The sequence below is a fragment of the Mycobacterium sp. DL genome (assembly GCF_039729195.1).
Classification (GTDB): domain Bacteria; phylum Actinomycetota; class Actinomycetes; order Mycobacteriales; family Mycobacteriaceae; genus Mycobacterium; species Mycobacterium hippocampi_A.
In genome coordinates this window covers 803,295-914,881 of the sequence record NZ_CP155796.1, presented here as the reverse complement: position 1 = coordinate 914,881, position 111,587 = coordinate 803,295, and the positions used below count along the sequence as shown (strand labels likewise).

The window sequence follows — 111,587 nt, the reverse complement described above, 5'->3', positions numbered from 1 at the left end:
GTCAGACAGACATCCCGCTCAAGGCTAGCACGGTAGGCGGCGCGACACGAACCTTGCACAAGCCGCCACCAGCACAGTGCTTTTCAGGGCCGACCAGCGGGTGAGTCACGTACTGATCGGGTCGCACCACTTCGCGCTCTCGGCCTCGGCGAGCCGCATCACCACGCGGGCCGTCTCGAAGAGCCGGGCGTCGCCGGTGCCACCGGAGGTGGGCAGGCCCGCTGCGGTGCGCAGCACCATCAAACCGAGCGCCTGTGACGTCATGCTCGGTATGACAAGAAGTTTCGCGCTGGCCGTCTTTCCGACGACCACCATCAGGCGGGGCCGACGGTGATGGTCGCCGGCACGCATCAGGCGCGCGCCGGTGGCAATCGTCTCCAGGTCGAGCTGACCTTCGGTGGACGACCAGTTGATGCGGATGTCGACGATCTCCCCCAGCGGCCGGTGCAGGGCACCGACCAACTCGGGCAGTTCGGTCGCGACCGAGGCGGTGTGCGGCCACCAGGCGCCGTCGATCTGTGCGCCCAGTGGGCTTGCGAGGGTGACCCTGATGGGTCGCGAAGCGCGGCGGGACCGCGCCAACCCGTTCACCGGGATGGCGAATCAGCAGGGGGGGTCTTTTTCGGCTGGTCGGAGAAAACGGGAGCCTGGACCGGCTCGTGTGAACTCGAGTTGGAGGTCTCCTCCGGCGCCTGACGATGAGAGAACAGATCAGACGAATCCATAAGCAGCGTCCTTGAGTGGTACGGGGCCATACCCCGCACTGTGTCCGAGCGAAGAGAATCGCGTCGCGGGCTGAGTATTGTCACACCGGAATCTGTCGCAATGGACTGTCGGCGCGTACTCGCCTGAGGCCCAGACTACACCCACCTGCCTTTCAGCAGCGGCAAACACCCTCAGCTCGACGCCGCGGACCTGCTCGCGGGGCACGCCGCCGCCTGCGTTCCGACCTGCGACGAAACCGCGCGTCTGGCCCTGATGCGGACCCGCGCACCCCGGTGCGGCACGAAGATCACGTGTTTGAGGCGCCTGCGCTCCCCCGCGGCCGCAGTGGTGTCCAGCTCGACGCGGCGCAGTATCTCGCGCAGCACCACCCGGAACTCGACCATCGCGAACGTCGCCCCCAGACAGCGGCGGTTGCCGCCGCCGAACGGCAGATACGTCGACGGACCCAGCGTGGCGCCGCGCATGCGGTCCGGGTCGAACCGGTCTGCGTGCGGGTAGACCGCGTCGCTGGCGTGCAGCACCACCATGCCCGGGATCACCATCACCCCGGCGGGCAGCAGATGACCGGCGAGCTCGACCGGCTCGGTGAGAACCCGTCCGACGTCGAAGACCACCGGCCGGATCCGCAGTGTCTCCTTGACCACCGCGTCGAGGTAGTCGTCGGGATCGCCCTCCCGCGCGGCGCGCACCGCTCTGGCCAGGATCGCGGGGTGCCGGGTCAGCCGCTCCAGCGCCCACGACAACCCGGTCGCGGTGGTGTCGTGGCCGGCCACCAGCAGCGTCATCAACTGATCGCGCAGCTCGCGGTCGGTCATGCCGGCCTCGCCCGCCTGCACCAGCATCGCCAGCGCGTCGGTGCGCCGGGTGATGTCCGGGTCGGCGCGCCGGTCGGCGATCTCGGCGTAGAGCAGCCGGTCGGCCTCCGCGATCGCCTCACGCACCGTCTGCCACGGGCGCCGGCCCATCAGCTTCGGGTTGGTGATCGCCAGCGCCTCCCACGGACCCACGCTCAGCAGCCGCGGCATCACCTCACGCAGCGCGGCCAGGCGCGCGGGATCAGTGGCGCCGATGACGGTCCGCAGGATCACCTCGAGGGTGATCCGCGACATCCGCGGCGCGACCGGGAATGTCGTGCCGACGGGCCAGCCCGCGATGTCGTCGGCGGCGATCTGCGCGATCACGTCGGTTTGCGCCGCGACGGCGTCGCGGGCGAACGGCGCAAGCATCAGCCGGCGCCGATCCCGGTGCACATCTTCGTCGACCACCAGCACCGAGGTGTCGCCGAGCAACCCCTTGAGCATCGAATTGGCTTCTCCCGCATGGTAAATGCGGGGATCACCGGCGAACACCGTCTTGATGTCCGCGGGGTCGGTGAGATAGACCAGCGTTCCCATCGACGCCACCCGCAGCGTGAACGCCGCGCCGTAGCGCCGTTGGCAGGCCGCCACAAAACGCTGCCCGAACTTCAGCATCAGCGCGGCCTGGACCGTCGCCGGGAGTTTCGGGCCGGGCGGCAACGAGGTCTGAGTCGCCGGAGACACTGTGGCCATCGTCCCAGCGTACGAGCGTCGTCACGGAGATCACACCCCTTTCGCGCGTGGATCTCGCGGCGGCGGGGCACCTGAGTGCACATGTCTCGTTTTCTGTTCACTGTGGGTGGTTTCAGCTTCCGCCGCCGTCGGCTCGTCCTGGGCATGTGGCTGGCGGTTCTGGTTGGTGTCGCTCTCGCATTCGTCGGCGCGCGTGGCGAGCCCAGCGACAACTTCACCATTCCGGGCACCGAATCCCAGCAGGCCGTCGAGCAACTGCAACAGAACCTGCCCGCATTCGCCGGTGCGCAGACCCAGCTCACGTTCGCCGCGCCCGAGGGCAAGACGATCACCGATCCCGCGCTGGCCGCCGGCATCGATCAGGCCGTGGCGAACCTGGGATCGATCTCCGACATCGCCACTGCCGCCGGACCGAGCCAGACCAGGCAGGTCTCCCCCGACGGCCGCGTCGGTCTGGGCACCGTGCAGTGGCGGGCACCGCCCGGCGAGGTGGCCGACCCGGCGCTGACCGCTCTGGAATCGGCGATGGAACCGGCGCAGGCCGCCGGCGTCCAGGTCGAATACGCCGGCAGCGTGTTCCCCGGCTACAAGGTCGCCGTGCCCCACCTGCCCGAGATCATCGGCATCGGCGTGGCATTCCTGATCCTGCTGATCACGTTCGGTGCGATCGTCGCCGCCGGGTTGCCGATCCTGACCGCGAGCATCGGCGTCGGCATCGGCGCGCTCGGCATCTTCGTCGTCGCGGCGTTTGTCGAGATGCCCACCGCCGCTTTGTCCTTGGCATTGATGCTCGGCCTCGCCTGCGGCATCGACTACGCCCTGTTCATCCTCAACCGCTACCGCAACAATCTGCTGTTGCTGATGCCGCGCGACGAGGCCGCCGCGCTGGCGGTCGGAACCGCAGGCGGCTCCGTGGTTTTTGCGGCCCTGACGGTGATCATCGCGCTGTGCGGTCTGGCGATCGTCGGCATCCCGTTCCTCACCTACATGGGCGTCGCCGCGGCGGTCTCGGTGTTCATCGCCATGCTCATTGCCCTGACCCTGCTGCCTGCGCTGTTCGGCTTCTCGGGTGCGAAGGTCTCGAAGTTCATCAAGGCGCCCCTACAGCCGGGCCGGCCGAAAGAGGTGGCCCAGGTCGCGGCCTACACGCCGCACCGCACGATGGGCGCCGCGTGGGCACGGTTCGTCGTGCGGTTCCGCACATCGCTGCTGGTCGGCGGATCCGCGATGCTCGTCGTGATCGGATTGCCGGCGCTCTCCTTGCATCTGGGTCTGCCCAGCGGCGCTTCGCAGCCCGAGTCGAACACATCGCGCCAGGCCTACGATCTGACCGCCGAGCACCTGGGGGCCGGCTTCAACGGCCCACTGCTCGTCGTCGCCGATCTCTCCGCCGCGACGGATCCGCAGGCTCCGCTGACCCTTGCCGCCAACCTCGACCGCGAAGCCGGCGTCGTTGCGGCCCAGCCTGCCGCCGCGCAGGGGCAGACCGCCGTCATCCAGGTCATCCCCGAGACCGGCCCCAACGACACCGCCACCGCCGACCTGGTCAAGCAGATCCGCGCCGATCGTGACGTCATCGAAGCCGATACCGGCGCAACGATTCTGGTCGGCGGGACCACCGCATCCAACATCGACACCTCCGACAAGTTGGCCGCCGCGCTGCCGATCTTCCTGGTCGTGGTCGTCGGGCTCGCGTTCATCCTGCTGACCATCGCGTTCCGCGCGGCGATGGTGCCGATCACGTCGATCATCGGGTTCCTGCTGTCGGTGTTCGCCGCCATGGGCGTGCAGGTCGCCGTCTTCCAATGGGGATGGGGCGCAGACCTTCTCGGCATCACGCCGGGCGAGACGATCAGCTTCCTGCCAATCATCGTGCTGGCCATCATCTTCGGCCTGTCCAGCGACTACGAGGTTTTTGTGGTCTCGCGCATCAAGGAGGAACTGGGCAAGTCCGGCGGCGATGCCGTCGAGGCCGTTCGCACCGGCGTCGGACTCTCGGCGCGGGTGGTGACATCGGCGGCGCTGATCATGTTCGGGGTGTTCATCGCGTTCCTGGCCGGTGGCGACCCGATCATCAAGTCCGTCGGGCTGACCCTGGCCGTCGGTGTCTTCCTCGACGCGTTCGTCGTGCGACTGACGCTGATCCCGGCCGCGATGAGCATTCTCGGCGACCGGATGTGGCGTCACAGCAAGTGGTTCGACAAATACGTCCCGGACCTCGACATCGAGGGCACCTCACTGGAGGCCAGGCACCCGAACCCGGTTGCGGTGACTGCTACCTCGTCGCGCCGTTGATCACCGGCGTGTCGATCATGCCGCGCTCGACACCCCACATCGTGGCGATGGCCCGGTAGTCACCGGACTCCATCAGGTGCTCGAGGGCCAGCCGCAGCGATTCGGCCAGCTCCGAACCCTTCTTGACGGGCCAACCGTACGGAGCGGAGTCGAAGACGTCGCCTGCGGGCACCAGATCGCCGCGGCTGAGCTTGATCGCGAAGCCCGTCACCGGTGAATCGGCCGACATCGCGTCGACCTCGCCTGCGATCAGCGCGTTGGTCACCTCGTCCTGACTGAACGAGACCACGATCTCCACGGGCGCCTGACCCGCGGCCACACACTGATCGCTCTTGCGGGGCAGTTCCTCGGTCTCCTGCAAAGTCCCTTGTGCCACACCGACTCTCACCCCACACGGCGAGTTCGGGTTGGGCGCGGTGCCCGACCGCTTGGCCCACTGGGTGCCCGCCTGGAAGTACGTGACGAAGTCGACCGACGCCTCGCGCGCCTTGGTGTCGGTGACCGACGACATCCCGACGTCGGTGGTTCCCTCCAGCACCGATGGCAGGATCATGTCGAAGGAAGTGTCACGGTAGTCGGGCACCAGGCCGAGGACCTCGGTCACCGCGTTCATCAGTTCGACGTCGAAGCCGACCAGTTGACCGTCGGCGTTCTTGAACTCCATCGGGGCGTAGGGCACGTTCACCCCGATCACCAGGCGGCCCCGGTCGCGGATCTCGGCCGGAACGGTCGCCGCGATCGACTCGACGGCACCGGCAGGCAGGGGCGGCGCGTCACCGCCGGCGTCTCGCCACGGCGCCCACACCCACAGGCCGACCGCGGCCAGCGCCACCACCAGGGCTGCGGCACCCGCCGCGAGCAGCGATTTGTTCGGCCTCTTGGGTTCTGTCCGTGCCGCGTGCCGGGAGCCGCTGCCGTCACGGCGCACCGGGGCGGTCAGCGCGCGCCGCGCCGCCTGGGCCAGTTCACCGGCCGTCTGGTAGCGCTTGGCGGGCTTCTTCGCCATGCCCTTGGCGATCACCTCGTCGAAGGGCGCCAGCCGCGGATCGCTGTCCGACGGGCGCGGCAACGGCGAGACCATGTGACCGGCGATCTGTTGCTCGAGGCTGTCGGCCGGGTAAGGCCTTGAGCCAGTGAGACATTCGTACAGCACACAGGTCAGCGCGTAGATGTCGGAGCGTGCGTCGACCTCGCCGCCCTCAAACCGTTCCGGCGCCATGTACGCCAGGGTGCCCAGCGTGCTGCCCGCAGTCGTGAGCCCCGACTCGCCCGCGCTACGGGCCAGACCGAAGTCGATCAGGTACACGAAGTCGCGACCGGTGATCAGGATGTTGGACGGCTTGATGTCGCGGTGGATCAGACCGTCCTTGTGCGCGGCGTCCAGCGCGTGGCCGACCTGCTCGACGATCGAGACGGCGAAGGCCGCGCCGAGAGGCTTCTCGCTGCCGGAGAGAATCGTGCCCAGATTGCGGCCTTCGATGAGCCTCATGTCCAGATACAGCCGGCCGTTGATCTCGCCGAACCCGTGGATCGGCACCACATGGGGGTCGTTGACGCCCGCGGCCGCCTGCGACTCGCGACGGAACCGCGCCTGGAAGACCTCGTCGGTGGCCATGTGGTGCGGGAGGACCTTGAGCGCGACGACACGGTCGGTCTTGGTGTCGTAGGCCTGGTAGACCTCTCCCATTCCGCCCTGGCCGATCAGCTTCTGGAGCTGATAGTGCCCGAATGGTGTCGCATTCACCGGTGGTCTCCTCGGCTGCGGCCAATCGGTCTGTGGATCGAAGCTACATCACGTTTGCCGGGGCTACCCGGATGCATGTCAATCGGCTGACGACCGGTTGCCCGTTGTCCAGGCTGGGTGCGCCGCGACGACACAGAGTTGCATATTTCTACCACGGCATCAGCACCTGCGCCCGGCTGTTGATCAGGCATTTTTCGGGTTTCTGACATGCTGGACGGGTCCATTTCACGACCCCGGAGGTGCCCACACCATGCCTGAGTCCCCATCCGCCTGGCCTGAGCTGCCCGTCGAGCAGTGGGCCGAGACCCGCGACACGCTGCAGTTGATGACCCAGGTCGTCGGCAAGGTCCGCCTGGCGAACACCCCCGTGATGAGTCACTGGTGGAATGTCGTTCTGCACGTCTCGGCACGAGGGCTGACGACCGGACTTGTTCCTTACGGAGACAAAGGCTTTCAGATCGACTTCGATTTCGTCGACCATCACCTCACGGTGTCGAGCACCACCGGGGAGCGTCGCACCGTCCCGCTGCGCGCCGGGCCGATCGCCGACTACTACCGCGAGGTCACAACGGCTCTCGACGAGCTGGGTCTGCACACCGAGATCTGGCCGATGCCCGTCGAGATCGCCGATGCCATCCCGCTCGACACCGACACCCAGCACGTTGCCTACGATCCCGAGCAGGTGCACCGGTTCTGGCTGGCGCTGGTGCAGATGACGCGGGTGTTCGAGGTCTTCCGGTCACGGTTCCTGGGCAAGGTGAGCCCTGTGCACTTCTTCTGGGGCGCGCTCGACCTGGCCGTCACCCGGTTCTCCGGCCGGACGGCCCCCAAGCATCCCGGCGGCGCACCCAACTGCGGACCGCACGTCATGTGGGAGGCCTACTCCCACGAGGTCAGCAGCGCCGGCTACTGGCCCGGACCCGACGGCGAGGGCGTCTTCTACTCCTACGCCTACCCCGAAGCCGACGGGTTCCGGGACGCGGAGGTACGTCCCGAGCAGGCATATTTCGACAACAATCTCGGTGAGTTCGTGCTGCCCTACACCGCCGTGCGGGAGGCCGCCGACCCCGACGCGCTGCTGCTGGAGTTCCTGCAGAGCACCTACGAGGTCGCCGCTGACCTCGGGAATTGGGACCGCGCCGAACTGGAGCGCTGACCCTCTTTCCGCCGAAACGGTATTCCACGCGGTGTTGCGTCGCGTTTTCCCGCGTGGAATACCGTTTCGGCGGTTTGTTGGGCGTGGGGATTGATGCAAGTGCTGCATCATTCGAGTGCCAAATGGTCTTGGACAGGCATGGATGCGCCTCTTACCGTTGACAGCATGACTGCGACGCTTGCTGCTAACACCTTGACCGGTCAGATGATCATCGCGGGTACGCCCGTCAGCGGCACCGGCGAGCAGGTGCGCGGCTTCGATCCGTCGGCAGGCAAATCGCTCGAACCGGTCTACCAGCACGGCGACGCCAGCCACGTGGAGACCGCCTGCGCGGCCGCCGCCGACGCCTTCGCCGCCTATCGCGCCACCACCTCCGAGCAGCGCGCGACATTCCTCGAAGCCATCGCCACCAACATCGAGGCGATCAGCGAGGCGCTCATCGCGCGCGCCGTGGCCGAATCCGGTCTGCCCCTCCCACGCATCACCGGCGAGGTCGGCCGCACCACCGGCCAGCTGCGACTGTTCGCCGGCGTCCTACGGGAGGGCAGCTGGAACGGCGCTCGCATCGACACCGCACTGCCCGATCGCACCCCGCTGCCGCGCCCCGACATCCGTCAGCGCTTCATCCCGCTGGGCCCGGTCGCGGTGTTCGGCGCATCGAACTTCCCGCTGGCGTTCTCCGTCGCCGGGGGCGACACCGCCTCGGCGCTGGCCGCCGGCTGCCCCGTCGTCGTCAAGGGTCACGACGCACACCCCGGCACCTCCGAACTGGTCGCCAGGGCGATCAGCGACGCCGTGCGCCAGTCGGGCCTTCCCGCGGGCACGTTCTCGCTGCTGTTCGGCTCCGGCCCGGACCTCGGCATCACGCTGGTCACCGACCCCCGCATCAAGGCCGTGGGATTCACCGGTTCACGCTCCGGCGGGCTCGCCCTGGTCGCCGCCGCTGCCGCTCGGCCCGAACCGATCCCGGTCTACGCCGAGATGAGCTCGATCAACCCGGTGTTCCTGCTCGACGGCGCGTTGGCCACCCGCGGCGACGACCTCGGACGCGCCTTCGTCGGATCGCTGACCATGGGGTCCGGACAGTTCTGCACCAACCCCGGCCTCGTCATCGCCGTCGACAGCCCCGGCCTGGACGCCTTCATCGTCGCCGCCCGCGAGGCTCTGTCCGCCGCGCCGGCCACCCCGATGCTCACCCCGAACATCGCGCGCAGCTACGCCTCCGGAGTCGACGCGCTGACCGGATCCGCCGACCTCGTCGGCCGCGGTGAAGGCCCCACCGGCGAAACCTCCTGCCGGGCAGCGCTTTTTGCCACCGACGCTCCGAGCTTCCTGAACTCAGAGGTTCTGCAGGCCGAGGTCTTCGGATCATCGAGCCTGATCGTGCGTTGCACGGACTCCGACGAGATGCACGCGGTCGCGGAGGGGATCGAAGGTCAACTGACCGCAACCGTGCACGCCGACGACTCCGACGTCGACGAGGCCGGCCGGCTGCTCCCGCTGCTCGAGCTCAAGGCCGGACGAATCCTGTTCGACGGCTGGCCGACCGGGGTCGAGGTGTGCCACGCCATGGTGCACGGCGGGCCGTTCCCGGCGACATCGGACTCGCGCAGTACGTCGGTCGGCGCCAGGGCCATCGAACGTTTCCTGCGGCCGGTCGCCTACCAGAGCGTCCCGAAGTCGTTGCTGCCCAGCGCGATCGCCGACGGCAACCCCGAAAACCTGTGGCGGCGCATCGACGGCCAGCTCACGCAGGACTGAACAACCCCCCACCTCACCACCCGACCACCTCCCGAGGAGCCCCGATCATGCGTCCGACCTTTGACGGCGTCCTGTTCTTCCCCGTCACCCCGTTCACCGAGTCCGGCGATGTCGACTTCGATGCGCTGACCCGCCACCTCGCCAAGGGTGTGGACGCCGGCCCCGGGGGCGTGTTCATCGCCTGCGGCACAGGCGAATTCCACGCCATGGAGGATCAAGAGTTCGGCGCGGTCGTCCGCACCGCCGTCGAGGTGGTCGCCGGACGCGTGCCGGTCTACGCCGGAACGGGTGGCTCGGTGGCCCAGGCCAAGCGATTCGCGTTGGCCGCCAAGGAATCCGGCGCCGACGGGCTGCTGCTGCTGCCGCCCTACCTCGTCGAGGTGCCCCAGGCCGGCCTGGTCGACTACACGCGCGCCGTCGCCGAGGCGACCGACCTGCCCGTCATCGTCTACAACCGCAACAACGCGAAGTTCACCGAGGCCTCCGCCGTCGCGGTCGCCAAGATTCCCAACGTCGTCGGATTCAAGGACGGCACCGGGAACTTCGACCAGGTGGCTCGCATCGTCGCCGCCGTCACCAGCGAGGTGGACCCCGACTTCCTGTTCTTCAACGGTCTGCCCACCGCGGAGACCACGCAGCTCGCCTACCGCGCGATCGGGGTGCCGCTGTACTCGTCGGCGACGTTCGCCTTCGCGCCCGACCTGGCGCTGGCGTTCTACAACAGCCTCGAGTCCGGCAACCGGGAGCTGACCGACGCGCTGCTCAACGCGTTCTTCAACCCGCTGGTCCGGCTGCGCGACACGGTGCCCGGTTACGCGGTGTCGCTGGTCAAGGCCGGCGTCACGATGGAAGGTGTGCCCGCCGGCCCGGTGCGGCCACCGCTGATCATGCCGACCGACGACGACCTCGCCGAGCTGAAGGCGATCGTCGCCGCAGGCCGCGCAGTGCTGGCCGACGCCCTGTCCGGAGCGGTCTGAGCCATGTCGGCGATCCGCATCACCGGCGCCCGCATCACCCCGGTGGCGTTCGCCGACCCGCCACTGCTCAACACCGTCGGCGTGCACCAGCCGTATGCGCTGCGCGCGATCATCCAGCTCGACACCGACGCCGGCCTGGTGGGCCTCGGCGAGACCTACGCCGACACCCGCCATCTGGCCCGGCTGCAGGCCGCCGCGGACGCGATCACCGGGCTGGACGTGTTCTCGCTCAACGCTATCCGTGCGGCGATCGCGGTCCGGCTGCACGGTGACGACGCCGCGGTGGGGACCGCGGGCATGATCACCACGGCGAGTGCGGTCGACCAGGTGCTCTCGCCGTTCGAGGTGGCTTGCCTCGACATTCAGGGGCACGCCGTCGGGCGCCCGGTCTCGGACCTGCTGGGGGGTAAGGTCCGAGACGCGGTGCCGTTCAGCGCGTACCTGTTCTACAAGTGGGCGGCCCACCCCGGCGCCGAACCCGACCGGTTCGGCGAGGCTCTCGACCCGGACGGCATCGTCGCCCAGGCCCGTCGCATCATCGACGAATACGGCTTCACCGCCATCAAGCTCAAGGGCGGGGTGTTCCCTCCCGAGGAGGAGATGGCGGCGATCGAGGCGCTGCACGCGGCATTCCCCGGGGTGCCTCTGCGGCTTGACCCCAACGCCGCCTGGACCCCGCAGACGTCGGTGAAGGTGGCCTCCGGCCTGGCCGGCATCCTGGAGTACCTCGAGGATCCGACGCCGGGCCTCGACGGGATGGCGGAGGTGGCTGCGCAGGCGCCGATGCCGCTGGCGACCAACATGTGCGTCGTCGCGTTCGACCAACTGGCCCCCGCGGTGGCCAAACAGTCGGTGCGCGTTGTTCTCTCCGACCACCACTACTGGGGCGGGCTGCAGCGTTCGCGGCAGCTGGCCGGGATCTGCGAGACCTTCGGCCTCGGGCTGTCGATGCACTCCAACTCGCACCTGGGCATCAGCCTGGCCGCGATGGTGCACCTGGCCGGTGCCACGCCGAAACTGACCTACGCGTGTGACACGCACTGGCCGTGGAAGGCCGAGGAGGTCGTCAAACCGGGCGCGTTGTCGTTCGTCGACGGCTCAGTCACGGTCCCGACGACCCCCGGGCTCGGTGTGGAGATCGACGAGGACGCATTGGCTGCGCTGCACGAGCAGTACGTGTGCTGCGGGATCCGCGACCGCGACGACACCGGCTACATGCAGACCGTCGACCCGGGATTCGAGCTGCTCAGCCCCCGCTGGTAGGCGGTTCGGCCCCCCGGGAGCCCTGCCGGGTTCTACCGTAGGGGCATGGCTGACCAGTCGGCGGCGATCGAGGCCGCCCATCCACCCGAGGTCCTGCTGCGGGTGCTGAACCCCATCCTGCGGCGCGCCCTGCGGACACCGCTCGGCGGCCCGCTCGCGGAGTTCATGCTCGTCGACTTCACCGGACGCAAATCGGGGCGGCGGTTCTCGGTGCCGGTCAGCGCACATCACCTCGACGGTGACCTCTACGCGGTGCTGGAAGCGCAGTGGAAGTACAACTTCCGCGACGGTGCCGACGCCGAGGTCTACCACCGCGGCAAGAAGTCGGTGATGCGCGGCGAGCTGATCACCGATGCACCCGTCGTCGTCGACATCGTGCACCGGGTGGCACAGGGCTACGGCGCCAAGAAGGCGCAGCGCAGCATGGGCATGACGTTCCGCGACGATCGGGTGCCCGCCGTCGACGAGTGGGAAGAGGCCGTCCCCCGACTGAAGATCGCCGCGATCAAGCTGACACCCAAGGCCTGATGTTCTCGCTGGCACGCCTGTCCTGCTTCGTCGCCGTCGCCGAGGAACTGCACTTCGGCCGCGCCGCGGAGCGGCTGCACATGACGCAGCCTCCGCTGTCCCGTCAGGTTCAGCAGCTCGAGAGCGAACTCGGGGTGCAGCTCATCGACCGCACCACCCGGACGGTGACGCTGACCCCGGCGGGCGCGGCGTTCCTGCCCGACGCGCGGCGCATCCTGCAGCTCGCCGAGGGGGCCGCGCAGACGGTCAAGCGCATTCCCGCGGGCGACCTCGGCACCGTCGTCGTCGGATTCACCGCCGCCTCCGCGCACGCCGTGCTGCCGCGACTGCTGGAACGCGCGCGGGAACGGCTGCCCGACGTCAAGCTCGATCTGCGCGAGATGGTGACCGCCGCGCAGATCGAAGGCCTGATGACCGGCGAGCTGGATCTGGGAATGGCGCGCCCGCCCCTGAAACGCCCGGGCCTGGTGTCGCGGCCGTTGCTGCACGAGCAGCTGATCGTCGCGCTGCCCGCGGGCCATCACCTGGTCGATCTGGCGCGGCAGCTGACGCTGACCGACCTCGACGGGCAAGACGTGGTGATGTATTCGCCTGTGCAGGCACGCTATTTCAACGATCTGCTGGTCAGCACGTTCACCATCGCCGGTGCAACGCCGAACTATGTGCAGTACGTGACACAGGTGCACACCATGCTGGTGCTGGTGCGCTCAGGCCTCGGGATCGCACTGGTGCCGGCGTCGGCGGCGACGCTGCACCCGGAGGGTGTGGTGTTCCGGACGATCGGGGCGTTCCGGGAGCGGCCCGTCGAGCTGGATGCGGTGTGGCGGGGCGATTCGACCAATCCGGCGTTGTTACGTCTACTCAAAGATGTTCTGCCGCAACAGGAGTGGACCACCGACGACCTGGTCGAGGGCGTCAGCTGAAACCCCCGCCGGAACTGCATTCCGGCAGAGCCCCACCGCAGCTTTCGGCTGCTGGAATGCAGTTCCGGGACCGCGGCGGTATTGTCCCGATATATGCGATTCCGGCAATATGGGAGGGTCCGCCGGTTTACTCTCGGAACGATTCGATGAAGGAGGTTGTCATGGCACGACCCGATCACCCCGACCGCAACCGCAGCAGCGATTGCGGCTGCCAGTGCTTCTCGTGCAGATCCGGCAAGCACTGCAACGAAGGCAACTGCGGCAAGCGCTGACCGCCTGAACACCAGATTTCGCCGAAACGGTATTCCACGCGGGCTCGACGCGAGATTTGGCGCGTGGAATACAGTTTCGGCGGATGGCTAGCGGGCGGGAGCCGGTTGCTGGACCGGTGTGACGAGCTCACCCGTGGCCAGGAAGGCGTCGAGGTTCTGCAGCGTCAGCGCCTCCATGGCGGCCCGCGTCTGCACGGTCCCGCTGGCGACGTGCGGCAGCAACACCACGTTGTCCAGGCCGAACAGCACCTCCGGCACCTGTGGCTCGTCAGCGAACACGTCCAGGCCCGCGCCGGCCAGCCTGCCATCGACCAGCGCGGAGACCAGCGCATCCTGGTCGACCACGCTGCCGCGCGCGATGTTGATCAGATAGCCGTCGGAGCCCAGCGCGTCGAGCACCTCGCCGTCCACCAGACCCCGCGTGCCGTCGCCGCCGGCTGCGGCGACAACCAGCACGTCCACCCCGCGGGCCAACTCCACCGGTGACGACGCATAGGTGTACGGCGAATCCGAGAGCTCGCTGCGGTTGTGGTAGCTGATCGTGCAGCCGAAGGCGCTGAGCCGCAACGCGATCGCCCTGCCGATACGGCCCAGTCCGATGACGCCCACGCGGCTGTTGCTGACCTGGCGGGTCAGCGGGTAGTTCCCCTCGACCGCCCAGCGGCCGGCCCGCACGTAGCGGTCCGAGGCCGAGAAGTGCCGGAGCGTGTCGATCACCAGACCCACGGCCGTATCCGCCACACAGTCGGTCAGGACGTCGGGGGTATTGCTCACCCCGACGCCCCGAGCTGAGGCCGCGTCGACATCGGTGGTGTCGTAGCCGACGCCGAAGTTGACCACCGCGCCGAGGTTCGGCAGGGCTTCCATCAGCGAAGCGTCCACCCCCGTGCGACCCGAGGTCACCACCGCGGTGATCTCCGCGCCGTGGCCGGCGAGGAACGCCTTTCGCTCGCCCGCGGAGTCGGGCAGCACCCGGGCGGCGTAGTCGTCGGCCAGCGTCTGCGCGAGCGACGGCTTCAACGGCCCGACCTGCAACACGGTCGGCTTCTGCGCGGCATCACCTTGAGTCGTCATAGTGATCCCACGGTACGACGAGCTGGGAATACCCGTCCACGTCCGAATTAGCATTGACTTATAGCGAAACAGCATTGGCTGCATGGCGCCATCAAGGTCTGAGCATCAGTGAATCCGCAGCCCCATTAAACACCCAGTTCAGAACGTATTTTTGAGGCACTGCGCAATCTCGCGTGTGCCTCGCGAGCCGTCAAAACGCGCCTTTCGCCGGGGTTGACGCTCTTTCCGGCCTGCTCTTACGGTGTGGTTGCCATCACAGGTGGCATCTACATACGTGGACGTCACCATCCCCGGCCCGGGAGGACCCATGAACCCCGCAGCACCGACCACCCGCCGCATGCGTCGGAGCCTGACGGCTCTCGCCCTCGCGGGAGTCACCGTCGCTGCCGGCGGCTGCACCGTCGCGAACTCCGGCGGCGGCGGATACGACCCCAACACGCTGCGCATCGTGCTCCCCCAGGAGCCACCGACGCTCGAGCCGTGCGAGAGCTCACTGACCTCCACCGGCGTCGTGGTCCGCTCCAACATCACCGAACCGCTCATCGAGCGCGACTCCACCACCGGTGACCTGCAGCCGCTGCTGGCCACCGACTGGGAACAGACCAGCCCCACCGAGTGGACCTTCACCCTCCGTGACGGCGTGACGTTCTCCGACGGAGCCCCGTTCACCTCCGAGGACGCCGCATTCTCCATCGACCGCGCCGTCAACTCCGACCTGCAGTGCAACGTCGACGGATACGTCTTCGGGGACGAGGAACTCTCGCTGCAGACGCCGGACGCCAACACCGTCGTCGTCGGCACCACCGAGCCGGATCCGATTCTGCCGCTGCGACTCTCCTTCGTCGAGATCGTGCCCCGCACCACCAGCACCACCGAGAAGGTCCGGGAGCCGATCGGCACCGGCCCGTACGCGATCGAAGACTGGGAGTACGGCCAGAAGCTCTCCCTGGCAAGCAATCCCACCTACTGGGGCCAGCCGCCCGCGTTCCCGCGCGCCGAATACCAGTGGCGCAGCGAGGGCAGCGTCCGCGCCGCCATGATCACCAACGACGAGGCCGACATCGCCACCGGACTCGGTCCTGAGGACGGCGCCGGCGACCTCGGGGTGCCGTTCCAGAACAACGAGACCACCGCACTGCGCATCCAGGCCACCGAACCGCCGCTGGACGACATCCGGGTGCGCCAGGCCATCAACTACGCCGTCAACCGCACCGGCATCGTCAAGGCGCTGTTCCGGGACCTGGGTGAGCCTGCCGCACAACTGATCCCGACCGGCGTAGTCGGTTACAACGACGAGCTGCAGATCTGGCCGCACGACATCGACAAAGCCAAGGCTCTTGTCGCCGAGGCCAAGGCCGACGGGGTGCCCGTCGACACCGAGATCCGGCTGATCGGTCGCACGGCGCAGTTCCCGAAGATCGCCGAGACCATCGAGGTGATGCAGAGCGAGTTCACCGAGATCGGCCTCAACGTCAAGATCGAGATGATGGACACCGCAGCGCAACTGGAGTATCAGCTGCGTCCGTTCCCTCCCAACACCGGGCCGTACCTGCTGATGATCATGCACGGCAACCAGGCCGGTGACGCCGCGTTCACCCTCGACCAGTACATGCTCTCCGACGGACCGCAGGCCGCCTACGGCACACCGGAGTTCGACGCGAAGATCCGCGCCGCCGAGGCGCTGACCGACGAGGCCCGCCAGGACGCGTTCGCCCAACTGTTCGCCGAAGAGCCCGAGGAGATCATGCAGATGGCCTACCTCGCCCACATGCAGGGCATCCTCGGCAAGTCGCCGAGGGTCGACTACACCCCCAACCCGGCGACCGGCGACGAGATGCAGCTGGCCGCAATGACCCCGGCCGGCAACGACCGCACCGACCAGTCCTGACGCTCCGACTTCTCCCACATTCCCAGAAGGGCTGAATCTATGTTCTCCTTCGTCCGGCGCCGGATGTATTCCAGCGCACTGCCGTTGATCATCGTTCTGCTCGGGGTGTTCCTGCTCGCCAGGCTCACCGGTGACCCGACCAACCTGTACCTGTCCGAATCGGCGACACCGGATCAGCGGGCAGCCTTCGCCGAGCAGAACGGGTTCAACGACCCGCTGATCACCCAGCTGATCGACTACTTCAAGGGCGTCATCCACCTGGACTTCGGAACCTCGCTGCGCACCGGCGAGCCCGCGGCCGAGATGGCGCTGCGGGCCTTCCCCGCCACGCTGCAGCTCGCATTCGCCACCATGCTGTTGGCCATCGTCGGTGCCGTCGTCATCGGCTGCTGGGCCGCCTACCGGCCCAACTCACTGGCCGACCGGTTCTCCAGCCTGCTGTCGATGACCGCGGCGTCCATCCCCGACTTCTGGTTCGCCATCACCGGCGTCTGGGTGTTCGCGGTGGTGCTCGGTGTGCTGCCCACCTCCGGCGTCGACGCAGGCATCCTGTCGTGGGTCCTGCCCGTCGCCACGCTGATGATCCGACCCCTTGGTGTGCTCACCCAAGTGGTCCGCGGCGCAATGGTTTCCGCGCTGTCAGCGCCCTACGTGCGGCTGGCCCGCAGCAAAGGCGCCAGCGACTTCCGCGTCGTCACCCACCATGCGCTGCGCAACGCCGCGGCACCCGCACTCACCGTCGCCGGCGACCTCGCCGTCGGATTGATCAACGGCGCGGTGGTGGTCGAGGCCATCTTCGGCTGGCCCGGCATCGGCAAGCTGATGATCGACGCGATCCTGCAGCGCGACTTCGCCGTCCTGCAGGCCGCCGTGCTGCTCACCGCGGTCAGCATCTTCGTCCTCAACATCGTCATCGACGCCTGCTACGCGCTGCTCGACGCGCGGGTGCGCGAACCGGCCAAGGTCTGACGGGAGACACATCACCATGACTCAACTCGATCAGGTTCCGGTCAAGCCGACCACCGCGGTCGTCGGCGAGCCCGACAAGAACTCCAACAAGCGGGGCCGCTCGCTCTGGTTCCGGCTGCTGATCAACGATCGCGTCGCCGCCGTCGCGGCCGGTGTGCTCGGCCTGGTGTTCCTCACCGCGATCTTCGGGCCGATGCTGATGGGCGACCTGGCCACCCGCATCGACCTCGACAACTCCAACCAGGCACCGTTCACGCTGACCCACGGCTGGGCCAACGTACTGGGCACCGATCCGCTGGGTCGCAGCATGCTGGCCCGGCTCATCGTCGCCTGCCAAACCACGCTGTCGGTCGCGGTCCCGGCGGTGGTCATCTCCGCGGTCGTCGGCTCGGCCATCGGCATGTGGGCAGGCTTCTACCGCGGGTGGCGTGAGACCGTCGCGATGCGCGTCGCCGACGTGATCATGAGCTTCCCGTCGCTGCTGCTCGCCGTCGTGGTGCTCTACGTCTTCTCCCCGAGTGCGGCCAACATCATCCTGGTGCTGGCGATCACCCGCATCCCGGTGTACCTGCGTACCGCCCGCGCCGAATCCGCCGAGTTGCAGAGCCGGGTCTTCGTCGACGCGGCACGCACGTTCGGCGCCAGCGCCAACTCGATCATCGGCCGCCACGTGCTGCCGATCGTGTTGCCCACGCTGCTGACCGTGGCGACGCTGGACTTCTGCTACGTGATGCTGGCGGAGAGCTCGTTGAGCTTCCTGGGCATCGGCATCCAGCCCCCCGACGTCAGCTGGGGCCTGATGGTCGCCCAGGGCCGCACCTACCTGCACACCGCCTGGTGGTTGTCGTTCTTCCCCGGCCTGGCCATCGTCATCACCACCGTGTCGGCCACCATCCTGGCCGCATGGGCCCGCATCGCCACCGACCCCGGCCAGCGGTGGCGCCTCACCGTCCCGCAGAAGCGGCTGGCGAAGTTCACACGAGCCGGAAAGCGCCTCTCATGAAAGGTACTGTGATGACTGCACTCGCCGATCACGACGTTCCAGTCGGTGGCGTCGACACCGCCCCGGTGCTCCAGGTCGACGGCCTGTCGGTGGAGGTCCGCACCATCTCCGGCACGCTGCGCGCGGTCAACGAGGTGAGCTTCGACGCCCGCCGCGGCGAAACCCTGGCGCTGCTCGGTGAATCCGGCTGTGGCAAGTCGATGACCGCGACCGCGCTCGTCGGCCTGTTGGAGCCGGTGGCCGACATCGTCGGTGGCAGCGCCACACTCGGTGACGTCGACCTCATCAAGGCCGACCGGAAGAAGCGACGCGAGATGGCCGGCACCGAGCTGGCGATCGTGTTCCAGGACGCGCTCACCGCGCTCAACCCGCTCTACACCGTGGGAACTCAACTGGCCGAACCGTTCCGGATCCACCAGGGCATGAACGCCAAGGACGCCAAGCGCAAGGCCGTCGACCTGATGACACGCGTCGGCATCCCGCAGCCGGAGACGCGGCTCGACTCCTACCCGCACCAGTTCTCCGGCGGGATGCGCCAGCGACTTCTCATCGCGATGGCGGTGGCGCTCAATCCGAGTGTGCTCATCGCCGACGAACCGACCACCGCGCTCGACGTCACGGTGCAGGCACAGATCATGGCGCTGCTGCGCGATCTGCGTGCCGAGTTCGACATGGCCGTGGTGCTTATCACCCACGACCTGGCGCTGGTCGCCGAAGAGGCCGACCGGGTGGCGGTCATGTACGCCGGCAACATCATCGAGACCGGAACGGTAGCCGAGGTTTTCGGCAACCCCAAGCATCCGTACACCAAGGGACTGCTGAACTCGGTACCCGTCAACGCCCGCCGCGGGGACGAGCTCAAATCGATTGGCGGCACTCCGCCTGATCTGCATTCGGTCCCCGAGGGTTGTGTCTACCAGGAACGATGCCCGATCGCGCAGCAGGTCTGCATCACCAAGCGACCCACGCTCGAATCCGTCGACCCGAGCCGCAAGGCCGCCTGCCACTTTCCGGAAGAGGTCCGTAATGTCTGACAACTTGCTCGAGGTCCGCGACGTCCGCAAATCCTTCCGGGTGCCGCACGCCAAGAACCCGCTGTGCGCTCTGGACGGCATCACGCTGGATCTGGCACGCGGCGAAACCCTGGGCCTGGTCGGCGAGTCCGGGTGCGGAAAGTCCACGCTGGCAAGGACACTGATGATGTTGGAGCGTCCCGACTCCGGGACCGTGAGCTTCGACGGCGTCGACCCGTTCAGTCTGCGCGGCGCGGACCTGCTGAAGTTCCGCAGCCGCGTGCAGATGGTGTTCCAGGATCCCTACGCGTCGCTGAACTCCCGGATGTCGGCGGCCGACATCATCGCCGAGCCGTGGCGCAGCCACAAGGGTCTGATCAAGAACCGCAAGGACCGCGACATGCGGGTACGTGGCCTGCTGGATCTGGTCGGCCTGGGGGCCAAGGCGGCGGACAAGTATCCGCAGGAGTTCTCCGGCGGGCAGCGTCAACGGATCGGCATCGCACGGGCGCTGGCACTCAACCCCGATGTCATCATCTGCGACGAGCCCGTCTCCGCGCTCGATCTGTCGGTGCAGGCCCAGGTGCTCAACCTGCTCAACGATCTGCAGCAGCAGCTCCAGATCAGCTACATCTTCATCTCCCATGACCTGTCGGTGGTCCGCCATGTCGCCGACCGCGTCGCGGTGATGTATCTCGGCCGGATCGTCGAAAATGGGCCCACCGAGGCAGTTTTCGAGCGCTCGAACCACCCGTACACCGCGGCTCTGATGTCGGCCGCCCCGACCCTGGACAGCGAACAGCGCAGGCAGCGGATCCTGCTCGAGGGCGAGGTTCCCTCACCGATCAACCCGCCGTCGGGGTGTCGCTTCCGCACCCGCTGCTGGAAGGCCACCGACGAGTGCGCCTCGACGGCACCGGTCAGCGTCGCCGACCCGCAGGTCCCCGGCCACACAGCCGAGTGCCACCACCCGATGCTGCTGGAGGGGAGTGGGCTTGAGACAGTGCCGGCATGACTATTGCGGGGTACTGCGTCCTGGCCGTCGCCATCGTTCTGGCATCGGCACTGCAGTCCTCGATCGGATTCGGCATCGGGATGCTGGCGGCGCCGATCGTGGCACTGGTCGACCCGGCACTGATCCCCGCCACCCTGATCATGGTCGCCACGCTGGTCACGCTCATGGTCGTGATCCGCGAACGCCAGGCGATCGACCTGTCGGGCACGGGATGGGCGCTGATCGGCCGGGTTCCCGGCACCGTCGCCGGTGCGCTGCTGTTGGCGGCGCTGCCGCACCGCGCATTGGCGATCCTGCTCGCCGGCGTCGTCCTGGGAGGGGTGGTGCTGACCAGCAGTGGCTGGATTCCCGCCGCGCGGCGACGCAACGTCGTGCTGGCCGGGGCGGCCTCGGGACTGCTGGGCACGGCGACGGCGATCGGCGGTCCGCCGATGGCGCTGGTCTGGCAACGCAACAGCGGAGCGGAGTTGCGCGGCACGATGAGCGGCTTCTTCCTGATCGGTTCGCTGCTGTCGCTGGCCGCACTGGCAGCGACCGGCGCCGTCACCAGGCACACGCTCTGGGGGTTCGCGGTCCTGTTCCCCGCCGCCATCGTGGGCTACCTGCTCTCACATCTGCTGAACCGGCATCTGAACCCGACTCGACTGCGCTGGCTCGCCATCACCGTCTCCGCGGCGGGGGCGATCCTGCTCATCGGCCGCGAACTGCTGACGATGTGAGGAGCGGACGGTGACCGAAGACGTCTCGGTGCGCAAGGTCAAGTCGGCGGTCCGCACGGTCGAACTGCTCGAATACCTGGCCGCCCGCCACGACGATCCGGCGCGGTTGCGGGAGATCAGCGATGCGCTCGGGATGCCGCGCAGCAGCGCCCACGCCTTGTTGCGCACCCTGGTATGTCAAGGCTGGGTGCGGTCGGACACCTCCGGCACCCTCTACGGCATCGGTATCCGCGCGCTGCTGGTCGGCACCAGCTATCTCGACAGCGACCCGTATCTGCCGCTGATCACCCCGTTCCTCGAAGACCTGCGCACCGAACTCGACGAGACGTTCCATCTCGGCCGACTCGACGGCACCGACATCGTGTACCTGGCGACCCGCGAGTCCAAACAGTATCTGCGCAGCTCGAATCGGGTCGGCCGCAGGCTGCCCGCGTACGCGACCTCGCTGGGCAAGGCGCTGCTGGCCGAACGCTTCGGGGTCGACCGCGACGAGCACGTCCCGGCGGCGCTGAAAAGCCTGACGCCCAAGACGATCACCGATCGCGAGGCACTCGACCTCGCGCTCGACGACGTCCGGGTGCGCGGTTACGCCACCGACGACGAGGAGAACACCGTCGGGTTGCGGTGCTTCGCGGTGCCGCTGCGCTACTGCAGACCCGTCCAGGATGCGATCAGCGCCTCGGTGCCTGTCGACCGACTGACACCAGAGCGCGAACGCGCCATCGTCGACGCACTACGAGCCATGGGAGACAAAGTGTCTCGCGTGGTCCGCCCCCTGGCCGACGGCGACCGATGGTTCGCGTCGTGACCACCAGAAGAACCGGAGGAAAGCCATGAGCCCCAGAACACCCGTCGTCACCGACGTCACCGTGGTGCCGATCGCCGGCCGCGACAGCATGCTGCTGAACCTGTCCGGCGCCCACGGCCCGTTCTTCACCCGGAACCTGGTGATCATCCACGACTCCGCCGGCAACACCGGGGTCGGCGAAGTCCCCGGTGGCGAGCCGATCCGGCGCACCCTGGAGGACGCCCGCGCGCTGCTCACCGGCCGCGGAATCGGTGACTACCACGCCATGCTCGCCGACATGCGCCGCGAGTTCGCCGGCCGCGACGCCGGCGGCCGCGGAGCCCAGACCTTCGATCTACGGATCGCCGTCCATGCCGTCACCGCAGTGGAATCCGCGCTTCTGGACCTGCTCGGCCAGCACCTCGAGGTGCCGGTGGCGGCACTGCTCGGCGACGGCCGCCAGCGTTCACGGGTACAGGCCCTCGGATACCTGTTCTTCGTCGGCGACCGCACCAAGACCGACCTCGCCTATCAGTCCCCCGCCGACGAGCAAGCCGGGGCCGACGAATGGCTGCGGGTACGCCACGAGGAGGCACTGACACCCGAGGCGGTGGTCCGCCTCGCCGAGGCGGCCCGCGACCGCTACGGCTTCAGCGATTTCAAACTCAAGGGCGGGGTGCTGCCCGCCGCCGACGAGGCGAAGGCCGTCATCGCGCTGGCCGACCGCTTCCCGGATGCCCGGATCACGTTGGACCCCAACGGTGGCTGGCTCCTGGACGACGCCATCACGACCTGCCGCGAGCTGCGCGACGTCCTGGCCTACGCCGAGGATCCGGTCGGACCGGAGGGCGGGTTCTCCGGGCGAGAGGTGATGGCGGAGTTCAAACGCGCCACCGGACTGCCGACCGCGACGAACATGATCGCCACCGACTGGCGCGAGATGGGGCACGCGATCCGCTCCGGCGCGGTGGACATCCCGTTGGCCGACCCGCATTTCTGGACGATGGCCGGTTCCGTGCGCGTCGCCCAACTCTGCGACGCCTGGGGCCTGACGTGGGGATCGCACTCCAACAACCACTTCGACGTCTCGCTGGCGATGTTCACCCACGTCGCCGCGGCGGCGCCCGGCGACATCACCGCCATCGACACCCACTGGATCTGGCAGGACGGCCAGCAGATCACCACCGCGCCCTATCAGATAATTGACGGCTACCTCACCGTGCCGGACGCACCCGGACTCGGCGTGGCGCTTGACGAAGCCGCCGTCGCCGCGGCAAACGACCTGTACCATAGCGAAGGATTAGGCGGTCGCGACGACGCCATGGCCATGCAGTACCTGATTCCGGGTTGGACGTTCGACAGTAAACGGCCTGCCCTGCAACGAGGTTGAGATGCTGATCGTTGTCGCCGACCCCAATGTGGTACCCCACCGCGAGCGGTTCGAGGCGATCGTGCCTGCCGGCGCGGACATCCGCTGGCGCATCGGCGGGGTGCCGAACGCGGACCTGCGCGACGCCGAGGTGTTCGTCGGCAGCCGGTTCGACGCCGAGATGGCACGCACGGCCGAGAAGCTGCGGCTCATCCACGTCGCCGGTGCCGGAACCGACAAGATCGATTTCGGTTCGCTGCCACCGGATGTGCTGGTGGCGAACACTTTCCATCACGGTCGGTCGATCGCCGAGTACGTCGTCGCATCGGCGGTGATGCTCCGCCGCGGATTCCTCGCCCAGGACCGATCGCTCCGCGACAACGTCTGGGCGTCACCGGTCTACGACAGCGCCATCGCACAGCCGCCGCTGTTCGGTGACGCGCACATCGGCTTCGTCGGCTTCGGTCACATCGGCCTGCGCAGCTGGAACCTGTTGCGCACCTTCGGGTGTACCGCCGCGGCGGTGACGGGGTCCGGCCAGGTCTCCGGCGATACCGGCCTGCGGTGGACCGGTGACACCTCCGACCTGAACCGGCTGCTGCGTGAATGTGATGTGGCCGTGGTGTCGGCGCCGCTGAACAGCCACACCGAGGGCATGATCGGCGCGTCGCAGCTCGAGGAGCTCGGGCCCGAGGGTGTGCTGATCAACGTCGGCCGCGGGCCGCTCGTCCAGGAGCAGGCGCTCTACGACGCTTTGGCCAACGGGGTGATCAAGGGCGCCGCCATCGACGTCTGGTACCACTACCCGACGGACGGCGGCCGCGGCGCGCCAAGCGATCTGCCCTTCGCGCAGCTATCGAACGTGCTGATGACCCCGCACACGTCGGGAGTCACCAGTGACACATTCACCGGGCGCGTCGACGAAGTTGCGGCCAACATCTCACGGCTGCAGCGCGGCGAACCGCTGCGCAATCTCGTCACACCCTGACGCCCCGCCGGCGCCATCTCCGAAACTGTATTCCACGCGGCGATCACTCGTAATATCGCGCGCGGAATACAGTTTCGGCGCAAGGGGGCTCGCGCTGGGGCGGTCAGCCGTAGGGGTTCGGCTCGTGGAAGCGGTTGATGATCGGGATGCGCTCGATGATCCGATCACGCAGCCGGGGTTCCTCATACTGCGGCACCGTGTTGGGGACCTGCGCGGGCGGCGGTAGCACCGGAGGCACGTACGCGGGTGCGGGAGCCGGGGCCGGCGGCAGGTAGTTCGGCGGCGGCACGGGCGGCACGTAGGCCGGGGCGGGCGGAATGTAGGCGGGCGGCGGGGCGATCGGTTCCTGATACACCGGAGGCGGTGCCACCGGGGCTGCCGGCGGGTCGATCCTCGGCGCCGCGTCGGGCACCGGGATCGCAGCAGCGACCTTCTCGGCCTCCACCGGCGCTTCGCGGGGCGGAGCAGCCGGTTTCGGAGCGACCGGAGCAGCCTTCGCCGGTGACGGCGGCGCGGCTTCACGCACCGGTTGCTCCGAGCGCGCCATCTGCGGTGCTTCGTTGTCAGGGCTCAGCGTCATGCCCAACGCCACCGACAGCGAGACGACAAACGTCACGACCGCGGCGGCGAGCACCGAGGCCAGCGTCAACGTCGGCGAGAACTGCCGGCGTGCAGGCTCTGCCTGGGCATCGAGGAGCGACACCGCCGACGCGGACGCCAGCGCTGCTCCCCTGGCCAGCGCGAGATCGGCCTCGTCGGCGGAGATGACCGGCGCGCGGGTGGTGCGCTCCAGCGTCGACACCGCAGAGTCGACATCGCCGGAACCGACCACAAAAACGGCGTCGGGGGAAAGACCCTCGACATCCACAGCCGAGGCATCCACCCGGTCGGCGGTCACCCCGTCCGGGGTGACCGCGGCGACCACCGCGGAGCCGGGCTCGACGACACACACCACCACGCGGTCGTATCCGGCGATATCGGCGATCCCACGGGTCAACGCCTCGGCGGCCTCGAGATCCGAGATCGCGATGACGTTCTCCGCCTGGCGGTCGGTCAGGGCCTGCCAGACCGCGCTGGCGGTGGCTTCGGCCGCGCCGGTCCAGGTGAGTCCGATGGCATGCACCTGATTGCCGGCGGCCTTGTCAAAAAGAGCGTTGAGCAGCACGTCAGCGTCGAACGCTGCGTCAGTGTCGACGGGCAGCGACCCTCGGTCGAGAGTTTCGCCTTCGCCTGTCGTGCCTTCGACAAGCACCCAGCGCACCGATGAAGAGGTCATCGACAAACCGAGCACGAGGTTCATGGGAGCCCCCGATCTGTTTGCGATCAACCGACGACACTACCTTTTGACGCCCTCCGGTGAGGAACTCACGGTGTTGTCCCCGCTCGTGAGTGGCACGTGTTAAGGGTGTGACTGTCCCGAGCCTCGCGCGAACTCCGTCGGAGAACATCCGGTGAGCCGGGTGAACGCCGTGGTGAACGCAGCGGCGGACTGATACCCCACCCGGGCGGCTACCTGTGCGGTGGACAGGCGTTCCGCCCTGAGCAGGTCCTTGGCCAACGCGACCCGCCACCCCAGCAGGTACTGCATCGGTGGCATGCCCATGGTGCGGGTGAAGCGCTGTGCAAAAACGGCGCGTGACACCGACGCCGCCCGCGCCAGATGCTCGACGGTCCACCCGCGGGCGATGTCGGCGTGCAGTTGGTGGAGTGCCGGTGCCAGCACGGGATCGGACAACCCCGCGATCAACCCCTTCTCCTCGCTGCCCCACTGCGGCGTCGCATGCACCCGGATCGCCTCGATCAACAGCACCTCGACGAGCCGTTGCAGGATCGCGTCCCGGCAGGCGCCGGTGGCGTCGGCCTCGTCGGCGATGAGCTCGACCAGCCGGGTCAGCCGCGATGAGCCCGGTTCGTCTCGGCGGACGAGGATGACCGGCGGCAGCAACGAGGTCAGCAGCGTCGCGTTGGCAGCGTCGAACCGGAAGTAGCCGCCGAGCATCCGCATCGTGACCGGCGACGACTCGCAGCCGTGGCGGGTCTGCGTGGAGTGGTCCAGCGGGGCGAAGGTCGGTTCCACATCGCCGCCGTCGCCGAGGGTGAACCCCGGCGTCTCGGGCAGCAGCAGGAAGTCGCCCTGCCGCAACGCGATCCGTTCGAGGCCCTCCGGATCGAGCACACACGAGCCCTGCAGCATCAGGCAGAACGCCGGATCGCCGTAGCGGGGTTTGCGCACGCTCCAGTCCCCGCCGCCGGTGACGATCTTCGACAGCACGGCTTCGGGGCGCAGCAGCGACATCAACACCTCCATCGGACCGGAGTCGACGATTCCGGCATCGCGTGCGCCCACAGGGCAACGCTAGTGGAGCAAGGGCCTCCTAGGCCTGCGCAAGAGCGACCGCATCCGCACCGGCGGGATACCGGAGTCGATCAGACAGATCGGTGGCCGCGAGATAGACGACGTCGGCGACATCGGGCGGGGTGGTCACGGCCCCCGGCTGGCCGAACGAATTCATGATCGGCTCCGCAAACGCTTGGTACGCAGGCGGTATCAGACCTGCCATCCGCTCGGAGCCGTTGCTGGCGAACTGTGTGCCCGGGCCGTAACCCGGTTGCACCAACTTGGCCCGCACGTCGAAGAAGTCGAGTTCGAGGGCCAGCGACGCCGTGAAACCTTCGACGGCCATCTTGCTGGCGGTGTATGCCGCCGCCAGCGGCATCGCGGCCAGGGTCACGCTCGACGTGACGTTGACGATGACACCAGATCGGCGTTCACGCATCTGGGGCACCACAGCCTGCGTCATGGCCATCACCCCGAAGGTGTTGGTGTCGAACAACTCTCGAACGACCTGCATCGACGTCGCCTCGAACGCGCCGACTGCGCCGATCCCCGCGTTGTTGACGAGGACATCGATCGGGCCGCTGGACCCAACGGCATGGGAGACACTGCCCGGGTCGGTGACGTCGAGGGCGAGAACCCGCAGCCGGTCCGAGTGGGGCAGCGCGCCGTCGCGCGGAGTTCGCATGGTAGCGAGGACATTCCAGCCCTCGTCGTGGAACCGGAGCACGGTCGCCAGACCGTAGCCCGAGGAGCAACCGGTGATCAGCACTGTCTTCATGCCGAGAAGCCAACTCTGCCCGCGCAAGCGGGACAAGACGCCGGCGTCCGGGTTTGTTGCGCGATCGTCTTGGGACGCGCGGAACTGCTAGCTCGCGCGCAGGTGCGACGTGCGATCCGGGTGCTCGGCATGCCACTGCCGTTCCACCCGCTTGACCCGCTGGTGTTCCAAGGTGATCAGCAGTGCGCCGGCCGTGACCAGCGCCCCGGCGATCAGGCCCAGGACCAATGACACGTCGCGGCTTCCGTAGGCCGTCGCCGCCACGGTGCCGGCGATCAGGACGGTGCCGAGACCGATGAGAATCAGTCCGGGCAGCCACAGCGTGTCGATGAAGGACTCACCGGCATGCGGTTGGGTTGTGCGAGCGTGATCCACCGGATCGCGATGTGCGCCTTTCATCGCATCCCCTTTCCTGGAGAGACGCCTCCCAGGCTACGCCTATTGTGAAATACATCACAGTGACGAAGAGGTGACGTGTTACCGCCACGCCAGGATGCGTTCGGCCAGCTCGGGGCCGCAGTCCTCCTGGACGAAATGGCTGCCGTGCAGCCGGGCGTGCGGTTGACCCGCGGCACCGGGGACGTGCCTGATGAGCGGCTGGTCCGCCTTGCCGAGAATGGGATCCTTGGCCCCGAACAGCGCCAGGAACGGCTTGTCCCAGCGGCCCAGCACCTCCCAGGCGGCGCGGTTGGCCGGCACCGCCGGATCGTCGGGCGAGGTCGGCACCAGTTGCGGGAACGCCCGCGCCCCGGCCTGGTAGCGCTTGTCGGGAAACGGTGCGTCGTACCCCGCCCGGACCGCGGCGGGCACCTTGGTGACTGTCCCGGTGCCGACGATCCACCCGGCGTTCAGCCACGGCGAGTGCTTCGCGAAGGCACGCCAGATCCGAAACGCCGGCACGGCCGGACGGTCGGCGATCGGCAGGAAGCCGTTGGCCACCACCACCCGCGCGAACCGCGCACTCTGCTCGGCCACGATGCGCAACCCGATCAGCGACCCCCAGTCCTGCACGAAGACGGTGACGTCGGTGAGGTCCAGCGCGTCGAACCACGACGTCACCCATTGGACGTGACGCAGGTAGGTGTAGTCGTCGAGGTCGCCCGGTTTGTCGGAGCGCCCGAACCCGATCAGATCCGGTGCGAGCACCCGGTGGCCCGCGTCGACCAGCGGCGGAATCATGGTGCGATACAGGTAGCTCCACGTCGGCTCACCGTGCAGCAGGACGATAGGTGCGCCGTCGCGGGGTCCCTCGTCGACGTAGTGCATCCGCATCGGAGGGCTGTCAGGGGCCATGACGTCGACATAGTGGGGCTCGAACGGAAAGCCCGCCAGGTCGGCGAATCGGGAGTCGGGAGTGCGCAGGACGTCCATGACTCACCGACGCTAATCGGGTTCGACGACGGCGGCGTGGGTTTGGCATTGCCGCGTCGGTAACGTGGAGCAGACTCCTGGCGCCGAACGTGCACGTGCTGTTGGTCGCGGCGCGCTGTACCTGACACCGATGCACTCTCGGTGAGATTCCTTGAAAGGTGCGTGCTGCTCGATGGGTTCAGCCGAGCGTCTCGAACGGTGGGAGTCCCGCAGCGAATGGGTGCTGGCTGGGGTGGCCGTCGTCTTCCTCGTCGCATACTCCGTCCAGGTGCTCGCGAATCCTGGCCGCGGGCTGACGAACCTGCTCAACGGCGTGATGTCGCTGCTGTACCTGGTGTTCGTCGTGGACTACCTCGTCCGGTTGTCGCTGGCGCCGCACCGCGTGCGCTGGTTCTTCCGGCACCTGCTCGACCTGGCCATCGTCGTCCTGCCGTTCCTGCGCCCGTTGCGGTTGCTGCGGCTGGTGGTGCTGGTCAAGGTGTTGCACCGCGCGGGCGGCGACGCCATCCGCGGCCGGGTCGCCGCGTACACCGCTCTCAGCGCCGTGTTGCTGGTGTACGTCGCGTCGCTGGCGATGCTGGAGACCGAACGCAACGCCCCCGACTCCACGATCACCAGCTTCGGCAATGCCGTGTGGTGGTCGATCACGACCGTCACCACCGTCGGCTACGGCGACCTGTCCCCGGTCACAGCGACGGGACGGGTGATCGCCGTGCTGCTGATGATCGGTGGGATCAGCCTCATCGGTGTCATCACCGCGACCGTGGCCTCCTGGATCGTGGAGCGGGTAGCCCAGGAGGACTCCGCCAATCGCGCTGCCACGGCCGCCCAGATCGACGATCTGCGCGAGGAGATCCGGCAGCTGTCGGCTCGGGTGCACACCCGCGAAGACACTCGCGACGACGCGTGGTCGCCCCGCTGAACTGGCGTCAACCGGTGTCGCCGGCTCCTGGAGCACTGCGGATGACCCGCCTGACCCGCGGCGATGTCGGACCCGACCGTGAGCGCCCGGCAAGCAGGGTGGCGACGGGACCGAGGAACGCCAGGACGAATACGTACGGCATCGCGATGGCTTCGATCACCGGGATCGACGCACCCACCAAAGCGATGATGACCAGAGAGAACTCACCCCGAACGATCAGTGCGGTGCCCGCCCGCCACTGCGCCCGCCGCGCCACACCCTCGCGGCGCGCGGCATACATACCGGAGGCGATCTTGGTCGCTGCGGTGACAACCGCCAGCAGCACCGCCGCGGGCAGCATCGGGATCATCGACGCCGGCACGACCTCCAACCCGATCGCCACGAAGAACACCGCGGCGAACAGGTCGCGTAGTGGACCGAGCACCTCCCTGGCGCGCACGGCTGACTCCCCGGTGAGGGTCAGGCCCACCAGAAACGCCCCGACAGCGGCGGAGACGTGCACGTATTCAGCCAGACCCGCGACCACCAGCGCCACCCCGAGGACGCGCAGCAACAACAACTCCGAATCCGGAGGAGCCATCAGCCGCGCGACGAGATGCCCCCAGCGGTAGGACCCGAGGAAGGCGACCGCCAAGGCCGCCATGGCGATCGCCATCCCCGCGACGGCCTGCCACCATTCGCCGCCCGCGGCCAGGACCGCCAGCAGCGGCAGATAGGCGGCCATCGCAAAATCCTCGAGAACGAGCACCGCCAGCACAGCCGGGGTCTCCCGGTTGCCCAACCGGCGCAGATCGGTCAGCAGTCGCGAGACCACGCCCGACGATGAGATGTAAGTGATGCCCGCCATCGCGAGGATGCCGACGAAATCGAGTCCCAGCAGCCATCCGGCAATCGCGCCGGGGGTGGCGTTGAACACCAGATCCACCCACGCCGATGGCAGATGCCTCCGCATGCTGGCGGCGAACTCGCTGACGGAGAACTCCAGGCCCAGCGTGAGCAGGAGCAGGACGACGCCGACCGTCGCGCCGGTCTGGATGAACTCGACCACCAACGGATCCAACGGCAGTCCCCCGTCGTGCAGCGCCAGACCGGCAAGGAGATACAACGGGATAGGCGACAGCGAAATGCGCCGGGCGAGCGCACCCATGACCGTCAAAACAACCAGCAGCAGCCCGATCTCGATCAGGAACGCGACCGAACCGTGCACCGGCTCAGCCCTTGTCGAAGATGCGCTCGACGGACGTGATGCCCTCGGCCGTTCCGATGACCACCAGGATGTCTCCGGCCCGCAGGACGTCGGCGGGTCCCGGTGACGGCAGCACCTCGTCGTCTCGCACCACCGCGACGATCGAGGCCCCGGTGCGGGTACGCACCCGGGCGTCACCGAGCGGGCGGTCGGCGTAGGGGCTGCCGGGTTCCACGGCCACCTGCCCGGCATCGAGGCCGGGCACCTCGTGGGTCAGATCCGCGAAACGTTCGGCGATACGGGGGGCACCGAGGATCTGCGCAAGGGCCTCGGCTTCGTCGACGCTGAGATGGAACAGGGGTTGAGCGACATCAGGGTCCTCGGCCGCGTACAGCACCACCTCGAAGTCACCCGCCCGCTTGGCGACGACGCCGATGCGGTCGCCGTCGGTGTTGTCGAACTCGTAGCGCAGACCCACGCCGGGCAGCAGCACCTCATTGACGTCCATGCCCCAATCTTGACCGATCGAGGTGTGCGGTCGGCAGCCTTGCCACACGCCGGTTGACGGCCCCGAGGTTCCACCGCCACGAGTTATGACGGATTGCTCGTTTTCGTGGGAAAACGCCATGCTCGGCAAACACTGGAAATACAGTGCGGCTAGCAGTGGGCAGTCGGCGGACACGGGTGAGTTCGGGTTCGGTGGCGCCCCGTTCGCGAGGAGGGGACATGGGGGAATCAGCAGCCATCACGGAGGCGGAGCGGTCGACAGGCGGTTACGCCCGCTACGTCGGCAGAGTCGGCGGGTTGGCGTTCGCGCTGGGGGTCGGCGCCGCTGTACTCGCCGGCGCCGGGGCGGCATCGGCCGACACGTCGGATTCCGGCGGGGCTTCGTCGAGCACGTCGGACGCGTCGTCGTCGGACACGTCGTCGTCGGACACCGACGCCGGACCCAGGTCGAAACGGTCGTCTGAGACGACACAAGAGTCCGAAACAGCATCGGAGTCAGACGCCACCGACGACGCTGAGACGGAGACCGACGACGCGGACGACGCGGACGACGCGGACGAAACGGACGAAACCGAGATCGAACCGGACGAGGAGGAGGTCGAATCCTCCTCTCCGGCAGCAGAAGAAGCCGACATGCCGGCCGGGTCCCGGGCGGCCGACGTCGATGAGCCGTCGTCAACTCAGAGCATGAGCGTCGCACCGCCGGCTGCCGTCGAACCCAGTCCATGGGAGCGCTTCTTCGAGAACGAGACGCCGACGCTGGGATACAACCCGGCCGAGAACACCACCATCGAGGGCCGCATCGAAGGCGACCTGCACCCCGAGGACGGCGACTCGACGCAGTTGACGTACACCGCGACCAGGCCCGACCACGGGACCGTGGTGATCAATCCGGACGGCACGTTCGTCTACACCCCCGGCGCCAGCTACGCCGGGCAGGACAGGTTCGACGTCACGGTCAGCGACGCCCGCAGCGGGTTCCACATTCACGGCTTCGCGGGTCTGCTGAACCTGCTGTCCTTCGGGATCCTGGGCAACAGCGGGCACCGCACCACCGAGACCGTGTTCATCGGGTTCGAGCGGGCCGTCGTCGCATCCGGACTGAACTCGCCGGTGGACTTCCGTTTCCTCCCCGACGGCCGAGTCATCGTCGCCGAAAAAGCCGGCGCGATAAGGATCGTCGAGAACGGCGCTGCCGGTGCGCCGCTGATCACCCTGTCGGTCGCTACACTCGGCGAGCGGGGCGTCAGCGGGCTGGCCGTTGATCCGGACTTCGCCGACAACGGCCATCTCTACGTCGCCTACACCACCTCGGCGCTGCGAAACCGGTTGTCGCAGTTGACGGTCGTCGGCAATGCTGCCGGATCCGAAGTGGTGCTGCTGGAGTCGACGGTCTCCGCTGCGCTCAATCATCAGGGTGGCGCACTCGGCTTCGGCCCCGACGGAACGCTCTACTGGGGGCTGGGCGACAACGGGTCCGGGGCCAACTCGCAGGACCTCACGAATCTGCACGGCAAGATCCTGCGCATCAATCCGGATGGCTCCGTACCGTCGGACAACCCGGCCATCTCAGGCGCGCGCGCCGAGATCTTCGCCTACGGCCTGCGCAACCCGTTCCGGCTGGCGTTCACACCGAGCGGCGCACTGCTGGTCGCCGACGTGGGGGCGGCGTCCTTCGAAGAGGTCAACCTGGTGACCGCAGGAGGCAATTACGGTTGGCCGGGCGCGGAGGGCGTCTGCGCCAGTTGCACGTCGATCGATCCGATCTACACCTACCCCCGCGGCGGTGGAGCCGCGATCACGTCGGTACTCGTTTATGACGGAACAACATTCGGTCCCGCCTACCAGAACAAGGTGTTCATCGCCGACCTGGTGCAGGGGTGGATCAAGGTGTTGACGTGCACGCCGGAGTTCACCTCCTGCGGCAATCCGGAGGACTTCGATCTGCAGGCGGGCACGACCCTCGGGCTGTTGCAGGGTCCTGACGGCAACGTCTACCAGCTGACCTACTCGGGCTCGCTGGTGCGGATCGCACCGGCAGGCACTTCATCGGTCTGAGCCACGATTCACGGCTGGCGGGCGCGGTGCCGCGCCAGCGGATTCAGCTCGCGATAGGGATCGCTGCTGCGGATCTCCCGCAGGTCGTCGAGGATCTGTTCGAGTGACTCCCGGGTCCGCTGCTTGATCGTCGCCGCCCAGGTGTCGTCGACCACGTCGGCGGGGGTGGCGGTGCCGATGGGGGCTCCGAAGCGCAGGTACATCCGCTGCGGGCGCGGGATCATCGTCGGACCGATCCCCCGCATCAGCGGCATCGCCATGTCCGAGCGGCCGGAGAGCTTTTCACCAAGACCGGCGCTCAGACGACCCCACCAACTCTCCCTGGTCGTCAGGCTCTGGTACACATCGTCGCCGCCGACCAGCCCGGCGGGCACGATCGGATAGTTGTATTCGGCTGCCAGACGGGCGAATCCGGCGCGTCCCTGCCAGCGCAGCGTGTACTCCTCACCTTTGAACTTGGCGATCTCGCGTCCTCCACCGGGGAACACCAGGATCGGTTCGTCGTGGCGCATCAACTCGCGGGCGGTCTCGGGCGCCCCGACCACAGCACCGGCGGCGGCGAAGAGCTCACCGGCGGGCCCGGGCATGTTCGCGAAGTTCCGGTCGGCCAGCGGGCGAACCCTGCTACCGATCTGGCGTCGTACGAAGTACGGGATCAACAACGCCTCTGACCCGGACTGAGTGTGGTTGCCCACCAACAGGAATCGCCCGTCAGCGGGAAGGTTCTCCAACCCGTCGACGTACGGTCGGGAGAGGTCGACGATCGGTGCCGCTCTGTCCGCGATGACCTCCATCGCACGGCGCAGCGCCCGAACCCGCGCAGGCTGGTTCATGATTGCGTCGACGTCCACCGCAGCGGTCACGTTCTCTCCTCTTGGTCGCTCCTGTGCCACCACCCTACCGAACGAACCAGTTCGTCTGGTTATGATTCTCGGCGTGAGGAGCACCACCGAGCTTCGCGGCCAGATCCTGGCGGCTGCCCGCGCCGAGTTCGCCCAGTACGGGTTGGCCGGCGGCCGCATCGACCGCATCGCCCGGAGCGCTCAGGCCAGCAAGGAACGCCTCTACGCCCACTTCCGGGACAAGGAGACGCTGTTCCGCGAAGTGGTTGCCGCCGACAACGCCGAGTTCTTCGGCGCGCTCGAGCCGCGACCCGACGCCATCGCCGAGATGGCAGGCGAAATCTACGATCTGGCCCGTCTGCGCCCCGAGCACTACCGGATGATCACCTGGGCGCATCTGGAAGGCGTCAAGCTCGACCCGCCGCACGCCGACGGGCAGCCCATTCCCGACCAACACCTCGCCGCCATCGAAGCCGCCCAGTCCGGCGGTTACGTCGACGAGTCGTGGCAGCCCGTCGACCTGCTCGTGCTGCTGATCGGGATCGGCCTGGCGTGGATGCATCTGCCCCACCCCGATGCCGTCACCGATGATCCGGCGCTGATCGCCCATCGCCGTGCTGCAGCTGTTGAGGCCGCCGCTCGATTGATCGCGGTCCGCACCTGAAGCAATCGAACTGTGGGCCAGCGGTGGACGGGCGTAATATTCATGGTCCGTAGAGGGTCGGGGAGTCCTCGAGGAAGTCGTACTGATGGGTACATCGATTCGTGCGGTGATGGTCGTGGCCGCGTGGTCGGCGGCACTCGCCGTCGGGAGCCTGACGTCGCCTGGGATCAGCAGCGCAGCGGAGTGCGGTCCGGGGACGTTTCTCGACCCAGCCACGAACATGTGTTTGGCTGCGCCGCCGCCGCCCGCTCCACCACCGCCGCCACCTCCCCCGCCGCCCCCACCTCCGTGGAACGGTGATCCCACGCCGGGATTCTCGATCGGCATCTGCGCGCCGATCCCGTTCGTCTCGCTGTGCACCGGCATCTGAGCGTCGTTGACGGCGGCAGGTACAAGCCCGCCTGATCGGCCCGGCCCCGCGGTGATGACCACCGACGGCGGACCCTTAACATGTGTCAACCGCGCTGACCGTCGATGGAGGACCATGCCGAGCTGGATCGCCGAACTGGTACAGCTTGACGGTAGTGGCGAGAGTTTCCGCAGCACAGCAACTTTCGGCGCAGGCGGCCGGCTCTTCGGCGGACTGATCGCCGCCCAGGCGCTGGCCGCGGCCGGCGCCACCCTCGAACCCGGACGGCTGCCGCAGTCGCTGCACGCGTACTTCATCAAGGGCGGCCGGGTCGGTGTCGACGTGGACTACGTCGTCGAACTCACTCGCGACGGCAAGTCGTTCAACACCCGTCGGATCACCGCCAGCCAGGACGGTGCGCCCATCTTCGAGATGCTGGCCTCGTTCCACCGGGCCGAAACGACCACCGACTGGCAGCGTCCCGAGCCGCCGAGCGTCTCCCTGCCGGACACCACGCTGGCGAACCCGCTACCCGAGCGATGGGCCGACCACTTCGAGATCCGCACCGCCGGCGCAGGCATGGACGAGTGGCCGATCCAGCCGATGTGGTTCCGCAGCCGGCACACCATCGAGGACGACCCACTGCTGCGGGCCTGCGCGCTGACCTTCATCTCCGACGTGGGGCTGGTGGCGATCGCCAGGCCCCCCGGGGAACACATGCCCCGCGGCGGGGCGGCCAGCCTCGACCACGCGCTGTGGTTGCATCGCCCCTTCGACCCGCAGCGGTGGCATCTCTATGACGCCCATGCCATCAGCCACAGCGACGCCCGCGGGCTGGCCCGAGGGTCGATCGTCGACGAAGACGGAACCCTGGTAGCCAGCGTGGCGCAGGAGTCACTCTGGCGGCTGTGAGCTGTCGCTGCGCGGGCACTCACGCAATCAGGCCCCCTCGAAAGGGGGCCTGAGCAGCGTGGCAGGTACAGGATTCGAACCTGTGTAGGCGTAAGCCGACGGATTTACAGTCCGCTCCCATTGGCCGCTCGGGCAACCTGCCTGGGTGCTACAAACACGCTGGAGAGCGCGCTCAGCAGGATACAACGAGCACCCGCCCCCGACACAAACCGGCGGGTGGGGGGCGGTGTGCGGACCGTCGCGCGGTGCGGCCAAAATGGAGCCAAGCACTCACACCACCATCGAGGGAGGGACGAGTCCAATGGCGGATTCATCGTTCGACGTCGTCAGCAAGGCAGATCGCCAGGAAGTCGACAACGCGCTCAACCAGGCCGCCAAGGAGCTGGCCACCCGCTTCGACTTCCGCGGCACCGACACCACCATCGAGTGGCAGGGCGAAGAGGGCATCATCCTCGTCTCCTCGACCGAGGAACGCGTCAAGGCAGCCGTCGACGTCTTCAAGGAGAAGTTGATCCGACGCGACATCTCGATGAAGGCGTTCGACGCCGGCGACCCGCAGCCGTCGGGCAAGACCTACAAGGTCATCGGGAGCATCAAGCAGGGCATCGACAGCGAGAACGCCAAGAAGATCACCAAGCTCATCCGCGACGAGGGACCCAAGGGTGTCAAGGCGCAGATCCAGGGCGAGGAGATCCGCGTCAGCTCCAAGAAGCGCGACGACCTGCAGGCCGTTCAGGCGCTGCTACGCGGCGCGGACCTCGAGGTCGCGCTGCAGTTCGTCAACTACCGCTGAGCCTCCGCCGTTTTGAGACTGCGGCCAGGGCGGGGTTCACTCACATTTTCCCGCCGCCACCGCAGTCTCAACGCCGCCGTCAGCGCAGCTGATCGGTGATGTCGACCGCGCCCTCGGAGCCGTGCTCGCCGGTGTTGCGGCACTCGCCGTAAAGCTGCAGCGTGCCGTACCCAGGGTCGGCCGCGCGCGGGCCCACCGTCGCCGTCACGCCGTCGCGGTTCAACGAGTCGCCGTGCACCACCTGCCCGTCGGGCATTCCGCTCGTCCAGCCCTGAGCGACGAGCGCATCGCGGATCCGGGTGTACACCGAGCCCGGGTCGGCCGGGAGCTTGAACGCCACCTCGACGCGACCCTGGAACGGCGGTTCCCCCTGGTCATTGCACGACCCGAACGAAAAGCCGCCGGTGACGTCGTCGAGCGTCACCGCCCGCACCACCTGCACGGCAGGATCGACAACCTGGGCTCTGGCCTGCTCGTCGGACAGGGCGTTGTCCGACTGGTCGAACGTATTGCCGTCCGATGAACCGGAATCAGACATGCCGCAACCTCCAAGGACGAGCGTGATCAGCAGCAGGGACAGCATTCGCAAGATCATCGTTCACAGTGGCTTTCCGTCGAACTTGTGGTCTGCGGTGACCGAGCCGTTGTCGCGCCCGGCTTCCGGGTCGATGATCGCAGGCCCGAGCGGAACATCTGTGTGCGGTAGCGGGATGTCGCCGAACGGCGTGGGGATGCGGTCCGGCGTGCTGACGGTCGGCGCGGTCCGCTCCCCGGCCAGCATGCCCAACTCCCCCAACGCATCCCCGTGACCCGACGAGATCGCGGCCATGCTGTAGAGCGACTCGCTGCCCATCGTGTAGTAGTACGAATGATCGTTGAAATCAGGATAGTCGGTCCCCGGTACCTCGGCGTGAAAGCGCACGCCGCCAAAGGATTCCGCGGCTGCATCGTTGCCGAGGCCGGCCGACACACCGAGAGGGTCGGCCAGCGGGCCGTTGAGAACATCTGCTGCGAAGTCGCTGGAGCCGATCCAGCCCACCGGGTCGGTCGACGCGTTACCGACGTACACCTGGCCGCCCTGCAGGTTGAAATCGGCGGCGGTCTGCGCCAAATCAGTTCCCGGACAACCCAACAGCACCGCGTTGGTGGCCTGCATGCCGCTGCCGGCGAACGCGTCGGCCACGGTCGTCGACCCGTAGGAATGCCCCAGGACGGTGATGGTGGGCTCTGCCATCCCGGTGTGCGTGACGTGCAGGCTGTTGACGTCGCCGGCCAACAGGTCACCGCCGGCCCTCGCCAGTTCCGGATTGGCGATGCGGATGTCGGCGAAACTGTCCGGGGCGTCATAACCCATCCACATGATGACCGCGTTCTGCTTGGTGGGGTCGGCCTTGCTCATCTGGTCGAGCAGGTTGATCCCGTCGTTGCGGCCACTGTTGAGCCAGTCCGACTCCAGGCTGCTGCCGGTGCCCGGCACGATCACACCGATGTTGTCGGCGGCGTCGGGATTGCCGAGCGCGATCGCCGCGGTGCCCTGCCCGTCGTAGGCCAGCGGGTCGTAGCCGAACAGGTACACCGGCCGGGGCCGCGCCGGGTTGTCACCCTCGGACTGGTGTTTGAGTCCCTGCCGCGCTTTCAGACCGTTCTGATACGCCATGACGTCGGCGCGGTTGAGCCCGAAGCGTTCCGGGTTGGCGACCACCTCGTCAGCCGGGACACCGTTGGCGGTCGCGGCGTTGTCCACCCGGGCGATGTCGCGGTCCATCACCGTGCGGTTCAGCTCGTCGCGGACCTCCACCGGCAGCCCGTCGAGGTTGCCGAGCCCGCGCGGTGCGGTGTCCTGCAGGCGCTGCCTGTCGGCGTCACTCAGGCTGTTCCACCACTGGTTGACCTCCTCGGCGGAGGCCCCGGGGGGCGGCATCGGCGGTAGCGGCGTTCCCGGCGGGGTCGCCGGGGCGGATCCACCGATCGCGGTCCGGACGGCGCCTGCCGTGGTGGCGTCGATCTCACCGAACAACTGCAGCAAGCGCTGGATGACCGCGGTGAAGCCGGGCTCGAAATGCCGAAGCAGCGGCGGGAACGGCGGGGCGGTGGCCCGGCCGTCCTCGGCGACCGTCCACCCCCCGGCACGCAACATGTCGACCAGGCCCGTCACGCCGTCGCGCGTCGCCCCCAACTGCGCGCCACCGGTGCTCAGCGCCTTCTGCATCGTCTCCAGCCGGGCCCGCAGCTGCAGCTGCGAGGTGAGGTTCTGCTCGGCCTTGGCGATCGCGGCCTCACTGCCCGCGCCCTGCCACGCCGCACGCAGCCGATCCAACGCCTCGCGTTCGGTGGCGATGACGGCGTCGAGTTCGACGATCTTCGTGCCCAGCGCGCCCGCGGCCGCCGTGAGGCCCTGCGGATTCGACGCCTCCACCATCGAGACCGTGACCGACAACGCGACCCCCCTCAGCAAAGTCGCCCCCAATTATGCCCATGGGGTATCGCGGGTCCGCGCACTGTTCGGTGATGTCCGACAGGCGCCTCCGCGGGTGTGCTCGCCAAATCCGCCCTCGACCTGAGGCCGTCGACCTAATGTGATCGCTATGGCACCAGCGCAGCGTGAACCCAAAGTCGTCGTCCTCGGGGGCGGATCCTGGGGCACCACCGTCGCCTCGATCTGCGCCCGCCGCGGACCGACGCTGCAGTGGGTGCGTTCGGAGGAGACGGCCGAGGACATCAACGACCGGCACCGCAACTCGAAGTACCTCGGCAATGAGGTCGAGCTGACCCACACCTTGCGCGCCACCACCGACTTCACCGAAGCCGCGGAATGCGCCGACGTGATCGTGATGGGCGTTCCGTCGCACGGGTTCCGCGGTGTGCTCGAACACCTCGCCCAGGAGTTGCGGCCGTGGGTGCCGGTGGTGTCGCTGGTCAAGGGCCTCGAGCAGGGCACCAACTACCGGATGAGCCAGATCGTCGACGAGGTGCTGCCCGGTCACCCCGCCGGCATCCTGGCCGGCCCCAACATCGCCCGCGAGGTCGCAGAAGGCTACGCCGCCGCCGCAGTGCTGGCGATGCCCGACCAGCATCTGGCCGCCAACCTAGGAAAACTGTTCCGCACCAAGCGATTTCGGACCTACACCACAGATGACGTGGTGGGCGTGGAGATGGCGGGCGCGTTGAAGAACGTCTACGCCATCGCCGTCGGCATGGGGTACTCGCTGGGCATCGGCGAGAACACCCGGGCGATGGTGATGGCCCGCGCGGTCGCCGAGATGTCGAAGCTGGGGGTGGCGATCGGCGGCCACCGGGACACGTTCGCCGGCCTGGCCGGGATGGGCGATCTGATCGTGACGTGCACGTCGCAGCGCAGCCGCAACCGCCATGTCGGCGAGCAACTCGGTGCGGGAAAACCGATCGACGAGATCATCGCCGCGATGAACCAGGTGGCCGAGGGCGTCAAGGCGGCCAGCGTGATCATGGAGTTTTCCGAGAAGTACGACATCCCGATGCCGATCGCCCGGGAGGTGGACGGCGTCGTCAACCACGGCGCGACGGTCGAGGACGCCTACCGCGGACTGGCCGCCGAGAAGCCCGGCCACGAGGTGTACGGGTCGGGCTTCTGAGGCTCAGTTGAAGTACGGGTTGGTGCCCTCAGGCCGGGCGAGCAGCGGGTTGAGCGCGTTGACGATGAACGAACCGGCGGGGCTGACCACAAAGCCCGCCTGATTCTTGCTGTCGACGCAGGCCGTCATCGTGCCGTCACCGCCGCAGCTGACGGTGCCGAAGCTCAGGCGGGTGTTCGGCGGGAGCGGATTGACCGGCCCCCCGTACATCGGGTTGGGTGCCGAGCCGAAGGTCGGCACCCCGCCCGAGCTGCCGCCGACCAGGTTGGCGCCCTCGGGTCCTCCGGGGATCGGGCCGTTGCAGCCATAACCGCCATTGCGCTGCAACATGCAGGTCAGTCCGGCCGAGCCGAACACATAGGCCGACCCGTCGTATACCGCGAAGTCCTGCGGGTTCGCCGGCGCGAACGCGTTGATGTCGGGGGCCGGCGGTGGCGGTGGGGGTGGCGGCGGCTGAGCAGCGGCCAGGCCCGACCCGTTGAGAACACCGGCCGCAGCAACACAGGCGGCACCGGCGAGTAAGCGCACAGGAATTCTGCTCAGCACCATCACAGCCTAGATGTCGCCGCAGAGCCGAGCAGTGTTTCAGAAAGTGAAGCTGCCACCCGGGCTGAGCACAAACCCGGACTGGTCGACGGTGTTGATGCAGGACGTGACCACGCCGTCGGTGCCGCAGCTGACGGTGCGGAAACTCATCCGCGTGTTGGCCGGAAGGGGCGCGGGGTTCTCGACCGCGCCGTACATCGGCCGGTCGGAACTGCTGAAGCCCGGGCTGCCGCCGGCCCAGCCGGTGACCAGGTTCGCGCCACCCGGCGCCGCGGGCAGCGGACCGCTGCACCCGTAGCCGCCGGTCTGCCGGTCCATCACACACGTCACTCCACCGGGAACCGCGAAGGAGTACCAGGCGCCGTCCATCGCGGCGAAGTCCTGCGGGTTCACCGGCGGCATGGCGTTGATGTTCGGCACCGGAGGCGGGTCGGCCGCCGCGATACCGGGCAGGGCCAGGGCCGCGGCTGCTGCCGCCGCTGCGGTGAGGAGTCTGGTCAGCACGTCGCCCACCCTAAGGGGATGCGGTGCGACCCGCACCTCTCCCGTCGCCGGAATTGCATTCCAGCCGCGAGAGTTCGAGTGGAGGCCTGCTGGAACGCAGTTCCGGCGATTAGTAGCGGTCGGGGCCGCGGCCGGCCATGGCCTCCAGCCGGGCGATGCGATCCTCCATCGGCGGGTGGGTCGCGAACAGCTTGCCGATCTTCTCCCCGGCGCGGAACGGGTTGGCGATCATCAGGTGCGCCTGGTCGGCGAGCTGCGGCTCCGGCGGCAACGGCGCCTGCTGGACGCCGGCGCTGATCTTGCGCAACGCGCTGGCCAACGCCAGCGGATCGCCGGTGAGCTCCGCTCCGGACTGATCGGCCTGATACTCCCGCGAACGCGACACCGCCAGCCGGATGACCGTCGCCGCGATCGGGCCCAGCAGCGAAACCAGCAGGATCGCAAAGGGATTGGTGCCGCCCTCGCGGTTTCCGCCGAACATGCTCGCGAAGAACGCCAGGTTGGCCAGGGCGGTGATCACCGAGGCCATCGCGCCGGCCACACACGAGATCAGGATGTCGCGGTTGTAGACATGGGACAGCTCGTGGCCGAGCACCGCCCGCAGCTCACGTTCGTTGAGGATTCCGAGGATGCCCGTCGTGCAACAGACCGCGGCATTGCGCGGGTTGCGGCCGGTGGCGAACGCGTTCGGAGCGGCGGTGTCGCTGACGTAGAGCCGAGGCATCGGCTGACGCGCCGTCGTCGCGAGTTCGCGCACGATCTTGTACATCAACGGCGCCTGCATCTCGGTGACGGGCTGGGCGTGCATCGCCTTCAACGCCATCTTGTCGCTGTTGAAATACACGTAGGCGTTCATGCCGACGGCGAACAGCACCGCCAGGAACATGATGTTGCGGCCGAACATCGCGCCGACGCCGACGATCAGACCCGAGAACACCGCCAACAACAGGAACGTCTTCGCCCTGTTGGCGTGCGGGTGCCAAGTCATCGTGCTTGCCTCCTCGAGAAAACCTGCCGACCCACCGAAGTTGGAAGAGTCGTCGCTGCAGTCAACGCCCGGACAGCCCGCGGAGGTTCCTGAGGCTCAGCCGTGTCGCGTGATGGTGTAGTTCACCAGCGTCGCCAGCGCCTGGCGGCCCGGCCCGTCGGGCAGCAGGGCGAGCTCCTGCTCAGCCTGCTGGGCGTACCCCGCCACGGTCTCCTTGGCCTTCGTGATGCCTTCGGATGCGCGCAGCAGTCGCAGCGCCTCGGCCAGTTCGTCGTCGTCCTCGATCGGGCCGGACAGCAGTTCGCGCAGCCTGTCGGCGTCCGGACCATCCTCACGCAGCGCATACAGCACCGGCAGCGTGTGCACACCCTCGCGCAGATCGGTGCCCGGCACCTTCCCGGACTCGTCGGGGTCACTGGCGATGTCGATGATGTCGTCGGAGATCTGGAAGGCCGTGCCGACGATCCCGCCGAGCCGCGCCAACCGTTCGACCTGCTCGTCGTCGGCGCCGGAGAACGTCGCGCCGAATCGGCCCGAGGCCGAGATCAGGCAGGCCGTCTTCTCGTAGACGACCTTGAGGTAGTGGTCGATCGAGTCGACCTGGTCGGCCGCACCGCGGGTTTCCCGCATCTGACCGGTCACCAACAGGGCGAACGTGTCGGCGATGATCCGCACCGCGTCGGGACCCAGACGCGAGACGAGCCGTGATGCCGTCGCGAACAGGTAGTCGCCGGCGAGGATCGCGATGTTGTTGCTCCAGCGGGCGTTGGCACTGGAGGCGCCGCGGCGCACCTGCGCCTCGTCCATCACGTCGTCGTGGTACAGCGTCGCGAGGTGGACCAGCTCGATCACCGCGCCGGCGACGGAGACCTGCCACGCATCGGGTTCGGGTCCGAGCTGGGCGGACAGCACCGTGAACAACGGGCGGAACCGTTTCCCGCCGGCCTGGAAGAGATGCTGCACGGCCTCGGACATCAGGGCGTCGGCACGGCCCAACTCCTCGGACATCAGGGCCTCGACCCGGGCCACGCCGTCCCGGACATCCTGGGCGAACTGGGCATCCCCGAAGTCCACTCCCGCCACCACGTTCGCCGGTGTCCTCACACTGCCAACATACTGGGAGTCATGGACTACCCGGCGACAGGTGCGACCGAGGGGGCGAGCAGCGCTGACGTCGTCGTGGTCGGGGCCGGGCCTGCCGGATCCGCTGCGGCGGCGTGGGCGGCGCGCTCCGGTCGCGACGTGCTGGTGATCGACTCTGCGCAGTTCCCCCGCGACAAAGCCTGCGGCGACGGGCTGACCCCGCGCGCGATCGCCGAGATGCGACGCCTCGGGCTCGGCTCCTGGCTCGACGGGAAGATCGCCCATCGCGGGCTGCGGATGTCCGGGTTCGGCGCCGACGTCGAGGTGCCGTGGCCGGGTCCGTCGTTCCCGCCCTCGAGTAGCGCAGTCCCCCGCACAGAGCTCGACGAGCGCATCCGTCTGGTGGCCGTCGACGACGGCGCCAAGATGAAGCTCGGAGCGAAAGCTGTTGATGTGCAGCATGATGCGTCCGGGCGGGTGACGGCGGTGGTGCTGGATTCCGGGCAGGTGATCCGGTGCACCAGCCTGATCGTCGCCGACGGGGCGCGCTCGACGCTGGGACGCGTCCTCGGCCGCGAGTGGCACAAGGAGACCGTCTACGGCGTCGCCATCCGCGGGTACATCGCCACCCCGCGCAGCAACGAACCGTGGATCACCTCACACCTGGAACTGCGGTCCCCCGACGGTGAGGTGCTGCCCGGGTACGGCTGGATCTTCCCGCTGGGTAACGGCGAGGTGAACATCGGCGTCGGCGCGCTGGCGACCTCGAAGCGTCCTGCCGACGCCGCGCTGCGACCCCTGATGAGCTACTACACCGGCCTGCGCCGCGACGAGTGGGGCTTCGAGGGTGAACCGCGGGCCGGGTTGTCGGCGCTGCTGCCGATGGGTGGCGCGGCGTCAGGGGTGGCAGGACCCAACTGGATGCTGATCGGCGACGCCGCGGCCTGTGTGAACCCGCTCAACGGCGAGGGCATCGACTACGGGCTGGAGACCGGCCGACTGGCCGTGGAGTTGTTGGACCTCGACGACTTCTCGCGCGCGTGGCCGGCCGTCCTGCACGAGCACTACGCGCGCGGCTTCTCGGTGGCCCGCCGACTGGCCCTGCTGCTGACGTTCCCGCGCTTCCTTCCTGCGGCCGGGCCGGTGGCGATGCGGTCCGGGCTGCTGATGAAGATCGCAGTGCGGGTGATGGGCAACTTCGTCACCGAGGCCGACGAGGACGTGGTGGCACGGGCGTGGCGCGGGGCGGGGCGGCTGTCGGGCCGCATCGACGACCGTCGCCCCTTCACGTGACGCCCGTCGTTCGATGACGCCCGTCGTTCCGCGAGCGCGCGTGTCTGCACGTCGGCGCGCCGCAATTTCTGTGCATTCGCGCGCGCTCGGCGGGGCTCGAGCGTGACATCGGTGTACCGCGCACCCTTGCGCTCACGTCGCGACGACGTGGACCCGCAGGGCCCGCTCGCACGGGCGCTGTCGTCGGGCCTGTGCGGGTTTGGTGGTGATCGTGATCCCGAGCGATTGGCACGCCGCGTCGAACGCTTCGCCGAAGTGGACGACGGGTCGTTCGTGTGGACCCGGGACGGCGACGGACTGTTCTGGCTCGGCCGGATCGACGGGCCGTACTCCTACGACGCGGCAGGCGAGAGCGTCGACCTGGTGCACGTCCGGCCGTGCCGATGGCTCGCCTCCCCATTTGTCGAGGCCGCCACGCCGCCCGCGGTCATCGCCACCTTCGGCCGAGGCGGGCGCAACTTTCAGGAGATCCACGACGCCGACGTCGGAGAACAGTCCGCGAGGCTGTGGGAGCGACGCTAAGCCAGCGAGTGCGCGAACCCGCTGAGATCGCGGACACTGGCGCCGAATACCTCCGGCATCACACTGCCGAACAGCAGATCCCCGCCATGGCAGGTACCCGCCACCACCCGACCGATGGCGGGCACACCCGCGCGCAACAGTCTGCGGTAGTACTGCAGCCCCTCGTCGCGCAGCGGATCGAGTTCGTTGACCGAAATCACATGCGGCGGAAGATTTCTCAGTTCCTCGTCGGTGGCCATCGCCGCCCAGCACGTCGCATCGTCGGCGTGCGAACCGTCGGGTTCATACAGCGATCCGAGCAGCGCGGCCTGCTCGCGACTGATGAAGTAGCCGTCGTTCTCCTCGAGGGACGGCAGGTCGTCGCAGTCCTGCTGCCACCGATTCGAGATGAACGGGCATTGCGCGTAGAAGCCTGCGATCTCGTCGATCCAACCCTCCCGTTTCGCCTTGTGCGCCAACGTCAGTGTCAGGTTGCCGCCGCCGGATTCCCCGGACGCGACGATGTGACTGATGCCGAGGTCGCGGTGGTTGGCGCTGACCCATCGAGCCGCCGAAGCGCAGTCGTCGAGCCCGGCGGGGAACGGATGCGAGCCCAATTTCGCACTGGAGTTACGGAATTCGACCCCGACGACGACGAGACCGGTCGCGGCGAGGTGTTCGCGCAACCGGACGTAGCAGAGGTCGGTCGCGCTGCCGATCGCCATGCCGCCGCCGTGTAGGTGCAGGATGGCCGGCAGCGGGCCCGCCGCGGCAGCGGGCCTGCTGATGTACAGCGTGATGTCGTTGCCGTCGACGCCGGTGATGGTGGTCGTGGTCGACGACACCCCGTCGGGCCCGGCGACGTCGCCGGCGAGCGCTTCGAAGATCGCGCCGATGGCTTCTTCGCTCATGGCCGCGAAGGCGTGCCGCTCCTCCAGGGGCGAGTCGACGGTCAGCCCGCTCGAGGGCATCCGTCCGTCCAGACCGAACCGGGCGAATGCCTCGACCATGCGGGGATCTGACCGCGGGTCGGTTCCCAGCGTGGCGTCGGGGTCAGCGTGGCGTCCATGCGGCATGACCCCGACCGTAGCGGCGTTGCGTGGACCGAAAGGGCGCTTTCGCCGCCCGCGAACGAGCGCACAGGCACACAGTTTGCGGCGTGTCGGCGTGCAAACACGCGCGCTCGCGGGACGGACGGGGCTACAGAACCAGCGGGGCTACAGAACTACAGAACTACCGGGGCTTGGTGGCGGCGTGCAGCGCGACGATGCCGCCGGACAGGTTGCGCCACCGCAGATCCGTCCAACCCGCGTCACCGATGCGCCTCGCCAGGTCCGCCTGATCCGGCCAGGCCCGGATCGACTCCGCGAGATAGACGTAGGCGTCGGGGTTGGACGACACCGTGCGGGCGATCCGCGGCAGCGCCTGCATCAGGTACTCCTTGTACACCGTGGAGAACAGCGGGTTGGTCGGCGTCGAGAACTCGCACACCACCAACCGTCCACCCGGCCGTGTCACCCGCGCCATCTCCCGCAACCCCGCCGAGTGGTCGACGACGTTGCGCAGCCCGAAGCTGATCGTCACCGCGTCGAACACGCCGTCGGCGAAGGGAAGTCGGGTCGCGTCGCCGGCGACCTTCGGCACACTGCGGCCCGCACCCGCGGCAAGCATGCCGACGGAGAAGTCCGCAGCCACACACCAGGCGCCGGAGGCGGCCAACTCTTCGGTCGACACCGCGGTCCCGGCCGCCAGGTCGAGGACCTTGTCGCCGGGTCCGATCTTCAGCGCCGCCCGCGTGGCACGCCGCCAGAAGCGGTCCTGGCCGAGCGAGAGCACGGTATTGGTCAGGTCGTAGCGGCGCGCGACCCCGTCGAACATCGACGCGACCTCGTGAGGATTCTTCTCCAGCGACGCCCGATTCACTCCGCCGACGCTACCTGTGAACCTGCTTGAGGCGGGAATGCACAGCGCCGCCGCAGGCATTGACCCAGCAATGAGTGAAAAAATCTGGTTCATCACCGGCACGTCGCGCGGGTTCGGGCGCGAATGGACGATCGCGGCGCTGGAGCGCGGCGACAAGGTCGCGGCCACGGCGCGCGACGTGTCCTCACTGGACGACCTCAGCGCCAAGTACGGCGACGCACTGCTGCCGATCACCCTCGACGTGACCGACCGGGCGGCCGACTTCGAGGCCGTCAAAGCAGCCCACGACCACTTCGGGCGTCTTGACATCGTCGTCAACAACGCCGGCTACGGGCAGTTCGGCTTCATCGAGGAACTCTCCGAAGCAGAAGCGCGCGATCAGATCGAGACCAACGTGTTCGGCGCCCTGTGGATCACCCAGGCCGCGCTGCCCTATCTGCGCGCGCAGCGCAGTGGTCACCTGATCCAGGTGTCCTCGATCGGCGGCATCACGGCCTTCCAGAATGTCGGCATCTATCACGCGTCCAAATGGGCCCTGGAAGGTTTCTCGCAGGCCCTCGCGCAGGAGATCGAGTCGTTCGGCGTCCACGTCACGCTGATCGAGCCGGGTGGCTTCTCGACCGACTGGGCCGGTCCATCGTCGAAGCGGGCGACGCCGCTGCCCGACTACGAAGAGGCGCACGCCGAGGCCGACGCCAAGCGTGCTCAGCGGATGCCCACCCCCGGCGACCCGCAGGCCTCCGCGCGGGCCATCCTCAAGGTCGTCGACGCCTCCCCGCCGCCGCTGCGGGTGTTCTTCGGCGAGAAGCCGCTGCAGCTGGCCAAGGCCGACTACGAGAGCCGGCTGGCGACCTGGGAACAGTGGCAACCCGTGGCGGTCGAAGCGCAGGGCTGACAGACGCGTCAGCCCACCAGCTGCGAGATCTGTGACCACAGCCGGTCACGGGCCGGTTCGGCAACTGTCGGCGAGAAGTCCACCACCAGTGTTTCCACCTGCCTCAGACCACGGTCTGCGGCGTAGATCTGCGCGTTGCCGGTGGTCGAAAAGGACATGATCCGGAAACGGTCGGTGGTGATCACCTGCTCACAACCCGCTCCGGCACAGTCGGTGCTGGTGGTGTCCATCGGATGCAGCACCACCTTCCCGTCGTTCTCGAGGCGGTCGACGACGGCGGCCGCCGAGGGTGCCCACCCCGGCGGCGGATGGTGGGTGACCTCCGTGACCGACGCCGGCGTCGAGCACGCGGTGCAGCACACCGCGCCGAGGACGGCAATCAGGCGGCTGAGCTGTCTCATCGGCAGCGCAACTCGACCATCGGCAGATCGGTGTCCGGCGGGTCCACCCGACCGCCCAGGGTGCGCTGGACCACCTCTTTGAGCGAACTCCACGCCCGCGGATGCCGACCGATGTAGCGCTGCAGCGCCGCGTCGGCCTCATCCGTGGAGAGCCGACGGGCGGTGCCTGCGACGCTGCGCCGCCGCGCCACCGACACCTTGACCTCCGGTTTGGCCATCACATTCTGGAACCACTGTGAGCGTTCGCCGAAACCTGAGGGAACGACGTAGGTATTCGGGTCGGGGTGATCGATGACCTCGAGGACCACGTACCTTTTGGCGCCGGTGCGTCGACCCACGTGTTCGAGCATCAGCATCCGGGATCCGAACACAAAGCCCAGACCGGCCCGGTACAGCGAGATGGGTGCTCGCGCGAAGCGACGCGAATGCAGCGCTGCCTCAGCGAGTTTCCTCGTCGGCTCCGTCAGAGCGTGCGTCAGGGCAGCGTTCCACATCGTCCGCACCTCCTCTGTCGTCGCGACCGAATCCGTGGCTGGAAGCGGCGACGTGGTCGCCGCCCCGTAGTTCCGTCATACCGAAGTCGATCGCGCGGACGCAACCACCGGAAGGAGGTCCAGCTCAGGCGACCTTCGAAGCCCGGGTTCCCACCACTTCCTCGTAGTGCCCGAGCAGTTGGTCGCAGATCACCGGCCAGGTCCGGCCGAGCACGCTGCGCCGGGCCGCCACCGAATAGCGACGCCGTTCGGCCACCAGGTGATCCACCGATTCCGCCAGTTTGTGCTCGAACTCGTCGACAGGCAGCAACAGGCCGGTGCGGTAGGGCGCGACCAGATCCCTCGGACCGCCGGCATCGGGGGCGATCACCGGAAGGCCCGAAGCCATCGCCTCCTGCACCGCCTGGCAGAACGTCTCGTGCTCGCCGGGGTGGACGAAGACGTCCATGCTGGCATACGCGCTCGACAGTTCACCGCCGTAGAGAGATCCGGTGAAAACTGCTCCGGGAAGCGATGATTCGAGTTTCCGACGGTCGACCCCGTCGCCGACGACGACGATCTGCAGGTCGTCGCGGTGGGCGATCGCAGCCAACCGCTCGACGTGCTTCTCCGGGGCCAGTCGCCCGACGAACCCGATGATCGGCTTGCCGTCCGGCGACCAGGACCGTCGCAGCCGGTCATCACGCGCAGAGGGCGCGAACCCGGTCACGTCCACCCCGCGGGCCCACTTGTGCACCCGCGGGATGCCATGGGCGGCAAGATCTTCCATCGCCGAGGTGGAGGGCGCCAAGGTGCGGTCGGCACGCTTGTGCAGGTGCCGGTTCCAGGCCCACGCCGCGCGCGAGGCCACCCCGACGCCGTAGCTCTGCGCGAAGCCCGCGATGTCGGTCTGGAACACCGCCACCGTCGGAATCCCCAGGTGACGAGCGGCATGCAGACCGCCGTAGCCGAGCAGCGCGGGCGATGCGAGGTGGACCACGTCGGGGTCGAAGCCGCGCAGCACACCGACCATCCGCGGCCGGGGCACACCCAGCGGCAGCGAGGTCACCTTCGGGAACATCTTGGACGGCACCCGGTGCACCCGGATTCCCTCGTAGACCTTGTCAGCGGCCGGTTGCCCGCGTGGCGTATCCGGGGCGATCACCAACACCTCGTGCCCGGTGCGGCGCAGATGCTCGATCACCCGAAGCACGGAGTTGGTGACGCCGTTGACGTTCGGGAGGAATGACTCTGCGACGATCGCTACCCGCACCCCGCGACAGTGACATCACCACCTGTCGACGAGGTTGCCACCAGGGATATGTCATACGAATTGCCGGGTGACGGACGTTACTCTCTCGGCATGCGGATTTTCAGAGCAGCGCAGGCCATCGGAACCCTGTCCGTGCTGCTCGCGATGGTCGGCTGTTCACAACAGATCAGCGGCACCGCCCAACGGGACTCCACCAGCGCGCCGCTGGCCCTGTCCGTGGACGGGTACGGGATCGTCGCGGGCTACGACGACGCACCCGCGCGGATCGAGATCTTCACCGAACCGCAGTGCCGCCACTGCAGCGACCTGCAGCGCGATTTCGGTGACGCGCTGCACTACCACGTCAACGTCGGCAGCCTGCAGATCACCTACCGGCCGTTGACCTTCATGGACGACGACTACGACGGGTACTCCTCCACGGTCGCCAACGCGCTGTTCCTGGCCGCGCAGACGCCGGTGTCCGGCGTCGGTCCCAGCGGTTCACAGTTCCAGCGCTTCGTCGAGGAACTCTGGGTCAATCAGGACGCCGGCGGGCCTGCGTTCACCCCGGACGAACTGCGCGACATGGCGTCCGGCGCAGGCATGCCCGATCCCATCGCGAACACCGTCGCGCGCGACGAGGAAGCCGTCGACATCGCCGAGATGGAAGATGCCAACTTCGGATTCCTGTTCGACATCGACCCCGTGCAGACCGGCACGCCGACGGTGTTCGATCTGGAAGCCGGCGAGAAGCTCGACATCTACGACGACGACTGGCTGGACAACCTCGTCCAATCCTGAGTCAGGCCACCAGCTCGCGACCGTCGAGGCGCCGCTCGACCACAGCGGTCACCCCGAGCGCGGCCCCGGCGATCACCCATCCGACAACCGCGATCGATCCCGCGGGAACGATCGCCAGCGCAGCGTTGCGATCCCGGACCCGCACCAGATCGGGATTGTTGACGTCGTACTCGACGTAGATGCGCATGCCGGGCTCGAGCTCCGACGGATACAGCACGCCCAGCTCGGGTCGGTAGGTGACCCTGTCCGAAGTGACGAATTCGATGGTCGAGCGCCGCGGACCCGCGTCGAGGACACTGGCCTCGGCAACCCCGAGATGACGTTCGATCTGCTGGTCGTTGCGCCAGGCACCCAGCACCAGCAGCACCGACTGCAATGTCACCAGGCACGCCACCACCACGATTCCGATCCGGATCCGCCGCACGATCCGGCCGCCGGGAGTCTCGCCGGGCTCACCCGAGAGGTGCGGAACGATGAGGCGCCACAACGCTTTCAGGCGGTCACGCACACCATTCACAGAGTGGCCTTGATCGATGCGTGCAGCGCCCGCAGCGACGACCTGTCGGCCTTCACCTCCAGGACCCGCATGCCGTCGAACGGCTCGCCCAGGCAATCGGCCAGGTCGGCGACCTCGATCTGCCGGCTTTCGACGTGGTAGGCGCGGCAGAGCGCACCGACGTCGACGTCGTGCGGGGTGCCGAAGACGCGCGAGGACACGTCGGAGTACCGGGTGTCGCCCTGCTCGAGCAACTCGAAGATGCCGCCGCCGTTGTCGTTGGACACCACGATCGTCAGGTTCTTCGGTGTCGGCTCGGTGGGCCCGATCAACAGACCCGAACTGTCGTGCACGAACGTCAGGTCACCGAGCAGCGCGATGGTCCGGCCGCCGGTGCTCTCGGAGGCCCCCGCTCGTTCAAAGGCCTCCGCTCGTTCAAAGGCCAAAGCCGCCCCGATCGCCGTCGACACCGTTCCGTCGATGCCCGCCACCCCGCGGTTGGACCGCACCTTGACGCCGGTCGCATCGAAGCCCACCAGCGCGATGTCGCGGACCGGGTTCGATGCGCCCAGGACCAGCTGATCGCCGGGTCGTAGCGCATCGGCGACGGCCGCGGCGACGTGCAGTCCGGTGGTCAGCGGATGCGACGCGAGCTGATCGCGGACCGCGGTGACGGCGTGGCTGTTCGCCTCGGCACAGCGGCGCAGCCAGTCCGCCGACGGCGCACCGGAGGTGACCGCACGGGTGCCCGTGGCCTGCGAGTTCCCCGACACATCGGGCCACCGCGGGCCGGTGGTCAGCGCGAAGACGGGCACCGCGGGGTCGGCCAGCAGCGTGGACACCGGGCGGTGCAGGGTCGGCCGGCCCAGCATGATGACCTGCTTGGGGTGCAGCAGCGGCAGCGCGAACGGATGCAACGGGTTCTCCGCGGCCGGCGCGGTGGGCTCGGCGACGGTGGGCAGATGCGCCAGGTTCGGGTGAACGCCTGCGCCGTGACCGGCGATGACCACCGTGTCGGGGGTGATGTCGATGTCCAGCGGCTGGTCGAACGTCACGGGCGGGGTGAAGGTCCACGGCTTGCCGTCGGGACGGCCCTCAGGGGCATACGCCAGGCCCGGCGCTCCGTCTTCACCGACCCCGGGCACCAGCGGCTCGCGCAGCGGGATGTCGAACTGCACCGGTCCGGCGTTGGCCGACCGGGAACCCTTGGCGGCCACCAGAACCCGGCAGGTCGCCGAGCGCCACTGCGCGTTGAGGGAATCGAATTCGCCGGGAGCCCCGCGCAGATCGGGGGCCAGCCCGAGACTGACGTTGGCGCGCACCTGGGTGGCGAAATAGCCGAGCTGCTCGAAGGTCTGGTTGGCGCCGGTGCCCAGCAGTTCGTAGGGCCGGTTGGCCGACAGCACGATCAGCGGAACGCGGGCGTAGTTGGCCTCCACCACCGCCGGACCCAGGTTGGCCACCGCGGTGCCCGACGTCATGGCGATGCACACCGGCGCCCGCTCGGCGAGCGCCAGACCGATCGCCAGGAAGCCCGCGGTGCGCTCGTCGATGCGGACGTGCAGGCGGAGCCGACCGGCACGGTCGGCGTCATGCAGCGCGAACGCCAGCGGAGCGTTGCGCGAGCCCGGGCACAGCACCACGTCGCGGACCCCGCCGCGGATCAGTTCGTCGACGACCACGCGGGCCTGCGCCGTCGAAGGGTTCATCACTACAGACTATCGGCGAAGAAATTCAGGATCGCGGTGTTGACGACCTCGGGCTTCTCGATGAAGCCGAGGTGACCGGTGCCGGGGATCTCCAGGAACTGCCCGTTGGGCATCGCATTGGCGACCTCGCGGCCGAGATAGGACGGCAGCACGACGTCGTCGGCGAAACCGATGACCAACGTCGGCGTGGTGACGTTCTGGTAGGCGCTCAGCCTGCTGCCGTTCGGGCCGATCGACAGCTGTGTCTTCATGCCCGGTGTCGGCTTCTGCGGCCACATCGTGAACATCTCGATCCAGTCCCGCACCACGTTGTCGTCGTTCAACGTCTTCGGCGAAAAGCTCTCCAGCAGGCGCACTTTCGCTTCGAACTCGACCGGCAACTGCAGGCCGGACTCGGCCAGGGCCAGTTCACCGGTGAAGAAGAAGTCGCGGGTGCGGTCGTGGCGGCCGCGGGTGGCCATCAGCACTGCCGAGCGGACCAGCTCGGGGCGGGCCACCATCAGTTCCTGGGCGATGTAGGAGCCCATGGAGAGTCCGACCAGGCGGGCGGGGGCCAGCCCGAGTTCCTCGATGAGGTCGGCGACGTCACCGACCATGGTTTCGGTCGTGAAGCCCTCGGCGTTCTCGGTGGCGCCGATGCCGCGGTTGTCGAAGGTCACACAGCGGTAACCGGAGCGGGTGAACACCGGTACCTGGTGCAGGTGCCAGGTGCGTCCGGCACCCCCACGGCCTGCGATGAACACCACCGGTTCGCCGGAGCCGCGATCGTCGTAAGCCAAATTCACCCCGACGACGGTACTTCGATTCCCGTCGAGACTGCACCAGGGGTGGTGAATCGCCGGAAAACTCCGCCGTCAGCGCAGCCTCAGCGGGGGGCGGGTCGCTTGTCACGCCGCGACCGCACGGCGCGAACGGCGGCGTCCCACAGCAGGCCGGTGCTGGCGGCCAGCGCGGCGGGTTTGGCCATCTCCCTGCCCATCATCGCGGTGGCCAGCGCTTTGGTGCTCGCCGACGCCTTGGACATGTGCCCTGAGTCGAACGGCGGCTGCGGGTCGTACTCCATCGACAGCTGGATGGCCTTGGCCTTGGCCTCACCACCGATGCGGCCCGCCAGCCACAGCCCGAGGTCGATGCCGGCCGACACGCCCGCGCAGGTGACGATCTTGTCGCCGGCGGGCACGATCCGCTCATCGCCGACGGGTTGTGCGCCGAAGGTGCGCAGCACCGGCAACGCCGCCCAGTGCGAGGTGGCCCGCTTGCCGTCCAGCAGCCCTGCTGCGGCGAGGATCACCGATCCCGAGCACACCGACGTCGTCCACGTCGACGTCTGATGAGCGCGCCGCACCCAGTCGAGCACCTTCTCGTCGCGGGCGTGTTCCATCGTGGCGAACCCGCCGGGGATCAGAACGATGTCGGGAGAGTGCGTTTCGTCGAAGGAATGCGTGGCGCCGATGAGCAGCACCGCCGAGTCCGCGGCGATCGGACCTGGCTCGTGCCAGACGAAGCGGACCTCGGTGTCGGGCAGCCAGCGCAGGCTCTCGTAGGGACCTATGAAGTCCAGCGCGGTATAACCCGGGTACAGCATGATCGCGACCTGCATGGTCGATCTCCTTCTCGTATCAGGCGAATGTCTTGCGGTACTGGTCCGGCGAGATGCCGAGGCGTCGAACGAAGTTGCGGCGCAACGTCTCCGCCGAGCCGAAGCCGCAACGCGCGGCGATCACCGTCACGGTGTCGTCGCTCTCCTCGAGCTGGCGACGGGCCGCTTCGGTGCGGATCCGTTCGACGTAGGCCCCGGGGGCCTCGCCGACCTCGTCGGTGAACACCCGGGTGAAGTGCCGCGGACTCATCGACGCGCGACTCGCCAATTCGGCGACACTGTGCGCGCCGCCGGGTTCGGACTCGATCGCTTCCTGGACATCGCGGATCGGCGTCCGCCGGGCACGCGGCATCCAGACCGGTGCTGCGAACTGCGTCTGCCCGCCCGGCCGTCGCAGATACATGACCAGGTAGCGCGCGACGGTCTGCGCGGCCTCGGTGCCGTAGTCGTCCTCGACCAGCGACAAGGCAAGGTCGATGCCGGCGGTCACGCCCGCAGCGGTCCAGACCTTCTGCGAGCTTCGGACAAAAATCGGGTCGGGATCGACTGTGACAGAGGGGAATTCGGCAGCCATGTGAGGAGCGAAGGCCCAGTGTGTGGTCGCCACGCAGCCGTCGAGCAGGCCGGCTTGGGCGGCCAGGACCGCTCCGGTGCAGACGCTCACCACCCGGCGGGCGTGCGCGGCCGTCGTGGCGATCCAATCGATCAACACCGGATCGCGGCGCGCCATATCCGTGCCGAACCCGCCGGGGAGCACCACCGTGTCGACGGGCTCGCCGGGCTCGGGCAGTGGATCGGCGACCAGTGTGAGCCCGGTGCCGGTGCTGACCGCAGTGCCGTCGACCGAGACCACGCGGACGGCATAACCGTCGCCCGCGCCGTGGGTGGTGACGTACATCGACGCCCCGGTGAACACCTCGAACGGGCCCACCATGTCGAGTGCCTGTACTCCCTCGAAGCCGAGGATCAGCACGGTGCGGGGCATGGACTCAGTGTTCGCCGTTGCACCGATGGCGTCTAGGCCATGGATCCCACAGATCAGGACAACAGCGGGAAGCAGGCCCTGACGCGGTCGATCCACCACTGCCTGCGATCGGGCGGAGCCGCGAGCGCGGCGAGGCGGGCCGGGTCGGGCGTCACCGTCGCCGCAGGCAGATACCCGTCCACCGGCGTGACCGGCCCGGCGACGTCCTCGACGAACAACCCGCCGGTGCCCAGGCCGCACGCATACGGCAGGTCGGGCAGGCACCCCGCAGCGATCAGCCCGGCGCCGATGCCGACGGCGGAGTCCAGGGCGCTGGAGACCACGATCGGGATGTCGATCTGCCCGGCGATGCTCAGCATCGTGTACACCCCGCCCAGCGGCGCGACCTTGAGCACCGCGACGTCAGCGGCACCGGATCGCACCACCAGCAGCGGGTCGTCGGCTTTGCGGATGCTCTCGTCGGCAGCGATCGGGACGTCGACGCGGCGACGGACCTCGGCGAGTTCGGGCACGGTTGCGCAGGGTTGTTCGAGGTACTCCAGCGCGCCGTCGGCGGTCAGCGCCCCGGCGGCGGTGACCGCCTCCTCGACACTCCAGCCGCCGTTGGCGTCGACACGCACCGCAGGCACCACGGCGCGCACGGCGTTGACCCGGGCCACGTCCTCGGCCAGTGTCTGCCCGGGTTCGGCGACCTTCACCTTCGCGGTGCCCGCGCCGGGGAACCGGGCCAGCACCCCGGCGACGTCCCCGGCAGGAACGGCGGGCACGGTCGCGTTGATCGGGATGCGGTCACGGCGGGTCTGCGGCAGCGGCCGGTAGGCCGCTTCGATCCCGGCGGCCAGCCAGTGCGCGGCCTCGGCCGGTTCGTATTCGAGGAACGCTCCGAACTCGCCCCAGCCTGCGGGGCCGTCGATCAGCGCCACCTCGCGGGTGGTGATACCGCGGAAGCGCACCCGCATCGGCAACGCCACCACGTGCAACCGGTCGAGGACATCGGACAACTCCACCGTCGTGGCGTCGGTCACCCGCGGCTCTTCAGCAACGCTTCGGCGGTGCGGCGGCCACTGACCAGCGCGCCCTGGATGGAAGCGGTGTCGCGGTGGTCTCCGCACACCCACCGGCCGTCGGCGAGATGCACCGGGCGGCGCACCGACAGCGGCGGCGAGTGGGCGGGGAGTGCCCCCGGGACGACATGCCGGGTCACCCGCGTCCAGCGCATTCCGTCCGCGCCGAGGATCTCGGCGGCGTGCCGGCGCAGCACCTGCTCATCGGGAGGGTTCCCGTCCGGACCCAGTAGCGCCGATGCGGCGATCAGGTGCCGACCCGAAGGCGCGTACGTGGGCGCGGCCGCGCTGATGACGGCGGTGTTGAGCACCGGCCCCGTCGCGTCGCGGCGGCCGTCGACCCACAGCATCGGAGGGTCGGTCGGTGCGTCGTCGGTGGCCCACCAGTCCGTCACCACGCCGCGCATCCGGGGCGCGGGCAGCCCGCCCAGCTCCGCGGCGGTGGCGGGATCGGTGGCGATCACGACCTGCGCTGCGCGCACGGAGCCGGCGGCACCGCTCACCCGCCACCCCCTGCCTTCGCGAGACATGCCGATGACGTTGTGTTGCAGAGCGATCCGGTCGGCGATGGGGGCGGCCAGCTGGCGCGGCAACGCCTGCATGCCCTCGGCCGGCAGCGCCGGCACGCCGAGGACGAACATCCGCAGCAGCAACAGCACAAATGCGTTGGAGGTGTCACCCGAGTCCTCGAGAAGCACGCCTGCCAGGAAGCGATCGATCACCCGACGCAGCTCGCCGTGAACCCCTGCCGCATCCAGCGCCTCACGCATCGAGGTGTCACCGCCGGCCGACTTCACAGCACGGGGCCGCAGGCCCGGCGCCGCCCAGCGCGCCACCGCCGCCACGTTGCGCGGGCCCAGTCCGCCACGGGTGAGCATCGCCGGGACTTTGGTCGGGGAACGCAGCGGATGGACCCAGACCGTCGACCCGCGGTCCCGACGCACCGCCACCCCGGGCCCGAAGGACTGCAGCCGCAGGGCCTCGACATCAACAGCCCGCTCCAGCTCCGGATAGGCGGGATTGAGCACCTGGAAACCGCGATCGCAGCGGAAGCCGTCGATGACGTCGGTGCGGATCCGGCCGCCGATGTCATCGGCGGCTTCCCACACCCTGACGTCACGGCCGGCCGCGGCGAGCACCGCGGCGCAACGCAGGCCGGCCAGACCCGCCCCGATCACCAGCACGTCGATATCGTCAACACTCATTGCAGCCCATGGCTTCTGGTCGTCTCCATCTGATCGCGCCCGGGTCAATCCGGACGGTCTTGCCTACACGCTACCAACGCGCACGGCGCGCTCGGCGAATTTGCACTCTCTGCAAGTTGCAGTTGCTGCAAACTTCACGTTCATACATGATCGCCTCATGGATGCCACCGGCCCCGAGAACGGCAGGGCCCGCAGCAAGCGGGCGACGAGAAACGCCCTGCGCGCCGCAGTTCTCGCGTTGGCTCGAGATCGCGGCCTGGCCGCAGTGACAGTCGACGAGATCGCCGCACACGCGGGTGTGTCGACACGAACCTTCTTCAACTACTTCGACACCAAGGAGGACGCCGCCGTGATCGACGTGCTCGCCCTCGATCCTGACGACCTCGCTGCGTTCGCGGTCGCGAAGGACCGCACCACAGCGTGGGCCGAACTCAGCGCGTTGGTGACCGCCAACATCGACAGAGCGCACCGCGATGATCCAAACCTGTTGCAGTACATGCAATTACAATCAGTAGACCGCGCGCTGCAGGCGCACCAGGTCGGCCGCTTCTCCTCGTTTCTGCGCGAACTCGCCAACGCGACGGCACAACGGCTGGGCCAGCGGGTCCGCGACCGGCTGACCGCCGAACTGATGGCAGGCAGCTCCGTCACCGCGGTGCGGGTGGGCCTCGAGCAGTGGGCGGCCGTAGGCGGCCGGGGACGGCCGGGGACCCATGTCGGGCGGGCACTGGCGGTTTTCGATCCGGCCTTCGGGCCGCCGTCGTGAGCATCAACTCGCACGCCGGCCGCTTGGCACAGCTGGATGTCACGTCGCCGCAGTTCAAGGCCGACCCGTTCCCCTACTACGCACAGATGCGGAACCACGCGCCGGTCCTGCGTGTCGCTACTCGATCATTCGGGCCGGTATGGCTTGTCACCCGCTTCGACGACGTCGTCTCCGTGCTGGGCGATGTCCGGTTCGTCAAGAACCGCGCCGCGGCGATGCCGGCCGGTCAGCGCGGCACCGTCCGCAACCTTCCGCGGTTCCTCGCCCCCCTGGACCGAGGTCTGCTCAGCCTCGACGGCGCCGACCACGACCGGTTACGCGGTCTGGTCCACCAGGCGTTCACCGCGCGCCGCGTCGAATTGATGCACGACCAGGCGCGGCACAGGGTCGACGAACTGTTGGACGCAGCGATGCGTCGCGGCGAGATGGACGTACGCGCCGACCTGGCGCTCCCGCTGGCGATCGTGCTGATCGCCAGGATCCTCGGTGTCCCCGAGGACGACACCCCGAAGTTCGCCCGGTGGTCCGCCGCCCTCATCCATGCACCGCAACGGCGGTATCCGGCCACCGCCGTCCCGTCGATCGTGCGGTTCCTGCGCTACCTGCGGCGGTTGATCGACCAGCGCGCCGCCGAGCCGCACGACGATCTGATCAGCGCGATGGTGCTCGCTCGGGAAGATGACGACCGGCTCGACGCCGACGAGATTCTCGCCATGGTCGTGCTGCTCCTGACAGCCGGCCACGAGACGACGGTCAACCTCATCACCTCCGGCGTGTGGAGTCTGCTGAGCCACCCCGACCAATTGACCCGATGGCGATCAGATCCTGAACTCGGCGGCACCGGCACCGAAGAGCTACTGCGCTACGTCGTGCCGGCCGAGACCGCGACCCAGCGGTGGGCGAGCACGGACGTCGAGATCGCCGGGGTCGGCATTCCCCGGGGATCGTTGGTGCTCGCCGTACTGGCCTCCGCAAACCGCGATCCGAAATACTTCACCGACCCTGAAAACCTGGACATCGGGCGACATCCCAATCGGCATCTGTCCTTCGGCCGAGGCGCCCACTACTGCCTGGGTGCCCCACTGGCCCGCATGGAAGCCCGGATTGCGATCACCGAGCTGGTGACGCGGTCACCCGACATCACCCTGGCGGTCGATCCCACCCGATTGCGCTGGCGTGGTGGGCTGGTGCTTCGGGGCCTGCACGGGCTTCCGGTCCGGCTCAGCTGACCGCGGACCCAGCCTCGTGGAACGCCTCCGCGATGCCCTCCAGACCGCGCACCAGGATCCGTCGGTCCCGTGCCGTTGCCGCCGCACCCACGGCGGCGACGCGCTGCCCGAGGGGGCGGTAGATTCCGGCCAGGGCACGCCACGTCGGCTCCTGCAGACCGACCAGAACACTCCGTCGGTCTTGGGGATCCGGTTGGCGCGCGACCAACTCTGCGGATTCTAACCGGTCGACCAGGGCCGTCACCGATCCCCGGGTGAGAGCAAGGCGATCGGCGAGCGCTGCGGCGCTCAGCGGTCCGTTCTCGAGCATGTTCAACGCACGCAGATCGCTGCGGCCGATCCCGAGTGAGCGGCACGCCGCCTCGTCGAAAGATTCCATCGCCGACCACAATTCGCGACAGGCGAGCAGGACAGAGTCGAGTGGTTGCGTGTGCGAATCCTCCATGGTTTGATGACCATATCATTTGATCATCGAACCATGTGGGAGCACGCCGATGAAGTGGACCGAGAGCATCGTGGTTGATCGCCCCGCGGCAGAGGTGCTCCGGGCGGTGGCCGACGAGCACGAGCTGCTGCAGTGGTCGGCGTGGCCCGAAGCCACCGGCTACACCTGCGCGATCGAGGGGGACGGCCGCACCGTCGGGTCGGCGATCGTGTTCACCGACAAGAAGGGCGTCATCCAGGGACGCCAGGTGCTGCACGACGTCGACGACGACACCGTCGACTACCGCATGCGCAACCGCGGGCCCGGCGGCCGGGACATGACGCCGCACCTGCTCTTCCGCTTCGACGATGTCGACGGCGCCCGCACCCGCGTCCACCTGGACTTCCAGGCCGCGGCGCCGCTGCCGCCCGGCCTGCGGCACATCGTGGAGGCCGTGATGTCCCGGCGCGTGCGGCGGCTCCATGTCAAAGATCTCGAGCAGCTCAAGCAGCACGTGGAGAGTCCCCCGATGTCGTGATGTCCTTTTCCGCCCGTCCCGTTCGTCTTCTTGATGTGATTCCACCAACGGGTCACCTCACCAGAAGGAGAACACCATGCCTCAGTACGCCGCCCTCACCTACACCGCCGACGTCGACTGGACCGCGCCCGAGCACGCCGCCGAGATGGCTGAATACGGCGAATTCGGCGCAGCGCACGGCCAGTCGATCCGCGGTGGGGCCGCGCTGTATCCGACGGCCACCGCGACTACCGTCCGGGTGCGTGGTGCCCGCGGCGGTGACGTCGTCCTCAGCGACGGCCCCTACGCAGAGACCAAGGAAGCCCTCACCGGGTTCTACCTGATCGAGGCCGCGGACCTGGACGAGGCGGTGCGCATCGCCTCGGACATCCCCGCTGCCTGGGGCGGCGCCGTCGAAGTGCGGCCGGTCATCGAGTTCGGGGGGTGAACTCGGCCGAAAGGCAAGTGACCGAGACGATCCGGGCCGAGGGTGCGCGCATCCTGGCCACCCTGGTCCGGGTTGTCGGCGACCTCCACATCGCCGAGGACGCGGTGCAGGAGGCCGCGATACGGGCGCTGCGCCAGTGGCCGATCACCGGGATGCCCGAATCCCCGCGGGCCTGGCTGACGGTCACTGCCCGGCGGGCGGCCATCGACCACCTGCGCCGCGAAGGCGCCCGGACCGCAAAGGAGCGTGCCGCGATGGACCTGCTCCTCGACGAGGACCCCGGCGAACCGGTGATCCAGGACGACATGCTGCGGCTGATCTTCACCTGCGCCCATCCGGCGCTGTCACTCGACGCCCAGGTCACCCTCGCGCTGCGGGTGCTGTGCGGTCTGTCGACAACCCAGATCGCCTCGGTGCTGCTGAGCAGCGAAGCCGCCGTGGCCAAGCGGCTCACCCGCACCCGTACCAAGATCGCCCGCGCCGGCATCCCGTACGAGGTGCCGGCGGCCGCTGAACTGCCACAACGTCTCTCGGCGGTCTGCGCGGTCGTCTACACCCTCTACACGAGCTCGCACAGCGCCATCGCAGGCCCACACCTCTGGGATGTGGACGGCTCCCGGGAGGCGGTCCGGCTCGCCCGGCTGGTCTGTGACCTGATGCCCGATGAGGTGATGCCGATGTCGGTGCTGTCACTGCTGTTGCTGACCGAGGCCCGGCGTCACGCCCGCGCTGACGCCGCCGGCCACCCGATCGTGTTGGCCGAGCAGGATCGCACGGCGTGGGATCCGGCGGCGATCGACGAGGGGTGTCGCCTGCTGGATGTGTCCCTGCGCCGCTGCGACGGAGTCGCCGACCCGTACCAGTTGCAGGCGGCCATTGCCGCCGAGCACGCCACCGCCGCGACCTACCGCGACACCGACTGGGCGGAGATCGTGCGGTTGTACGACATGCTGATCGGTGTGCACCCCAGTTCAGCCGCCCTGCTCGCGCGAGCCGTCGCAGTCGCCGAGGCCTCGGGAACGGCCACCGGCCTGGCCGCGCTGACCGAGCTCGAACCGGACCATCGATGGCACGCGGTGCGCGCCGAGTTGCTGGCCCGCGACGACCACTTCCCCGAGGCCATCACCGAGATGACCGCGTCACTGACCGGCCACTGGAGCGTCAGCGACGCCGAGGCGGACCATCGCACGCGCCTCATCGAGCAGTGGACCCGGCGAATTCCCTGATTCCGGCCCATCCGCTGTCCCGGCAGCGACGAAGAACACGCGGCAATTGGTTGCGTGCTGTTCGGCGCGGGTAATCGCCATCGAAGAGAGGAGCCGTTGTGAATCGCATCGTCAAGATCGTCGGCCAGATCGGCGAGTCCGCACTGTCGATCGTGGGGATCCGCGTCGGCACCGAGGAACCACACCACCTCACACGTCGGTTGACCGACAGCGTGGAGATCCGCCGGTACGGCCCGCGCATCGCGGCCGAGACCACCGTCGCCGGAGAGAAGCAGGCCGCGCTGTCCACCGGTTTCCGGCGGCTGGCCGGCTACATCTTCGGCGGCAACCACCACGACACCAGCATCGCGATGACGGCCCCGGTCAGCCAGCAGCCGTCAGGCGGCGAGGACATCGCGATGACGGCACCGGTATCGCAGACCGGCAACGCCGAGCAGGGGTGGACGGTCCGCTTCTACATGCCCTCGAAGTGGTCGATGGAGACGCTTCCGTCCCCCGACGACGACGAGGTGCGGCTGGTCCCGGTGCCCGCGGAGACCGTGGCCGTGCTGCGGTTCACCGGAGACCGGGGCCCGACGGCCGTCGCCGACCGCACCGCCGAACTGCACAAGGTCTTGGCCGACAACAACATCACCTCTGCCGGTGAGGCCGTCGCCTGGTTCTACGACCCGCCCTGGACGTTGCCGTTCCGGCGCCGCAACGAGATCGCCATCCCGATCCAGACCTAGACCGTGGCGCGGTCACGCCCTTCCCAATGTGGCTTGCGCAGTTCCTTTTTCAGGATTTTCCCGGTGGGGTTTCGCGGCAGTTCCTCGGTGATGTCGACGCTCTTGGGGCACTTGTAGGCGGCCAGTCGCTCGCGTGCGAATGCGATCAGGTCGGCCTCGGTGGCCTCACCCTCGACCACGACGACGGCTTTGACGACCTCACCCCACTTGTCGTCGGGGACCCCGATCACCGCCACCTCGACGACGGCGTGGTGTTCGGACAGCACCCGCTCGACCTCGATCGAGTAGATGTTCTCCCCGCCGGAGATGATCATGTCCTTGAGACGGTCCTCGACGAAGATGTATCCACCGTCGTCGACGCGGCCGACGTCGCCGGTGCGGAACCAACCGTCGTCGGTGATGGACTCGGCGGTCGCCTCGGGCTTGTTGTGGTAACCCTTCATCAACTGTGGTGAGCGGAACCACAATTCGCCCTGCTCACCGGTGGCGACGTCTTCGAGGGTGTCGGGATCCACGACGCGGACCTCGGCGTTGGGTACCAGGGTGCCCGCGCTGGTCAGCCGCTCCGGGTGATCCTCGGCGCGGTGGGCCTCCGGCATCAGGTGGCTGATCACACCGCACAACTCGGTCAGCCCGTAGGCCTGGATGAAGTCGGTGTTCGGCCATGCTTTCAGCGCCGAACGCAGCAGCGGCAGCGGCATCGGCGATGCCCCGTAGCCGTAGGTCTTGAGCGCGCTGAACAACTTCACCGCGTCCTCACCGGACTCCAGCACCTTCGCCAGCACCGCGGGCACCAGGAAGGTCCGGTTGGCGCCCTTGAAGATCGCTCCGGCCAGCGCGGCGCCGTCGACGTCGCGGGTCATCACACTCGGCACGCCGTCGTGAATCCCGAACTGCACGTAGGACGATCCGCCGACGTGGAACAGCGGCATCGACACCATGTTCTTGTCGCCCTCGTCGAACTCGAAGCCCTCGTGGGCGTTCACGGTGTGGGCGATCATGTTGGCCTGGGTGAGCTCGACACCCTTCGGACGCCCGGTGGTACCCGAGGAGTACATGATGATCGCGACGTCGCCGGGGTCGACGTCATCGCTGCGGTCCGTCGGCGTCGCCGCCGCCAGCATCGCCTCGTACTCGTCATCACCCTCGGGCGTGACCGAGACGATGTGCTCGACGTGGACGAGCTTGTCGCGGATCTTGTCGATCGCCGGGGCGAACTCCGTCCCGACGATGAGCACCTTGGCACCGGAGTCGTTGAGCACGTAGTCGAGTTCGTCGGCGGCCAACCGGAAGTTGATGATCGCGGTGGCCGCGCCCAGCGACGCGGCGGCGAACGTCATCTCGACGCAGGCGGGGTGGTTCTTGTCGAGGAACGCCACCACATCTCCGCGCCGGACGCCGCGGTCTTTCAGGGCACCCGCGAGCCGGCGGACCCGGTCGTTCCACTGGGCCCAGGTCCAGGAGCGATCGAGGTAGTCCATCGCTTCGGCGTCGGGCGTCGTGCGTGCCCAGTGGGCGACGCGGTCGTCGAGAAATCGGGGTTCGGGCAGGTCGGCCATGATCAGAAGCGTGCCACGCCGTCGGCCACAGCTGTCCGGATTCGACCAATCCTGGGAATGTGATGCACAGTTTCATTACTAGATCGTCTGTAACTAGACGTCAACGTATCTACAGGCGTGTACAAGTAAATGTTGATTCTCTAGCGCACGAGGGGTGCGAGGTAGGTCCTGGCGTACCCGGCCACCGCGTCGTCGTTGTTGACGTCGACGACGCCGGTGTCGACCTGAACAAGCGAGGCGGCCAGTCGGATGTGCATCTCGGCGACCGTCATCAGCTCCACGTCGGACATCGTCGCACCGGCCGCCCGCAGCGCTTTGGCCATCGCCGTCGCCGCACTGATCAGGAACAGTCGAGCCTCGGCGACCATCTCGGTCGTCGCGGTGAACTCACCGTCGAGTTGCAGGAACCGACGCATCACCGGTTCGCCCGTCAGCAGGCGTACCCCTTCGCGGAATGCCGCCACCGCAGCCGCCTGTGGACCGGAATCGATCGCGACGGTCTGCAGCCGTGCCATCGCGAACCCGAAGGTCTGCCGGCCCAGTTCGGTGATCAGGGCGTCGCGGCTCGGAAAGCGACGGTAGAGCGTGCTGCGGCTGACGCCGGCCTGGCGGGCGATCACGTCCATACTCAGCCGGCCGACCCCCACCAGCGCAACCTCCTCGGCGGCCGCCTTGAGAATCGCCGACTCCTGCTCGGTACGGCTGTCGGTGTTACGAAGTCGTCGCATCGGGTTCAGCCTGCGGGGCAGCCCGGCGGCGGCGCAAACGACTCCAGCGCAACGGAGCGGTGTAACCGCACCAGCTTCTCGTATTCGATACGGTTGCGCGCCAACGGAATCAGCAGCACCCTGTCGGGCAGCGTGCGCCATGCCAGCTGCAGCAGCAGGCTGTAGAACGCGAACTCCCGATCGTGGCGCGCCTGCCACTCGAATCCGGTGAGCTCCCGGACACCGGGATGCAGAATCCCGAACGAGCACACCTTGACCACCCTTCCGGCCAGGGGGCGCAGCGCCAGCCACGTCGGCGTCAGGGCCACGCGTACCGCAGGCGGCAGCACGAGCGTGGGCAACGGCAGGCGGGTCAGGTTCTCGGTGACACGGCGCAGGAACGGGTTCGCGGCCAGCTCGCCGTCCACCATCGCCTCGTAGTAGTCGACGGCGTCGAGGTAGGTGGCCGGGAGCTTGGCGTTCTTCCCCGGAAGTTCCAGTGCACGGAACGACTCCAGGAGTTGCTCGTAGGCGACCTGGCGCTCGTCCTCGGTCAACGTGATGCCGGTGCAGGGCGTGAAGGAGTTGAGCACCAGGAACAGTCCGCTGACCGCGATCCAGTTCCACAGGCGCGGGTCCAGGGCGCTGTAGCGCACGTCCGCGAAATCGCCTTTACCCCGGCCGTGGACGTCGCGATGCAGCGTCTTGAGGCGCTCCCCTTCGGCGGCCCGGTCGGCGGCATCACCCCAGATGGCCAGGAATGTGGAGAACCCGCTCCGCACACCACGATCGGCGAAGTTCGACTCGAAGCGCCCGGTTCTGTCGACGGCGGCGGCCACCGGCACCAGCGCCACCTCGTCGAACGCGGCTGCGCCGAAGAAGCCGCCCAGCACGCTTCCGGAGTGCTTGCGGAACTCGGTGATGACCTTCGGACGCACCTTGGGTGTCTCCTGTCGAGCGTGATCCTCGACGACTGCGGCCATGGCGCCTCCCTCGTTGACACAAAGAGTAGTTATTCGTGTCAACATGTCAACGAAAGTTTCCGGCCGCGTGATGTCGATTTCCGGCCTTGCCGTTCGACGGGTCAACGAGGGCACGATGGACGCGCCCCTCCCGACGAATAGGAGACATCCCGATGACGCGCTACATGCTGATCCTCCGGTCGACCCCCGAGGCCGAGAAGGCGATGGAGAACGTCGACTTCAACGACGTGATCGCGGCGATGGGCCGGTACAACGAGGAGCTCATCAAGGCGGGTGTGCTGCTCGCAGGCGAAGGACTGGCCGGGCCGGAAGAGGGGTTCGTCGTCAACTTCGACTCCGAGACCCCCGTGGTGACCGACGGCCCCTACACCGAGGCAAAGGAACTGTTCAACGGTTTCTGGGTGCTGGGCCTGTCCTCACTCGAAGAGGCCAAGCAGTGGGCGCTGAAGTGTCCGTTGGGCTTCGGCGCCCGGCTCGAGGTTCGCCGCATCACCGAGACCGAGGAGTTCCCCCAGGACAACGAGTGGGTCCAGAAGGAAATGCAGTGGAAGAAGGACGGCATCTTCTAGGCCGCTCCAGCTGGCGCCGAAACGGTATTCCACGCGCGCACATCCCGAGTGGGGCCCGCGTGGAATACCGTTTCGGCGGTAGTGGCTGACTGGAACTGGAACACGTTCTAGTCTGGAGCGCATGAGTGACAACCTGCTGCGCCATCCCCTGCACTCCGGCCACCTCACCGTCGGCGCGCTGAAGAGGCACAAGGACCGGCCCGTGCTGTTCCTCGGGGACACGACGATGACCGGAGGCGAGCTCGCCGACCGCATCAGCCAGTACATTCAGGCCTTCGAGGCGCTGGGCGCCGGTACCGGGAGCGCCTCGGGGCTGCTCTCGCTCAACCGCCCCGAGGTGCTGATGATCATCGGCGCCAGCCAGACCCAGGGCTTCCGCCGCACGGCACTACACCCTCTCGGCTCGCTGGACGATCACGCCTACGTGCTGTCCGACGCCGAGGTCACGTCGCTGATCATCGATCCGAACCCGATGTTCGTCGAGCGAGCACTCGGCCTGCTGGAGAAGGTGCCGTCGCTCAAGCAGATCCTGACGATCGGCCCGGTGCCGTCCGAGTTGGCCGATGTCGCAGTCGACCTGAGCGCCGAGGCCGCCAAGTACCCGCCCCAGCCGCTGGTCGCCGCCGACCTGGCGCCCGACAACATCGGCGGGCTGACCTACACCGGCGGCACCACCGGCAAGCCCAAGGGCGTCATGGGCACGACGCAGTCGATCACGACGATGACGACCGTGCAGTTGGCCGAGTGGGAGTGGCCGGAGAACCCGCGCTTCCTGATGTGCACGCCGCTGTCGCATGCCGGTGCGGCGTTCTTCACGCCGGTGATCGTCAAGGGCGGCGAGTTGATCGTGCTGACGAAGTTCGATCCGGCCGAGGTGTTGCGCGTGATCGAGGAACAGAAGATCACCGCGACGATGCTGGTGCCCTCGATGATCTACGCGCTGATGGACCACCCCGACTCGCACACCAGGGATCTGTCCTCGCTGGAAACGGTGTACTACGGCGCGTCGGCGATGAACCCGGTGCGGCTCAAAGAGGCGATCCGGCGCTTCGGGCCGATCTTCGCGCAGTACTACGGGCAGTCCGAGGCCCCGATGGTCATCACCTACCTGTCCAAGAAGGACCACGACGAGAAGCGGCTGACCTCGTGCGGACGGCCGACGCTGTTCGCCAGGACCGCGCTGCTGGGCGAGGACGGCCAACCGGTGCCGCAGGGCGAGGTGGGTGAGATCTGCGTGTCCGGCCCACTGCTGTCAGGCGGCTACTGGAACCTGCCCGAGGCCACCGCGGAGACGTTCAGGGACGGCTGGATGCACACCGGCGATCTGGCGCGCGAGGACGAGGACGGCTTCTGGTTCATCGTCGATCGCACCAAGGACATGATCGTCACCGGTGGCTTCAACGTGTTCCCGCGCGAGGTGGAAGACGTGGTGGCCGAACACCCTTCGATCGCCCAGGTGTGCGTGATCGGCACCCCGGACGAGAAGTGGGGTGAGGCGGTGACGGCCGTGGTGGTGCTGCGGCCCGACGCCGATTCGGGTGACGCCGCCGTGGCCACCATGATCGCCGAGGTCCAGGCCTCGGTGAAGGAGCGCAAAGGTTCGGTGCACGTGCCCAAGCAGGTCGTCGTCGTCGACTCGGTGCCCATCACCGCATTGGGCAAGCCTGACAAGAAGGCCGTCCGCAAGCAGTTCTGGGAGGGCGCGGGCCGCGCCGTCGGCTAGCTTTCGCGCTGTCAGGCGCCCAGCTCGGCGAGGATGCCGTCGAGCAGCGCGCCCGCCGTCGACGCCGCCAGCGCCACGTCGCCGGCGGCGATGTGGTCGAGCAGCACCCCGTGGTCGACGATCTCCACCGGCTTCTCATGGGTCGTCGCCACACTTGCGGTGATGGCCTCGATGAGACCCCGGTAGAGCTCGGTCAGCATCACGTTGTGTGAGCTGCGCACCACAGCGAGGTGGAACGCCGCGTCGGCGCGCGCGAACTCGTCGGTGTCGCCGTCTGCCCGGCACTGATCCCGGCGGGCCAGCAGACCTCGAAGCTCGGCCACATCGGAGTCGGTGCGATTCGCCGCCGCCAGACGCGCGCCTTCGACCTCCAACCCGCGGCGCACCTGCAGAACGTCCCGCAACTCCGCGCCGCAGAGCCGTCGCAGCGCCCCGGACACCTCGCTGGTGGCAAGCACATACGTGCCGTCTCCCTGGCGGACGTCGAGGATTCCCGCGTGCGCGAGTGCCCGGACCGCCTCACGCACGGTGTTGCGGCCCACCCCGAGCGACTCGACCAGGTCCGCCTCGTTGGGGATCCGTTGACCGACCGGCCACTCGCCGGCGGAGACCGCACGCCGCAACTGCTCGATCACCTGGTCGACCAGGCCGGTACGCCGAGTAGTGGTCAACGGCACAGAGACGTCCTTTCAACCAATCATGGGATGTATGGCACGGTAGCAGGGTGCCAAGTCAGAAGCCGGTGATCGACGGGCTCCCGCCCGACGCCACGGCGCCCCGCGTCCCCGCGATGGCCGGGGGCGCGCTGCTCGCCGTGGCCGTCGTGCTCACCGCACTCAACCTGCGTCCGGCCGTCACCAGCGTGGCACCGCTGCTCGGCGACATGCGTGCGGACCTGGGAGTATCCGCAACCTGGGCCGGCCTGCTGACCACGCTTCCCGCACTGTGCTTCGCCGCCGCCGGGCTCGCCGCGCCATGGCTGTCGACCCGACTGGGCCTCGGCCGCACCATCTCCGCCGCCATGGTCGCGCTGACCATCGGCCTGGCAGCGCGAGTCGTCGACGGACCCCACGTCGTGATCGCCGCGACCTTCGTCGCGTGCGCCGGTATCGCCCTGATCAACGTGCTGATCCCCGTCGTCATCAAGGGGTCGTTCCCGGCCCGCATCGGCCTGATGACCGGCATCTACACCGCCGCGCTCCAGGGCGGCGGAGCGCTCGGGTCCGCGGTGACCCCTGGCCTGGAAGATCCGCTGGGCGGGTGGCGCGTCGCGCTGGCCGCATGGGCGGTCGTCGCCTTCGTCGCGCTCGCGGTGTGGATCCCCGCGGCGCGCCGACACCGCGGAGCGTGGGCGGAACATGCCAGATCTGCCGGGCCGCGGCGCTCGCTGCTGCGCAACCCCGTCGCCTGGACGGTCACCGTGTTCTTCGGCTGCCAGGCCTTCATGGCCTACATCGTGATGGGGTGGCTGCCGCAGGTGTTCATCGACAACGGCGTCGACAAGCTGCACGCCGGACTCCTCGTCGGCCTCACCTCTCTGATCGGCGTGCCGGTGGCGTTGGTGATCTCACCGCTGGCGGCGCGCAGCGCCAATCAGACCTGGTGGATCGTCGGACTCGGCGTGGTGGGCTTCACCGGCGCCGTCGGAGTGATGGTCGCCCCCGCCGCACAACCCGTCCTCTGGAGCGTGCTCATCGGCGTCGGTATGGGTGCCTTCTCGATCGCGCTCGCGGTGATCGCGCTGCGGGCCCGCACGTCCGAGGACACCGCGCAACTGTCGGGCATGGTGCAGGGGCTGGGTTATCTCTTCGCCGGCACGGGGCCGTTCCTGTTCGGTTTGCTCCACGACGTGACCCATGGCTGGACGGTGCCGTGGGTGATGTTCCTCGTCGTGTATGTCGTGCAGATCGTCACCGGCGCGCTCGCCGGCCGCGCGCGGTATGTCTGATCCGACCGTGCAGAATCACTGGCATGGACTCGCTGGGCGGACCGGCGGATGACCGTTGGGTCGTCGGCAACCATTCCGGCCTGACCTTCCCCGCCGATGCCGATGCATTGAGCAACGGTGGCGTCGACTTCCTCACCGACGCGTTCCACCGTTCGGGCGCACTGCCCGCCGCCAACGCCGTTGTCGCCATCGAGCAACTGAGCGAGTTCCGCGGCGGTAGCACGGGCCGAAAGGCACTGCTGTCGCTGACCTATCGGCACCCCACCGACTTGGCGCGGGACCTGTTCGTGAAGTTCTCCCGCGATTTCGACGATCCCGCGCGGGACTTCGGCCGTAGCCAGATGGCCGGCGAAGTGCGCTTCGCGCTGCTGACCCGCGGCCCGGAATTCCCGATCGAGGTGCCGAGGTGCCTGTTCGCAGACTTCCACACCGACTCCGGCTCGGGACTGTTGATCACGAACCGAATCAGCTACGGCAGCAACGGGATCGAACCGCACTACGACAAGTGCGCCGACTACGCCATGCCCGACCCGCCGGCGCACTATCGGGCGCTGCTTCACGCGCTGGCCACCCTGGCAGGCACGGACAAGGCGGGCCGGCTCGCCACCGACATGGAGTTCCCGGTCGACATGCGGACGCTCTCGGTCGGCGAGCGTCCTGCCCCCACCGCAGACCAGTTGCGCAACCGGGTGGATCGCCTCGGCGAGCTGGCGGCGCGTCATCCCGGACTGCTGCCTGCGAATACTGCTTCCCCGGAGTTCATTTCGCGTCTGCGCGACGAAGTCACCCTGGTACCGGCCAGGGCTGACGCCCTCTGGGACGACCTGGGGGCCGACCCGGACTACGTCGCGCTGTGCCACTGGAACGCCAACGTCGACAACGCCTGGTTCCGGCCCGCGGCCGGTGTCCTCGAGTGCGGACTGCTGGACTGGGGTTGCGTCGGGCGGATGAACGTCGCGATGGCCATCTGGGGTTCGATGTGCAGCGCCGAAACCCAGATGTGGAACGACGATTTCGACACACTGCTGGACCATTTTGTGGCCGCGTTCGCGGCAGCCGGCGGTCCGCAACTGAACGCCACCGTGCTGCGGGGATATGTCATCACCTACGCCGCCATCATGGGCACGACGTGGCTGCTGGACGTGCCCGGTTATCTGCTGAACCTCCTGCCGGATCCGGCGCACGACCGGTTCGACCCTCGGATCGCCGACAGCGAGCAGGCCCGCAGCCGGCTGCTGATGATGACGAACTTCCTCAACCTGTGGGAGACGTCGGCGGTCACCGCGGTGTTGGGCCGGTGATCGGATGAGCACCCCCGATCTGCAGCAGACCATCGACGCGGTCTGGCGGATGGAGGCAGCCAAGATCGTCGCGACCCTCACCCGCGCGGTGGGAGACGTCGGCCTGGCAGAGGACGTCGCCCAGGAGGCCCTGATCGACGCCCTCACGCAGTGGCCCAAAACCGGCGTGCCACGAAATCCCGGCGCCTGGCTGACCACTGTGGCCAAACGCAAGGCCATCGACCAGTGGCGCAGGCAGGACACCCTCGATGCCAAGTACGCCGTACTGGCCCGCGATCTGGAGAACCACGTCGACGATGCGTGGGATCCCGAACAGATCGACGACGACGTGCTCCTGCTGATCTTCATGTCCGCCCACCCGAAGCTGTCCCGGGAGAACCAGGTCGCGCTGACGCTGCGGATCGTCGGGGGCCTGACCACCGAGGAGATCGCCAAGGCGTTCCTGGTTCCCACCGCCACCGTCGCGCAGCGCATCGTGCGCGCCAAAAAGGCCTTGACGGGAGTGCCTTTCGACGTCCCCGACCGCTCGGCCTACTCGCAGCGGCTGACCTCGGTGCTCGCCGTCATCTACCTGATCTTCAACGAAGGGTACGCCGCCTCCGCCGGCGAGCGCTGGACTCGAGACGAATTGTGCAGTGAGGCACTGCGTCTCGGTCGTTCGCTGGCGGCACTGACGCCCGACGAGGCCGAGGTCCACGGACTGGTGGCGCTGATGGAGTTCCAGTCGTCGCGCCTGCAGGCCCGCACCGACCGTGATGGCACACCGATCATGCTCGAGAACCAGAACCGCACCCGATGGGATCGGGGTCAGATCCAGCGTGGTGTCGCCGCACTCCAGCGCGCCTCTGACATATTGCACCGCAACCGAATCGGCTGGGGACACTACTCGCTTCAGGCCGCGCTCGCCGAATGTCACGCCGTCGCCCCGACCGCCGACGACACCGACTGGCCGCGCATCGTGTCGCTGTACGACGCGCTGCTGCAACTCACACCCTCACCCGTGGTCGAACTCAACCGGGCGATCGCCGTCGCCATGGCCGACCCGGCGACCGGCCCCTCTGCGGCGCTGCAGATCATCGACGGGATCACCGGTCTCGAGGGTTCACATCTGCTGCCGAGCGTGCGGGGGGAGCTGCTGTTCAGGCTCGGCCGGACCGCCGCTGCGGCAACCGAGTTCGACCGAGCCGCCGCGCTGGCCGACAACACGCGCGAACGCGACGTGTTGCAGGACAAAGCCTCACAGGCCAGGAGCAGCTAGGCCCCGGGCACCGCGGTGCGTGCGGCAACCGATGCGCCGCCGGCGCGGTCGAACACATCGATGACGACGTCGGCGTCCCGATACACGCCGATGTGGTGCAGACCCGCTGTCGCGCCGATGATGTCGTTGGCGCGGTCCCCGTCCATTGGGTAGTCCTCGACCCGGTGACGCCAGTGTGCCGCCACGACCGTCGCGGTCGGAGCCAGCCTGGGAACCTCGCGGTCGAGCAACCCGCGGAGCACCTCAGGCTGCAGGTAGTAGCACACCTCCGACAACACCACCAGATCAAACGGTCCCGCGGGCCAGGGCTGGTCGATGGAGCCGCGCAGCAACGTCGCCCGCTCCCTGACCCCGCCGATCGTCAGCCGGCCGTTCGTCGCGTCCAGTGCGCCGACGCTGATGTCGGTGCTGGTCACGTGATCACAGCGGTCGAGGAGCTTCGCGGTGAGCACGCCCACCGAACAGCCCGGTTCGAATGCGTGCCGGTAACGCTGATACGGCAGCAGCGCCATGGTGATCGCATACTTGCGCTGTTCGTACCACCGCGACTCCAGTTGCCAGGGATCCGCGGCCTGGGCGTACATGTCGTCGAAGTAGCTGTCGGGAAGTCGGGGAGTCAGCGGAAGAGCACCTCCCCCACGGCGAGCAGCCTGCTCAGCACGAACGGCGGCAGCACCGGCCCAGCGCCGGGGGCCGGGGGCACGAATTGGCTGCCAAAGGTCTGCGCCGCTTCGTTCTTGCGCTCGATCGCGGACCGGGTCAGCGGGGCGGCGTACGCGCGGTCCCACGGCACCGCCGCGTCGCCGGGCAGTGCCCAGTGCCACATCCAGACCGGATACTCCATCAGCACTGCGCCGGTGTGTTCGGCGGCAGCGGCAGCCGCACGGCCGACCGCCTCGTGGTCGGGGTGACCGTCACCGCGCCAGGTTGCCGCACACCAGGTCCCGACAGGCTTGGTGGCCAGCACCTCGGTCAGCAGGTCGGCCAGCCGATCCTCGTGCTCGGCGATCTGGCCGTCGGGCAGTCCCAGGCAGATCGGTGCATTCAGGCCGAGCACTCCGGCGGCGCTGCGCAGTTCGGATCGGCGGATGCGTTCCAGCTCGAAGCGCTGCAGCAGAGACTGATTCGGGTGCGCTGCGCCACCGTCGCTGGCGGAGACGATCTGCACTCGGATGCCCGCCTCGGCCAGCAGTGCGGCCGTCGCGCCGAGGCCCAGCGTCTCATCGTCGGGGTGTGCGCCCACCACCACCATCTCCGGGCACTGACCCAGGTCCAGCTCGGGTAGGTGCAGTCCGGCGTCGAGCCAGGTGGTGGTCGGGGTGCCGCCGTCGCCCAGCGGCGCGGCGGCCAATCGGGCCGAATTGCCCATCTGCACAATGGTCATGACGATTTGCCCGCCAACTGTCCCAGCCTTTCCAGATCCCGCTCAGCATGGCTCTGACGAACGTAGATCGACAGGTCCGCCACCCGCTGTGCGTGGGCGCCGTCCAGACTCAGCGGTGCCGGACCCAGCGCACGAGCGGAGCGGTGAATCGATTCGTCGACCGCCGTCTCCGCCGTCGCGCGAGCGCGCCGGGCCAGCAACTCGGCACGACCCTTGCGGTTCAACGGATCCGCATCGAACTCGTGCGCCACCGACATCAGCGTCGCGTCCGCGGCGGCCAGCGCCGCGTCGACCGCACCCAGGTGCGCCAACAGATGCGCGTCGGTGGTCTCGGCGGCCACCCGGGCGTACAGCGCCACCGCCACCGCACGCGCCCCGCCCAGCCAGCAGGCCGCCACCCCGGCGGCGCCGTGCCAGAAGCCGGGCCGGGTGAGGTATTCGCCCGGCCGTCCGACCGCGACCGCAGGGGTCGACGTGAATTGCACTGAGCGGGTGTCGGATTCGACCATGCCGGCGTTGCGCCAGCTGCTGGGTAGCGGGTGGACGCCATGCTCGTCGAGCGCGACAGCGAACAGGCCCCGATCCCCCGTGGCCAGCCGCGCCGTGACCAGTGCATGCGAGCAAAGACCCGCTCCGGAGCACCACACCTTCGTACCGTCGAGCAGGACACGCCCGTTGTCGTCGTCGGCACACAGGACCGCGTCGCGGGACTCCGCCGCCCACACCCCCCACAGCTGACCTGCTGTCGGGGCCGGGCCATCCAGCTCGGCCAGAATAGCCACGGCGTCGGCGTGCGCTTCGGCCAACCGCCCGCCCACGACGTCGGACTCGGCGAGTGCCGCCAGTCGATTGAAGCGCAGCGCGGTGTCACCGCGCCCGGGCAGCGGAAGGTCGAGCGCGCCGGCGGCGAGCCAGGTGCTCACCATCGCGGCGGTCACGTCCCCGCACCGGCCTTCGGCTGCTGCGCCGACCGCGCCAGGCTCTTCAGATGCTGCGCAAAGCCGCCGGGGGCTCGCGCCTCACCCCGGGCCGACGTCGCCACCGACAGTGCGCGGTCCCGGTGAATCGTCAGCCCGGCAGCCTCGAAGCGTTCGACGAGCTCGACATCCTCACCGGTGGCCAGCGCGCGGAACCCGCCCACATGCCAGTACGCGTCGGCGCGGAAACCCATGTTCGCCCCGTGCACGTGATCGTGGCCCGGACCGGTGGACCGATACCCGCGCAGGTAGTCGCGGATCACCGCGGGCGAGAAGTTCCGCCAGTTCGACACCCGGACCACTCCGAGCACCATGTCCGCGTCGTCACGACCGACCATCCGCACCAGCCAGTCGGCGTCGACGACACTGTCGGCGTCGGTGGTGGCATACCAGATGTCCTCGGGCGCGGTCTGGCCGCACAACGACTTCGCGTACTCGAACCCCGCGGCACGAACAGCGCCGACGTTTCCTGCCTCGACCGAGATGAAGTGCACGTCGGGGCCGAACTGACCGGCCAGCTTGTCGCTGCCGTCGTCGCACGAGTCGAGCACCACAACGATCGACACCGGATTGGGAAGGCAGAGCCCGGCAGTGGCCAGCGCCCGCAGGCATTCCGGTAGGTGCGCCGCCTCGTTGTGCGCCGGAACCACCACGACGGTGTGCAGCGGACCCGAACCGGACGACGTCATGGGCCCTATTTAGCCGTTTAGCGGGCATTTCACACCTGGCACGATGATGAGGTGACCGAATTCCAGGCTGTGATGTTCGATTTCTCCGGCACGCTGTTCCGACTCGAGGAAGACGACAGCTGGTTCGCCGGCATGCAACTGGACGGCGATCTGGAAGGCGAGGTCGACGGTCACGTGCAGGCCGAGCTGATGCGACGGCTCACCGCGCCCACCGGCAGGTCGGTCCACATGACTCCGGAGGCGCTGCACGCGTGGGTGAACCGGGACCTCGCGCCGCACCTACACCGCGAGGCCTACCTGCATGTACTGCGTGAATCCGGGCTGGCCCGCCATCACGCGGAATCGCTGTACTCCCGCGTGATCAACCCGGCGAGCTGGACGCCCTACCCGGACACCGTGGACGTGTTCACAGAGCTGAGGCAGCGCGGCCTCAAGACCGCGGTGGTGTCCAACATCGCCTTCGACGTGCGGCCCGCGTTCGAGCGCATCGGCATCGCCGGCGATGTCGACGAGTTCGTGCTGTCCTACGAGGTGGGCGCCGTGAAGCCGGATCCGGCGATCTTCCAGACCACGCTGGACCGGCTGGGGGTCGCCGGCGAGCACGCGCTGATGGTCGGCGACAGCGACGAGGCCGATGGCGGTGCCCGCGCGTCGGGCTGTGGTTTTGCCCTCGTCGATCCGCTGCCGACCGCCGAACGTGCAGACGGTCTGGTCTCGGCGCTTCGTGCGCACGGTGTGTGACGGCACACTTGAACGTATGGCCGATCCGAAACCGCCGTGGTGGCTCAAACCGATGAACAAGGTCCTGATGGCCGCGATGAAGACCGGCCTGATGAAGGACGGTCCGCTGGTGTTGACGGTGACCGGTCGGAAGTCGGGTCAGCCGCGGTCGACGCCGATCACCCCGTTCGAGGTGGAAGGACAGCGTTACGTCGTCGGCGGGTTCCCGGGCGCGGACTGGGTGCGCAATGCGCAGGCCGATCCCGATGCCGTCCTGGTCCGCGGCAGGGTGCGCGAACCGATCAGGATGACGGAGTTGACCGCCGAGCAGGCCCGCCCGCTGCTTCGACAGTTCCCGGTTCTCGTCCCGACGGGTGTGAGCTTCATGAAGAACGCGGGTCTGGTGACGGGCCCGAACCCCGACGAGTTCGAAGCGCTGGCCGGCCGCTGCTCGGTGTTCCGCTTCGATAGCGTGTGACCCCGTGACCGACCCCGCGAGCAATCCGTTCGACGCCGGCCTCTGGGGGCCGGTTGCCGGCTTCGAGGACCTGACCGACATCACCTACCACCGCCACGTCAGCCAGCCGACGGTGCGGGTGGCGTTCGACCGGCCGGAGGTGCGCAACGCGTTCCGGCCACACACCGTCGACGAGCTCTACCGCGTCCTCGACCACGCCCGGATGTCCTCCGATGTCGGCGTCGTCCTGCTGACCGGCAACGGGCCGTCGCCGAAGGACGGCGGATGGGCGTTCTGCTCGGGCGGTGACCAGCGCATCCGCGGCCGCAGCGGCTACCAGTACGCCTCCGGCGACAACGCCGAGTCGGTGGACCCGGCGCGGGCCGGTCGGCTGCACATCCTCGAGGTGCAAAGACTGATCCGGTTCATGCCCAAGCCCGTCATCTGCCTGGTCAACGGCTGGGCAGCCGGTGGCGGGCACTCGTTGCACGTGGTGTGCGACCTGACCCTCGCCAGCCGCGAGCACGCCCGGTTCAAGCAGACCGACGCCGATGTCGGTTCGTTCGACGGCGGCTTCGGCAGCGCCTACCTGGCGACTCAGACTGGCCAGAAGTTCGCCCGCGAGATCTTCTTCCTGGGCCGCACCTACACCGCCGAACAGATGCACGCGATGGGCGCGGTCAACGAGGTCGCCGACCATGCCGAGTTGGAAAATGTTGCGCTGCAATGGGCTTCGGAGATCAATGGCAAGTCGCCGCAGGCGATCAGGATGTTGAAGTACGCCTTCAACCTGCCCGACGACGGCTTGGTGGGCCAGCAACTGTTCGCCGGCGAGGCGACGCGACTGGCGTACATGACCGACGAGGCGGTCGAGGGCCGGGATTCGTTCCTGCAGAAGCGCGACCCCGATTGGACGCCGTTCCCGCGCTACTTCTAGACCCGCCGAAACTGTATTCCACGCGCGGAAATTCGAGACAAACCCGCGTGGAATACAGTTTCGGCGTGACTAGGAACCCGCTGCGGCGGTTGGCCGACCAGGTCGTGCTGACCAGCATGCGACCGCCCCTACTGCCGACGCTGCTGCAGTACCGACCCAACCGCGAGGTCGTCGACCTCGAAGGCAAGCGGATCCTGCTGACCGGCGCCTCCTCGGGCATCGGGGAAGCGGCCGCCGGCAAGCTCGCCCGCCGCGGCGCCACGGTGGTGGTGGTCGCCCGGCGCGGCGAACTGCTCGACGCCGTCGTCGCACGCATCAACGAGGCCGGCGGGGACGCCCGGGCACACGCCTGTGACCTGTCCGATCTCGGCGCGGTGGATGCACTGGTCGCAGGCGTGGAGGCCGAGCTCGGCGGGATCGACATCCTGGTCAACAACGCCGGCCGATCCATCCGCCGGCCGCTGGTCGAATCGCTGGACCGCTGGCATGACGTCGAACGCACCATGACCCTCAACTACTACTCGCCGCTGCGGCTGATCCGCGGACTTGCGCCGGGCATGCTCGCGCGCGGCGACGGCCACATCATCAACGTGTCCACCTGGGGCGTGAAAACCGAGTCGACGCCGCTGTTCGGCGCCTACAACGCGTCGAAGGCGGCGCTGTCGTCGATCAGCCGCATCATCGAAACCGAGTGGAGCGACCAGGGCGTGCACTCGACGACCCTGTACTACCCGCTGGTGAAGACCCCGATGATCGCCCCGACGCGCGCCTACGACGGATTGCCCGGGCTGTCGGCGGACGAAGCGGCCGACTGGATGGTCACCGCCGCGCGGCACCGTCCGGTCAGCATCGCGCCGCGGATCGCCGTCACCGCCCACGCGATCAACAGCATCGCCCCCGCCGCGGTCGACACGATCATGAAACGTCAACGGATGCAGCCCCGAGACTGATGACGGCCCCTGGGATCGCCGGCCTGGCCGACATCGTCCGGGTGCACGGCCGCGATCGCCCCGACACTCCCGCGCTGATCGTCGGTGAGCACACCATCACCTTCGGCGAGCTCGACGCGCGGTCCAGCCGAGCCGCGCAGGCGTTCGCCCGGGCCGGCGTCGGGTTCGGCGACCGGGTGGCGTTCATCGAGCGCAACGGCGCCGAGTTCTTCGACGTGGCTTTTGGTCTGGCCAAGCTCGGCGCGGTCGGCGTACCGGTCAACTGGCGACTGGCCGCACCCGAGATGGCGCACATCGTCAACGACTCCGGAGCCCTCCTGGTGGTGGTCGGCGAGGAGTTCTTCGGCCACGTCGAAGCCATCGAGGCCGAGCTGAGCGCCGAGGTCATCGCGATCGGGAGCCACCCTCGCTGGCCGGCGTTCGGCGACTGGGTGGCCACCCATCCCGCCGTCGACCCCGACGTTCGGACCGGGCCCGACGACCTGGTGTTCCTGATGTACACCTCGGGCACCACCGGGCTGCCGAAGGGCGTCATGCTCAGCAACACCAACTACCGCGCCAAGACCGCCGGGGTGGCCGAGCCGTGGCAGTTCAGCGCCGACGCCGTCAGCCTGGCTGTGATGCCGCTGTTCCACATGGCCGGCTCCGGATGGGCGTTCGCCGGCCTGTGGCAGGGCGCGGTGACCGTGGTGCTGCCCGATGTCGACCCGACGGCGATCCTGGACGCCATCACCCGTCACCGCGTGACGAACCTGCTGCTGGTGCCCGCCGTCATCGCGTTCCTGCTCGACACCCCGGGCGTCGAGGCATGCGACTTCTCGAATCTGCGGGTGATCGTCTATGGCGCGTCACCGATCAGCGACGACGTGCTGGTCCGCGGAATCGACCGCTTCGGCGGGGTGTTCGCTCAGGTTTACGGCATGACCGAGACGACAGGATCGATCACCCAACTCGACGGCGACGACCACCGGCCCGAACTCCTGCGTTCGTGCGGCAGGCCGTACCCCTGGGTGCAGGTTCGTGTCGTGGACGACGACGGTGCCGAGGTCGCCCACGGCGTGGTCGGCGAGCTGTGGACCCGGTCGGAGCAGAACATGGTCGGCTACTGGAACAACCCCGACGCGACCGCGGCGACACTCACCGCGGACGGGTGGTTGCGGACCGGCGACGCGGGATACGTCGACGCCGACGGCTACGTCTATCTGCAGGACCGGATCAAGGACATGATCGTCTCCGGCGGCGAGAACGTGTACCCGGTCGAGGTCGAGAACGTTCTGATGACCCATCCCGGCGTCGCCGACGCCGCCGTCATCGGGGTGCCCGACACCAGATGGGGCGAAGCGGTCAAGGCCGTCGTCGTGCCCGCCGCGGGGGCAACACTGCGCGAGGCCGACCTCATCGGGTTCGCCCGGGAGCGGCTCGGCGGATACAAACTCCCCAAGACCGTCGACTTCGTCGAGGCGCTGCCCCGCACGCCGAGCGGCAAGGTGCTCAAGCGCGCGCTCCGCGACCCGTACTGGGCAGGCACCGGCCGCCGGATCGGCTGACACCCGTGATAAACACGGTTCATGGAGATCCTGGCCAGCCGAGTGTTGTTCCGGCCGGCTGATTACCAACGGTCCCTGGAGTTCTACCGCGACGGCATCGGTCTGGCGATCGCCCGCGAGTACGGCGCGGGCACCGTCTTCTACGCCGGGCAGTCGCTGATCGAGCTCGCCGGCCACGGTGCCCCCGATGCCGGCTCCCCGCCGTTCCCCGGCGCGCTGTGGCTGCAGGTACGCGACCTCGAGGCGACACAGGCCGAGCTGCAGGGCCGCGGAGTCGACATCGCCCGTGAAGCCCGCCGCGAACCGTGGGGGCTGCACGAGATGCACGTCCTCGACCCCGACGGAGTGAAGCTGATCTTCGTGCAGATCCCTCGGGATCACCCGCTGCGCCGCGACACCCGCGACTAGATCGACGCGGGTCAGCCGACCTTGATCAGCTGCACGCCCACGACCTGGGGGCCCTTCACCATCGTCCCGGCAAGAGAATCCTTGTCGAACGACAGAATGAGGCCGGCCGTGGTGACACCGCTCCACGTATTGCCCTGCAGGCGAGCATCTGTCGACCACCCCGACGTGACGAACCGGCTGCAGTCCGGGCCGCACGGCGAGACGAACGCCCCTTCTTTGGCCCCGTTCTCGACGATCCCCGCTCCGTTCGTGACGGTGATCGAGTACATCCCCTCCAATGGTTGAGCTGCTGCCGGAGCCGCCAACGCGACGGCAGCGGCCGCCAGCATGGTGCCGGCCGCCAAACCCCGAATGACCGTGATCATGTTTCCCCCTTCGCCGTTCGACCCGATCACCACAAACTAGTGATCGACCGGCGACACTGAATCGGGGAAAACCCCCGACTTGTCAGGGTCTGGGGACGCTGCTCATCGGTCAGCGCGCGGACGCCGTCAGCGACCAGCCGACCGACGCGAGCCGCGAGGCGACCCGTTCGAACTCCTCGGTATCGGGGTCCCAGTCGGTCACCACGTGCAGCGCGGCCCGGACCTCATGGGGCGACACGGAATCCGAATCGGCGCCCCGCATCACGGCCTGCGCGACGGTGACGACGTCGTCGTCGGACAGTGACCGGGCCAGCAGTGCGAGCAACGGGAAGTAGTCCTGCTGAGGAATCCCATGCGGATAACCCTCGTTCAGCCAGGAGACGACGTTGTCGATGACGCGCGCAGCCATGCAGTCGATTCTGCGGGCCCGACGTCGCGACGGGTAGCCCGCGAACCGTCATTTCACCAGATCGGGCAAGGTCTTCATCTGCCGTTCAACCGGCGGCCGGGAGCTACTATCGTGCTGCCGAAGGTCCCGTCGGCATCGGGTGATGTGGAGGTCAGCGATAGCCATCCTTCGTCCGGTCGGCATCCCTTCCGGCGCCGCAGCACTGTCGGTGCTGCCCGTCGTCGGCGACGTTCTCGAGGGCCGCGTCTGCGTGCTGCCGGTTCCTGCTGACGACACCGATCAGACGTCGCTGCTGACACGGGCTCTGCGTGCCGGCGAGGAGATCGACGACGACGTTGCCGTGGTGCTGTCGACCTCGGGGACGACCGGAACCCCCAAAGGCGCGCTGCTGACGGGCTCGGCACTGCTGGCCAGCGCCGAAGCCACACACCACCGGCTCGGTGGGACCGGCCGCTGGCTGCTGGCGCTGCCCGCCTACCACGTGGCCGGCTTCCAGGTGCTCGTCCGCAGCGTGGTGGCGGGCACCGATCCCGTCGCGGTGCCGGCGGCCTTCGACGCAGCCGATCTGGTCGCCGCAGTCGCCTCGTTGGGCCCGGGCCGACGGTACGCATCCCTGGTGGCGGCGCAGCTGGACAAGGCGCTGCGGGATCGATCTGCCGCTGCCGCACTGGCCGAGCTGGACGCTGTGCTGATCGGGGGTGGCCCGATGCCGGCGGGCATCGCGGAAAGAGCTGCAGCCGAGGGTGTTTCGGTGGTCCGGACGTACGGGATGAGCGAGACGGCCGGGGGCTGCGTGTACGACGGCCGTCCGCTGGACGGCGTCGAGGTGACCGTGGACGCCGGGGGCCGGATCTCCCTCGGCGGCCCGACCGTCGCCGCCGGCTACCGCAACCCCGTGGTTCCCGATCCGTTCGTCGAGCCCGGCTGGTTCCGCACCGACGACGTCGGCGCGATCGACGACTCGGGAATCCTGTCGATCCTCGGCCGCGTCGACGATGCGATCAGCACTGGCGGGCTCACCGTGCTGCCCGGGTTGGTCGAGGCTGCGCTGGCGACCCATCCCGCGGTGGCCGAGTGCGCGGTGTTCGGTGTCGCCGACGAACGGCTCGGCCAGCGGGTGGTGGCCGCCGTCGTACTCGAGCCTGCCACGACGATCACAGTGGCCCAGCTGCGTTCTCACGTCTCCGGTTCGCTGCCGTCGACCGCCGCACCACGCGAGGTGCACATCGTCGACACGCTGCCGCGCAAAGGCATCGGCAAGGTCGACCGTCGGGAGCTCATGCGGATGTTCGGCTCGGCGCCCCGGTAGCTCCCCCACGCCCGGCGCCGTCGCGCATGATGGTGGCATGAGCCGAGAAGTGACTTCTGTCGACGAGCTCCGCGAGATCGTCGGGTATCCGAAACCCTATGTGGCGAACAAGGTGGGTGACCGCCTGTCCGCCGTCCATCAGCACTGGCTCGCACATTCGCCGCTGGGGTTCGTCGCGACCACCGATGCGCGCGGTCGCGTCGACGTCTCCCCGAAGGGCGACCCGGCAGGTTTTGTGCACATCCTCGACGAGACGACGATCGCGATCCCGGAACGGCCGGGCAACAAACGGGTGGACGGCTACCTCAACGTGCTGGAACGCCCACATGTCGGGACGCTCTTTGTCATTCCCGGACGCGGCGACACGATGCGGATCAACGGGACTGCCCGCATCTTCGCCGACGCCGACTACTTCGATGAGATGGCGATACAGGGCAAGCGCCCCATTCTGGCCCTGCAGATCGACGTCGAGGAGGTGTTCTTCCACTGCGCCAAGGCCTTCCTGAGGTCAGACGCGTGGCGGCCGGAGACCTGGACCCCGGAAGCGGTCCCGAGCGTCGCGCAACTGGCCCAAGCGATGCGCGTCGACATGAGCCTCGACGAGCTCGAGAAGTACTACGCCGAGGAGAACCTCCGCAAGATTCTGTACTGAGCGTGCGCCTGGAGGGCAGTTCCGTTCACCTCGCGGGCGCCGAGCGCGCACCTTTGCACAGCTAGACGCGGTGGGTTGTGTGCAGACACGCGCTCTCGCGCAAGATAGAGGGATGCGCAAAGAGGCGGTCGCGGTCAGCGCCGCCGTGGTTCTTGTGGTGGCGGCGTTTGTCGTCCCCCACCTCGACCTCGGCATCGTCACCCCACTGATCAACGCCACCCCCGAACGGTTCCGGACCTTCGCCGGCGTCGCACCGATCTTCGGCTGGTGGACTCCACACGTCGGACCGGGGACCATCCCCGCGATCATGATTGCCGCCGCCGCGGTGCTGTGGGGTCCGTCGCTGGCGCAGCGGCTGCCCTGGCGGGCGCTGCCGTGGGCAGTCTGGGCGGTGTCCTGCGTGTGGGCCTTCTCGCTGGCCATGATCGACGGCTGGGACCGCGGCTTCGCCGGCAGGCTCACCGCCCGCCACGAGTACCTGCGCCAGGTACCGGGCATCACCGACATCCCCGAAACCGTCCGCACGTTCTCCAGCAGAATCCTCGACTACCAACCGGATTCCTGGATCACCCACGTCTCCGGACATCCCCCCGGCGCGCTGCTGTCCTTCGTCTGGCTGGACCGCATCGGGTTGAGCGGAGGGGCCTGGGCGGGACTGCTGTGTCTGCTGGCCGGCTCGAGCGTGGCGGCCGCGATCGTCGTCGCGGTCCGCGCGCTGGCCGACGAGTACACCGCCCGATCGGCGGCTCCGTTCGTGGCGGTCGCGCCGACCGCCATCTGGGTCGCGGTGTCCGCCGACGGCTATTTCGCCGGCGTCGCGGCCTGGGGAATCACCCTGCTGGCGCTGGCGGTCACCAGGTCCACCCGCCTACCGATGGCGGCGGCCGTGGGCGCCGGACTGCTCCTGGGTTGGGGGATCTTCCTCAACTACGGTCTGGGACTGATGGTTCTGCCCGCGCTCGCGGTGCTTCTCAGCGCGACCACCTGGCGCGCCGCACTGAGCACCCTGGTGCCCGCGGTGCTCGCCGCGCTGGCAGTCGCCGCGGTGTTCCTGGCCGCCGGTTTCTGGTGGTTCGACGGATACCTATTGGTACAGGAACGCTACTGGCAGGGCATCGCCAGCGACCGCCCCTTCCAGTACTGGGGCTGGGCCAACTTCGCGTCGGTGGTGTGCGCCATCGGCATCGGCAGCGTGGCGGGAATCGGTCGGGCCCTCGACATCGCGGCGATCCGGCGGCGGTCCGGACTGCACCTGCTGATCCTGGGCGCGCTGCTGGCGATCGTGTTCGCCGACCTGTCACGGCTGAGCAAGGCCGAGACCGAACGCATCTGGCTGCCGTTCACCATGTGGCTGGTGGCCGCCGCGGCGCTTCTCCCGCGGCCGTCACACCGATGGTGGTTGGCGCTCAACGTCATCGGCGCCCTGACGCTCAACCACCTGATCCTGACGAACTGGTAGTCGCCGGGCCACGAGGTAGTACAGCGGTACGCAGATCCACACCGCCGCGATCACGATCCACAGACCCAGTGCGTAGTCGCGGTCGAGCACCGTCGGGTTGTCGGGGCGTGCACCCGGCTTGGTGTACACCGGAATCGCCAACACCACCAGAACCACACTGCACAGCGCGGCCACCGCAGCGGGCGCCTGCCAGCGCACCGGGATCAGGGCCCGGCCCGCAAGCCCGACCGCGGCGCACAGTGGCGCGAACACGAAGTCGTGGACGATGACACCGACCGCCGTCCACACCGCGATCCGCACCAGCACCGTGGGCGAGAAGTCCCACAGCAGTACCGCACCGTAGGCACCGATGGCGACTCCGGCGACGACCAGGAGCACCCGCAACGCGGACATCAGACGACCTCGATCCGGGTCAACCACTTCGTCTGCAGCACACCGGGTCTCGTCGGCGCGATGAGGCGGCACGGATACCCGTGGTCGAGGTTGAGGGTCTCGCCGTTGATCTTCAGCGCGATCAACGTCATGTCGTCACGGGCATGGCGGGCCGGCAGCACCGTCCGGGAGTACGGACCCGGAGGTTCCAGCGAGATCATCCGCACGTCGGAATCGGCCGACGCCCCCACCGTGGCGATCAGGTCCGCCAGCACCACACCGGTCCACTCCGCGGAGGCACTCCACCCCTCCACACAGGCGATCGGCAGCCGGTGGGTGGTCTGCGGCATCGCCTGCAGGTCGGCGACCGTGAAGGTCTGGGTACGGTCGCCGTGGGCGACCGTCAACCGGTAGTCCGGCGAGCTCGCCGCGCGCGTCACCCCGGCGGCGATCGCCGACCGATTGATCGGAACACCCTGGGGCCCTTCGCCGGTTCGCGGGGCGAGCACCGACACGCGGCGCAGCAGCGGCACCGTCTGCCCGACGGTGACCACCGTCGCCAACCCCACGGCCACCCAGGTGCCGCGCAGCACGGTACGCCGGGACGGACCGATCGCCCCGCCCTGGGCGACATCGGATATCGGCTCGCTGAGCGCCTGGCGGATCACCGGCAACTTGACGCCGATGTGCACGATGACGGCGCCGATCGCCACATAGGACATCGCGTAATGGGCTGTGGTGAAGAAGAACTCGAACGCGTACCACTGCGCGATGTTGAGCAGGCCGGTGCTGAGCTGGAACAGCATCGAACCGACCAGTACCAGGATCGACAGCCGCTCGATCTGGCGGACGACGCCACCGATCAGCGGACGCTCGAACAGCTTCGGCCACACCGACCACAGCTTGACGATGAGCAACGGGATCGCGGCGATCCCCGTGGCGACGTGCAACCCCTGGGTGAACCGGTACAGCCCGACCGGCCGCGTAGGCCACCAGAACCAGGGCTGCGGGTGCTGGATGAAGTGACTCATCAGGCCGGTGACGAAGCAGACCGCAACCGTGACACCCAGCGCCATCCCGACCCGAGCGGTGACCGCGGTACCGCGAAGGGACGTGGTCACGTCGCGGCCAGGGTGGCGACCACCCTGCTGCCGATACGGTGGATGTCGGCCACCGCCAGCCCGACCTCGACGGCCAGCGAGGGGACGCAGTCGATTCCCACCGAGGCCCAGCGAAACCACGGGCCGATCGTGCGCGACGACTCCAAGCGCACCCAGCCGACGTCGATACCCGTAGTGGTCGAGTCGAATTCGGCGACGCAGTGACCACCGGAGCGCAACAGCTCGGCGGCTCGTCGCAGCACCCGGCGCGGGTCGCCGCCCACCCCGACATTGCCGTCTGCCAGCAGCACCGTCTGCCAGCGCCCGGTGGCCGGGAGAGGTTCGAACATGTCCCGCCGCAACGCCGGAGCGCCACTGCTGCGGGCCAGCTTCACCGCCGTCGCCGACAGATCCACCCCCAGAGCCGGAACACCGCGCTGCACCAGGTGCGCGACCAGTCGCCCAGGGCCGCAACCCAAATCGATCGTCGGCCCCTCACACATGCCGACCACCGCATTGTCGAACCGGGCGTCGGCGTGGCGCCCACCCAGCCAACTGCGCACGGGGAGCTTCTTGACCCGGCCGTCGTCGTGGCGAATCCAACATCGCTCGCCATCGAGCGCCTGGTCGTACAGCTGTCCGAACATCAGACCCCCTGGGTGGCGGTGATCCGGCTGAACCGGGATCCGGGCGGACAGGCGCGGCGTACCTCGACGACATCGTCGAGGGTGTCGACGTCGGCGAGCTCACAGAGAAGTTCCACATGCCTGACCGTGTGCCGCAGGGCCGCCAGCGTTACAGCGCCCGTATCGGGCGCCGACATCGGCACCTCGCGCAGGCAGTCGGCCGTCGCGGCGTCGGTGACACCCAGCACCCACCAACCGCCGTCGCGGGCCATGCCGAGAACGGTGTGGTGGTCGGCGAGCGACTGCGCACACCGACCGATCAGCTCCGGGCTCACCTGGGGGGTGTCCATGCCGATCTGCAGCACGGGCAGCCCGCCGGTTGCCGCGGCCGCGTCCAGATGCGCGTTGGCGAGCCGGTCGGCGAAGCCCTCACCGCGTTGGGTGACGACGATGAAATCCGCCAGCCGGGAACGGATCTCGTGCGCCCGCTTGGCGTCATCGAGGTTCCCGGTCAGGGCGACCACCCTCGCGGCCACCGGGGCGTCGGCAACCGCGTCGAGAGTGTCGAGCAGCGCAGCTGCGGCGATCTCGGCGGCCACGTCGTCACCCACCCCGGCCGCCAGGCGGGTTTTGGCCAGACCCGGCACCGGCGCCTTGGCGACCACCAGCACGCTCACCGGTATCACGAGATGACCCGCCAGAAATCCCATGCGGCGGTGGCGCTGCCGCGGACCGAGCCGCTGACCTTGGACTTGCCGCCGGTGCGGGGCCCGTACGCCACATCGTGTTCGGTGACCGACCACCCCGCCTGCGCGGCGCGCACCAGCAGCTCGAGCGGATAGCCCGAGCGCCGGTCGGCCACCCCCAGCGCCAGCAGCGCGTCGCGTCGTGCCACCCGCATCGGGGCGATGTCGTGCACCTGCAGACCGTGCCGCGTCCGCAGCCGCCAGCACACCGCCGCCGTACCGAGTCGGGCGTGCCAGGGCCATTTCAGGCCGGGGCGGGCGCGCCGCCGCCCGATCGCCATGTCGGCGCCACGTTCGACGTCGTCGACCAGAGCCGGAAGCTCCGCGGGATCCAGAGAGCCGTCGCCGTCGAGAACCGCGACGATCGGCGTCGTCGCCGCGACCACCCCGGCGTGTACCGCGGCACCGTATCCAGGCCTGCTCTCGGCGACCACCTGGGCGCCGTGCCGACGCGCCACGTCCGCCGTGTCGTCGGTGCTGTTGTTGTCCACCACGAGAGCTCTATACCCAGTCGGCAGGGCCGCCAGCACTCCGGGCAAAGACGCAGCCTCGTCTAGACACGGCAGCACCACCGTGACAGGACAGTCGGGCATATCCGCATACGCTAGGCGAAATGCCCAGGTCGCGCGAGTTTCAAGGCTGACGAATCGGTGACGTCGGCGCTGGTAGCGGCGGTTTGGGGCTAGCCTCGGTGTGGTGACCCGTGTCCTGATTGCCGACGACGACGACGTCGTCCGCGACGTCGTGCGCCGATACCTGGAGCGTGACGGACTCGACGTGTCGATCGCTCACGACGGCAACGAAGCCTTACGACTGCTCGGTTCGCAGCGCATCGACGTTGCGGTTCTGGACGTGATGATGCCGGGGCCGGACGGGTTGTCGTTGTGCCGCAGCCTGCGTCGGGGAGGTGACTACACCGTGCCGGTGATCCTGCTGACCGCGCTCGGCGAGGAAGAGGACCGCATCGCCGGACTCGAGGCGGGCGCCGACGACTACCTGACCAAGCCGTTCAGCCCGCGTGAGCTCGCGCTGCGGGTCCGCTCGGTGTTGCGGCGCTCCCCCACACCCGGCGGCGTGCTCCCCATCGACGTGAACTCCGGCGAGCTCACGGTCTCGACTGCGTCGCGCACCGTCACGGTCGCCGGCAGGCCGGTGAACCTCACCAACCGCGAGTTCGACCTGCTGTTGTTCTTCCTCACCCACACCGACACCGTCTTCACCAGGGAAGACCTGCTCAGACAGGTGTGGCGCTGGGACTTCGGGGACCTGTCGACGGTGACAGTGCACGTCAAGCGGTTGCGCTCCAAACTCGGCGAGCGACATCGGGTGCAGACAGTGTGGGGTCGCGGCTACATGTGGACCTCCGACCACGCGGCGGTAGGGAGGTCGGATGCCCACGGCTGATCTCTGGGAGATAGTCGGATGGGCGCTGGCCTGCTCGGTACCTGTGGTCCTGATCGGTGCCGCGATCATCCGGCTGGCGCGGTCCTGGTCGCTGGCCGTCAGCATGGTGACGCTCGTGCTGATCCCGGTGCTCGCAACCTTCACCGGGGTGTTGGGCGCCAGCGGGTTCATGGTCACCGGAACCTTCGAACAGACCGCCGTCGTGCTGGTGATCGTCTCGATCGTGACGATCCCGGCCGCCGTGATGCTGGGCCGCTACCAGGCCCGGCGCACCGTCTGGGAAGCCGAGATCCGCGACTCAGAACGCGCCGCCGAACAGTCGCGGCGCCGACTGGTGGCGTTCGTCAGCCACGATCTGCGAACCCCGCTGGCGGGCATCCGCGCTGTCTCCGAGGCGATCGCCGACGGCGTGGTTCCCGACGACGAGGTGAAGGTGCACGCCAAGCACATCGAGCACGAGTCGGTCCGACTGTCCGAGATGGTCGACGACCTGTTCGAGATGTCGAAGATCAATGCCGGCGCGCTGACCCCGTCGTTCGAGAAGGTCGCGCTCGACGAGGTGGTCGACGACGTGCTCGCCGCGCACCGGATCGCCGCCGAGCGCGCCGGGGTGAGGCTGCGGGCCGACCTGCCCGAGCAGCCGGTGCGGGTGGTCGGCAGTGACCGCGCGTTGGTCAGGGTGTTGTCGAACCTGGTGGCCAATGCGATTGCGCACACGCCCGAGGGTGGCAGCGTCGAGTTGGCGCTGGGCTCAGACGAGAACAGCGCGTGGGCCCGCGTCGACGACACCGGCGTCGGCATCGACGAGGCGGACCTGCCGAGGGTGTTCGACGTCGCCTATCGCGGGTCCAACAGCCGGGTGCCGCGCACCGATTCGTCGCTGCCGAGCGGGTCGGGTCTCGGGTTGGCGATCGCCGCCGGACTCGTTCAGGCCCACCGCGGCACGCTGTCGGCGCACAATCTGCCGACCGGCGCCCGCTTCGAGGTCCGCCTGCCGCTCGCCAGCGACTGAACCAGGTTGCCGCGGAATAGCATTCCGGGTCGTGATCGCCCTGGTCATCGCAGCCAGGAATGCTATTCCGCGGGCGCGTGACGTGAGCCCGTATGGGGCCGGCTGTCAGCGGAGGATGATGCTGTCATGGCGAAGTCGTTCACGCTGGTACAGCTGAAGTACTTCACGGTCGTCGCGCGGCTGGAGAACATGCGTGCGGCCGCGTTCGAGCTCGACGTCACCCAGTCCACGCTGTCGGCGGCCATCCACAAGCTGGAGCGCGAGGTGGGGGCGAAGCTGTTCCACCGCCGGTCCAACCGCGGCCTCCGCCTGACCGCGGAAGGGCGGCGTCTACTGATGGGGGCCAGAACGGTCCTCGAAGATGCCGACCAGCTCTACCGCTCGGTGCGCGCCGAGCGCGAGGAACTGGCGGGCGATCTGGTCGCGGGAATCTTCTCGCCGATCGCTCCCTTTCTCGCACCGAGGATCCTCACGGCATTCCAGCATCAGCATCCGGCGATCAGACTCAGCTTTCTCGAAGCCGACCAGGAGACGCTCATGCGATCCCTGGCCGAGGGAACCTGCGAGACCGCGCTGATGTACGACCTCGGGTTGAGTACGAGCTACGAATATCGGGTGCTGCGGCGAGTCCCCCCGCACCTGCTGGTTTCGGAGAATCACCCGCGTGCACGCCATCCGGACGTCCCCGTGCACCTGCGCGAATTCGAGGACGAGCCGTTCGTGCTGCTCGACCTGAAACACAGCCGGGAGTACTACCTCGACATCTTCAAGCGATTGGGACTGCGTCCGCGCATCCGGCATCTGGTGTCCGGCTACGAGACGGTGCGGTCGTACGTCAGCATGGGACATGGCTATTCGCTGCTGAATTGGCGGTTGGCGGGCGATGTGACGTACGCGGGGGGACGGGTCGTTCCGCTGGAACTGGCCGATCAACTGGCGCCGATCGAACTGGTCCTGGTGCGGTTGCGGGGTGCGCGGACGACGCGGAAATCGATCGCATTCCAAGAAATCTGCTCGACCCTGCACAGCGCCGATAGCGGCTCCACGCTCTTCTGATCGATTATTTCGAACGGTGCGTGCGATCTATTTTGTTGGACTCGTTCGGCCGTCTTCACCAGACTTCAGTGATGTGATCCCCGTCTCGTCCGACCCTGCAGCATCACTGAGAAGAGAGCTCCCATGACAACGCAGGACCACGTTGTTCCGCCCGACCCCGAGTCCACGGACCAGTCCACACGTAGCACCGGGATGCAGAAACGGGTCCTGGCCGGCGGCAGCGTCGGCCAGTTCATCGAGTTCTACGACTTCACTCTCTACGGATTGTCGGCAGTCACTCTCTCGCAGCTCTTCTTCCCCGGAGAGAACGCGCTGGCCGGCCTGCTCGCCACCTTCGCGACCTTCGGCGTCGCCTTCCTGGTGCGTCCTCTGGGTGGCCTGTTCTTCGGCGCGGTCGGTGATCGCATCGGCCGCCGCAAGGTCCTGTTCGTCACGTTGATGCTGATCGGCCTCGCCACCACTCTGATCGGATTGTTGCCCACCTACGAGACGATCGGGGTGTTCGCGCCCATCCTGTTGGTTTTGTGCAGGTTGATCCAGGGCTTCTCCGCCGGGGGCGAATCCGTCGGCGCCCCGGCCTTCGTCTTCGAGCACGCGCCGCTGGAACGACGCGGCTTCTGGATCAACGTGACCTTGGCGGCGACCGCGCTGCCATCGGTGATCGGCGGAACGCTGATCCTCGTGCTGTCGTCCACGATGACGCCGGAGGCGTTCGACTCCTACGGCTGGCGCATCCCCTTCCTCCTCGCTTTACCGCTTGCCTTCTTCGGACTGTGGATCCGCGCCAAGACCGAGGAGTCCGAGGCGTTCAAGCAGGTGCTCCGCAAGCATGAGCACAAGGAGTACAGCCCCATCCGTAAGGCGTTCCGCGAGAACAGGGTTCGGATGCTGCAGGTCATCTGTGTGATGGCACTGACCGCTATGGGCTTCTACTTTCTCTCCGGCTACTTCGTGTCCTACGTCCAGGTGACCGGCGACCTCAGCCGCGAGGCATCGCTGGGCGCCAATGCGGTCGCGATGGCGTTGTACGCCGTACTCCTTCCCATCGGCGGAATGATCGGCGACCGCGTCGGCCGCAAGCCGATGCTCATCACCGGCGCAGTCGCTCTGGCGGTGCTGTCGATTCCCTGCTTCATGCTCGTGACCAGCGGGTCGCTGGGCCTCGCGATCCTCGGCCAGCTGTTGTTCGTGATCCCCATGTGTGTTTACGGGGGCGGTTGCTACACGTTCTTCGTCGAGATCTTCACGACCGAAACCCGTTTCACGTCGGCGGCGATCAGCTACAACGTCGCCTACGCAGCCTTCGGCGGCACCGCGCCGTTCATCGGAACCATGCTGGTGTCCAGCACCGGAAAAGACTCTGCACCGGGCTTCTACATGGCCGCTGCCGCGGCCATCGTCGCCCTCTTCCTGGTGTTCACCAACGTCCCCGAGACCCGCCACCGCGTCAGCTGATCGCTTCCGACACAAAGGAGTTCCATCATGGGTGCTTCCCAGTTCCTCACCGACTTCCACCACGTGGCCACTTTCGGTGCGACCGCCAACGACGGTGTGGACCGCCAGGCCGCGACCGCCGAGGACAAACTCAGCCGTGACTGGTTCGCCGCTTTCGCCGCTGCGCGCGGCTGGGAGTTGCGGGTGGACGCCATCGGCAACATGTTCGCCCTCATCGAATTCAAGCCCGGTGCGCCATACGTGCTCATCGGTTCACACCTCGACTCCCAGCCGCTGGGCGGCCGCTTTGACGGCGCTTACGGCGTCATCGCCGCACTGCACGCCGCGGAGCGCGTAGCCGCGCGGGTCGCCGAGGACGGTGCCCGGGTCGAGTTCAACATCGGGGTCGTCAACTGGTTCAACGAGGAGGGCGGCCGCTTCCCCCCGTCGATCATGGGATCGTCGGTGTTCGCCGGTCTGATGGATGAGGGTGAGGTTCTGCAGGTGCGGGATCTGGCCGGAGTCTCGGTGGCCGAGGCCCTCGACGCGATCGGCTACCGTGGCGCTGATCCGCGTCCCGCGGTCGCCGGATACGCCGAAATCCACATCGAGCAGGGACGCATCCTGGAGCGCGAGGGCATCAACCTGGGTGCGGTGGACTACTCCTGGTACACCCAGAAACTCGACATCGAGGTGCTCGGTGAGCAGTCGCACACGGGCGCCACCGCGATGGCCGATCGCCACGACGCGCTGGTCGCCGCCAGCAAGGTCGTGTTGCTGGTCCATGACGTGACCACGAAGTTCGACGACGAGGCCATCGTCTCGTCGGTCGGCCGATTCACGGTGGAACCCAATTCGCCGATCGTGGTGGCCCGCCGTGTGCATCTCGTCGCCGACCTGCGTTCGGAATCACCCGAGATCGTCGCCGCAGCACGAGCCAGCCTGCTCGATGACATCGCTGCTGTCGCCGCGGATCACGACATCACGATCAACGTCCGCGATTTTGATGTCCGCGACATCCAGGCCTTCCCGCAGGCCGGTGTCGACCTGACCGGAAAGGTCGCGGCCGACCTGGGGTTGAGCGTGCGGCCCATTCGCACCATGGCCGGGCACGACTCGGTGCCGATGAACCGGATCGTGCCCACCGTCATGATGTTCATCCCGTCGGTGGACGGCGTGAGCCATTGTGAGCGGGAGTTCAGCACCGATGAGGACATGGTCGCCGGTGTCGACGCGTTGACCAACGTGGCATGGGAGATGGTCAACGGGGCCCTCTCGGAGTCGGCCGCCTAGATGGACTCCACCTCAACCGAACTGGCCTTCGTCGGCACCTCCGACATGCTGGCGGCGTTCCGAAGGCTCGAGTTGTCACCGCTCGAAGTGCTCGACGCCCAGATCGCACGGATCGAAGCCCACAACGGGGACACCGCGACCGGGATCAACGCGTTCGCCGAGACGCTGTTCGAGGACGCCAGGCACGCGGCCCGCCATGCCGCCGACGTCTACGCCCGATGCGCGGCCGACGGCGAACAACCACCAGCCCTGCTGGGGGTGCCGGTGGCAGCCAAGGAGAAGCACGGCATCGCCGGACTGAGCCTGACACAGGGGTTGACGGCGAAGCGAGGGCAAGTGGCCGACCGCGACCACCCGGTGATCGAGCGGATCAGGGCGGCCGGCGGAATCATCCACGCGCGCACCACAAGCCCAGAGTTCAGCTGTGCCACAGTCACCCATTCGCCGATGTGGGGTATCACCCGCAACCCGTGGAATCTCCAGACCTCCCCCGGCGGTTCGTCAGGCGGCGCAGGCGCTGCTCTGGCCGCGGGATTCACCACCTTGGCCACCGCGTCCGACATCGCCGGCTCCACGCGCATCCCCGCCGGGTTCACCGGCACGGTCGGCTACAAGGCACCATTCGGACGGATTCCGGGAGAGCCGCCGCTGTCGGCGGACTGGTACCGCGGAGACGGCCCCATGGGGCGCTCGGTCGCCGACGCAGCTCTGCTGTCGTCGGTGATGTCGGGCCGGCATCCCGTCGATCACAACTCGTGGGGCGGCAACGGTCAGCCCATCCCGCTCGACGGCGGGGTCGACGGCCTGCGCATCGGTCTCTCCCTCCGGCTCGGCGACTTTCCCGTCGCCCCGGAGGTCCTCGAGAACACTCGAGCGGTCGCAGATGCCCTCTCCCGAGCCGGCGCCGAGGTCGTCGAGGTGGACCTGCCGTGGACGACCGAGCTGATCAGGGAGACGATCTTCGCCCATTTCGGGCAGATCCTGGCACCGGCGGTGATTCGCGAGACAGCAGGCACCGAGGACCAACTGTCGGCCTACATGCGGCGGTTCATCGCCGATTCGACTGCCGCGGCGCAGCGCCGTTCGCTGGTCGAATCACTGGCCATGGATGCCCGGATGCAGGCCGACCTGGCAGCGGCGATGAGTGGCGTAGACGTGCTGTTGTGCCCCACCTCGGCGGTGACGTCACTCCGGGCCGACGGTGACTATCTCGATGGGATCGACACTCCCAGTGGACATCTCGAGCACTACTGGGAAGGGCACATGACGAGTCCGTTCAACGTCGCCAACCATCACCCTGCGCTTTCGGTGCCCAGCGGCCTCTCCCTCGAGGGAGTACCGACGGGTGTGCAGGTGGTAGGCCACCCGCGCGACGAGGTGATGACCTTCCGGGTGGCCCAGGCCGTCGAGACGCTTGTCGACTTCGCCGCGCCGCGGAATAGCATTCCGGGTCGTGATCGCCCTGCAGATCGCAGCCAGGAATGCTATTCCGCGGGCGGGCGCGTGACCTCAGCCGGGCAGTGAGCTGTTGAGGCGCTCCGCGGCGGCCAGGTAGTCCTCGATGAACTCCCGCACCACCTCGCGGGCCGGCTTCACCTTGTTCATCAGCCCGACGCCCTGCCCGACAAAATAGGTCGCCAAAGCCTGAGCACCCTCGTGCCCCTGTGAGGCCAGCACGTCGATCCGGCGGATCACCGGCTCGCACAGCATCGACTGCAGCGGCAACGGCAGCGGCTGGTGCCCGCCGGCGTTGGGGGTCCAGGCGTTCGTCCAGTCGGATACCAACTGTCGCGACGGCTTGCCCGTGCGGCCCGCCGAGCGAACCGTGTCGCGGGAGGAGGCGGCCAGCATCTTGGCCACCGTGTGCGGCGCGGTCTCGGCCTCCTCGGTGGTCAACCACACCGATCCGGTCCAGGCGCCGGCCGCACCCATCGCGACCATGCCCGCCATCTGCCGGCCGGTGACGATGCCGCCCGCGGCGAGCACGGGTGTCGACGCACCCATCTCGTCGATCGCTTCCAGCACCTCGGGCACCACCACCAGCGTGCTGACCTCACCGCAGTGCCCGCCGGCCTCGGTGCCCTGGGCGACGATCAGGTCCACCCCGGCGGCGACCTGCTTGACCGCGTGTTCCTTGGCCCCGACGAGGGCGGCCACCGGGATGCCGCGTTCCTTTCCCGCTTCGATCATGTAGTCCGGCGGGACGCCGAGCGCGTTGGCGATCAGCTTGACCGGATGGGTGAGCGCCACATCGAGCAGCTCCCGCCCGGTGTTTCCGGACAGCAGCGCGCTACCGAGACGCCTGCCGGGCTCCGGTTCGATGCCGTGTGCGGCCAGCAACTCGTCGACGAGATCGCGGTAGCCCTGCGGAATCCGTTCAGCCAGATCGGAACTGGAGAGCTTCTCCCCCTTGCCCTCGAACTTGGCCGGGACGATCAGGTCCACTCCGTACGGCTTGCCGCCGACAGCGTCGTCGATCCAGGCCAGCTCCTGATCCAACTGGGCGGGCGTGTACGCGGTGGCGCCCAGCACCCCGAATCCGCCGGCGTTGGTGACCGCGGCGACGACGTCGCGGCAGTGGCTGAACGCGAAGAGCGGGAAATCGATACCGAAGTCGGTGCAGATGTTCGAGGTCACGACAGCCAGTATGTTCACCGGTCCTGGGCCGCGAGCACCGGGGTTCGTCGCAGGAACCGCTCGACTGGCGCCAGCATCGGCGGCCCGTCGAGCAGCACCGGGTCGTTGTGGCCGGCCCCCTCGATCGACACGTACTCCTTCGGATACGGCGCAGCGTCGAACAGTCGACGGGTCTGCGACGCCGGCACGATCTCGTCGCTCTCTCCGGCGATGATGAGTACCGGCGCGGTCAGTGCGCCGACGCGGTCGATGGACGGGTAGCGGTCCAGCAGCAGTCGCCGCACCGGCAGCCACGGGTAGTGCACCGCGGCGACGTCGGCCAGTGACGTGAACGGAGAGCGCAGCACCAGCGCCGCCGGCGGTCGCTCGACGGCCAGTCCGACCGCGACGGCGCCGCCCAAGGATTCACCCCAGTACGCGATGCGCTCGGAGTCCACGCCGGGCTGCCCGGCAAGCCAGTCGAGCGCAGCGCGCGCATCGATGGCCAGCCCGTCCTCGGTAGGCCGCCCCGGATTGCCGCCGTAGCCGCGGTAATCCAACAGCAGGACCGACATGCCCATATCGTGCAGTGCCGCGGCCAGCGGAGCCCGCATAGTGCGGTCCCCGCCGTTTCCGCTGAGCACCAGCACCGCCGGACCCGGGTCGCCGGGCAGGAACCAGGCGCCGAGGTCCAGTCCGTCCGCGGTGGGGATGACGACGTCGCGGGCCCCGGGAAGCACCGTCGATGCCGGCGGAACCGGGTCCGTCGACGGGAAGTAGATCAAGCGCCGCTGCTGCGACCACAGCAGCCCGAGCAGTCCCGTCAACAACGTGACGGTAACGGCGAGGACGATCGTGGTGCGACGCAGGAGGGCTCCTCAGCCGCGCAGCGGCGCACTCGCGAAGTCCCGCAGCCCATCGGCCGGGTCGACGACCGCGCGGAAGTCGAGCATCCTGGCGGCCTTTGCCGGGTCGGCGACGATGTGACGGACGTCGCCGCTGCGGTACTGGCCGGTGATCACCGGTGAGATGTCCCCACGCGCGTCGCACAGCGCGGAGGCGACGTCGAGGATCGACACCGGCTTACCCGAACAGACGTTGAAGGTTTCGAACCCCTCGAGCGAGCCCTCGATCGCCGCGACGTTGGCCGCGGCGATGTCGTCGACGTGGACGAAGTCGCGCATCTGGCCGCCGTCTTCGAAAACTTTTGGCGCATCTCCTTTTTCGAGGGCAGAGCGGAAGATCGCCGCGACACCGGAGTAGGGGGTGTCGCGCGGCATCCCGGGACCGTAGACGTTGTGATAACGCAGCGCGACCACCGAACCGCCCGCCGACTCACTCCAGGCCAGCGCGTAGTGCTCCTGAGCGACCTTGCTCGCCGCGTACAGGCTGCGCGGCCGAAGCGGCGCCTCCTCGCCGACCAACTCCCACCGGACCTGCGCACCGCAGATCGGACACCGGTGGTCGAAGACGCCGGCGTCGAGGTCGGCCCGGGTGCGCGGGGCTGGTTCGACCGCACCGTGTTCCGGGCACACGTAGCCGCCCTGCCCGTAGACCACCATCGACGAGGCGAGCACCAGTCGCCGGCAGCCCGCAGCGAACATCTCGGCCAGCAGCACCGCGGTGCCGTAGTCGTTGTGCGACGCGTAGGAAGGGCTGTCGGCGGCGTTGACCCCGGCCCCCACCACCGCGGCCTGGTGACACACCACGTCGACGCCGGCAAGCACGTCGGCGACCGCGGCGGCGTCCCGGACGTCGACGCGGCGCACCTCGGCGGGCAACTCGGCGCCCTCACCGTGCGCGGCGGGCAGCATGGCATCGACGCCGACGACCTCGTGTCCGGCGTCTGCCAGCCGGGCGGAGATGCGCGCGCCGATGAAGCCGGCGGCACCCGTCAGAAGGACTCTCACGGCAGTTCGATCGGCAGGGTGACGCCCTCGTGCGGCAGGCAGTGGGTGCAAGTGCGCTCCAGGTCGACCTGGGCGATCGCCTCATGGACCAACTGCTTGAACGGCACCATGTTGCGTTCGAACTCGGCGAAGACGTCCACGGCTCGCACGCCCGCTCCGTGCTCGATGCCCGCATCGAGATCGGTCACCAATGCGAGTGCGGCGTAACACATCTCGAGTTCGCGGGCCAGCACCGTCTCGGGATAGCCCGTCATGTTGACCAGCCGGAAGCCCTGGCTCGCGAACCATCGGCTCTCCGCGCGGGTCGAGAACCGCGGTCCCTGGATCACCACCATCGCCCCGCCGTCGACGACGCCGGGCAAGCCGGTCGCCGCCGCCCGCAGCGACGGGCAGTACGGATCGGCGAAACTGACATGGATGCCGCCGGAGTCGAAGTACGTGTCGCGCCGTCCCGACGTGCGGTCGACCAGCTGGTCGGGCACCACCATCGCGCCCGGACCCAACTGCGCATCCAGGCTGCCGACCGCACACGGACCGAAGATGCGCCGCACCCCGAGCGCACGCATCGCCCACATGTTCGCGCGGTAGGGCACCGTGTGCGGTGAGAACTCGTGGCCGGCGCCGTGCCTGGGCAGGAACGCCACCTCGTGATCGCCGACGGTTCCGACGGTGATCGGCGCGCTCGGCGGGCCGTACGGCGTGTCCAGGCTGATCGCCCGCGCTTCAGGACCGAAGAACGAGTAAAAGCCGCTGCCGCCGATGACTCCCAACAATGAACTGCTCCTCACGTGTGCCGGCGCTCCATTGTTCATCATCAGGCACCCGCCTCAAGCATGACGTTGTGGTGACGTCAGCCTCGGATACGGTCCCGAGGGCCGAACAGTGGGCAGGCTGTCGGGGGAAATCTATGCGGGCACTCAACTCAACACAGCAGACGTGGCTCGCGCTACTCGTCGGTCTGACCGGAATCGTGACGGCCCTCGTCCTGCCGTTCGCCCCGGTCGTCGCGGAGACCACCACCCTCACCTGGCCCGCGCCCGGCCAGCCTGCGGTCTCGGGCACGGCCCTGGTTCACCCGTACCGGCCGAGCGCTCTCACGGTGTCGATTCCGTGTTCGGCGCTGCGGGCCGCGACAGCACAGTCCGCGCCGGTCACCGTGCTGGCGACCGGAGCCGACGGCGACGGGATGACGGTCACCGGTTCCGCGGGGGTGGCGACACTGCGTGCCGACGGCGTCGAGCAGCGCCTGGTCGTGCCGCCCGCGCCGACGGACTGCCGGATCACTGTCGATTCCGGCCCCGACGGGATGGCCGTCGTCGGCGCCGACGGGCAGACCACCGACCTCGCGGACCAACCCGTGCCCGAAGTGTTCGGCTTCCGCACCGACCTCGTCCCGCCCGACTCCGACGGGCTGTCGGTGACCGCGGACATCACCGGTCCGTTCGCGACGACGCCGACGGTGCTCAAGGCCGTGCTGATCGTCGTGCAGCTGTCGGCGGTGGTGGCCGCGTTTGTTCTGCTGAGCCGCGGTCGGGCCCCGCCGGGCCGTCGCGGACGTCCACGAGTCCGATGGAAGCGGCTGTGGTGGATCGACGTCGCGGTGGTCGCCACGTTCTGCGGGTGGGCGATCATCGGACCGCTCGCCGTCGACGACGGCTGGGCGACCACCATCGCCCGCACTGTCGCCGACACAGGCGACCCGGGGAACTACTACCGATGGTGGAACGCCGCCGAGGTGCCGTTTGCGCTCACTCAGCAGTTGCTCGCCCCGCTGACCGAGATCAGCATCGCGCCGCTGTGGCTGCGAGTGCCCAGCACCCTGTTGGCGGTGGGCACGTGGTTTGTCCTCAGCCGCGGCGTGCTCGGCGCGGCGCTGCCGGCGACCGCTGCGGTGCGGATGCTGGCTGCGGTCTGTCTGCTCGTCACCTGGCTGCCGTTCAACCTCGGGACGCGGCCGGAGTCTTTCGTGGCCTTCGGCGTCACCGTGGCCCTGGCGCTCGCGTGGCGGGTGCGTGGCCCGGCGGGGCTGGGCTGCCTGGCCCTGGTCGCCGCGCTCACCATCCCGATCAGCCCGACCGGTGCGCTGGTTCTTGCACCGATCATCGTGTTCGCACCCCGGCTGATCGCGGTGGCGCGGACAGCGGCGCGGACTCGACTGCACCTGCTGGCGATCGTGCTGCTGTTGAGTTGCATTGCCGCATCGGCCTTTACCGTGATCTTCGCCGATCAGACCTGGGATGCGCTGGTCACCGCGACCACCTGGCACAACTTCTTCGGACCGTCGCTGCCGTGGTACCAGGAGCCGACCCGATACGGCTACCTGCTCCAGCCCGACCAGCAGGGCAGCTTCGCGAAGCGGATGCCGGTGCTGTTCACGATCGCGCTGCTGCCGATCGTCGGCGCCCTGGTGTGGCGACGCCGCGACCGCCTCGGGGTGACGGCAGCGCGACTGGGGGCTGCGGTGGTGCTCGCGCTGCTGCTCCTCGCGATGGGACCGTCGAAGTGGTCGTACCACTTCGGTTCGGCCGCCGGGTTGTTCGCCTCGTTCGTCACCGTGGCGGTGGTATTGGTGGTCCGGCGGGCGGGCACACCGGATCGCTTCACCGCGGCACTCGGAGCAGCCGGATCGCTGCTGCTGGCCGCGGCGGCGGCGCTGGTGTTCGCGGGCCCGAACGCGTGGTGGCTTCCTGCGGTCTACGACGTCCCGTGGCCGTCGGACCCGGTACGACCGGCGGGCGCACCGCTGAACAACCCGCTGCTGTGGGTGGGTCTGCTGGCGGCGGGCACCGTCACCGCGATGGCCTTGCGGCGCGTCCGACGCGCGCAGATCGCCACCCTCGGGCCCGCGGTGACGACCGTGGTCGCCTTCGCTACCGCGCTGGTGCTGCTGATCGGATCTTTTGTCGCCGCGCCGCTGCGGCGGTCCGCCGGTTCGCTGGCGATGACGAACCTGAACCGGATCGCGTCGACCCAGGTGTGCGGGTTGGCCGACGACGTCGAGGTGCTGCCCGACGGCGAGGTGCTGGCAGCGGCGGGACCGGGCGGCCGGTCATCGGGGTTCGCCGCGCTGGCGGGCTTCTATCCCGGCGCACCTCCCCCGGACCCACCGGGATCCGGCACGTCGGCTCACATGTGGGGCAGTTGGACCCCCGACAACCCGGCCACTGCGGAGATCACCACCGAATGGTTCGTGTTGCCGCCCCTGGCACCCGACGCCGGAGTGGCCCTGTCGATTTCAGGTCGCACCTCCGGTGCCAACACGCTGCGCCTGGAGTTCGGCAGGGCCGACGGTGCAGACGTGGCGGTGCTCGGTTCGAGCGCGCCGGTCGACCGACCGGCCTCCGACGAGGATCCCGAGCATCCGCTGTGGCGGTCGGTGGGGGTCGACTCCGCCGATGTCCCCGCCGGCGCCGACCGGGTGCGCATCCACGCCGTCGACGGCCGCACCGACGAGGCGGGCTGGCTGGCCTTCACCGGCCCGCGGTTGCGCACCAGCATTCCGCTCAACAGCTTCCTGGCCGACAACGGACCGGTGCTGATCAGTTGGCCGATGTCGTTCCTGTTCCCCTGCGTGCAGAACATCGCCGAGGTCTCCGGCGGACTGGCGCAGACGCCGCGCACGGTGATCGAATCTCCCCGCCCGTGGTTCACCGAGGACCGCAGATCAGACCTCGGCGGCACCTTCGCCGGACTCGCCGAATTCGGGGAACTGAACGAGATCCCGAGCAGACTCGTCGGACACCCCGACATCGACTGGGGATCAGTGCTGGTCTCCGGGGACACCGCGGCACGGGACAGCTACTCGCGCACCACAACTCGAGAGGTGGTGCCGGGCGCCGGCGGCATCAGGGGTCAGCGACCCCGGTGATGACCTAAGCGTCGTCGGGCTCGTCCTCGGTGTGCCGCGACGCGCGCCGGGCTCCGTCGCGGATCTCGAACACGTCGGTCGCGAGCCCACCGATGGCGTTCGCGACATCCTTGACCGCGGAGGTGATGATCGACGTCACCTCGCCGACCGTCGATGCGCCGGCCCCGACGATCTCCTGCACGGCGTCCTTGCGGATCTCGGCCTTGCTCAGTCGGTCGTCCATGCGTTCAGTCTGCCACGACGAGCGCCACCGGACGCGTGCAAGACTGACGCCCGTGGCCAGTATCGCCCAGTGGGTCGAGGGGGCGCGTCCCCGAACGCTGCCCAACGCCGTCGCGCCGGTGTTCGCCGGAACGGGCGCCGCGGCGTGGCTCGGCGCCGCGTCGTGGTGGAAGGCGTTGCTCGCGTTGGTGGTCGCGGTGGCGATGATCATCGGGGTCAACTACGCCAACGACTACTCCGACGGCATCCGCGGCACCGACGACGTGCGGGCCGGACCGCTGCGACTGGTCGGTTCGAAGCTCGCGGCGCCGCGGGCAGTGCTGACGGCCGCGGTCATCAGCCTGGCCGTCGCCGCGGTGGCCGGTGTGGTGCTGGCATGGTTCAGCGCTCCGTGGCTGATCGCGGTCGGCGCGGTGTGCATCGCCGGAGCGTGGCTCTACACCGGCGGTTCCAAGCCGTACGGATATCTCGGCTTCGGCGAGGTCGCGGTGTTCGTGTTCTTCGGGCTCGTTGCGGTGCTGGGCACCCAGTACACCCAGGCGCTGCGCATCGACTGGGTCGGGGGCGCGCTCGCCGTGGCGACCGGCTGCCTGTCCTCGGCGGTGCTGGTGGCCAACAATCTGCGCGACATCCCCACCGACACCCAGTCCGGCAAGATCACGCTGGCCGTGCGACTCGGTGACGGCAGAACCCGGTTGCTGTTCCAGGCGCTGCTGGCGGTGGCATTCGTGCTGACGCTGGTGTTGATGCTCGCGACGCCCTGGTGCGCGGTCGGCCTGATCGCGCTGCCACTCGCGGTGCGTGCCGCCAAGCCGGTTCGCGCCGGGCTGGGCGGCAGGGACCTGATCCCGGTGCTGCGGGATACCGGGCTGACGATGCTGGTGTGGGCGCTGGCGGTGGCCGCCGCGCTGGTGTTCGGCTGACGATCGGGCGCGCTTGGCGGCGGCCGCGGTTTGTTTGCGCGCCCGATCGGCGTGGGTACACCCCGCTGGATGACCGCAGCCCGTACCGACCCCGACCACTTTGCCAATGACCAGGCGCAACGCATTGTCAGGACGCTGTCCGACGCGTTCTCGGCGAAGGTCGTCGGTCAGGAGCACCTGCGGGAATCGCTGCTGATCGGGCTGCTGACCGGTGGCCACATCCTGCTCGAGAGCGTTCCCGGGCTGGCCAAGACCACCGCGGCGCGTGTCATCGCGGAGTCGATCGACGGTGTCTTCCGGCGCATCCAGTGCACCCCCGATCTGCTGCCCAGCGACATCATCGGCACCCAGGTGTACGACGCGGCGACAACATCGTTCGTCACCCAGCTCGGACCGGTGCACGCCAACGTCGTGCTGCTCGACGAGATCAACCGCTCCAGCGCCAAGACCCAGAGCGCCATGCTGGAGGCGATGGAGGAACGCCAGACCACCATTGCCGGCACGGTCTACCCGATCCCCGAGCCGTTCCTGGTGATCGCCACCCAGAACCCGGTCGACCAGGAGGGCACCTACGCCCTGTCGGAGGCTCAGACCGATCGGTTCCTGCTCAAGGAAATCGTCCGGTACCCGTCCCCGGAGGAGGAGGTCGAGGTGCTCACCCGCCGCGACGCCGGACTCTACGATCGGGACCACCGCACCCCGCCGGTGGCCCACCTCGACGACATCCGGCACCTGCAGCGCGTCGCACGCGATGTGCACATGAACCGCAACCTGATGCTCTACGCCAGCCGGCTGGTCGGGGTGACCCGGGACGCGGGCAACTATCTCCCGCGGCAGATCGCCCGGCTCGTCGAGTACGGCGCCAGCCCCCGGGCCACCATCGCGTTGTGCACGTCGGCCCGCGCCCTGGCGGTGCTGTCCGGCCGCAACCACGTGGTCCCCGGCGACATCGCCGACCTGGCGCACCGCGTGCTGCAGCACCGGCTGATCCTCGGCTTCGAGGCGGCCAGCGCAGGCGTCACCGCCGATGTGGTGATCGATGCGGCGCTGCAATCGGTGCGGGTGCCCTGATCGGGGCCGGTCATGGGTAAGCACCTCAACCGCGCGAAGGCGCACTTCGGCACCGACACCCGCGGAATGCTCGAGGGTGGGCGCTACGCGCTGTTGCACACCCGCAGCCTCGAATTCGACGAACTACGGCCCTACGTGCCCGGCGACGACGTCCGTGACATCGATTGGAAGGCCTCCGCGCGTTCCGGCAGCGTGCTGATCAAGCGGTTCGTCTCCGAGAAGCACCACAAGATACTGCTCGTCGCCGATGCCGGCCGAAACATGGCCGGCCTGGCACCGGACGGCGAGCTCAAAAGCGATGTCGCGCTCAATGTTCTGGGCGCCGTCGGCTTGATCACCCTCGGCCGCACCGATGAGGTGGGCATGGTGTACGGAGACGCGCGCGGCAGCGTCAACGTCCGCCAGCGGCGCGGCGAGAACCACATCGAGAGCCTGCTGACGCGCTACCACGGCCATGAGGCGCGTGGACCGAGTGACATCGTCAACCAATTGACCTATGTGGCAACACATTACCGCCACTCGATGCTGATCGTCGTGGTCTCCGACGAACCCGACGTCGACGACCGGCTGACCGAGGTGCTCACCCGCCTGGCCGCCCGCCACGACGTGATGTGGGCGATGATCCCCGACATGGCGGCCGTGGCTGCCGGTGACGACGGTGGCTTCGACGTCGCCACCGGGCGCGTGGTCCTCGGACCCGCCAGCCATGAGCCGCGGGTCGTCGCCGCCTACCGTCGCGCCGAACAGCGCCGCACCGAACAACTCTCGCAACTGCTGACCTCCCGGGCGATTCCACACGTCACGATCTCGAGCAGTGCCGACATCCGCCGCAGAATCGTCGAGATGACCGGGGTGTGGTCGCGTGCCGGATGACCTGCTGGAGTTCGTCAGCGGACCGCCGTCCTACTCCGCCTGGTGGTTGTGGCTCGGGATCGGCCTGCTGTTTCTTGTCATCGTCTGGTACGCAGGCATTTTCGTCGCCACGATGCCCGCGGACACACTGCGCCGGATCACGATCCTGCGACCACTGCATGCGCGGGTGCTGCGGCACCGGTTCGCCGGGACGGCCAACACGATCACCCGCCGGTACCGCGACGGTGAGCTGTCCGGCGAGGAGGCCGGCGCGGCACTGAGCCGGACGCTGCGCAGCTTCCTGCACCAGGCGACGGGCCGGCGCGCCCAGTACATGCAGCTGCGTGCCGTCGCCGCAAGCGATCTGGCGGTCGCGGCGCCGGTGCTGGCGGCATTGGGTGACGTCCAGTTCGACGGGTCCGCAACTGCCGATGTGGGCGTGTTGGGCGATCGAACCGAAGAGCTGATCCGCTCATGGAGCTGACATGGTGGGCGGTCGCGATCGCCGGGGTGGTCGCTTTGATCCTCGTCGTCGCGCTGGCGGTGCTGTTGCCCACGGAGCGCCCTCGAGGTCGGCGTCCGCTGGCGAACACCGCACGGCTGACCCGGCTGCCCGAGTACCGGGCCGTGGTCCGCAGGCAGACACGGACCCTCGCCACCGTGCTCGCCCTGTCGACGCTGCTGTTCGGGGTGATGGTTCTGGCCAGCGCACGGCCCAGCGGAACGCTTTCGAACGCAACCGAATCGGGCCCACGAGACGACATCATGCTGTGCGTCGGCCAGCCCGTCACCGACCCGGCGACCGGTGAGTTCCTCGGCTACTTCGCCGCCCAGACGACCACCTTCGGCACCGAGCGCATCGGGCTGACGTCCTCGAACCGCAGGGTCGTGCCGTTGACCCGCGACTATCAGTTCGCCGCCGGCCGATTCGGGGACTACTCGCAAGCCGCCCGGGCTCAGGCCGAGGCCGACGCCGGCACGCTGCCACCAACGGGGACCGTTTCGCTGCGGGCTCGGACCGAGTCGTTCGCCGCGCCGGTGGCCTACGACGACTACTCGCCGACCGTCGCCGATGTCCTGGCGCTGTGCCTCACCGGCTTCCCCGGCTTCGAGTCGAGCGGCGACACTCGCCGTTCGCTGATCTATCTGGGCCCGGGTGCGCTGCGGTCGCCTGACGACAACAGGCCGTCACTGTTCACCGATGCCCAGGTGACCGAGATGGCACTGCAGGCGGGTGTGGAGGTCAACGCAGTGGCCACCCCCGGACGCGAGACCGACGCGCTGGCTGCGGTCACCGGCGCGACAGGCGGCCAGTTCTTCCGATTCGACTCCGCCGCGCTCGGGGCCGATCTCGACACGATCCGCGCCGCCCCCGCGGCAGACCGGGACGCTGGCGGCCGGGGTGATACGCCGGTGCTGGTCCTCGTCGCCGCGTTGGCGGTGGCGGCGCTGCTGAGCGTGTCGTTGATGGCGGTGCGCCGATGACCTTCGATCCGGTTCTGCCGCTGCCGGCGCTCGGTGCGATCGCGTTGGCGCTCATCGCGTTCCGTCTGATCGCGCTGCGCCTGACGGGTGGGTCGGGAAAGGGTACGAAGGCGGTACTGCGCTGGGGCGGTATGACGCTGGCGATCGTGCTGGTGTTGATCGCCGCCGCGCGGCCCGGCACGGGCACCGTCTCCGAGGCCGACGAGGCGCCCGTGACGCAGGGCGCCAACGTGTACTTCGTCGTCGACCGTTCCGCGGACTCGGCGATCGCGGACTTCGGCGGCGCCGCCCGGATGACGGGCATCCGCGACGACATCCGCGCGCTGATCCGATCCCACCCGGACGCACGCTTCGCGGTCATCGCGTTCGACTCGCGGCCTGCGATCGACTGGCCGCTGTCGAGCGACGCGTGGAGCCTCGAGCCTGTCGTGGATGCACTGAACCCTGCGGTCGGCGCCGCCGCGGGAAGTGACCAGGCCAACGCCGGCGCCGCGTCGAATGTGCTGCGCTACCAGCTGATCGCGGCGGGCCAGCAGTATCCGCGATCGGAGAACCTGGTCTACTACTTCGGCTCCGGGGCCGCGCAGTCCAGCACTCCGCAGGGAACCTTCGACACAGACGTGGTGGACGGAGGCACGGTGTTCGGATATGGCGCCGGCCCGGCGCTGAACGAGGAGGCGCTGCGCGGCGTGGCCGAGCAACTCGGTGTTCCCTACGTTCAGCGAACGGCGGGCCAAGCGCTCCCCCAGGCAGACGCCACGACCGGACAACCCGCCGTCACGTCACAGTCTGCGCCTGTCCGCGTCGAGTTCTACTGGGTCTTCACGATGCTCGCGTCGCTGCTGCTCCTGCTCGAGATCTATCTGTCCGCGCGCGATCTGCGCCGCAGTCGCTCCACCTACCGGGATGTGCTGTCGTGACACGGACCCCACAACCTTCCCGGCTACGGGTGCGTCGGCGCGTCCTGTTGGCCTCGACGCCGATCGCGGTCGTGGTGCTCGCGCTGGCGGTGAAGCTGATTTCCGTTGTCGTGGTCGGCAACTCGGCGCAGCAGCACTATGCTGCGGGCGAGATCGGTGCGCTTCGCAGCGATGTGTCGGTGCTGCGCGTCTTCGATGTCATCGAGCCGGTCAATGGCATGCTCGCTGCGGGCGGACTCGCGGTGCTCGACGATCGGCTCGACCTCGCCGATGCGGAGTTCTCGTCGGCGCTTGCGGCTACCGAACCCGCGAACTCCTGCTCGGTGCGGGTCGATCTCGAGCTGGTTCGGGAGCGGCAGGGCGATATCGACGCCTGGGAGGCGCGGTTGGACACTGCGCGCGAGCGCTACGACAGCGCCCTCGGGGTGATCGCCGACGCCCCGGCCGAATGTTTCGAGGGCAACGGTGACCCCGATCCGGATCGGCGTGCGGTACGTCAGGATGCGGCCGCACGGGTCGCGGCGAAGATCGAGGCGCTCGGTACCGTCGTGCCGCCCGGTGCGGCGCCGCCACCCCCGCCGGCTGCCGGTGCGCCGCCACCGGTGATCGCCGCGCCGGAGCCCACGGAGGCGCCGGAGGGCCGTCGGCTCGGTCCCGCCGGTGACGACCCGCTGGAGGCGCTGCGGCAGTTGCTGCGCGACGCGGCGGGTTAACCCGGCGAGGTGCCCGTCCAGTATTCGACGATCTTGCCGTTCGACACCCGCACGATGTCGTTGCCGGTGAATCGGGCTGGACCCTCGGCACGCGCGCCGGTGCTGATCCACCGGGCGGCGAGCATGTCACCCTCGACGAACGGACCCACGTCGACGACGTACATCAGTTCCCGCAATGTGCCTCTGGTGTTGTCGATGACGGTCTGCAGCTCGTCGGGGCCGTGCACATCGTGCGTGGGCCAGTGGCCGACGAAGTCGTCGGAGACCAGTTCCCTGGCGATGCGATGGCCGGCCCACAGTTCGTTGATCCACCGGTTGTAGAGCATCTTGTGGCTGCTCGCGGTCCTGTGGTTACTGGTGTTCCTGTGGTTGCTGATCGGCCGGTGTCGGTCGATCACCCGCTGTTCGGTCATGTGACGTGGGTTACCCAACCGCCGTCTTAGCCATTCAGATCGCAGTGCGACGTCATACTTCGTGGCCGAGGTTGCTGCGCGTGCGGATCAATGCTGCACCTGGGTACGGGGGTCGTCGACGAAATGATGACGCATTTCTGACGCTCAGACCTCTCGGGTGTCGCCGCCCTGGGCTCCGGAGTCGCCGCGCAGCCGCGCCTGGAGTTGTTCACGGTCGCGACGGCGCTGCTCGTCCCAGATCGCGATGCTCTCGGTGGCCCGCCGCCGCAGCGGGGTGAACAGCCAGATGCCCAGCGGCAACCCGATCACGATCGCGAACAGCAACGCCACGATCATCGGGATCTGCACGCCGAGCAGGCTCGCGGCACCGAAGATCACCGCGGTCACGACGACGACGAGCACGAGGCGGGCCGCGGTGTAGGCGAGGATGTCGAGCAGTAGCCGGGATACGGGCCGTCCGTCAGTCACGGACCGAGCCTACCGATGACGCGTATATTGACAGGAAGGAGGTTTTGAGTGACGTACTTGCTCATGATTCTCGTCCTGGCCGCACTGGTATACGTCGGCTGGCGAGTTTTCCGGATGGCCGCGAATCGACCGCGCACCCGGACTATCGGGCCGGACGACGACCCGGAGTTCCTGCGGCGGATCAATCCGCGAGACGATCAACCGCGAAACTGACCGCCCGGTCTAAACGGAGACCGAGTCACGTCGCGCACCCGGAAAGCCCTGTGCCACCACGGCGGCCAGCTCGACGAGCGCTTCCCGGGTCTCAGGCTTCAGCCGGTCCAAACTGATTTCGGCGCCCTCCTCGAGGTGCGGGTCGAAGGGCACCTGGCACACCGAGCGGCATCGTCGCGCGAAGTGATCGACCACCTTGTTCAGATCGACCTTGGCCCCTCTTCCGGACCGGCGCCTCACGCCGTTGATCACGGCGATCGAATTGCTCACCATGTCCTCGTGGCCGTGGGCGTCCAGCCAGTCGAGCGTCGCCGATGCGCTGCGCGCGCCGTCGACCGAACCGGAGCTGATCACCACCAACACGTCCGCCTTGTCGATCACCGCCGACATGGCCGAGTGCAGCATTCCGGTGCCGCAGTCGGTGAGCACCAGGCTGTAGAACCGCTCGAGCACCTCGAGCGTGCGGGCATAGTCGTCTGAGCTGAACGCCTCCGACACCGCGGGGTCGCTTTCCGAGGCCAGGATCTCCAGGCGGCTCGGCCCCTGTGAGGTGTAGTGCCGCACGTCGCTGTAGGACGCGATGCCCTCTGCATCCCGCAGTAGGTGACGCACGGTGGCCGGCGTCTCCAGGGGCACCTTCTGACTCAGCGTGCCGCGATCGGGGTTGGCGTCCACGGCGACAACACGATCCCCGCGCGTGCTGGCCAACGTCGCCCCCAGCGTCGCGGTGACGGTCGTCTTGCCGACGCCACCCTTCTGCGAGAGCACGGCGATCCGATAACACCCGCGCAACGGCCGTTGCACCTGCGCAACCAGGGTGTCGTGGCGTACCACCTTCGGGCTCTCACCCGGATCGATCAGTCGTCCGGTGCCCCAGTACACCCACTTGCGCCAGCCCGCCGACGGAGCGCGCCGGGCCTTGCCGAGCAGTGCCACGGTGGACAGGTCGAGGTACGGCGGTGGATCGGATGCCGTCGGCGCGGGCGGCACCGCCGGATCGAGCATTCCCGCCGCCACAACGGGCAGCGATCCCGACGGCGGTGTCGGAGCCGTCCACTCCGCGGGCACCGGGGCCGCAGGATCGACGAACCGTTGCTGTGCCCGAAAACCAACCGGCAGGTCAGACAACAGTTGATCCCCTCTCCTCACCA

Annotated in this window: 116 protein-coding genes and 1 tRNA gene; 62 read left to right on the top strand and 55 right to left on the bottom strand. The window is 68.4% G+C overall.

The window, feature by feature from the left end:
- Positions 1-105: 105 nt before the first annotated feature.
- The gene (locus ABDC78_RS04470) at positions 106-591 is read right to left on the bottom strand and encodes a DUF5994 family protein (protein WP_178359080.1); all 486 of its coding nucleotides are present in this window, start codon (positions 589-591) and stop codon (positions 106-108) included.
- A 305-nt stretch (positions 592-896) separates the two neighbouring features.
- Positions 897-2,276 carry a cytochrome P450 gene (locus tag ABDC78_RS04465; RefSeq protein WP_178359079.1) on the bottom strand — a complete coding sequence of 460 codons (1,380 nt, stop codon included), beginning with the start codon at positions 2,274-2,276 and terminating at the stop codon, positions 897-899.
- A gap of 81 nt (positions 2,277-2,357) precedes the next feature.
- On the opposite strand from ABDC78_RS04465, the gene ABDC78_RS04460 reads away from it, so the two are divergent.
- Complete coding sequence (locus ABDC78_RS04460) at positions 2,358-4,571, top strand: MMPL family transporter (RefSeq protein WP_178359078.1); 2,214 nt, start codon at positions 2,358-2,360, stop codon at positions 4,569-4,571.
- On the opposite strand, the gene ABDC78_RS04455 is transcribed toward ABDC78_RS04460, so the two are convergent.
- Positions 4,552-6,315 carry a bifunctional serine/threonine-protein kinase/transporter substrate-binding domain-containing protein gene (locus tag ABDC78_RS04455; RefSeq protein WP_178359077.1) on the bottom strand — a complete coding sequence of 588 codons (1,764 nt, stop codon included), beginning with the start codon at positions 6,313-6,315 and terminating at the stop codon, positions 4,552-4,554. The genes ABDC78_RS04460 and ABDC78_RS04455 overlap by 20 nt on opposite strands.
- Positions 6,316-6,565: 250 nt before the next feature.
- Here ABDC78_RS04455 and ABDC78_RS04450 point away from each other — a divergent pair, with 250 nt between their 5' ends.
- The 6 genes from ABDC78_RS04450 to ABDC78_RS04425 all read left to right on the top strand — a co-directional run bounded on the left by ABDC78_RS04450 (position 6,566) and on the right by ABDC78_RS04425 (position 12,923).
- Entirely contained in the window at positions 6,566-7,471 is a 906-nt protein-coding gene (locus ABDC78_RS04450) for a DUF5996 family protein (protein WP_178359076.1), read from the top strand.
- A 165-nt stretch (positions 7,472-7,636) separates the two neighbouring features.
- On the top strand, positions 7,637-9,232 hold the full coding sequence (locus ABDC78_RS04445) for an aldehyde dehydrogenase (NADP(+)) (RefSeq protein WP_178359075.1): 1,596 nt from the start codon (positions 7,637-7,639) through the stop codon (positions 9,230-9,232).
- 47 nt (positions 9,233-9,279) lie between these two features.
- On the top strand, positions 9,280-10,209 hold the full coding sequence (locus ABDC78_RS04440; protein WP_178359074.1) for a 5-dehydro-4-deoxyglucarate dehydratase: 930 nt from the start codon (positions 9,280-9,282) through the stop codon (positions 10,207-10,209).
- A 3-nt stretch (positions 10,210-10,212) separates the two neighbouring features.
- Entirely contained in the window at positions 10,213-11,472 is a 1,260-nt protein-coding gene (locus ABDC78_RS04435) for a glucarate dehydratase family protein (protein WP_178359073.1), read from the top strand.
- A gap of 45 nt (positions 11,473-11,517) precedes the next feature.
- Complete coding sequence (locus ABDC78_RS04430) at positions 11,518-12,000, top strand: hypothetical protein (protein WP_178359072.1); 483 nt, start codon at positions 11,518-11,520, stop codon at positions 11,998-12,000.
- Positions 12,000-12,923, top strand: a complete 924-nt coding sequence (locus ABDC78_RS04425; protein ID WP_178359071.1) for a LysR substrate-binding domain-containing protein — start codon at positions 12,000-12,002, stop codon at positions 12,921-12,923. Before ABDC78_RS04430 ends, ABDC78_RS04425 begins: the two co-directional genes overlap by 1 nt.
- Positions 12,924-13,282: 359 nt before the next feature.
- Here the strand turns inward: ABDC78_RS04425 and ABDC78_RS04420 are convergent, their stop codons facing one another.
- Positions 13,283-14,269 (bottom strand): 2-hydroxyacid dehydrogenase, encoded by a 987-nt coding sequence (locus tag ABDC78_RS04420; protein ID WP_178359070.1) that lies wholly within the window; start codon positions 14,267-14,269, stop codon positions 13,283-13,285.
- Between the two features lie 307 nt (positions 14,270-14,576).
- Between ABDC78_RS04420 and ABDC78_RS04415 the strand changes: the two genes are divergently transcribed.
- The 9 genes from ABDC78_RS04415 to ABDC78_RS04375 are packed head-to-tail and all read left to right on the top strand — an operon-like array spanning position 14,577 to position 24,020.
- Positions 14,577-16,157: an ABC transporter substrate-binding protein gene (locus ABDC78_RS04415; protein WP_256736090.1), complete on the top strand. Its 1,581-nt coding sequence runs from the start codon at positions 14,577-14,579 to the stop codon at positions 16,155-16,157.
- A gap of 39 nt (positions 16,158-16,196) precedes the next feature.
- Positions 16,197-17,126, top strand: a complete 930-nt coding sequence (locus ABDC78_RS04410; RefSeq protein WP_178359069.1) for an ABC transporter permease — start codon at positions 16,197-16,199, stop codon at positions 17,124-17,126.
- A 16-nt stretch (positions 17,127-17,142) separates the two neighbouring features.
- Positions 17,143-18,129 carry an ABC transporter permease gene (locus ABDC78_RS04405; RefSeq protein ID WP_178359068.1) on the top strand — a complete coding sequence of 329 codons (987 nt, stop codon included), beginning with the start codon at positions 17,143-17,145 and terminating at the stop codon, positions 18,127-18,129.
- Between the two features lie 11 nt (positions 18,130-18,140).
- Positions 18,141-19,163 carry an ABC transporter ATP-binding protein gene (locus ABDC78_RS04400; RefSeq protein WP_178359067.1) on the top strand — a complete coding sequence of 341 codons (1,023 nt, stop codon included), beginning with the start codon at positions 18,141-18,143 and terminating at the stop codon, positions 19,161-19,163.
- Positions 19,156-20,157 carry an oligopeptide/dipeptide ABC transporter ATP-binding protein gene (locus tag ABDC78_RS04395; protein ID WP_178359066.1) on the top strand — a complete coding sequence of 334 codons (1,002 nt, stop codon included), beginning with the start codon at positions 19,156-19,158 and terminating at the stop codon, positions 20,155-20,157. The genes ABDC78_RS04400 and ABDC78_RS04395 overlap by 8 nt, the downstream gene beginning before the upstream one ends.
- Positions 20,154-20,876: a sulfite exporter TauE/SafE family protein gene (locus tag ABDC78_RS04390; RefSeq protein ID WP_178359065.1), complete on the top strand. Its 723-nt coding sequence runs from the start codon at positions 20,154-20,156 to the stop codon at positions 20,874-20,876. The genes ABDC78_RS04395 and ABDC78_RS04390 overlap by 4 nt, the downstream gene beginning before the upstream one ends.
- 10 nt (positions 20,877-20,886) lie before the next feature.
- Positions 20,887-21,684 (top strand): IclR family transcriptional regulator, encoded by a 798-nt coding sequence (locus ABDC78_RS04385; RefSeq protein WP_178359064.1) that lies wholly within the window; start codon positions 20,887-20,889, stop codon positions 21,682-21,684.
- A 25-nt stretch (positions 21,685-21,709) separates the two neighbouring features.
- The gene (locus ABDC78_RS04380) at positions 21,710-23,053 is read left to right on the top strand and encodes an enolase C-terminal domain-like protein (RefSeq protein WP_178359063.1); all 1,344 of its coding nucleotides are present in this window, start codon (positions 21,710-21,712) and stop codon (positions 23,051-23,053) included.
- A gap of 1 nt (position 23,054) precedes the next feature.
- Positions 23,055-24,020, top strand: coding sequence for a 2-hydroxyacid dehydrogenase (locus ABDC78_RS04375; RefSeq protein WP_178359062.1), 966 nt, complete (start codon positions 23,055-23,057; stop codon positions 24,018-24,020).
- A 103-nt stretch (positions 24,021-24,123) separates the two neighbouring features.
- Here the strand turns inward: ABDC78_RS04375 and ABDC78_RS04370 are convergent, their stop codons facing one another.
- The 5 genes from ABDC78_RS04370 to ABDC78_RS04350 all read right to left on the bottom strand — a co-directional run bounded on the left by ABDC78_RS04370 (position 24,124) and on the right by ABDC78_RS04350 (position 28,507).
- Positions 24,124-25,320 carry a hypothetical protein gene (locus ABDC78_RS04370; RefSeq protein WP_178359061.1) on the bottom strand — a complete coding sequence of 399 codons (1,197 nt, stop codon included), beginning with the start codon at positions 25,318-25,320 and terminating at the stop codon, positions 24,124-24,126.
- A 99-nt stretch (positions 25,321-25,419) separates the two neighbouring features.
- On the bottom strand, positions 25,420-26,328 hold the full coding sequence (locus ABDC78_RS04365) for an AraC family transcriptional regulator (RefSeq protein WP_178359120.1): 909 nt from the start codon (positions 26,326-26,328) through the stop codon (positions 25,420-25,422).
- 67 nt (positions 26,329-26,395) lie between these two features.
- The gene (locus ABDC78_RS04360) at positions 26,396-27,136 is read right to left on the bottom strand and encodes an SDR family oxidoreductase (protein WP_178359060.1); all 741 of its coding nucleotides are present in this window, start codon (positions 27,134-27,136) and stop codon (positions 26,396-26,398) included.
- 87 nt (positions 27,137-27,223) lie between these two features.
- On the bottom strand, positions 27,224-27,535 hold the full coding sequence (usfY, locus tag ABDC78_RS04355; protein WP_178359059.1) for a protein UsfY: 312 nt from the start codon (positions 27,533-27,535) through the stop codon (positions 27,224-27,226).
- Between the two features lie 78 nt (positions 27,536-27,613).
- Positions 27,614-28,507, bottom strand: coding sequence for a haloalkane dehalogenase (locus tag ABDC78_RS04350; RefSeq protein ID WP_178359058.1), 894 nt, complete (start codon positions 28,505-28,507; stop codon positions 27,614-27,616).
- 172 nt (positions 28,508-28,679) lie between these two features.
- Here ABDC78_RS04350 and ABDC78_RS04345 point away from each other — a divergent pair, with 172 nt between their 5' ends.
- On the top strand, positions 28,680-29,429 hold the full coding sequence (locus ABDC78_RS04345) for a potassium channel family protein (RefSeq protein ID WP_178359057.1): 750 nt from the start codon (positions 28,680-28,682) through the stop codon (positions 29,427-29,429).
- A gap of 7 nt (positions 29,430-29,436) precedes the next feature.
- Here the strand turns inward: ABDC78_RS04345 and ABDC78_RS04340 are convergent, their stop codons facing one another.
- The gene (locus tag ABDC78_RS04340) at positions 29,437-30,636 is read right to left on the bottom strand and encodes a cation:proton antiporter (RefSeq protein ID WP_178359056.1); all 1,200 of its coding nucleotides are present in this window, start codon (positions 30,634-30,636) and stop codon (positions 29,437-29,439) included.
- A 4-nt stretch (positions 30,637-30,640) separates the two neighbouring features.
- The gene (locus tag ABDC78_RS04335) at positions 30,641-31,123 is read right to left on the bottom strand and encodes a cation:proton antiporter regulatory subunit (RefSeq protein WP_178359055.1); all 483 of its coding nucleotides are present in this window, start codon (positions 31,121-31,123) and stop codon (positions 30,641-30,643) included.
- A gap of 218 nt (positions 31,124-31,341) precedes the next feature.
- Here ABDC78_RS04335 and ABDC78_RS04330 point away from each other — a divergent pair, with 218 nt between their 5' ends.
- A complete protein-coding gene (locus ABDC78_RS04330; protein WP_178359054.1) occupies positions 31,342-33,180 on the top strand; it encodes a PQQ-dependent sugar dehydrogenase in 1,839 nt (612 codons plus the stop codon).
- An 8-nt stretch (positions 33,181-33,188) separates the two neighbouring features.
- On the opposite strand, the gene ABDC78_RS04325 is transcribed toward ABDC78_RS04330, so the two are convergent.
- Complete coding sequence (locus ABDC78_RS04325; protein ID WP_347133321.1) at positions 33,189-34,043, bottom strand: lysophospholipid acyltransferase family protein; 855 nt, start codon at positions 34,041-34,043, stop codon at positions 33,189-33,191.
- A gap of 73 nt (positions 34,044-34,116) precedes the next feature.
- Here ABDC78_RS04325 and ABDC78_RS04320 point away from each other — a divergent pair, with 73 nt between their 5' ends.
- The 3 genes from ABDC78_RS04320 (at position 34,117) to ABDC78_RS04310 (ending at position 35,947) form a co-directional block, all read left to right on the top strand.
- Positions 34,117-34,686 carry a TetR family transcriptional regulator gene (locus tag ABDC78_RS04320; RefSeq protein WP_178359053.1) on the top strand — a complete coding sequence of 190 codons (570 nt, stop codon included), beginning with the start codon at positions 34,117-34,119 and terminating at the stop codon, positions 34,684-34,686.
- A gap of 85 nt (positions 34,687-34,771) precedes the next feature.
- Positions 34,772-35,056: a hypothetical protein gene (locus ABDC78_RS04315; protein WP_347133320.1), complete on the top strand. Its 285-nt coding sequence runs from the start codon at positions 34,772-34,774 to the stop codon at positions 35,054-35,056.
- 114 nt (positions 35,057-35,170) lie between these two features.
- On the top strand, positions 35,171-35,947 hold the full coding sequence (locus ABDC78_RS04310; RefSeq protein ID WP_178356748.1) for an acyl-CoA thioesterase domain-containing protein: 777 nt from the start codon (positions 35,171-35,173) through the stop codon (positions 35,945-35,947).
- A gap of 59 nt (positions 35,948-36,006) precedes the next feature.
- On the opposite strand, the gene ABDC78_RS04305 is transcribed toward ABDC78_RS04310, so the two are convergent.
- Positions 36,007-36,089, bottom strand: a tRNA-Tyr gene (locus ABDC78_RS04305).
- A 159-nt stretch (positions 36,090-36,248) separates the two neighbouring features.
- Between ABDC78_RS04305 and ABDC78_RS04300 the strand changes: the two genes are divergently transcribed.
- A complete protein-coding gene (locus tag ABDC78_RS04300) occupies positions 36,249-36,740 on the top strand; it encodes a YajQ family cyclic di-GMP-binding protein (RefSeq protein ID WP_178356747.1) in 492 nt (163 codons plus the stop codon).
- A gap of 79 nt (positions 36,741-36,819) precedes the next feature.
- Here ABDC78_RS04300 and ABDC78_RS04295 read toward each other — a convergent pair whose 3' ends face one another.
- Both ABDC78_RS04295 and ABDC78_RS04290 read right to left on the bottom strand, forming a co-directional pair.
- Positions 36,820-37,278 (bottom strand): hypothetical protein, encoded by a 459-nt coding sequence (locus ABDC78_RS04295; RefSeq protein WP_256735823.1) that lies wholly within the window; start codon positions 37,276-37,278, stop codon positions 36,820-36,822.
- A gap of 60 nt (positions 37,279-37,338) precedes the next feature.
- Positions 37,339-39,177, bottom strand: a complete 1,839-nt coding sequence (locus ABDC78_RS04290; RefSeq protein WP_178356746.1) for an alpha/beta hydrolase — start codon at positions 39,175-39,177, stop codon at positions 37,339-37,341.
- A gap of 148 nt (positions 39,178-39,325) precedes the next feature.
- Here ABDC78_RS04290 and ABDC78_RS04285 point away from each other — a divergent pair, with 148 nt between their 5' ends.
- A complete protein-coding gene (locus ABDC78_RS04285) occupies positions 39,326-40,351 on the top strand; it encodes an NAD(P)H-dependent glycerol-3-phosphate dehydrogenase (protein ID WP_178356745.1) in 1,026 nt (341 codons plus the stop codon).
- Between the two features lie 3 nt (positions 40,352-40,354).
- On the opposite strand, the gene ABDC78_RS04280 is transcribed toward ABDC78_RS04285, so the two are convergent.
- From ABDC78_RS04280 to grcC1, 4 genes are all read right to left on the bottom strand, one after another.
- Entirely contained in the window at positions 40,355-40,900 is a 546-nt protein-coding gene (locus ABDC78_RS04280; protein ID WP_347133319.1) for a hypothetical protein, read from the bottom strand.
- Between the two features lie 36 nt (positions 40,901-40,936).
- The gene (locus ABDC78_RS04275; protein WP_178361500.1) at positions 40,937-41,401 is read right to left on the bottom strand and encodes a hypothetical protein; all 465 of its coding nucleotides are present in this window, start codon (positions 41,399-41,401) and stop codon (positions 40,937-40,939) included.
- Between the two features lie 109 nt (positions 41,402-41,510).
- Positions 41,511-42,389: a zinc metalloprotease HtpX gene (gene htpX / locus ABDC78_RS04270; RefSeq protein ID WP_178361499.1), complete on the bottom strand. Its 879-nt coding sequence runs from the start codon at positions 42,387-42,389 to the stop codon at positions 41,511-41,513.
- Positions 42,390-42,485: 96 nt separating this feature from the next.
- Positions 42,486-43,493: a nonaprenyl/(2E,6E)-farnesyl/geranylgeranyl diphosphat synthase gene (gene grcC1 / locus ABDC78_RS04265; protein ID WP_178361498.1), complete on the bottom strand. Its 1,008-nt coding sequence runs from the start codon at positions 43,491-43,493 to the stop codon at positions 42,486-42,488.
- A gap of 21 nt (positions 43,494-43,514) precedes the next feature.
- Here grcC1 and menJ point away from each other — a divergent pair, with 21 nt between their 5' ends.
- Both menJ and ABDC78_RS04255 read left to right on the top strand, forming a co-directional pair.
- On the top strand, positions 43,515-44,765 hold the full coding sequence (gene menJ, locus ABDC78_RS04260) for a menaquinone reductase (RefSeq protein ID WP_178361497.1): 1,251 nt from the start codon (positions 43,515-43,517) through the stop codon (positions 44,763-44,765).
- A gap of 102 nt (positions 44,766-44,867) precedes the next feature.
- Positions 44,868-45,287, top strand: a complete 420-nt coding sequence (locus tag ABDC78_RS04255; protein ID WP_178361496.1) for a GAF domain-containing protein — start codon at positions 44,868-44,870, stop codon at positions 45,285-45,287.
- Here ABDC78_RS04255 and ABDC78_RS04250 read toward each other — a convergent pair.
- Both ABDC78_RS04250 and ABDC78_RS04245 read right to left on the bottom strand, forming a co-directional pair.
- Positions 45,284-46,342 (bottom strand): alpha/beta hydrolase fold domain-containing protein, encoded by a 1,059-nt coding sequence (locus tag ABDC78_RS04250; protein ID WP_178361495.1) that lies wholly within the window; start codon positions 46,340-46,342, stop codon positions 45,284-45,286. The genes ABDC78_RS04255 and ABDC78_RS04250 overlap by 4 nt on opposite strands.
- Before the next feature lie 157 nt (positions 46,343-46,499).
- The gene (locus ABDC78_RS04245) at positions 46,500-47,189 is read right to left on the bottom strand and encodes a demethylmenaquinone methyltransferase (RefSeq protein WP_178361494.1); all 690 of its coding nucleotides are present in this window, start codon (positions 47,187-47,189) and stop codon (positions 46,500-46,502) included.
- A 70-nt stretch (positions 47,190-47,259) separates the two neighbouring features.
- Between ABDC78_RS04245 and ABDC78_RS04240 the strand changes: the two genes are divergently transcribed.
- On the top strand, positions 47,260-48,084 hold the full coding sequence (locus tag ABDC78_RS04240) for an SDR family oxidoreductase (protein WP_178361540.1): 825 nt from the start codon (positions 47,260-47,262) through the stop codon (positions 48,082-48,084).
- An 8-nt stretch (positions 48,085-48,092) separates the two neighbouring features.
- Here ABDC78_RS04240 and ABDC78_RS04235 read toward each other — a convergent pair whose 3' ends face one another.
- The 3 genes from ABDC78_RS04235 to ABDC78_RS04225 all read right to left on the bottom strand — a co-directional run bounded on the left by ABDC78_RS04235 (position 48,093) and on the right by ABDC78_RS04225 (position 50,231).
- On the bottom strand, positions 48,093-48,485 hold the full coding sequence (locus ABDC78_RS04235; RefSeq protein ID WP_178361493.1) for a hypothetical protein: 393 nt from the start codon (positions 48,483-48,485) through the stop codon (positions 48,093-48,095).
- Entirely contained in the window at positions 48,482-48,979 is a 498-nt protein-coding gene (locus ABDC78_RS04230; protein ID WP_178361492.1) for a nitroreductase family deazaflavin-dependent oxidoreductase, read from the bottom strand. Before ABDC78_RS04230 ends, ABDC78_RS04235 begins: the two co-directional genes overlap by 4 nt.
- Positions 48,980-49,103: 124 nt before the next feature.
- Positions 49,104-50,231 (bottom strand): glycosyltransferase family 1 protein, encoded by a 1,128-nt coding sequence (locus ABDC78_RS04225; RefSeq protein ID WP_178361491.1) that lies wholly within the window; start codon positions 50,229-50,231, stop codon positions 49,104-49,106.
- 90 nt (positions 50,232-50,321) lie between these two features.
- Here ABDC78_RS04225 and ABDC78_RS04220 point away from each other — a divergent pair, with 90 nt between their 5' ends.
- Positions 50,322-51,011 carry a thioredoxin domain-containing protein gene (locus ABDC78_RS04220; RefSeq protein WP_178361490.1) on the top strand — a complete coding sequence of 230 codons (690 nt, stop codon included), beginning with the start codon at positions 50,322-50,324 and terminating at the stop codon, positions 51,009-51,011.
- A 1-nt stretch (position 51,012) separates the two neighbouring features.
- Here the strand turns inward: ABDC78_RS04220 and ABDC78_RS04215 are convergent, their stop codons facing one another.
- From ABDC78_RS04215 to ABDC78_RS04185, 7 genes are all read right to left on the bottom strand, one after another.
- On the bottom strand, positions 51,013-51,528 hold the full coding sequence (locus tag ABDC78_RS04215) for a DUF3592 domain-containing protein (RefSeq protein WP_178361489.1): 516 nt from the start codon (positions 51,526-51,528) through the stop codon (positions 51,013-51,015).
- Positions 51,525-53,216 (bottom strand): 2-succinyl-5-enolpyruvyl-6-hydroxy-3-cyclohexene-1-carboxylic-acid synthase, encoded by a 1,692-nt coding sequence (menD, locus tag ABDC78_RS04210; RefSeq protein WP_178361488.1) that lies wholly within the window; start codon positions 53,214-53,216, stop codon positions 51,525-51,527. The genes ABDC78_RS04215 and menD overlap by 4 nt, the downstream gene beginning before the upstream one ends.
- Positions 53,217-53,218: 2 nt before the next feature.
- Entirely contained in the window at positions 53,219-54,001 is a 783-nt protein-coding gene (locus ABDC78_RS04205) for an alpha/beta hydrolase (protein ID WP_178361487.1), read from the bottom strand.
- An 80-nt stretch (positions 54,002-54,081) separates the two neighbouring features.
- A complete protein-coding gene (locus ABDC78_RS04200) occupies positions 54,082-54,816 on the bottom strand; it encodes a DJ-1/PfpI family protein (protein ID WP_178361486.1) in 735 nt (244 codons plus the stop codon).
- A gap of 19 nt (positions 54,817-54,835) precedes the next feature.
- Complete coding sequence (locus ABDC78_RS04195; protein WP_178361485.1) at positions 54,836-55,801, bottom strand: helix-turn-helix domain-containing protein; 966 nt, start codon at positions 55,799-55,801, stop codon at positions 54,836-54,838.
- Positions 55,802-55,854: 53 nt separating this feature from the next.
- Positions 55,855-56,760: an o-succinylbenzoate synthase gene (locus ABDC78_RS04190; protein WP_347133475.1), complete on the bottom strand. Its 906-nt coding sequence runs from the start codon at positions 56,758-56,760 to the stop codon at positions 55,855-55,857.
- Positions 56,761-56,822: 62 nt separating this feature from the next.
- A complete protein-coding gene (locus tag ABDC78_RS04185; RefSeq protein WP_178361484.1) occupies positions 56,823-58,070 on the bottom strand; it encodes an FAD-dependent oxidoreductase in 1,248 nt (415 codons plus the stop codon).
- Between the two features lie 157 nt (positions 58,071-58,227).
- On the opposite strand from ABDC78_RS04185, the gene ABDC78_RS04180 reads away from it, so the two are divergent.
- Complete coding sequence (locus tag ABDC78_RS04180) at positions 58,228-58,836, top strand: TetR/AcrR family transcriptional regulator (protein WP_178361483.1); 609 nt, start codon at positions 58,228-58,230, stop codon at positions 58,834-58,836.
- A complete protein-coding gene (locus ABDC78_RS04175) occupies positions 58,833-60,065 on the top strand; it encodes a cytochrome P450 (protein ID WP_218621312.1) in 1,233 nt (410 codons plus the stop codon). The genes ABDC78_RS04180 and ABDC78_RS04175 overlap by 4 nt, the downstream gene beginning before the upstream one ends.
- Here ABDC78_RS04175 and ABDC78_RS04170 read toward each other — a convergent pair.
- Positions 60,058-60,510 carry a MarR family transcriptional regulator gene (locus ABDC78_RS04170; protein ID WP_178361482.1) on the bottom strand — a complete coding sequence of 151 codons (453 nt, stop codon included), beginning with the start codon at positions 60,508-60,510 and terminating at the stop codon, positions 60,058-60,060. The two genes, ABDC78_RS04175 and ABDC78_RS04170, sit on opposite strands and share 8 nt — an antisense overlap.
- Before the next feature lie 49 nt (positions 60,511-60,559).
- Here ABDC78_RS04170 and ABDC78_RS04165 point away from each other — a divergent pair, with 49 nt between their 5' ends.
- The 4 genes from ABDC78_RS04165 (at position 60,560) to ABDC78_RS04150 (ending at position 63,408) form a co-directional block, all read left to right on the top strand.
- Positions 60,560-61,027, top strand: coding sequence for an SRPBCC family protein (locus tag ABDC78_RS04165; protein WP_178361481.1), 468 nt, complete (start codon positions 60,560-60,562; stop codon positions 61,025-61,027).
- 76 nt (positions 61,028-61,103) lie between these two features.
- Positions 61,104-61,454, top strand: a complete 351-nt coding sequence (locus ABDC78_RS04160) for a YciI family protein (RefSeq protein ID WP_178361480.1) — start codon at positions 61,104-61,106, stop codon at positions 61,452-61,454.
- A 17-nt stretch (positions 61,455-61,471) separates the two neighbouring features.
- Positions 61,472-62,680 carry a sigma-70 family RNA polymerase sigma factor gene (locus ABDC78_RS04155; protein WP_178361479.1) on the top strand — a complete coding sequence of 403 codons (1,209 nt, stop codon included), beginning with the start codon at positions 61,472-61,474 and terminating at the stop codon, positions 62,678-62,680.
- Positions 62,681-62,778: 98 nt separating this feature from the next.
- On the top strand, positions 62,779-63,408 hold the full coding sequence (locus tag ABDC78_RS04150; RefSeq protein WP_178361478.1) for a heme-binding protein: 630 nt from the start codon (positions 62,779-62,781) through the stop codon (positions 63,406-63,408).
- On the opposite strand, the gene ABDC78_RS04145 is transcribed toward ABDC78_RS04150, so the two are convergent.
- From ABDC78_RS04145 to ABDC78_RS04135, 3 genes are all read right to left on the bottom strand, one after another.
- Positions 63,405-64,967, bottom strand: coding sequence for a long-chain-fatty-acid--CoA ligase (locus tag ABDC78_RS04145; RefSeq protein ID WP_178361477.1), 1,563 nt, complete (start codon positions 64,965-64,967; stop codon positions 63,405-63,407). The two genes, ABDC78_RS04150 and ABDC78_RS04145, sit on opposite strands and share 4 nt — an antisense overlap.
- Before the next feature lie 140 nt (positions 64,968-65,107).
- Positions 65,108-65,695, bottom strand: a complete 588-nt coding sequence (locus tag ABDC78_RS04140) for a TetR/AcrR family transcriptional regulator (protein WP_178361476.1) — start codon at positions 65,693-65,695, stop codon at positions 65,108-65,110.
- A 5-nt stretch (positions 65,696-65,700) separates the two neighbouring features.
- The gene (locus ABDC78_RS04135) at positions 65,701-66,657 is read right to left on the bottom strand and encodes an oxygenase MpaB family protein (protein ID WP_178361475.1); all 957 of its coding nucleotides are present in this window, start codon (positions 66,655-66,657) and stop codon (positions 65,701-65,703) included.
- A gap of 152 nt (positions 66,658-66,809) precedes the next feature.
- Here ABDC78_RS04135 and ABDC78_RS04130 point away from each other — a divergent pair, with 152 nt between their 5' ends.
- Positions 66,810-67,226, top strand: a complete 417-nt coding sequence (locus tag ABDC78_RS04130; protein ID WP_178361474.1) for a YciI family protein — start codon at positions 66,810-66,812, stop codon at positions 67,224-67,226.
- Positions 67,227-67,347: 121 nt separating this feature from the next.
- Positions 67,348-68,949 carry a fatty-acid--CoA ligase FadD8 gene (fadD8, locus tag ABDC78_RS04125; protein ID WP_178361473.1) on the top strand — a complete coding sequence of 534 codons (1,602 nt, stop codon included), beginning with the start codon at positions 67,348-67,350 and terminating at the stop codon, positions 68,947-68,949.
- 11 nt (positions 68,950-68,960) lie between these two features.
- Here the strand turns inward: fadD8 and ABDC78_RS04120 are convergent, their stop codons facing one another.
- Positions 68,961-69,626: a FadR/GntR family transcriptional regulator gene (locus ABDC78_RS04120; RefSeq protein WP_178361472.1), complete on the bottom strand. Its 666-nt coding sequence runs from the start codon at positions 69,624-69,626 to the stop codon at positions 68,961-68,963.
- 113 nt (positions 69,627-69,739) lie between these two features.
- Between ABDC78_RS04120 and ABDC78_RS04115 the strand changes: the two genes are divergently transcribed.
- Genes ABDC78_RS04115 through ABDC78_RS04105 form a run of 3 tightly spaced genes read left to right on the top strand, consistent with a single transcriptional unit; the run spans position 69,740 to position 73,456 of the window.
- Positions 69,740-70,897: an MFS transporter gene (locus ABDC78_RS04115; RefSeq protein WP_178361537.1), complete on the top strand. Its 1,158-nt coding sequence runs from the start codon at positions 69,740-69,742 to the stop codon at positions 70,895-70,897.
- Positions 70,898-70,920: 23 nt separating this feature from the next.
- Entirely contained in the window at positions 70,921-72,198 is a 1,278-nt protein-coding gene (locus ABDC78_RS04110) for a hypothetical protein (RefSeq protein WP_178361471.1), read from the top strand.
- 4 nt (positions 72,199-72,202) lie between these two features.
- Positions 72,203-73,456: an RNA polymerase sigma factor gene (locus tag ABDC78_RS04105; protein WP_178361470.1), complete on the top strand. Its 1,254-nt coding sequence runs from the start codon at positions 72,203-72,205 to the stop codon at positions 73,454-73,456.
- Here ABDC78_RS04105 and ABDC78_RS04100 read toward each other — a convergent pair.
- From ABDC78_RS04100 to ABDC78_RS04085, 4 genes are read right to left on the bottom strand one after another with little or no spacing between them, the layout of a single operon-like run.
- Entirely contained in the window at positions 73,453-74,040 is a 588-nt protein-coding gene (locus tag ABDC78_RS04100; protein ID WP_178361469.1) for an SAM-dependent methyltransferase, read from the bottom strand. The two genes, ABDC78_RS04105 and ABDC78_RS04100, sit on opposite strands and share 4 nt — an antisense overlap.
- 32 nt (positions 74,041-74,072) lie before the next feature.
- Positions 74,073-74,840, bottom strand: coding sequence for a PIG-L family deacetylase (locus ABDC78_RS04095; protein ID WP_178361468.1), 768 nt, complete (start codon positions 74,838-74,840; stop codon positions 74,073-74,075).
- Positions 74,837-75,778, bottom strand: a complete 942-nt coding sequence (locus ABDC78_RS04090; protein WP_178361467.1) for an acyl-CoA dehydrogenase — start codon at positions 75,776-75,778, stop codon at positions 74,837-74,839. The genes ABDC78_RS04095 and ABDC78_RS04090 overlap by 4 nt, the downstream gene beginning before the upstream one ends.
- Positions 75,775-76,506, bottom strand: coding sequence for a glycosyltransferase (locus tag ABDC78_RS04085; RefSeq protein WP_178361466.1), 732 nt, complete (start codon positions 76,504-76,506; stop codon positions 75,775-75,777). Before ABDC78_RS04085 ends, ABDC78_RS04090 begins: the two co-directional genes overlap by 4 nt.
- Positions 76,507-76,557: 51 nt before the next feature.
- On the opposite strand from ABDC78_RS04085, the gene ABDC78_RS04080 reads away from it, so the two are divergent.
- The 6 genes from ABDC78_RS04080 (at position 76,558) to ABDC78_RS04055 (ending at position 81,525) form a co-directional block, all read left to right on the top strand.
- Positions 76,558-77,247 (top strand): HAD-IA family hydrolase, encoded by a 690-nt coding sequence (locus ABDC78_RS04080; protein WP_347133318.1) that lies wholly within the window; start codon positions 76,558-76,560, stop codon positions 77,245-77,247.
- A gap of 16 nt (positions 77,248-77,263) precedes the next feature.
- Complete coding sequence (locus ABDC78_RS04075; RefSeq protein WP_178361465.1) at positions 77,264-77,704, top strand: nitroreductase family deazaflavin-dependent oxidoreductase; 441 nt, start codon at positions 77,264-77,266, stop codon at positions 77,702-77,704.
- Positions 77,705-77,708: 4 nt separating this feature from the next.
- Positions 77,709-78,620, top strand: a complete 912-nt coding sequence (locus ABDC78_RS04070; protein ID WP_178361464.1) for a 1,4-dihydroxy-2-naphthoyl-CoA synthase — start codon at positions 77,709-77,711, stop codon at positions 78,618-78,620.
- A 65-nt stretch (positions 78,621-78,685) separates the two neighbouring features.
- The gene (locus ABDC78_RS04065; protein ID WP_178361463.1) at positions 78,686-79,570 is read left to right on the top strand and encodes an SDR family oxidoreductase; all 885 of its coding nucleotides are present in this window, start codon (positions 78,686-78,688) and stop codon (positions 79,568-79,570) included.
- Positions 79,570-81,117 carry a long-chain-fatty-acid--CoA ligase gene (locus ABDC78_RS04060; RefSeq protein WP_178361462.1) on the top strand — a complete coding sequence of 516 codons (1,548 nt, stop codon included), beginning with the start codon at positions 79,570-79,572 and terminating at the stop codon, positions 81,115-81,117. The genes ABDC78_RS04065 and ABDC78_RS04060 overlap by 1 nt, the downstream gene beginning before the upstream one ends.
- Before the next feature lie 21 nt (positions 81,118-81,138).
- Complete coding sequence (locus ABDC78_RS04055) at positions 81,139-81,525, top strand: VOC family protein (RefSeq protein ID WP_178361461.1); 387 nt, start codon at positions 81,139-81,141, stop codon at positions 81,523-81,525.
- 11 nt (positions 81,526-81,536) lie between these two features.
- On the opposite strand, the gene ABDC78_RS04050 is transcribed toward ABDC78_RS04055, so the two are convergent.
- Positions 81,537-81,890 (bottom strand): hypothetical protein, encoded by a 354-nt coding sequence (locus ABDC78_RS04050; RefSeq protein ID WP_178361460.1) that lies wholly within the window; start codon positions 81,888-81,890, stop codon positions 81,537-81,539.
- Positions 81,891-81,999: 109 nt separating this feature from the next.
- On the bottom strand, positions 82,000-82,299 hold the full coding sequence (locus tag ABDC78_RS04045) for a DUF3349 domain-containing protein (protein WP_178361459.1): 300 nt from the start codon (positions 82,297-82,299) through the stop codon (positions 82,000-82,002).
- Between the two features lie 142 nt (positions 82,300-82,441).
- On the opposite strand from ABDC78_RS04045, the gene menE reads away from it, so the two are divergent.
- From menE to ABDC78_RS04030, 3 genes are all read left to right on the top strand, one after another.
- On the top strand, positions 82,442-83,608 hold the full coding sequence (menE, locus tag ABDC78_RS04040) for an o-succinylbenzoate--CoA ligase (protein WP_178361458.1): 1,167 nt from the start codon (positions 82,442-82,444) through the stop codon (positions 83,606-83,608).
- A gap of 37 nt (positions 83,609-83,645) precedes the next feature.
- Positions 83,646-84,260 (top strand): pyridoxamine 5'-phosphate oxidase family protein, encoded by a 615-nt coding sequence (locus tag ABDC78_RS04035; RefSeq protein WP_178361457.1) that lies wholly within the window; start codon positions 83,646-83,648, stop codon positions 84,258-84,260.
- Positions 84,261-84,372: 112 nt separating this feature from the next.
- Complete coding sequence (locus ABDC78_RS04030) at positions 84,373-85,719, top strand: hypothetical protein (protein ID WP_178361456.1); 1,347 nt, start codon at positions 84,373-84,375, stop codon at positions 85,717-85,719.
- Here ABDC78_RS04030 and ABDC78_RS04025 read toward each other — a convergent pair.
- The 5 genes from ABDC78_RS04025 to ABDC78_RS04005 are packed head-to-tail and all read right to left on the bottom strand — an operon-like array spanning position 85,645 to position 89,156.
- On the bottom strand, positions 85,645-86,112 hold the full coding sequence (locus ABDC78_RS04025) for a hypothetical protein (protein ID WP_178361455.1): 468 nt from the start codon (positions 86,110-86,112) through the stop codon (positions 85,645-85,647). The two genes, ABDC78_RS04030 and ABDC78_RS04025, sit on opposite strands and share 75 nt — an antisense overlap.
- The gene (locus ABDC78_RS04020) at positions 86,112-87,167 is read right to left on the bottom strand and encodes a molybdopterin-dependent oxidoreductase (protein WP_178361535.1); all 1,056 of its coding nucleotides are present in this window, start codon (positions 87,165-87,167) and stop codon (positions 86,112-86,114) included. The genes ABDC78_RS04025 and ABDC78_RS04020 overlap by 1 nt, the downstream gene beginning before the upstream one ends.
- 41 nt (positions 87,168-87,208) lie before the next feature.
- The gene (locus ABDC78_RS04015; RefSeq protein ID WP_178361454.1) at positions 87,209-87,838 is read right to left on the bottom strand and encodes a class I SAM-dependent methyltransferase; all 630 of its coding nucleotides are present in this window, start codon (positions 87,836-87,838) and stop codon (positions 87,209-87,211) included.
- Positions 87,838-88,503 carry a DUF2064 domain-containing protein gene (locus ABDC78_RS04010; RefSeq protein WP_178361453.1) on the bottom strand — a complete coding sequence of 222 codons (666 nt, stop codon included), beginning with the start codon at positions 88,501-88,503 and terminating at the stop codon, positions 87,838-87,840. The genes ABDC78_RS04015 and ABDC78_RS04010 overlap by 1 nt, the downstream gene beginning before the upstream one ends.
- On the bottom strand, positions 88,500-89,156 hold the full coding sequence (locus tag ABDC78_RS04005; RefSeq protein WP_178361452.1) for a glycosyltransferase family 2 protein: 657 nt from the start codon (positions 89,154-89,156) through the stop codon (positions 88,500-88,502). Before ABDC78_RS04005 ends, ABDC78_RS04010 begins: the two co-directional genes overlap by 4 nt.
- A gap of 103 nt (positions 89,157-89,259) precedes the next feature.
- Here ABDC78_RS04005 and ABDC78_RS04000 point away from each other — a divergent pair, with 103 nt between their 5' ends.
- From ABDC78_RS04000 to ABDC78_RS03975, 6 genes are all read left to right on the top strand, one after another.
- Entirely contained in the window at positions 89,260-89,967 is a 708-nt protein-coding gene (locus ABDC78_RS04000) for a response regulator transcription factor (RefSeq protein WP_178361451.1), read from the top strand.
- Positions 89,954-90,979, top strand: a complete 1,026-nt coding sequence (locus ABDC78_RS03995) for a HAMP domain-containing sensor histidine kinase (protein ID WP_178361450.1) — start codon at positions 89,954-89,956, stop codon at positions 90,977-90,979. The genes ABDC78_RS04000 and ABDC78_RS03995 overlap by 14 nt, the downstream gene beginning before the upstream one ends.
- A 126-nt stretch (positions 90,980-91,105) precedes the next feature.
- On the top strand, positions 91,106-92,035 hold the full coding sequence (locus tag ABDC78_RS03990) for a LysR substrate-binding domain-containing protein (protein WP_178361449.1): 930 nt from the start codon (positions 91,106-91,108) through the stop codon (positions 92,033-92,035).
- Between the two features lie 123 nt (positions 92,036-92,158).
- A complete protein-coding gene (locus ABDC78_RS03985) occupies positions 92,159-93,490 on the top strand; it encodes an MFS transporter (protein ID WP_256736380.1) in 1,332 nt (443 codons plus the stop codon).
- Positions 93,491-93,517: 27 nt separating this feature from the next.
- Positions 93,518-94,762: a M20 family metallo-hydrolase gene (locus ABDC78_RS03980; protein ID WP_178361448.1), complete on the top strand. Its 1,245-nt coding sequence runs from the start codon at positions 93,518-93,520 to the stop codon at positions 94,760-94,762.
- Complete coding sequence (locus tag ABDC78_RS03975) at positions 94,763-96,286, top strand: amidase (protein WP_178361447.1); 1,524 nt, start codon at positions 94,763-94,765, stop codon at positions 96,284-96,286.
- On the opposite strand, the gene ABDC78_RS03970 is transcribed toward ABDC78_RS03975, so the two are convergent.
- Genes ABDC78_RS03970 through ABDC78_RS03955 form a run of 4 tightly spaced genes read right to left on the bottom strand, consistent with a single transcriptional unit; the run spans position 96,272 to position 100,061 of the window.
- Complete coding sequence (locus ABDC78_RS03970; RefSeq protein ID WP_178361446.1) at positions 96,272-97,399, bottom strand: nitronate monooxygenase; 1,128 nt, start codon at positions 97,397-97,399, stop codon at positions 96,272-96,274. The two genes, ABDC78_RS03975 and ABDC78_RS03970, sit on opposite strands and share 15 nt — an antisense overlap.
- Before the next feature lie 14 nt (positions 97,400-97,413).
- Positions 97,414-98,247, bottom strand: a complete 834-nt coding sequence (locus tag ABDC78_RS03965) for an alpha/beta hydrolase (protein ID WP_178361533.1) — start codon at positions 98,245-98,247, stop codon at positions 97,414-97,416.
- Between the two features lie 9 nt (positions 98,248-98,256).
- The gene (locus ABDC78_RS03960) at positions 98,257-99,288 is read right to left on the bottom strand and encodes an NAD-dependent epimerase/dehydratase family protein (RefSeq protein WP_178361445.1); all 1,032 of its coding nucleotides are present in this window, start codon (positions 99,286-99,288) and stop codon (positions 98,257-98,259) included.
- Positions 99,285-100,061: an S-methyl-5'-thioadenosine phosphorylase gene (locus ABDC78_RS03955; protein ID WP_347133474.1), complete on the bottom strand. Its 777-nt coding sequence runs from the start codon at positions 100,059-100,061 to the stop codon at positions 99,285-99,287. The genes ABDC78_RS03960 and ABDC78_RS03955 overlap by 4 nt, the downstream gene beginning before the upstream one ends.
- A 134-nt stretch (positions 100,062-100,195) precedes the next feature.
- Here ABDC78_RS03955 and ABDC78_RS03950 point away from each other — a divergent pair, with 134 nt between their 5' ends.
- Positions 100,196-103,156 (top strand): arabinosyltransferase domain-containing protein, encoded by a 2,961-nt coding sequence (locus ABDC78_RS03950; protein WP_178361444.1) that lies wholly within the window; start codon positions 100,196-100,198, stop codon positions 103,154-103,156.
- A gap of 4 nt (positions 103,157-103,160) precedes the next feature.
- On the opposite strand, the gene ABDC78_RS03945 is transcribed toward ABDC78_RS03950, so the two are convergent.
- Positions 103,161-103,379 (bottom strand): hypothetical protein, encoded by a 219-nt coding sequence (locus tag ABDC78_RS03945; protein ID WP_178361443.1) that lies wholly within the window; start codon positions 103,377-103,379, stop codon positions 103,161-103,163.
- Between the two features lie 52 nt (positions 103,380-103,431).
- Here ABDC78_RS03945 and ABDC78_RS03940 point away from each other — a divergent pair, with 52 nt between their 5' ends.
- The 7 genes from ABDC78_RS03940 to ABDC78_RS03910 all read left to right on the top strand — a co-directional run bounded on the left by ABDC78_RS03940 (position 103,432) and on the right by ABDC78_RS03910 (position 109,342).
- A complete protein-coding gene (locus ABDC78_RS03940) occupies positions 103,432-104,301 on the top strand; it encodes a 1,4-dihydroxy-2-naphthoate polyprenyltransferase (RefSeq protein WP_178361442.1) in 870 nt (289 codons plus the stop codon).
- Positions 104,302-104,370: 69 nt separating this feature from the next.
- The gene (locus ABDC78_RS03935; protein ID WP_178361441.1) at positions 104,371-105,372 is read left to right on the top strand and encodes an AAA family ATPase; all 1,002 of its coding nucleotides are present in this window, start codon (positions 104,371-104,373) and stop codon (positions 105,370-105,372) included.
- A 12-nt stretch (positions 105,373-105,384) separates the two neighbouring features.
- Positions 105,385-106,245 (top strand): DUF58 domain-containing protein, encoded by an 861-nt coding sequence (locus ABDC78_RS03930; protein WP_178361440.1) that lies wholly within the window; start codon positions 105,385-105,387, stop codon positions 106,243-106,245.
- Positions 106,235-106,708 (top strand): hypothetical protein, encoded by a 474-nt coding sequence (locus ABDC78_RS03925; RefSeq protein WP_178361439.1) that lies wholly within the window; start codon positions 106,235-106,237, stop codon positions 106,706-106,708. The genes ABDC78_RS03930 and ABDC78_RS03925 overlap by 11 nt, the downstream gene beginning before the upstream one ends.
- A complete protein-coding gene (locus ABDC78_RS03920) occupies positions 106,699-107,709 on the top strand; it encodes a hypothetical protein (protein WP_178361438.1) in 1,011 nt (336 codons plus the stop codon). Before ABDC78_RS03925 ends, ABDC78_RS03920 begins: the two co-directional genes overlap by 10 nt.
- Positions 107,706-108,629 (top strand): vWA domain-containing protein, encoded by a 924-nt coding sequence (locus ABDC78_RS03915; RefSeq protein WP_178361437.1) that lies wholly within the window; start codon positions 107,706-107,708, stop codon positions 108,627-108,629. The genes ABDC78_RS03920 and ABDC78_RS03915 overlap by 4 nt, the downstream gene beginning before the upstream one ends.
- Positions 108,626-109,342 carry a hypothetical protein gene (locus ABDC78_RS03910; RefSeq protein WP_178361436.1) on the top strand — a complete coding sequence of 239 codons (717 nt, stop codon included), beginning with the start codon at positions 108,626-108,628 and terminating at the stop codon, positions 109,340-109,342. Before ABDC78_RS03915 ends, ABDC78_RS03910 begins: the two co-directional genes overlap by 4 nt.
- On the opposite strand, the gene ABDC78_RS03905 is transcribed toward ABDC78_RS03910, so the two are convergent.
- Complete coding sequence (locus tag ABDC78_RS03905) at positions 109,339-109,755, bottom strand: nuclear transport factor 2 family protein (RefSeq protein WP_178361435.1); 417 nt, start codon at positions 109,753-109,755, stop codon at positions 109,339-109,341. The genes ABDC78_RS03910 and ABDC78_RS03905 overlap by 4 nt on opposite strands.
- Positions 109,756-109,899: 144 nt before the next feature.
- Positions 109,900-110,223, bottom strand: a complete 324-nt coding sequence (locus tag ABDC78_RS03900) for a DUF4229 domain-containing protein (RefSeq protein ID WP_178361434.1) — start codon at positions 110,221-110,223, stop codon at positions 109,900-109,902.
- A 48-nt stretch (positions 110,224-110,271) separates the two neighbouring features.
- Between ABDC78_RS03900 and ABDC78_RS03895 the strand changes: the two genes are divergently transcribed.
- Complete coding sequence (locus ABDC78_RS03895) at positions 110,272-110,436, top strand: hypothetical protein (RefSeq protein ID WP_178361433.1); 165 nt, start codon at positions 110,272-110,274, stop codon at positions 110,434-110,436.
- Positions 110,437-110,445: 9 nt separating this feature from the next.
- On the opposite strand, the gene ABDC78_RS03890 is transcribed toward ABDC78_RS03895, so the two are convergent.
- On the bottom strand, positions 110,446-111,564 hold the full coding sequence (locus ABDC78_RS03890) for a MinD/ParA family protein (protein WP_178361432.1): 1,119 nt from the start codon (positions 111,562-111,564) through the stop codon (positions 110,446-110,448).
- Positions 111,565-111,587 lie beyond the last annotated feature (23 nt).

Coding starts and splice junctions, on each gene's coding strand:
- ABDC78_RS04020 (WP_178361535.1), bottom strand. CDS start 87,167: ATGGCGCTGGGTGTCACGGTTGCGGTCTGCTTCGTCACCGGCCTGATG.
- ABDC78_RS04430 (WP_178359072.1), top strand. CDS start 11,518: ATGGCTGACCAGTCGGCGGCGATCGAGGCCGCCCATCCACCCGAGGTC.
- ABDC78_RS04035 (WP_178361457.1), top strand. CDS start 83,646: ATGAGCCGAGAAGTGACTTCTGTCGACGAGCTCCGCGAGATCGTCGGG.
- ABDC78_RS04440 (WP_178359074.1), top strand. CDS start 9,280: ATGCGTCCGACCTTTGACGGCGTCCTGTTCTTCCCCGTCACCCCGTTC.
- ABDC78_RS04170 (WP_178361482.1), bottom strand. CDS start 60,510: ATGGAGGATTCGCACACGCAACCACTCGACTCTGTCCTGCTCGCCTGT.
- ABDC78_RS04345 (WP_178359057.1), top strand. CDS start 28,680: ATGGGTTCAGCCGAGCGTCTCGAACGGTGGGAGTCCCGCAGCGAATGG.
- ABDC78_RS04005 (WP_178361452.1), bottom strand. CDS start 89,156: ATGCCCGACTGTCCTGTCACGGTGGTGCTGCCGTGTCTAGACGAGGCT.
- ABDC78_RS04370 (WP_178359061.1), bottom strand. CDS start 25,320: ATGAACCTCGTGCTCGGTTTGTCGATGACCTCTTCATCGGTGCGCTGG.
- ABDC78_RS04230 (WP_178361492.1), bottom strand. CDS start 48,979: ATGTGGAACGCTGCCCTGACGCACGCTCTGACGGAGCCGACGAGGAAA.
- ABDC78_RS04395 (WP_178359066.1), top strand. CDS start 19,156: ATGTCTGACAACTTGCTCGAGGTCCGCGACGTCCGCAAATCCTTCCGG.
- ABDC78_RS04435 (WP_178359073.1), top strand. CDS start 10,213: ATGTCGGCGATCCGCATCACCGGCGCCCGCATCACCCCGGTGGCGTTC.
- menJ (WP_178361497.1), top strand. CDS start 43,515: ATGGACTACCCGGCGACAGGTGCGACCGAGGGGGCGAGCAGCGCTGAC.
- ABDC78_RS03950 (WP_178361444.1), top strand. CDS start 100,196: ATGCGGGCACTCAACTCAACACAGCAGACGTGGCTCGCGCTACTCGTC.
- ABDC78_RS04180 (WP_178361483.1), top strand. CDS start 58,228: ATGGATGCCACCGGCCCCGAGAACGGCAGGGCCCGCAGCAAGCGGGCG.
- ABDC78_RS04130 (WP_178361474.1), top strand. CDS start 66,810: ATGACGCGCTACATGCTGATCCTCCGGTCGACCCCCGAGGCCGAGAAG.
- ABDC78_RS04110 (WP_178361471.1), top strand. CDS start 70,921: ATGGACTCGCTGGGCGGACCGGCGGATGACCGTTGGGTCGTCGGCAAC.
- ABDC78_RS04160 (WP_178361480.1), top strand. CDS start 61,104: ATGCCTCAGTACGCCGCCCTCACCTACACCGCCGACGTCGACTGGACC.
- ABDC78_RS04050 (WP_178361460.1), bottom strand. CDS start 81,890: ATGATCACGGTCATTCGGGGTTTGGCGGCCGGCACCATGCTGGCGGCC.
- ABDC78_RS04190 (WP_347133475.1), bottom strand. CDS start 56,760: ATGCGGGTGCGCTTCCGCGGTATCACCACCCGCGAGGTGGCGCTGATC.
- ABDC78_RS04350 (WP_178359058.1), bottom strand. CDS start 28,507: ATGGACGTCCTGCGCACTCCCGACTCCCGATTCGCCGACCTGGCGGGC.
- ABDC78_RS04420 (WP_178359070.1), bottom strand. CDS start 14,269: ATGACGACTCAAGGTGATGCCGCGCAGAAGCCGACCGTGTTGCAGGTC.
- ABDC78_RS04140 (WP_178361476.1), bottom strand. CDS start 65,695: ATGCGACGACTTCGTAACACCGACAGCCGTACCGAGCAGGAGTCGGCG.
- ABDC78_RS03975 (WP_178361447.1), top strand. CDS start 94,763: ATGGACTCCACCTCAACCGAACTGGCCTTCGTCGGCACCTCCGACATG.
- ABDC78_RS04240 (WP_178361540.1), top strand. CDS start 47,260: ATGAGTGAAAAAATCTGGTTCATCACCGGCACGTCGCGCGGGTTCGGG.
- htpX (WP_178361499.1), bottom strand. CDS start 42,389: ATGACTTGGCACCCGCACGCCAACAGGGCGAAGACGTTCCTGTTGTTG.
- ABDC78_RS04145 (WP_178361477.1), bottom strand. CDS start 64,967: ATGGCCGACCTGCCCGAACCCCGATTTCTCGACGACCGCGTCGCCCAC.
- menD (WP_178361488.1), bottom strand. CDS start 53,216: ATGAACCCTTCGACGGCGCAGGCCCGCGTGGTCGTCGACGAACTGATC.
- ABDC78_RS03985 (WP_256736380.1), top strand. CDS start 92,159: ATGACAACGCAGGACCACGTTGTTCCGCCCGACCCCGAGTCCACGGAC.
- ABDC78_RS04335 (WP_178359055.1), bottom strand. CDS start 31,123: ATGGACGTCAATGAGGTGCTGCTGCCCGGCGTGGGTCTGCGCTACGAG.
- ABDC78_RS03945 (WP_178361443.1), bottom strand. CDS start 103,379: ATGGACGACCGACTGAGCAAGGCCGAGATCCGCAAGGACGCCGTGCAG.
- ABDC78_RS04295 (WP_256735823.1), bottom strand. CDS start 37,278: ATGTCTGATTCCGGTTCATCGGACGGCAATACGTTCGACCAGTCGGAC.
- ABDC78_RS04100 (WP_178361469.1), bottom strand. CDS start 74,040: ATGTACGCCCAGGCCGCGGATCCCTGGCAACTGGAGTCGCGGTGGTAC.
- ABDC78_RS04115 (WP_178361537.1), top strand. CDS start 69,740: ATGGCCGGGGGCGCGCTGCTCGCCGTGGCCGTCGTGCTCACCGCACTC.
- ABDC78_RS04135 (WP_178361475.1), bottom strand. CDS start 66,657: ATGGCCGCAGTCGTCGAGGATCACGCTCGACAGGAGACACCCAAGGTG.
- menE (WP_178361458.1), top strand. CDS start 82,442: ATGTGGAGGTCAGCGATAGCCATCCTTCGTCCGGTCGGCATCCCTTCC.
- ABDC78_RS03980 (WP_178361448.1), top strand. CDS start 93,518: ATGGGTGCTTCCCAGTTCCTCACCGACTTCCACCACGTGGCCACTTTC.
- ABDC78_RS04285 (WP_178356745.1), top strand. CDS start 39,326: ATGGCACCAGCGCAGCGTGAACCCAAAGTCGTCGTCCTCGGGGGCGGA.
- ABDC78_RS03935 (WP_178361441.1), top strand. CDS start 104,371: ATGACCGCAGCCCGTACCGACCCCGACCACTTTGCCAATGACCAGGCG.
- ABDC78_RS04055 (WP_178361461.1), top strand. CDS start 81,139: ATGGAGATCCTGGCCAGCCGAGTGTTGTTCCGGCCGGCTGATTACCAA.
- ABDC78_RS04200 (WP_178361486.1), bottom strand. CDS start 54,816: ATGCAGGTCGCGATCATGCTGTACCCGGGTTATACCGCGCTGGACTTC.
- ABDC78_RS04025 (WP_178361455.1), bottom strand. CDS start 86,112: ATGTCCGCGTTGCGGGTGCTCCTGGTCGTCGCCGGAGTCGCCATCGGT.
- ABDC78_RS04015 (WP_178361454.1), bottom strand. CDS start 87,838: ATGTTCGGACAGCTGTACGACCAGGCGCTCGATGGCGAGCGATGTTGG.
- ABDC78_RS04075 (WP_178361465.1), top strand. CDS start 77,264: ATGGCCGATCCGAAACCGCCGTGGTGGCTCAAACCGATGAACAAGGTC.
- ABDC78_RS04280 (WP_347133319.1), bottom strand. CDS start 40,900: ATGGTGCTGAGCAGAATTCCTGTGCGCTTACTCGCCGGTGCCGCCTGT.
- ABDC78_RS04030 (WP_178361456.1), top strand. CDS start 84,373: ATGCGCAAAGAGGCGGTCGCGGTCAGCGCCGCCGTGGTTCTTGTGGTG.
- ABDC78_RS04220 (WP_178361490.1), top strand. CDS start 50,322: ATGCGGATTTTCAGAGCAGCGCAGGCCATCGGAACCCTGTCCGTGCTG.
- ABDC78_RS04310 (WP_178356748.1), top strand. CDS start 35,171: ATGCCGAGCTGGATCGCCGAACTGGTACAGCTTGACGGTAGTGGCGAG.
- ABDC78_RS04415 (WP_256736090.1), top strand. CDS start 14,577: ATGAACCCCGCAGCACCGACCACCCGCCGCATGCGTCGGAGCCTGACG.
- ABDC78_RS04425 (WP_178359071.1), top strand. CDS start 12,000: ATGTTCTCGCTGGCACGCCTGTCCTGCTTCGTCGCCGTCGCCGAGGAA.
- ABDC78_RS04250 (WP_178361495.1), bottom strand. CDS start 46,342: ATGCCGCATGGACGCCACGCTGACCCCGACGCCACGCTGGGAACCGAC.
- ABDC78_RS04390 (WP_178359065.1), top strand. CDS start 20,154: ATGACTATTGCGGGGTACTGCGTCCTGGCCGTCGCCATCGTTCTGGCA.
- ABDC78_RS04400 (WP_178359067.1), top strand. CDS start 18,141: ATGACTGCACTCGCCGATCACGACGTTCCAGTCGGTGGCGTCGACACC.
- ABDC78_RS04365 (WP_178359120.1), bottom strand. CDS start 26,328: ATGGAGGTGTTGATGTCGCTGCTGCGCCCCGAAGCCGTGCTGTCGAAG.
- ABDC78_RS04360 (WP_178359060.1), bottom strand. CDS start 27,136: ATGAAGACAGTGCTGATCACCGGTTGCTCCTCGGGCTACGGTCTGGCG.
- ABDC78_RS04085 (WP_178361466.1), bottom strand. CDS start 76,506: ATGACGTCGTCCGGTTCGGGTCCGCTGCACACCGTCGTGGTGGTTCCG.
- ABDC78_RS04095 (WP_178361468.1), bottom strand. CDS start 74,840: ATGACCATTGTGCAGATGGGCAATTCGGCCCGATTGGCCGCCGCGCCG.
- ABDC78_RS03990 (WP_178361449.1), top strand. CDS start 91,106: ATGGCGAAGTCGTTCACGCTGGTACAGCTGAAGTACTTCACGGTCGTC.
- ABDC78_RS04410 (WP_178359069.1), top strand. CDS start 16,197: ATGTTCTCCTTCGTCCGGCGCCGGATGTATTCCAGCGCACTGCCGTTG.
- ABDC78_RS03905 (WP_178361435.1), bottom strand. CDS start 109,755: ATGACCGAACAGCGGGTGATCGACCGACACCGGCCGATCAGCAACCAC.
- ABDC78_RS03995 (WP_178361450.1), top strand. CDS start 89,954: ATGCCCACGGCTGATCTCTGGGAGATAGTCGGATGGGCGCTGGCCTGC.
- ABDC78_RS04060 (WP_178361462.1), top strand. CDS start 79,570: ATGACGGCCCCTGGGATCGCCGGCCTGGCCGACATCGTCCGGGTGCAC.
- ABDC78_RS04465 (WP_178359079.1), bottom strand. CDS start 2,276: ATGGCCACAGTGTCTCCGGCGACTCAGACCTCGTTGCCGCCCGGCCCG.
- ABDC78_RS04195 (WP_178361485.1), bottom strand. CDS start 55,801: ATGCCCCGCACCGTGCTGATCCTCGGCTTCGAGGGAGTACAGGCACTC.
- ABDC78_RS04165 (WP_178361481.1), top strand. CDS start 60,560: ATGAAGTGGACCGAGAGCATCGTGGTTGATCGCCCCGCGGCAGAGGTG.
- ABDC78_RS04460 (WP_178359078.1), top strand. CDS start 2,358: ATGTCTCGTTTTCTGTTCACTGTGGGTGGTTTCAGCTTCCGCCGCCGT.
- ABDC78_RS04405 (WP_178359068.1), top strand. CDS start 17,143: ATGACTCAACTCGATCAGGTTCCGGTCAAGCCGACCACCGCGGTCGTC.
- ABDC78_RS04330 (WP_178359054.1), top strand. CDS start 31,342: ATGGGGGAATCAGCAGCCATCACGGAGGCGGAGCGGTCGACAGGCGGT.
- ABDC78_RS03915 (WP_178361437.1), top strand. CDS start 107,706: ATGACCTTCGATCCGGTTCTGCCGCTGCCGGCGCTCGGTGCGATCGCG.
- usfY (WP_178359059.1), bottom strand. CDS start 27,535: ATGAAAGGCGCACATCGCGATCCGGTGGATCACGCTCGCACAACCCAA.
- ABDC78_RS03920 (WP_178361438.1), top strand. CDS start 106,699: ATGGAGCTGACATGGTGGGCGGTCGCGATCGCCGGGGTGGTCGCTTTG.
- ABDC78_RS04235 (WP_178361493.1), bottom strand. CDS start 48,485: ATGAGACAGCTCAGCCGCCTGATTGCCGTCCTCGGCGCGGTGTGCTGC.
- ABDC78_RS04380 (WP_178359063.1), top strand. CDS start 21,710: ATGAGCCCCAGAACACCCGTCGTCACCGACGTCACCGTGGTGCCGATC.
- ABDC78_RS03930 (WP_178361440.1), top strand. CDS start 105,385: ATGGGTAAGCACCTCAACCGCGCGAAGGCGCACTTCGGCACCGACACC.
- ABDC78_RS04045 (WP_178361459.1), bottom strand. CDS start 82,299: ATGGCTGCGCGCGTCATCGACAACGTCGTCTCCTGGCTGAACGAGGGT.
- ABDC78_RS04300 (WP_178356747.1), top strand. CDS start 36,249: ATGGCGGATTCATCGTTCGACGTCGTCAGCAAGGCAGATCGCCAGGAA.
- ABDC78_RS04105 (WP_178361470.1), top strand. CDS start 72,203: ATGAGCACCCCCGATCTGCAGCAGACCATCGACGCGGTCTGGCGGATG.
- ABDC78_RS04450 (WP_178359076.1), top strand. CDS start 6,566: ATGCCTGAGTCCCCATCCGCCTGGCCTGAGCTGCCCGTCGAGCAGTGG.
- ABDC78_RS04315 (WP_347133320.1), top strand. CDS start 34,772: ATGGGTACATCGATTCGTGCGGTGATGGTCGTGGCCGCGTGGTCGGCG.
- ABDC78_RS04375 (WP_178359062.1), top strand. CDS start 23,055: ATGCTGATCGTTGTCGCCGACCCCAATGTGGTACCCCACCGCGAGCGG.
- fadD8 (WP_178361473.1), top strand. CDS start 67,348: ATGAGTGACAACCTGCTGCGCCATCCCCTGCACTCCGGCCACCTCACC.
- ABDC78_RS04445 (WP_178359075.1), top strand. CDS start 7,637: ATGACTGCGACGCTTGCTGCTAACACCTTGACCGGTCAGATGATCATC.
- ABDC78_RS04185 (WP_178361484.1), bottom strand. CDS start 58,070: ATGAGTGTTGACGATATCGACGTGCTGGTGATCGGGGCGGGTCTGGCC.